Source organism: Porphyrobacter sp. CACIAM 03H1 (assembly GCF_002215495.1).
In the GTDB taxonomy this organism is placed as follows: Bacteria; Pseudomonadota; Alphaproteobacteria; order Sphingomonadales; family Sphingomonadaceae; genus Erythrobacter.
Genome location: NZ_CP021378.1, coordinates 1279220 through 1393670, shown reverse-complemented (window position 1 = coordinate 1393670; position 114451 = coordinate 1279220). Strand labels below are relative to the sequence as shown.

99 protein-coding genes (2 of these 99 cut by a window edge) are annotated in these 114451 nt (G+C 68.7%); 54 read left to right on the top strand and 45 right to left on the bottom strand.

Translation table 11 applies throughout. The annotated features are described in order from the left end of the window. From mraY to CBR61_RS06485, 12 genes are all read right to left on the bottom strand, one after another. Positions 1-818, bottom strand: partial view of a phospho-N-acetylmuramoyl-pentapeptide-transferase gene (gene mraY / locus CBR61_RS06540; protein ID WP_088913639.1) — the 5' portion only. It extends 253 nt beyond the left edge of the window; only the first 818 of its 1071 coding nucleotides appear in the window; its start codon is at positions 816-818; its stop codon lies beyond the left edge, outside the window. Positions 819-869: 51 nt separating this feature from the next. Further along, positions 870-2342, bottom strand: coding sequence for a UDP-N-acetylmuramoyl-tripeptide--D-alanyl-D-alanine ligase (locus CBR61_RS06535; protein ID WP_088913638.1), 1473 nt, complete (start codon positions 2340-2342; stop codon positions 870-872). Next, positions 2343-3818 carry a UDP-N-acetylmuramoyl-L-alanyl-D-glutamate--2,6-diaminopimelate ligase gene (locus CBR61_RS06530; RefSeq protein WP_088913637.1) on the bottom strand — a complete coding sequence of 492 codons (1476 nt, stop codon included), beginning with the start codon at positions 3816-3818 and terminating at the stop codon, positions 2343-2345. Beyond that, a complete protein-coding gene (locus CBR61_RS06525; RefSeq protein WP_233996896.1) occupies positions 3818-5569 on the bottom strand; it encodes a peptidoglycan D,D-transpeptidase FtsI family protein in 1752 nt (583 codons plus the stop codon). The genes CBR61_RS06530 and CBR61_RS06525 overlap by 1 nt, the downstream gene beginning before the upstream one ends. After that, a complete protein-coding gene (locus CBR61_RS06520; protein ID WP_088913635.1) occupies positions 5566-6132 on the bottom strand; it encodes a hypothetical protein in 567 nt (188 codons plus the stop codon). Before CBR61_RS06520 ends, CBR61_RS06525 begins: the two co-directional genes overlap by 4 nt. Further along, complete coding sequence (gene rsmH / locus CBR61_RS06515) at positions 6129-7073, bottom strand: 16S rRNA (cytosine(1402)-N(4))-methyltransferase RsmH (protein WP_088913634.1); 945 nt, start codon at positions 7071-7073, stop codon at positions 6129-6131. Before rsmH ends, CBR61_RS06520 begins: the two co-directional genes overlap by 4 nt. After that, entirely contained in the window at positions 7070-7561 is a 492-nt protein-coding gene (locus CBR61_RS06510; protein ID WP_088913633.1) for a division/cell wall cluster transcriptional repressor MraZ, read from the bottom strand. The genes rsmH and CBR61_RS06510 overlap by 4 nt, the downstream gene beginning before the upstream one ends. 392 nt (positions 7562-7953) lie before the next feature. Beyond that, entirely contained in the window at positions 7954-8745 is a 792-nt protein-coding gene (locus CBR61_RS06505; protein WP_088913632.1) for a hypothetical protein, read from the bottom strand. Continuing rightward, on the bottom strand, positions 8726-9148 hold the full coding sequence (locus tag CBR61_RS06500; RefSeq protein ID WP_088913631.1) for a hypothetical protein: 423 nt from the start codon (positions 9146-9148) through the stop codon (positions 8726-8728). Before CBR61_RS06500 ends, CBR61_RS06505 begins: the two co-directional genes overlap by 20 nt. Continuing rightward, positions 9145-10167 carry a cysteine synthase A gene (locus CBR61_RS06495; RefSeq protein WP_088913630.1) on the bottom strand — a complete coding sequence of 341 codons (1023 nt, stop codon included), beginning with the start codon at positions 10165-10167 and terminating at the stop codon, positions 9145-9147. Before CBR61_RS06495 ends, CBR61_RS06500 begins: the two co-directional genes overlap by 4 nt. 108 nt (positions 10168-10275) lie before the next feature. Then, positions 10276-10647 (bottom strand): DUF1905 domain-containing protein, encoded by a 372-nt coding sequence (locus CBR61_RS06490; protein WP_088913629.1) that lies wholly within the window; start codon positions 10645-10647, stop codon positions 10276-10278. Positions 10648-10665: 18 nt separating this feature from the next. Next, positions 10666-10983: a 2Fe-2S iron-sulfur cluster-binding protein gene (locus tag CBR61_RS06485; protein WP_088913628.1), complete on the bottom strand. Its 318-nt coding sequence runs from the start codon at positions 10981-10983 to the stop codon at positions 10666-10668. 106 nt (positions 10984-11089) lie between these two features. Here CBR61_RS06485 and CBR61_RS06480 point away from each other — a divergent pair, with 106 nt between their 5' ends. The 3 genes from CBR61_RS06480 to CBR61_RS06470 all read left to right on the top strand — a co-directional run bounded on the left by CBR61_RS06480 (position 11090) and on the right by CBR61_RS06470 (position 13341). Beyond that, positions 11090-11707, top strand: a complete 618-nt coding sequence (locus CBR61_RS06480; RefSeq protein WP_088913627.1) for a DNA-3-methyladenine glycosylase family protein — start codon at positions 11090-11092, stop codon at positions 11705-11707. 132 nt (positions 11708-11839) lie between these two features. After that, positions 11840-12115 carry a hypothetical protein gene (locus CBR61_RS06475; RefSeq protein ID WP_157696519.1) on the top strand — a complete coding sequence of 92 codons (276 nt, stop codon included), beginning with the start codon at positions 11840-11842 and terminating at the stop codon, positions 12113-12115. A 419-nt stretch (positions 12116-12534) separates the two neighbouring features. Beyond that, positions 12535-13341 carry an SDR family oxidoreductase gene (locus tag CBR61_RS06470; RefSeq protein ID WP_088913625.1) on the top strand — a complete coding sequence of 269 codons (807 nt, stop codon included), beginning with the start codon at positions 12535-12537 and terminating at the stop codon, positions 13339-13341. 130 nt (positions 13342-13471) lie between these two features. Here CBR61_RS06470 and CBR61_RS06465 read toward each other — a convergent pair whose 3' ends face one another. Continuing rightward, a complete protein-coding gene (locus CBR61_RS06465; RefSeq protein WP_088913624.1) occupies positions 13472-13768 on the bottom strand; it encodes a 4a-hydroxytetrahydrobiopterin dehydratase in 297 nt (98 codons plus the stop codon). Positions 13769-13831: 63 nt separating this feature from the next. Between CBR61_RS06465 and ccmA the strand changes: the two genes are divergently transcribed. The 3 genes from ccmA to CBR61_RS06450 are packed head-to-tail and all read left to right on the top strand — an operon-like array spanning position 13832 to position 15752. Then, complete coding sequence (gene ccmA, locus CBR61_RS06460) at positions 13832-14443, top strand: heme ABC exporter ATP-binding protein CcmA (RefSeq protein ID WP_088913623.1); 612 nt, start codon at positions 13832-13834, stop codon at positions 14441-14443. Then, a complete protein-coding gene (locus CBR61_RS06455; RefSeq protein WP_088913622.1) occupies positions 14440-15093 on the top strand; it encodes a heme exporter protein CcmB in 654 nt (217 codons plus the stop codon). Before ccmA ends, CBR61_RS06455 begins: the two co-directional genes overlap by 4 nt. Beyond that, complete coding sequence (locus CBR61_RS06450) at positions 15090-15752, top strand: hypothetical protein (RefSeq protein WP_233996895.1); 663 nt, start codon at positions 15090-15092, stop codon at positions 15750-15752. The genes CBR61_RS06455 and CBR61_RS06450 overlap by 4 nt, the downstream gene beginning before the upstream one ends. A 138-nt stretch (positions 15753-15890) precedes the next feature. On the opposite strand, the gene map is transcribed toward CBR61_RS06450, so the two are convergent. Both map and CBR61_RS06440 read right to left on the bottom strand, forming a co-directional pair. Continuing rightward, positions 15891-16718: a type I methionyl aminopeptidase gene (gene map, locus CBR61_RS06445; RefSeq protein ID WP_088913620.1), complete on the bottom strand. Its 828-nt coding sequence runs from the start codon at positions 16716-16718 to the stop codon at positions 15891-15893. Between the two features lie 32 nt (positions 16719-16750). Further along, positions 16751-17599 carry a PdaC/SigV domain-containing protein gene (locus CBR61_RS06440; RefSeq protein ID WP_172835928.1) on the bottom strand — a complete coding sequence of 283 codons (849 nt, stop codon included), beginning with the start codon at positions 17597-17599 and terminating at the stop codon, positions 16751-16753. Between the two features lie 84 nt (positions 17600-17683). Here CBR61_RS06440 and CBR61_RS06435 point away from each other — a divergent pair, with 84 nt between their 5' ends. The 5 genes from CBR61_RS06435 to glnA all read left to right on the top strand — a co-directional run bounded on the left by CBR61_RS06435 (position 17684) and on the right by glnA (position 22511). Continuing rightward, positions 17684-19069, top strand: coding sequence for a leucyl aminopeptidase family protein (locus tag CBR61_RS06435; protein ID WP_088913618.1), 1386 nt, complete (start codon positions 17684-17686; stop codon positions 19067-19069). A 97-nt stretch (positions 19070-19166) separates the two neighbouring features. After that, a complete protein-coding gene (locus CBR61_RS06430; RefSeq protein WP_088913617.1) occupies positions 19167-19529 on the top strand; it encodes an SH3 domain-containing protein in 363 nt (120 codons plus the stop codon). Between the two features lie 4 nt (positions 19530-19533). Beyond that, positions 19534-20463 carry an N-acetyl-gamma-glutamyl-phosphate reductase gene (gene argC / locus CBR61_RS06425; protein WP_088913616.1) on the top strand — a complete coding sequence of 310 codons (930 nt, stop codon included), beginning with the start codon at positions 19534-19536 and terminating at the stop codon, positions 20461-20463. Between the two features lie 232 nt (positions 20464-20695). Then, complete coding sequence (locus CBR61_RS06420; protein WP_054119870.1) at positions 20696-21034, top strand: P-II family nitrogen regulator; 339 nt, start codon at positions 20696-20698, stop codon at positions 21032-21034. A gap of 67 nt (positions 21035-21101) precedes the next feature. Next, a complete protein-coding gene (glnA, locus tag CBR61_RS06415) occupies positions 21102-22511 on the top strand; it encodes a type I glutamate--ammonia ligase (protein WP_088913615.1) in 1410 nt (469 codons plus the stop codon). A gap of 85 nt (positions 22512-22596) precedes the next feature. On the opposite strand, the gene CBR61_RS06410 is transcribed toward glnA, so the two are convergent. Both CBR61_RS06410 and CBR61_RS06405 read right to left on the bottom strand, forming a co-directional pair. After that, the gene (locus CBR61_RS06410; protein ID WP_088913614.1) at positions 22597-23268 is read right to left on the bottom strand and encodes a hypothetical protein; all 672 of its coding nucleotides are present in this window, start codon (positions 23266-23268) and stop codon (positions 22597-22599) included. Then, positions 23246-24307 (bottom strand): hypothetical protein, encoded by a 1062-nt coding sequence (locus CBR61_RS06405; protein ID WP_157696517.1) that lies wholly within the window; start codon positions 24305-24307, stop codon positions 23246-23248. Before CBR61_RS06405 ends, CBR61_RS06410 begins: the two co-directional genes overlap by 23 nt. Positions 24308-24452: 145 nt before the next feature. Here CBR61_RS06405 and CBR61_RS06400 point away from each other — a divergent pair, with 145 nt between their 5' ends. Then, positions 24453-25412, top strand: coding sequence for a calcium/sodium antiporter (locus tag CBR61_RS06400; protein ID WP_088913612.1), 960 nt, complete (start codon positions 24453-24455; stop codon positions 25410-25412). Positions 25413-25569: 157 nt separating this feature from the next. Continuing rightward, complete coding sequence (locus CBR61_RS06395) at positions 25570-29211, top strand: autotransporter outer membrane beta-barrel domain-containing protein (RefSeq protein ID WP_088913611.1); 3642 nt, start codon at positions 25570-25572, stop codon at positions 29209-29211. A gap of 73 nt (positions 29212-29284) precedes the next feature. Here the strand turns inward: CBR61_RS06395 and CBR61_RS06390 are convergent, their stop codons facing one another. Further along, positions 29285-29947, bottom strand: a complete 663-nt coding sequence (locus CBR61_RS06390) for a hypothetical protein (protein ID WP_088913610.1) — start codon at positions 29945-29947, stop codon at positions 29285-29287. Further along, positions 29944-30150 carry a helix-turn-helix transcriptional regulator gene (locus CBR61_RS06385; protein WP_088915496.1) on the bottom strand — a complete coding sequence of 69 codons (207 nt, stop codon included), beginning with the start codon at positions 30148-30150 and terminating at the stop codon, positions 29944-29946. Before CBR61_RS06385 ends, CBR61_RS06390 begins: the two co-directional genes overlap by 4 nt. Before the next feature lie 200 nt (positions 30151-30350). Between CBR61_RS06385 and CBR61_RS06380 the strand changes: the two genes are divergently transcribed. Beyond that, positions 30351-30914, top strand: coding sequence for a lysozyme (locus tag CBR61_RS06380; protein ID WP_088913609.1), 564 nt, complete (start codon positions 30351-30353; stop codon positions 30912-30914). Between the two features lie 22 nt (positions 30915-30936). Here the strand turns inward: CBR61_RS06380 and CBR61_RS06375 are convergent, their stop codons facing one another. From CBR61_RS06375 to CBR61_RS06360, 4 genes are all read right to left on the bottom strand, one after another. Then, the gene (locus tag CBR61_RS06375; protein ID WP_233996892.1) at positions 30937-35166 is read right to left on the bottom strand and encodes a translocation/assembly module TamB domain-containing protein; all 4230 of its coding nucleotides are present in this window, start codon (positions 35164-35166) and stop codon (positions 30937-30939) included. A gap of 20 nt (positions 35167-35186) precedes the next feature. Then, on the bottom strand, positions 35187-37565 hold the full coding sequence (locus tag CBR61_RS06370) for an autotransporter assembly complex protein TamA (RefSeq protein WP_233996890.1): 2379 nt from the start codon (positions 37563-37565) through the stop codon (positions 35187-35189). Beyond that, on the bottom strand, positions 37534-38376 hold the full coding sequence (locus CBR61_RS06365; RefSeq protein WP_088913606.1) for an arginyltransferase: 843 nt from the start codon (positions 38374-38376) through the stop codon (positions 37534-37536). The genes CBR61_RS06370 and CBR61_RS06365 overlap by 32 nt, the downstream gene beginning before the upstream one ends. Positions 38377-38596: 220 nt before the next feature. Further along, on the bottom strand, positions 38597-39859 hold the full coding sequence (locus CBR61_RS06360; RefSeq protein WP_088913605.1) for a threonine ammonia-lyase: 1263 nt from the start codon (positions 39857-39859) through the stop codon (positions 38597-38599). Positions 39860-40012: 153 nt separating this feature from the next. Here CBR61_RS06360 and CBR61_RS06355 point away from each other — a divergent pair, with 153 nt between their 5' ends. After that, entirely contained in the window at positions 40013-41665 is a 1653-nt protein-coding gene (locus CBR61_RS06355) for an amidohydrolase (RefSeq protein ID WP_088913604.1), read from the top strand. Between the two features lie 12 nt (positions 41666-41677). On the opposite strand, the gene tatC is transcribed toward CBR61_RS06355, so the two are convergent. From tatC to CBR61_RS06310, 9 genes are all read right to left on the bottom strand, one after another. Then, positions 41678-42493, bottom strand: a complete 816-nt coding sequence (gene tatC / locus CBR61_RS06350; protein WP_088913603.1) for a twin-arginine translocase subunit TatC — start codon at positions 42491-42493, stop codon at positions 41678-41680. Next, the gene (gene tatB / locus CBR61_RS06345) at positions 42486-42884 is read right to left on the bottom strand and encodes a Sec-independent protein translocase protein TatB (RefSeq protein WP_088913602.1); all 399 of its coding nucleotides are present in this window, start codon (positions 42882-42884) and stop codon (positions 42486-42488) included. Before tatB ends, tatC begins: the two co-directional genes overlap by 8 nt. 39 nt (positions 42885-42923) lie before the next feature. Continuing rightward, the gene (locus CBR61_RS06340) at positions 42924-43163 is read right to left on the bottom strand and encodes a twin-arginine translocase TatA/TatE family subunit (RefSeq protein ID WP_088913601.1); all 240 of its coding nucleotides are present in this window, start codon (positions 43161-43163) and stop codon (positions 42924-42926) included. 109 nt (positions 43164-43272) lie between these two features. After that, complete coding sequence (gene scpB, locus CBR61_RS06335) at positions 43273-43896, bottom strand: SMC-Scp complex subunit ScpB (protein WP_088913600.1); 624 nt, start codon at positions 43894-43896, stop codon at positions 43273-43275. Next, a complete protein-coding gene (locus tag CBR61_RS06330) occupies positions 43893-44681 on the bottom strand; it encodes a segregation and condensation protein A (RefSeq protein WP_088913599.1) in 789 nt (262 codons plus the stop codon). The genes scpB and CBR61_RS06330 overlap by 4 nt, the downstream gene beginning before the upstream one ends. Next, positions 44678-45700, bottom strand: a complete 1023-nt coding sequence (gene nagZ, locus CBR61_RS06325; RefSeq protein ID WP_088913598.1) for a beta-N-acetylhexosaminidase — start codon at positions 45698-45700, stop codon at positions 44678-44680. The genes CBR61_RS06330 and nagZ overlap by 4 nt, the downstream gene beginning before the upstream one ends. Before the next feature lie 133 nt (positions 45701-45833). Continuing rightward, positions 45834-46544, bottom strand: coding sequence for an SPOR domain-containing protein (locus CBR61_RS06320; RefSeq protein WP_088913597.1), 711 nt, complete (start codon positions 46542-46544; stop codon positions 45834-45836). 26 nt (positions 46545-46570) lie between these two features. Next, positions 46571-48313 (bottom strand): arginine--tRNA ligase, encoded by a 1743-nt coding sequence (gene argS / locus CBR61_RS06315; RefSeq protein ID WP_088913596.1) that lies wholly within the window; start codon positions 48311-48313, stop codon positions 46571-46573. A gap of 221 nt (positions 48314-48534) precedes the next feature. Then, entirely contained in the window at positions 48535-49185 is a 651-nt protein-coding gene (locus CBR61_RS06310) for a hypothetical protein (RefSeq protein ID WP_088913595.1), read from the bottom strand. 72 nt (positions 49186-49257) lie between these two features. Here CBR61_RS06310 and ispH point away from each other — a divergent pair, with 72 nt between their 5' ends. From ispH to rnhA, 3 genes are read left to right on the top strand one after another with little or no spacing between them, the layout of a single operon-like run. After that, a complete protein-coding gene (ispH, locus tag CBR61_RS06305) occupies positions 49258-50235 on the top strand; it encodes a 4-hydroxy-3-methylbut-2-enyl diphosphate reductase (protein WP_088913594.1) in 978 nt (325 codons plus the stop codon). A 21-nt stretch (positions 50236-50256) separates the two neighbouring features. Next, a complete protein-coding gene (locus CBR61_RS06300) occupies positions 50257-51240 on the top strand; it encodes a homoserine kinase (RefSeq protein ID WP_088913593.1) in 984 nt (327 codons plus the stop codon). A gap of 25 nt (positions 51241-51265) precedes the next feature. Then, the gene (gene rnhA, locus CBR61_RS06295; RefSeq protein WP_088913592.1) at positions 51266-51724 is read left to right on the top strand and encodes a ribonuclease HI; all 459 of its coding nucleotides are present in this window, start codon (positions 51266-51268) and stop codon (positions 51722-51724) included. A 148-nt stretch (positions 51725-51872) separates the two neighbouring features. On the opposite strand, the gene CBR61_RS06290 is transcribed toward rnhA, so the two are convergent. From CBR61_RS06290 to CBR61_RS06280, 3 genes are read right to left on the bottom strand one after another with little or no spacing between them, the layout of a single operon-like run. Next, positions 51873-52049: a YegP family protein gene (locus tag CBR61_RS06290; protein ID WP_088913591.1), complete on the bottom strand. Its 177-nt coding sequence runs from the start codon at positions 52047-52049 to the stop codon at positions 51873-51875. A gap of 60 nt (positions 52050-52109) precedes the next feature. After that, positions 52110-53225, bottom strand: coding sequence for an NAD(P)/FAD-dependent oxidoreductase (locus CBR61_RS06285; protein ID WP_088913590.1), 1116 nt, complete (start codon positions 53223-53225; stop codon positions 52110-52112). Further along, a complete protein-coding gene (locus tag CBR61_RS06280; protein ID WP_088913589.1) occupies positions 53222-54175 on the bottom strand; it encodes an alpha/beta fold hydrolase in 954 nt (317 codons plus the stop codon). Before CBR61_RS06280 ends, CBR61_RS06285 begins: the two co-directional genes overlap by 4 nt. 134 nt (positions 54176-54309) lie before the next feature. Here CBR61_RS06280 and CBR61_RS06275 point away from each other — a divergent pair, with 134 nt between their 5' ends. The 7 genes from CBR61_RS06275 to CBR61_RS06245 all read left to right on the top strand — a co-directional run bounded on the left by CBR61_RS06275 (position 54310) and on the right by CBR61_RS06245 (position 61737). Further along, positions 54310-54813, top strand: coding sequence for an A24 family peptidase (locus CBR61_RS06275; RefSeq protein WP_088913588.1), 504 nt, complete (start codon positions 54310-54312; stop codon positions 54811-54813). Between the two features lie 89 nt (positions 54814-54902). Then, positions 54903-56021, top strand: coding sequence for a Flp pilus assembly protein CpaB (gene cpaB, locus CBR61_RS06270; protein ID WP_088913587.1), 1119 nt, complete (start codon positions 54903-54905; stop codon positions 56019-56021). A 44-nt stretch (positions 56022-56065) separates the two neighbouring features. Further along, the gene (locus CBR61_RS06265) at positions 56066-57655 is read left to right on the top strand and encodes a type II and III secretion system protein family protein (RefSeq protein WP_088913586.1); all 1590 of its coding nucleotides are present in this window, start codon (positions 56066-56068) and stop codon (positions 57653-57655) included. 19 nt (positions 57656-57674) lie between these two features. Further along, a complete protein-coding gene (locus tag CBR61_RS06260) occupies positions 57675-58346 on the top strand; it encodes a CpaD family pilus assembly protein (RefSeq protein WP_088913585.1) in 672 nt (223 codons plus the stop codon). A gap of 3 nt (positions 58347-58349) precedes the next feature. Then, complete coding sequence (locus CBR61_RS06255) at positions 58350-59630, top strand: pilus assembly protein CpaE (RefSeq protein ID WP_088913584.1); 1281 nt, start codon at positions 58350-58352, stop codon at positions 59628-59630. Between the two features lie 120 nt (positions 59631-59750). Further along, complete coding sequence (locus tag CBR61_RS06250) at positions 59751-60722, top strand: type II secretion system F family protein (protein WP_088913583.1); 972 nt, start codon at positions 59751-59753, stop codon at positions 60720-60722. A gap of 19 nt (positions 60723-60741) precedes the next feature. Continuing rightward, on the top strand, positions 60742-61737 hold the full coding sequence (locus CBR61_RS06245; protein WP_088913582.1) for a type II secretion system F family protein: 996 nt from the start codon (positions 60742-60744) through the stop codon (positions 61735-61737). Between the two features lie 76 nt (positions 61738-61813). Here CBR61_RS06245 and CBR61_RS06240 read toward each other — a convergent pair whose 3' ends face one another. The 4 genes from CBR61_RS06240 to CBR61_RS06225 all read right to left on the bottom strand — a co-directional run bounded on the left by CBR61_RS06240 (position 61814) and on the right by CBR61_RS06225 (position 65329). After that, positions 61814-62296, bottom strand: coding sequence for a MarR family winged helix-turn-helix transcriptional regulator (locus CBR61_RS06240; RefSeq protein ID WP_088913581.1), 483 nt, complete (start codon positions 62294-62296; stop codon positions 61814-61816). Then, positions 62289-63161, bottom strand: a complete 873-nt coding sequence (locus CBR61_RS06235) for a crotonase/enoyl-CoA hydratase family protein (RefSeq protein WP_088913580.1) — start codon at positions 63159-63161, stop codon at positions 62289-62291. Before CBR61_RS06235 ends, CBR61_RS06240 begins: the two co-directional genes overlap by 8 nt. A 183-nt stretch (positions 63162-63344) precedes the next feature. Beyond that, entirely contained in the window at positions 63345-64130 is a 786-nt protein-coding gene (locus CBR61_RS06230; protein ID WP_088913579.1) for an SDR family NAD(P)-dependent oxidoreductase, read from the bottom strand. Positions 64131-64156: 26 nt separating this feature from the next. Then, positions 64157-65329 carry an acetyl-CoA C-acetyltransferase gene (locus tag CBR61_RS06225; RefSeq protein WP_088913578.1) on the bottom strand — a complete coding sequence of 391 codons (1173 nt, stop codon included), beginning with the start codon at positions 65327-65329 and terminating at the stop codon, positions 64157-64159. A 41-nt stretch (positions 65330-65370) separates the two neighbouring features. Here CBR61_RS06225 and CBR61_RS16755 point away from each other — a divergent pair, with 41 nt between their 5' ends. The 7 genes from CBR61_RS16755 (at position 65371) to CBR61_RS06195 (ending at position 75319) form a co-directional block, all read left to right on the top strand. Further along, the gene (locus CBR61_RS16755; protein WP_157696516.1) at positions 65371-65625 is read left to right on the top strand and encodes a hypothetical protein; all 255 of its coding nucleotides are present in this window, start codon (positions 65371-65373) and stop codon (positions 65623-65625) included. A gap of 47 nt (positions 65626-65672) precedes the next feature. Continuing rightward, the gene (locus tag CBR61_RS06220; RefSeq protein ID WP_088913577.1) at positions 65673-68789 is read left to right on the top strand and encodes a TonB-dependent receptor domain-containing protein; all 3117 of its coding nucleotides are present in this window, start codon (positions 65673-65675) and stop codon (positions 68787-68789) included. Between the two features lie 71 nt (positions 68790-68860). Next, on the top strand, positions 68861-70378 hold the full coding sequence (locus CBR61_RS06215) for a putative 2OG-Fe(II) oxygenase (RefSeq protein WP_157696515.1): 1518 nt from the start codon (positions 68861-68863) through the stop codon (positions 70376-70378). Between the two features lie 5 nt (positions 70379-70383). Continuing rightward, on the top strand, positions 70384-72258 hold the full coding sequence (locus CBR61_RS06210; RefSeq protein WP_088913575.1) for a tetratricopeptide repeat-containing sulfotransferase family protein: 1875 nt from the start codon (positions 70384-70386) through the stop codon (positions 72256-72258). Positions 72259-72349: 91 nt separating this feature from the next. Then, positions 72350-72886: a type VI secretion protein gene (locus tag CBR61_RS06205; protein ID WP_233996888.1), complete on the top strand. Its 537-nt coding sequence runs from the start codon at positions 72350-72352 to the stop codon at positions 72884-72886. Position 72887: 1 nt separating this feature from the next. Further along, positions 72888-73634 (top strand): 2OG-Fe(II) oxygenase, encoded by a 747-nt coding sequence (locus CBR61_RS06200; RefSeq protein ID WP_233996886.1) that lies wholly within the window; start codon positions 72888-72890, stop codon positions 73632-73634. Then, a complete protein-coding gene (locus CBR61_RS06195) occupies positions 73631-75319 on the top strand; it encodes a tetratricopeptide repeat protein (protein WP_172835927.1) in 1689 nt (562 codons plus the stop codon). Before CBR61_RS06200 ends, CBR61_RS06195 begins: the two co-directional genes overlap by 4 nt. A gap of 132 nt (positions 75320-75451) precedes the next feature. Here CBR61_RS06195 and CBR61_RS06190 read toward each other — a convergent pair whose 3' ends face one another. Beyond that, complete coding sequence (locus tag CBR61_RS06190) at positions 75452-78427, bottom strand: TonB-dependent receptor domain-containing protein (protein ID WP_088913572.1); 2976 nt, start codon at positions 78425-78427, stop codon at positions 75452-75454. A 252-nt stretch (positions 78428-78679) separates the two neighbouring features. Here CBR61_RS06190 and CBR61_RS06185 point away from each other — a divergent pair, with 252 nt between their 5' ends. After that, positions 78680-79258, top strand: a complete 579-nt coding sequence (locus tag CBR61_RS06185) for a hypothetical protein (protein WP_157696514.1) — start codon at positions 78680-78682, stop codon at positions 79256-79258. Between the two features lie 66 nt (positions 79259-79324). Here CBR61_RS06185 and CBR61_RS06180 read toward each other — a convergent pair whose 3' ends face one another. From CBR61_RS06180 to clpB, 3 genes are all read right to left on the bottom strand, one after another. Continuing rightward, positions 79325-81313 (bottom strand): alpha/beta hydrolase family protein, encoded by a 1989-nt coding sequence (locus CBR61_RS06180; RefSeq protein ID WP_088913570.1) that lies wholly within the window; start codon positions 81311-81313, stop codon positions 79325-79327. A gap of 148 nt (positions 81314-81461) precedes the next feature. Continuing rightward, positions 81462-84962, bottom strand: coding sequence for a TonB-dependent receptor domain-containing protein (locus tag CBR61_RS06175; protein ID WP_088913569.1), 3501 nt, complete (start codon positions 84960-84962; stop codon positions 81462-81464). A gap of 366 nt (positions 84963-85328) precedes the next feature. Next, entirely contained in the window at positions 85329-87905 is a 2577-nt protein-coding gene (clpB, locus tag CBR61_RS06170) for an ATP-dependent chaperone ClpB (RefSeq protein ID WP_088913568.1), read from the bottom strand. A 215-nt stretch (positions 87906-88120) separates the two neighbouring features. On the opposite strand from clpB, the gene CBR61_RS06165 reads away from it, so the two are divergent. From CBR61_RS06165 to CBR61_RS06145, 5 genes are all read left to right on the top strand, one after another. Then, on the top strand, positions 88121-90334 hold the full coding sequence (locus tag CBR61_RS06165) for an acylase (RefSeq protein ID WP_088913567.1): 2214 nt from the start codon (positions 88121-88123) through the stop codon (positions 90332-90334). Positions 90335-90381: 47 nt separating this feature from the next. Further along, positions 90382-93234: a M16 family metallopeptidase gene (locus tag CBR61_RS06160; RefSeq protein WP_088913566.1), complete on the top strand. Its 2853-nt coding sequence runs from the start codon at positions 90382-90384 to the stop codon at positions 93232-93234. Positions 93235-93350: 116 nt separating this feature from the next. Further along, positions 93351-93650 (top strand): hypothetical protein, encoded by a 300-nt coding sequence (locus CBR61_RS06155; protein ID WP_088913565.1) that lies wholly within the window; start codon positions 93351-93353, stop codon positions 93648-93650. Positions 93651-93798: 148 nt separating this feature from the next. Next, positions 93799-94239 (top strand): META domain-containing protein, encoded by a 441-nt coding sequence (locus tag CBR61_RS06150; protein ID WP_088913564.1) that lies wholly within the window; start codon positions 93799-93801, stop codon positions 94237-94239. Between the two features lie 52 nt (positions 94240-94291). After that, positions 94292-96007: an MFS transporter gene (locus tag CBR61_RS06145; protein ID WP_088915494.1), complete on the top strand. Its 1716-nt coding sequence runs from the start codon at positions 94292-94294 to the stop codon at positions 96005-96007. A 7-nt stretch (positions 96008-96014) separates the two neighbouring features. Here the strand turns inward: CBR61_RS06145 and acs are convergent, their stop codons facing one another. Both acs and CBR61_RS06135 read right to left on the bottom strand, forming a co-directional pair. Beyond that, positions 96015-97946 (bottom strand): acetate--CoA ligase, encoded by a 1932-nt coding sequence (gene acs, locus CBR61_RS06140; protein ID WP_088913563.1) that lies wholly within the window; start codon positions 97944-97946, stop codon positions 96015-96017. Positions 97947-98115: 169 nt separating this feature from the next. Beyond that, positions 98116-98796, bottom strand: coding sequence for an OmpW/AlkL family protein (locus tag CBR61_RS06135; RefSeq protein WP_233996885.1), 681 nt, complete (start codon positions 98794-98796; stop codon positions 98116-98118). Between the two features lie 148 nt (positions 98797-98944). Here CBR61_RS06135 and CBR61_RS06130 point away from each other — a divergent pair, with 148 nt between their 5' ends. The 16 genes from CBR61_RS06130 to CBR61_RS06055 all read left to right on the top strand — a co-directional run. After that, a complete protein-coding gene (locus CBR61_RS06130; RefSeq protein WP_088913561.1) occupies positions 98945-99682 on the top strand; it encodes a Crp/Fnr family transcriptional regulator in 738 nt (245 codons plus the stop codon). 92 nt (positions 99683-99774) lie between these two features. Next, positions 99775-101442: a cytochrome-c oxidase, cbb3-type subunit I gene (gene ccoN, locus CBR61_RS06125; protein WP_088913560.1), complete on the top strand. Its 1668-nt coding sequence runs from the start codon at positions 99775-99777 to the stop codon at positions 101440-101442. 27 nt (positions 101443-101469) lie between these two features. Next, the gene (ccoO, locus tag CBR61_RS06120) at positions 101470-102240 is read left to right on the top strand and encodes a cytochrome-c oxidase, cbb3-type subunit II (RefSeq protein WP_088913559.1); all 771 of its coding nucleotides are present in this window, start codon (positions 101470-101472) and stop codon (positions 102238-102240) included. Next, on the top strand, positions 102237-102404 hold the full coding sequence (locus CBR61_RS06115; protein ID WP_088913558.1) for a cbb3-type cytochrome c oxidase subunit 3: 168 nt from the start codon (positions 102237-102239) through the stop codon (positions 102402-102404). Before ccoO ends, CBR61_RS06115 begins: the two co-directional genes overlap by 4 nt. Continuing rightward, positions 102391-103326, top strand: coding sequence for a cytochrome-c oxidase, cbb3-type subunit III (gene ccoP, locus CBR61_RS06110; protein WP_088913557.1), 936 nt, complete (start codon positions 102391-102393; stop codon positions 103324-103326). The genes CBR61_RS06115 and ccoP overlap by 14 nt, the downstream gene beginning before the upstream one ends. 118 nt (positions 103327-103444) lie before the next feature. Continuing rightward, complete coding sequence (gene ccoG / locus CBR61_RS06105) at positions 103445-104872, top strand: cytochrome c oxidase accessory protein CcoG (RefSeq protein WP_088915493.1); 1428 nt, start codon at positions 103445-103447, stop codon at positions 104870-104872. Then, complete coding sequence (locus CBR61_RS06100; protein WP_088915492.1) at positions 104872-105327, top strand: FixH family protein; 456 nt, start codon at positions 104872-104874, stop codon at positions 105325-105327. Before ccoG ends, CBR61_RS06100 begins: the two co-directional genes overlap by 1 nt. Beyond that, positions 105324-107474: a heavy metal translocating P-type ATPase gene (locus CBR61_RS06095; protein WP_267890708.1), complete on the top strand. Its 2151-nt coding sequence runs from the start codon at positions 105324-105326 to the stop codon at positions 107472-107474. The genes CBR61_RS06100 and CBR61_RS06095 overlap by 4 nt, the downstream gene beginning before the upstream one ends. Continuing rightward, positions 107471-107632, top strand: coding sequence for a cbb3-type cytochrome oxidase assembly protein CcoS (ccoS, locus tag CBR61_RS06090; RefSeq protein WP_088913556.1), 162 nt, complete (start codon positions 107471-107473; stop codon positions 107630-107632). Before CBR61_RS06095 ends, ccoS begins: the two co-directional genes overlap by 4 nt. Continuing rightward, positions 107629-107871: a hypothetical protein gene (locus CBR61_RS06085; RefSeq protein ID WP_233996884.1), complete on the top strand. Its 243-nt coding sequence runs from the start codon at positions 107629-107631 to the stop codon at positions 107869-107871. Before ccoS ends, CBR61_RS06085 begins: the two co-directional genes overlap by 4 nt. Before the next feature lie 88 nt (positions 107872-107959). Further along, a complete protein-coding gene (gene hemN / locus CBR61_RS06080; protein ID WP_088913555.1) occupies positions 107960-109270 on the top strand; it encodes an oxygen-independent coproporphyrinogen III oxidase in 1311 nt (436 codons plus the stop codon). Between the two features lie 121 nt (positions 109271-109391). Next, entirely contained in the window at positions 109392-110747 is a 1356-nt protein-coding gene (gdhA, locus tag CBR61_RS06075) for an NADP-specific glutamate dehydrogenase (RefSeq protein WP_088915489.1), read from the top strand. Between the two features lie 173 nt (positions 110748-110920). Continuing rightward, complete coding sequence (gene adh, locus CBR61_RS06070; protein WP_088913554.1) at positions 110921-112441, top strand: aldehyde dehydrogenase; 1521 nt, start codon at positions 110921-110923, stop codon at positions 112439-112441. A 118-nt stretch (positions 112442-112559) separates the two neighbouring features. Continuing rightward, the gene (locus CBR61_RS06065; protein WP_088913553.1) at positions 112560-112961 is read left to right on the top strand and encodes a DUF779 domain-containing protein; all 402 of its coding nucleotides are present in this window, start codon (positions 112560-112562) and stop codon (positions 112959-112961) included. Between the two features lie 14 nt (positions 112962-112975). Further along, positions 112976-114199, top strand: coding sequence for an FIST N-terminal domain-containing protein (locus CBR61_RS06060; protein WP_233996883.1), 1224 nt, complete (start codon positions 112976-112978; stop codon positions 114197-114199). Beyond that, a protein-coding gene (locus tag CBR61_RS06055) for an ATP-binding protein (protein ID WP_088913552.1) crosses the window boundary here: on the top strand, positions 114199-114451 show its start. 1946 nt of this gene lie beyond the right edge of the window; only the first 253 of its 2199 coding nucleotides appear in the window; the start codon lies at positions 114199-114201; the stop codon falls past the right edge of the window. Before CBR61_RS06060 ends, CBR61_RS06055 begins: the two co-directional genes overlap by 1 nt.

Sequence of the window (114451 nt, the reverse complement as noted above, 5' to 3'; positions counted from 1 at the left end):
AGGGCGCCGCCCAGAGCCAGCGAGCCGGTGTCGCCCATGAACACCGCCGCAGGGGGCGCGTTGAACCACAGGAAGGCGAGCCCCGCCCCCATGATCGCCGCGCAGAAGATCGCCAGCTCCCCCGCGCCCGGCACGTGCGGGATGCCGAGATAGGTGCTGAAATCGACCCGACCCACCAGATAGGCGATGATCGCGAAGGTGCCTGCGGCAATGATCACCGGCATGATCGCAAGACCGTCGAGCCCGTCGGTCAGGTTCACCGCATTCCCCGCGCCCACGATCACGAAGGCGGCGAAGACGTAATAGGCCGGCCCCAGCGGGATGCTCACGCCGGTGAGGAAGGGCAGGTAGAGGTTGGTGTTGATCTGGCTGACGATCAGCCACGATGCCACGCCCGCCACCACGAACTCGGCGAGCAGCCGCACCCGCGCCGGAACGCCCGCATGGCTGTTCTTGGCGACCTTGTCGTAATCGTCGAGGAAACCGATCACCCCGAAGCCGATAGTCACCGCAAAGCACGCCCAGACGAAGGGGCTGGTGAGGTCCATCCACAGGAGCAGCGAGAGCGACAGGGCGACGAGGATCATCAGCCCGCCCATCGTCGGCGTGCCGCGCTTGGCGAGGTGCGACTGCGGGCCGTCCAAGCGGATCGGCTGGCCTTTGCCCTGCCGCACGCGCAGGAAGTTGATGAAGCGTTCGCCGATCAGGAGGCCGATCACCAGCGCGGTCATCAGCGTCGCGCCCGCACGGAAGCTCTGGTAGCGCACCAGATTGAGGATGCCTTCGAAGCCAAGCCACTCGGCAAGCAGGTAGAGCATTCAATCGTCCTCTGCGGCCCTGACCTTGGGGCCTGAGCTTCGGTGCCCGCCTCAGGCGCGGGCGTTGTCGGTAAGGTGTGACACCAGCCTGCCGAGCCCGACCGAGTTGGACCCCTTGACCAGCACCGCATCCCCGTTTGCGAGGCCGAATGCCGCGAGCGCCGCAATCGCCTCGGCAGGCCCTTCGCAATGGGCGAAGGTGAGAGCCTTGCCAAGCGAGCCGCCCGCACCTTTCCCCAGTTCCTCGGCGAGCGCGGCCATCTCCGGCCCGACGAGGATCGCGTGGGCGAGCCCGGCCTCGGCTATCGGTTCGGCAAGCTGGCGGTGGAAGGCATCGGCGAAGTCGCCCAGTTCCTTCATGCTGCCCAGCACCGCGAGGCGGCGGACGGCGGGCGTCTGGGCGAGCGCCTTCAGGGTCGCGCGCATCGAGGCGGGGTTGGCGTTGTAGCTCTCGTCGATCAGCAAGGCGGTGCCGCCCGCGGCCGGAATGGTGTGACGCGCGCCGCGGCCCTTGAGGCCGCCCATCTCGGCCAGCGCGAGGCCCGCGCTGGCAAGATCGCCCCCGGCGGCACGAACGGCAGCCATGACGCCCAGCGAATTGACGATCCAGTGCTCGCCCGGTTCGGCGATGGTGTAGCAGATGCGCCGGTCGCCGAGGTCGGCGGTGACGAGCGAACCGCCCCCCGCCGCCGGAATCGCGTCGAGCAGCCGCACGTCGGCATTGGCGGCGCGCCCGAAGGTCACGACCTGCGCCCCGCAGGCGCGGGCATGGCCGATCATCCGCCCGGCCCATTCGCTGTCCGCCGGGATGATCGCCACCCCGCCCGGAACGAGGCCGGTGAAAATCTGCGACTTTTCGTCGGCAATCGCCTCGAGGCTGCCGAGGTTCTCGATATGCGCCGGTGCGATGGTGGTGATGAGCGCCACGTGCGGACGGGCGTGGGCCGAAAGCGGCGCGATCTCGCCCGCGTGGTTCATGCCCATCTCGAACACGCCGAACTTCGCGCGGGCGGGCATCCGCGCCAGCGAAAGCGGCACGCCGACATGGTTGTTGTAGCTGCGCACGGACCGGTGCGCCGCGCCCCTGCTGGCGCGGTCGAGGCAGGCGAAGATCGCTTCCTTCATCCCCGTCTTGCCGACCGATCCAGTGATCCCGATCCGCACCGCCTCAATGGCACGGTCGCGGGCCGCATGGGCGAGCGCGTGGAGCGCCTCTGTCGTGTCCTTGACCAGAACGTGCGGGAAATCGACGGGACGATCGACGATCGCGGCGACTGCCCCCTTTTCAAAAGCTTGGGGGATGAACCTGTGGCCGTCCATCGCCTCGCCCTTCAAGGCGATGAAAACATCGCCCGATTTCACGTCGCGCGAGTCCATCTCGACCCCGCTTGCCTGGAAATCGTGGCTGGCGATGCCGCCGGTCGCCGCCTCGATTTCGGCGGCGGTCCAGAGCGCCAGCGGGAGCGCGTCGGCCGACGTGACGGGCCATGCGTGGAGCATCGGGTGGGCCATCGGCGCGTTCATCTAGCACCGCCCCCCGGCGCATTCGCGCGCCACTTCGACATCGTCGAAAGCTTCGATCCGCATCTGGTCTCCTGCTCCGAAAATCTGGCCCTGCTCGTGGCCTTTCCCCGCGATCAGCACAATGTCCCGCGCCCCGGCTTCCCCGATTGCGGCAGCGATGGCCTCGCGCCGGTCCCCGATTTCGCGGGTATTGCCGCCCGCCCCGGCAAGGATCGCGGCGCGGATGGCGGCGGGGTCCTCGGAGCGGGGGTTGTCGTCGGTGACGATGGCAAGGTCCGCCGCGCGCGCGGCGACGGCGCCCATCTCGGGGCGCTTGCCGGCGTCGCGATCACCGCCTGCGCCGAACACCACGATCAGCTTGCCACCCTCTGCCACGTGCGGGCGCAGCGCGGCGATGGCAGCCTCGAGCGCGTCGGGGGTGTGGGCATAGTCGACATAGGCGGGCGCGCCGGCGGCATTGAGCGCCGCGCGCTCCAGCCGCCCGCGCACCGGCTGGAGCCGGGTGAGCGCGTCGAACGTGGCAGAGGCGGAAACGCCCGTCGCCAGAGCCAGCCCCGCCGCGACCAGCGCGTTGGCGGCCTGGTAGGCCCCGATCAGCGGAAGGTTGACCTTGCGGGTCGCGCCTTCATGCTCGATGTGAAGAAGCTGCCCCAACTGCCCGGGTTCGCGGGCGATCAGCTTGAGGAAGTGTCCGCCCTCGCCCACGGTCATCACACGGAGGCCCCGCGCCTGGCCCTGTGCGATCGCCTTCGCGGTCCACTCCGAGCCATCGCCCGCATCATGGATCACCGCCGGGCTGCCGGGCGCGACGACTTCGGTGAAGAGCCGCATCTTGGCCGCGAAATAGGCCTCCATCGTGCCGTGATAGTCGAGATGGTCGCGGCTGAAATTGGTGAATGCGGATGCCGAGACGGTCGGCCCCTCGCCGCGATACTGGTCGAGCCCGTGGCTCGATGCCTCGTAGGCGACATGGGTCACGCCCTCGCGCGCCAGCCCGGCCATGTTGGCGAGGAAAGTGACGATGTCGGGGGTGGTGAGGCCCGTGGAGACGCTTCCGTCGGGGGTAGTGACGCCAAGCGTCCCGATGCTCGCCGCGCGTTCGCCCGCCATGCGCCAGATCTGGCGCGTCATCTCGACGGTGGAGGTCTTGCCGTTGGTCCCCGTCACCGCGGCGATGGTGGCGGGGTAGGGAGAAAAAAAGCCCGCGGCGAGGCGCGCAAAGGCGCGTCGGGGGGTGACGTCGATGATGTGCAGCGCACCTTCGACGCGGGCTTCAGGACGGGCCACGACGGCAATCGCGCCCGCTGCGATGGCGGGGCGGATGAAGTCCTCGCCATTGACGGTGGCGCCCTGGAAGGCGCCGAATATGGTTCCGGGGGCGACCTTGCGGTGGTCGATGGCGAAGCCGGTCACGACCGCCTCGCCCGCGTCCTCCTGCGGCAGCCCCGCCTGTGCCAGAAGCTCGGCCAGCCGCATCAGTGCTTGTCCACCAGGTAGCGCAGGTCCGAGATGTCGACATCGCGCGCATCGTCGGGCTGGACGCCGAGCATCGGGCCGATCCGCGGCACCAGCTTGCCCACGACCGGCGCGGCGGTGTAGCCGGCGGTGCGCTGGAAGGAGCTGGCGACGGTGCCCTTGGGCTCGTCGAGCACGATCACCACGACATAGCGCGGCGCATCGAGCGGGAAGGCGGCGGCGAAGGAGGAGACCAGCGCGGTCTTGTTGTAGCCGCCCACGCCCGCCTTCTCGGCCGAACCGGTCTTGCCGCCGACGCGGTAGCCCGGCGCGTCGGCCTGCTTGCCGGTGCCGTAGAGCGAGATCATGCGCAGCATCTGGCGCATCCGCGACGAGGTCGATTCCTTGAACACCCGCCGCCCGCGGGGCACGTCGGCAGGCGCGAGCTTCATCAGCGTCGCCGGGCGCCAGATCCCGCCGTTGACCATCGCCGCATAGGCCGAGGCGAGGTGCAGCGGGGTCACCGCGAGGCCGTGGCCGTAGCTCACCGTCATGTTGGTGACGCGGCTCCAGTCGCCCTGCGGCCACAGCGGCTTGCCGCGCGCGGGCAGTTCGATGAAGGGGCGGCGGTCCATGCCCAGATCAATCATGGTGCGCCGCAGACGTTCCGGCCCCAGCGCATCGGCGACGCGGGCGGTGACGGTGTTGGAGGAATAGACCAGCGCCTGCGGCACGTTGAGCGTGGCGCCCTTGGGCTTAAGGTCCTTGATCGTGCGCCGCCCGACCGAGACGGGGGTCGCATCCCACGCCTTGCCGAGATCGCGCACAACGCCCGCATCGATCGCGGCGGCGATGCTCAGCGGCTTGAAGGTCGAGCCCAGCTCGTAGACCCCGTTGGTGGCGCGGTTGAAGACGTTGATCGCCCCGGCGGCGCCCGCGGTGTTGGGGTCGAACTCGGGCAGGCTCGCGAGCGCCATCACCTCGCCGGTGTCGACATCGAGCACGATCCCCGCCGCGCCGATCGCGTTGGTGGCGAGCATCCCCTTGCGCAGCTCGTCCTCGAGCGCGCCCTGCACCCTGACGTCGACCGACAGCGCGACCGGCTGGGTGCGCGTGTCGGGGTGGGCGAGGCGCTGCTCGAGCACCTGCTCCATGCCGATCTGACCGCCCTTCTCCTCGACCACATAGCCCAGCACGTGCGCGGCGAGCGTGCCCTGCGGGTAGTAGCGGTCGGTCTCGCGCGGAATCTCGAGCGCGATCTCGCCCAGCGCGAAGACGCGGTTGGCTTCCTCGGGCAGCAGGCGGCGGCGCAGGTAGCCGGCCTTGCCCGAGGCGAGGCGGCGGGCCATGCGCGCCTCGTCGATATCGGGGAAGATCGCCTTCAGGGCGCCCGCGACTTCCTGCGGCGAGCGCACCAGCGGCGAACCGCTGTCGCCCATCGCCTTGGGGTCGAACCACAGGGCATAGGCCGGGAAGGCGCGCGCCAGCGAGGCGCCGTTGCGATCGGTGATCTCGCCGCGCGGGGGCACCATCGCCTCGGCGAGGCTGGTGCGTTCGGGCGCCTGCCCGCCGAACCCGAGCGAGACGATCCGCACCAGCGCGATCAGCGCGATGCCGACGAATCCGGCGAGCAGCCACAGCACGCGGAAGCGCGCGGCCCAGAGCATCTGCGCGCGCAGGCCCGTGCCGGGAAGGCGCCCTGCGGGGATGGCCGGCATGGCCGTGTGCGAGGCAGGAGAAAGGTGGGCAGCGCGGGCTGCCAGCACGGTCATTCGCCGCTTCCCTGCGCGCTCGCCGCAGCCTTGCCGACGCGCGGCGTTTCGGCCCGGGCGGGGCGGATCGGGGAGGCCTCGATCAGGAAATCGCCGAAGGCCTGGGTGAAGACCGCGCCTGCATCCTTCTCGGCCTCTGCCGAGGCGAGCGTCACTGTCGCACCCGAAACCGGCGAGCGCATCGGCGCCTCGGCGGCAGGGGCACCTGCGGCGGTCTCGGCGGCATCGGCCCGCGCAAGGCGGATCGGCGCGGGCGCATCGGGGCCGCGCATCTCGCCAAGGCTCGCGAGCTGGCGCTCGCCGTCGAGGAACTGGCCGGCGCGCGGGGCCTGGTAGCCGAACTCGACCGCATTCCACTCGGCCAGCTGGCGCTGGCTGGCGCGGGTCTGGAACTCGGTTTCGAGCAGCATCGTCTCGCGCTGGAGCGCGATCAACTGGCGTTCGGCGAGCAGCACCTCGCTCTTGACCGCGTGCACCTTGAAGCTGAGCACCACCACCGCGGCAAGGCAGGTGGCGAGCACGGCGGCCCAACCCAGCGAACGGGCCTGTGAGCTGTTCATCATGCGGCTAGGCTCCTGGGCGGCGCGCCGGTGCGGGTGGCATGGCGCAAGGTGGATGAACGGGCGCGCGGGTTGCGGGCGATTTCGGCCTCCGTGGGACGTATAGCCTTGGAAACCTGCGCGAAGGTGGGGGGTGGCCCCGGGATTTCCCCAGGAAGGTGGCGCGAGACCGCGCGGCCCGCGCCGGAGGCACCCTTGAGGAACTGCTTGACGATCCGGTCCTCGAGGCTGTGGAAGCTGACCACGGCGAGCACCCCGCCCTCGGTCAGCAGCGCCTCGGCGGCGGCGAGCCCGGCTTCGAGCTCGCCCAGCTCGTCGTTCACGTGGATGCGCACGGCCTGGAAGGTGCGGGTGGCCGGGTCCTTCTTGTCGTGCGGCTTGTGGCCCAGCGCGCGGCGCACCACGCGGGCGAGTTCGCCGGTGGTCGCCAGCGGCCGTGCGGCGACGATCGCCCGGGCGACGCGGCGCGACTGGCGCTCCTCGCCGTAGCGGTAGAGCACGTCGGCGATGGCTTCCTCGTCGGCGGTGTTGAGGAAATCCGCCGCGCTCTCGCCCGCCTGGCTCATGCGCATGTCGAGCGGGCCGTCGTGCATGAAGGCAAATCCCCGCCCGCCCTGGTCGAGCTGCATCGAGGAGACGCCGATATCCATCACCACCGCATCGACGCTGGCGATGCCGATGGCGGCGAGTTCGCTGCGCATCGCCGAAAAGCGCGCGGCGTGGAGGGCGAGGCGGCCGTCGAAGCGCGCCACCAGCGCCTGCCCCGCCGCAATGGCGTCGGGATCGCGGTCGAAGGCGTGGACGGTCGCGCCCGCTTCGAGCAGCGCCGTGGTGTAGCCGCCCGCGCCGAAGGTCGCATCGACGATGGTCTGGCCCTCGCGCGGGGCGAGCGCGGCGACGACTTCGTCCAGCAGCACGGGAATGTGAGGGGCCGGGGCGCTCATGCCGCCTTCCTCGCGCTTGCGATCAGCTTGGCGCAGGCGGCCTGCGCGCCGCGCCATTCGGGGCCGAGCCGCGCAAGTTCCTCGGGGTTCCAGACGAAGAAGAAGTCGCCCGCGCCGTGGAAATAGAGCCCGTCGCCCACCTTGCCGAGATCGCGCAGGTGCTCGGGCATGACGAAGCGGCCGCTGTCGTCGAAGGGCAGCTGCGAAAAGCCGAACAGCTGCGCCGCGCGCACGTCGCGGTCGAAGCCGTAGTCCTTGCGCTCGATGGCGAGGGCCTCCTCGCGGTCAAGCCGGGCGTTGAGCAGGTCGATGCGCGACAGGCCGAAGCCCATCAGGCAATCGAACTTGTCGTGGACGCCGAGGCACAGGGTGCGGTTGCCGCCGGAGCTTTCCTTCACGGCCTTGCGGAACTCGGGCGGAAGGACAAAGCGGCCCTTCTCGCCCGCGGGCGAGTAGGCTTGGCCGTTATATCCTCCAAAGGCAGACACCGTCTGCGATCCCCTCTGTCCCCTTGCGGCGCCCTTCGATGGCGGTCCGCAACGCGCTCAATTCCCCCTGACACGCCTTCCCCGTCCCGGCCGCACGCGTGCGGCACGGTGCGCCGGCCAGTGGAGGCACGGCGCGCGACATACAGGCATGTCTGATGGACCCCGGTCATATCGGGGAAGGCGTGGGGATGGAAGGGATTTTTCGGGGATTTTACGGGAAAACTTGGTATGTCACTGTTTCAAAACAAATACCTCGTTTCCTCTCCCGCCTGTCGGTGCCCGCCCGGCCCCGGCAAACACCTGATTTTCGCGGAACAAACCGTGCACCTCCCGCAATTTCCCCGGACCTCGCCGGTTGCGACTCCGGCCGTCCCGCGATTTTCCCGATCCGCTCACCGCAGCGCCGCCGCGACCAGTGCGGAAAGACCGGCTCCGTTCTCGCCGGCAAGCTCGGGATGTTCGAAGATGCCAGCATCCGCGATCAGTGTCACGCGCCCCTTGCCGACCGCGCAGCGCGCCGCCGCGCCGCCCGCAGCGATGGTGCAGTCCGCCGCCGCCGGATCGGCGATGCGCACCGTGCCGGCAAGCGCCAGCGGCAGGGGCTCGCCCGCCAGCATTTCCGCCCTGACCGTGCCCGCCTGCCCCTCGTCGAAGGCGACCGCGAGGCCCCAGCGCGCCACCACCGGCGGGATCGGCGCGGCATCGACCGGGCGGCGCGGATCGCCAAGCGGCAGGTCGTATTCGCCCGTCAGCGCCGGATCGAGCGCCAGCAGCAGCCGCCCTCCGCCGCGCACCCACTTGTCGAGCGCGACATTGTCCGCGGGCGAGAGCCCGCGCGGCTGCACCACCGCCAGCCGGTCGAGCCCGGCGAGCGGATCGGTCTCGGGCGCATCGGGGGTGAGGCCGGGGATCGGCGAGAGCGTGTCGAGCGGCTCGATGGCATAGGCCCGTTCGAGCGCCGCACGCTGCCACGGCACGGCGGCGGTGCCATCCGCCAGCGCCGCGATGCCGGTGCCGAGCGGCCAGTAGAGTGGCAGGCTCGTCATCAGCCCGAGGCGTTCGGCGGGCGCGGCATCGGACGGCGGCGCGGAAGGCTTCGCGGGCGCGGCCTCGCACCCCGCGAGCGCCGCCAGCAGCAGCGCGGCGAGCGCCGCGCGAGGCGGCCTATTCCTGGGGTGCGGCATTGCCCGGGGCTGCGGGGCGCGGCGGCGGGGGCAGGTCGAGCGGCGGCGGCGCGGGCGAAGGGCTCGGCTGGGCGGCGATATCGGGCACGACGCCCGCATCGGCGAGCGGGTTGGCCTGTGCGGGCGGTGCGCTCGGCTCGGTGGTGGGCGCGGCCTCGGGCGCGGCGAGCTGGTCGTTGCGATCGGCCTGACCGCCGATGATGCTGGCAAGCCCGACCAGAAGCACCATCGCCCCGATCCCGAACAGACCGACCTGGAGCCGCTGCACCGCCTCGGCGCGCACGGTCGCGGGCGGCGGCAGGTCGTCGGGTTCGCCGGAGGGCTCGCCGGGCACGGCGGAGGGGTGGAACAGGCTGCGCTGGTTCATCCGCCGCAGCCGCTCGCGCCAGGACAGCCCGCTCATGCCGCCGCTCCCTGTTCCAGCCAGCTGAACACGGGCAGGCCCTTGGCCCTCAGCCATTCGGGGTTGTAGAGCGTCGAGAGGTAGCGGAAGCCGGTGTCGCACAGGATCGTCGCCACCTGCGGATTGGCCCGCCCCTCGGCGACCAGTTCGCGCCCCAGCATCACCGCGCCCGCCACGTTGATGCCCGAGGAAAGCCCGAGGCACAGCCCCTCCTCGCGCAGCAGCCGCTCGACCCAGACGAGGCCTTCCTCGTCGCTGATGCGGTATTGCGTGTCGATCGGCGCGCCTTCGAGATTGGCGGTGATGCGCCCCTGCCCGATGCCCTCGGCGACCGAGGAGCCTTCCGCCCGCAGCTCGCCATGAGCGAAGTAGTTGTAGAGCGCCGCGCCGTGCGGATCGGTCAGCGCGATGCGGATGTCGGGGTTCTTCTCCTTCAGCCCCATGCCCACCCCGGCGATGGTCCCGCCGGTGCCCGCCGCGCAGGTGAAGCCGTCGATCCGCCCACCGGTCTGCTCCCAGATTTCCTGCGAGGTGCCCTCGATATGGGCCTTGCGGTTGGCGACGTTGTCGAACTGTCCGGCCCAGACCGCGCCCGGCGTCTCCTCTGCCATGCGGCGCGAGACGTGCTGGAAATGGCCGGGATCGGAATATTTGGTCGGCGGGACGAGCACCAGCTGAGCCCCCAGCGCGCGCAGGGTGTCCATCTTCTCCTTGGACTGGTTGTCGGGCATGACGATGATCGTCTTGTAGCCCAGCGCATTGGCGACCAGCGCGATGCCGATGCCGGTGTTGCCCGCCGTCCCCTCGATCACCGTGCCGCCGGGCTTCAGTTCGCCGCGACTTTCCGCGTCGCGGATCATCCACAGGGCCGCGCGGTCCTTGACCGAGGAGCCGGGGTTGGCGAATTCGCACTTGCCCCAGATGTCGCAGCCCGCCGCAGCCGAGGGGCCGGCGAGGCGGACGAGCGGGGTGTTGCCGATGAGCGCGAGCGTGTCGCCGAAGGGGCGCGTGATGTTCATGGGCGCAGAGTTAGGCGCTGGAGCCGCGCGGGGCAATGATCAAGGCGATGGAGCGTTCTCGTCATCGCGAGGAGCGTAGCGACGCGCCTGCGGCCCGCAATGACGAAGTTAGGTGAGGCTCAGCACCACCTCGACCTCGCCGCCCTCGGCAATCTTCTCCGCCTTGCGCACCGCGGCCTTCAAGGGGAGCAGCCAGCCGCCATGTGCCTTGGAGGGGAAGAGCGAGGTGCGCCAGGTGGTGCCGCCGATGGTCGCCTCGATCCGGACCGAGCCCCATGCATCGGCCTTCGTGGCAGCGGCCCTGATCGCGCCGGCGGTCTCGCCGTCGATGGTGAGGAAATACCAGCTGCCCTTGGCGGGCGCGCCGTCCGCGCCCTGCCACAGCCACACCGGCCCGCGCACCATCCACGGCCCCGCCGCGGTGCCCTCGGGCGCGTGGCCCAGTTCGTCGCGCAGGAAGCGGGCGAGTTCGGCGTCCACCGGCCCGCCCCTTGCCGATCAGTCTTCGGGGGCGATGGTGACGTGCAGCCCGTCGAGATCCGCGGTGAAGGGGATCTGGCACGACAGGCGCGAGGTCGGGGCGCGGTGATCGGAGGATTCCAGCAGGTCGTCCTCGTCCTCGCTCATCTTGGGGAGCTTGTCGGCGAAGGCCGGATCGACCACCACGTGGCAGGTCGCGCAGGAACAGCACCCGCCGCACAACGCCAGCAGTTCGTCGAAGCCGTTGTCGCGGATCGCCTCCATCACGGTAAGCCCGTCATCGACGGTAATCTCGCTGGTGGCGCCTTCGCGGTTGGTGACGACCAGTCTGGGCATGGAGTGCGGTTCCTTCCGGGCTGTTGAGCGCAAGACTGTGCGCTGTGAGAATGCGCCGAGGCTGCTAAGATACTCTCGGGGCCAAGGCAAGATAAGGAAATTGGGAGTGGGCTTGAGCGCCGAAAAATTGCGCGGGGATCTGGATGCGCTGGCGGCGCGCGAGCCGAAGGTGGCGCGCGCCATCGCGGCGGTCGGCTATCCCGAGCCGCGCCTGCGTGACCGCGGTTTCGTGACGATGCTGCGCACCATCGTCGGCCAGCAGGTCTCGGTCGCGGCCGCCGCCTCGATGTGGAGAAAGCTCGAGACGGAACTGGGCGAGGGCTTCACGCCGGCGTGCCTGTTGAAGCGCGATTTCGACACCCTGCGCGCCTGCGGCCTCTCGCGCCAGAAGCAGGGCTATGCGCGCTCGCTGTGCGAGCTGGTCGAGGCGGGCGAACTCGATTTCCATGCTCTGCCCGAGGACGACGAGGAAGCCATCGCCCTCCTCACCCGCATCAAGGGCATCGGCCGCTGGTCGGCGGAGATCTACCTGCTCTTCGCCGAGGGCCGCCCCGACATCTGGCCCGCGGGCGACCTTGCGGTGCAGGAGGGGGTGAAGCGGCTGCTCGGGCTGGAGGAGCGCCCGGCAGAGAAGGCGACCCGCGCTCTCGCCGAACCGTGGGCGCCCCAGCGCGGGGCGATGGCGATCTTCACCTGGCACTACTACGCCAACCCGGCGCTGTAGGGCTTCGTCCGGTATCGGCATTTTCGGCCGGGAAGCAGCCGTTCGGGTATCGACCCCATTGCGGACGTTCGATGATCTGATGCAAGGAGATGGCGCCCGGCCTGCAGCTTGGCTTGTGGGAGACTTCGTGTCTTGGAAATGCGCCTAACGCTCACCGGGAGCGAAGAAGCTCTAGAAGACATCATCGATGCGATGATTTCGCAGATACACTGCCTCATCCATACCAGACATAGCTGGGATGTATTCTTTAGCGACTTCCAAGGATTTCTCTACGATGTGCCCGAAGCGAATATAACAGTATGCTTCTCTGGCACGATTTCCCCCAAGTCGGCCGCGCAAGAATTCGTGGAGCTGGTGCAAGAAATGGATGATGACTTGCAAGGCCGCGTGCAGGTACGCACGGCCTGAGGCTTGCAGAAGTGTGCCAGGAGCGGCAGCCACCCCAGTTAGGTTGGTCCGTTTCCCACCCACTTACCGCCATTCGCGCACATCCTCGGCGCTCCCAAAAGCGGACGCTCGGCACGCTTTCCTACCGGCGGGCTTCCGGTTAGCCTCGGGCGGCTCTTTCGAATTGTCGTTGCCGCGCGGGATCGCCGCAGAGGGTTGCGCCTGCGCCCCATCTGGCGAAGAAAACGCAAAACACAGTGTCAACTTCGGTTTTGCTGCAGAACGCTCTGAAAGAATTGCGGAAATTCTGCAGGAAATCGAAGTTTACAGTGTCAACTTTGTAAACTTCGCCCGCCGCTGTGCGTTGGCGCACTCTGCCTGCTGACAAGCCTGTCAGTCCGCTCTAGACGGTTGCAAAACGCAATCGAGAGGGGATCATCATGAGCACGCAGCGCAGCATCTTCATCACCGGCGGCGGATCGGGCATCGGGCGCGCGACGGCGCTGCACTTCGCCGCGCGGGGCTGGTTCGTCGGGGTGGCCGACATCAATGCCGGCGGGATGGCCGAGACGCTCAACCTGATCCAGGGCAGCGCCAAGTGGGCAGGCCCGCTCGACGTGCGCGACCGCAAGGGCTGGGACGAGGCGCTCGCCGCCTTCGCCGAGGCCGCGGGCGGACGGATCGATGCGCTGGTCAACAATGCCGGGATCGGCACCGGCGGATCGCTCTCCGAGCTCGACCCCGAGGAGATCGACCGCTGCCTCGACATCAACCTGAAGGGCGTGCTCTACGGCGCGCAGGCGGTCTATCCCTACCTGCAGAAGACCGCCCCGGGATCGGCCCTCGTCAACATCGCGAGCGCCGCCGGGATCGCGGGCTCGGCGGGAATGAGCGTCTATTGCGCGACCAAGTTCGGGGTGCGCGCGGTCTCGGAGAGCCTCGATGCCGAATGGGCGGGCGACCGCATCACGGTCGCCTCGGTGTGCCCCGGCTTCATCGAGACCCCGTTGCTCGACGGGACGGGCAACCGCAGGTCGAACGAGCAGATCCGCGACCGGGTGCGCGCGGCGGGGCTGGAGATTACGCCCGTCGAGCGCGTCGCCGAGGCGGTGTGGGACGCGGTGCACGGGGATAAGCTCGACTATTTCGTCGGCGCGACCGCCAAGCGCATGGCCTTCGCCAAGCGCTGGATGCCGGGCAAGGTCAGGAAGCAGCTGCGGGCGAGCCTGCGGCCGCTGGGGCAGTAGGACTGACCCCGTTCGCCCTGAGCCTGTCGGAAGCGAAGCTGACGCGTAGCGTCAACGGCTGCACTTCTCTTTGGGCCGCAGCGCGCGCCTCAAGAAAGGACGTGGCTTCGACAAGCTCAGCCCGAACGGGTTACGGTCGAAGCAACCCATCCACGGCTGCCGCCATCCGCGCATCGCGCGCGGACAGCCCGCCCGCGTCGTGGGTGGTCAGCGTCACCTCGACGCGGTTGTAGACGTTGAACCATTCCGGGTGATGGTCCTGCGCCTCGGCCAGCAGGGCGACCCGGTTCATGAAGCCCCAGGCCTCGGAGAAGTCCCTGAAACGAAAGGTCCGCGCGATCGCCTTGCCCTCGCGCGCTAGGCTCCATTCGGGGTGCGCGGCCAGCAGCGCGGCGGTTTCGTCGGGGGTGAGTTCGGGGACGGACATCGGTTGGTTCCTCGGATCGGGTCGCTTGTTTGCGGGCGCCCTTTTCCCTAACGCTGCGGCCCGATGCAAGCGCCCTCGCCCAGCCTGATCGCCGACAACCTCGCCTGCCGCAGGGGCGAGCGGCTGCTGTTCCGGCGGCTGTCGTTCCGGCTGGAAGCGGGCGCGGCGTGCCATGTGACCGGGGCCAACGGCGCGGGCAAGACGACGCTGATCCGCGCGCTGGCGGGGTTGACGACGTCGTTTGCGGGCGAGGTCCGGCGCGAGGGTGCGCTGGCGCTGCTCGACGAGCGCACCGGCCTCGATCCCGACCTGCCGCTGGGCAAGGCGCTGGCCTTCTGGTCCGGGATCGACCGCGTCGCCGACCGGCAGGCGATCATGGAGCGGCTGCGGCTCGGGGCGCTGGCCGAGGTGCCGGTGCGCTACCTCTCGACCGGCCAGAGGAAGCGCGCCGCGCTCGCCCGGGTGCTGGGGCAGGCCGCGCCCTTGTGGCTGCTGGATGAACCGCTGAGCGGGCTCGACACCGCCTCGCAGGGCCTCGTCAGCGCGCTGGTGCGCGAGCATTGCGCGAGCGGCGGGATCGCGCTGATCGCCTCGCACCAGCCGCTCGATGTGCCGGGCATGACCAGCTTCGCGATCGAGGACTTCGCCCCCGCGCCGGAGGAGGAAGAGGCATGATCGCCGCCCTGCTCCGCCGCGATCTGGCGCAGTTCTTCCCCTTCACCGGGAGCGGCGCGGCGTTGCCGGTCGTGTTCTTCGTCGCGGTCGCGATGCTGTTCCCATTCGCGGTCGGGCCGGATGCCAACGTGCTCGCGAAAACCGGCGGCGGGGTGGTGTGGATCGCGGCGCTGCTGGCGGCGATCCTGCCGCTGGAAAAGCTGGTGGCGCGCGACATTGCCCTCGGGTTCTTCGACCAGTTGCGCCTGCGCGGGATCACCGAGGAGGCGATGATGGCGGTGCGCCTCTTCGCCCACTGGCTGAGCTTCGGCCCGCCGCTCCTGCTGGCGACCTTCCCCGCCGCCGCGCTGCTGAAGATCGAGGGGGAGAGCTTCCAGATCCTCCTCCTCGGCCTGCTGGCGGGGACGCCGGGCCTGGCCGCCATCGGCCTGATGATCGCCGCGCTCACCGCCTCGCTCAGGGCAGGCGCCGCGCTTTCGGGGCTGCTGCTGATCCCGCTCGCGCTGCCGATCCTGATCTTCGGCGCGGGGGCGCTGGCGCGGCAGGATCCTGTGAGCCTCGGCTTCGTTGGTGCGATAAGCCTCGGCCTCGTCGCCCTCGCGCCTTTCGCCGCGGGCGCCGCGATCAGGGCCGCCAGAGAGATTTCGTGAGAGCACCCGAAAGTCACGTCCGCGCCAACATCCTGATGGGCAACATCGCGCTGGGGCTGCTGGGCTTCACGCTGTTCGCCTTCGCGCTCAAGGCCATCGCCCATCCGCAGGTGCAGGCGCGCTACACCCCGCTGGTGGTGTTCCACGCCGGGAGCATGATCGCCTGGCTGATCCTGCTGGCGAGCCAGAGCTTCCTCGCCGCCCGGTTCAGGCTGGCCGCGCACCGGGCGACGGGGCGCGCCTCGATCGCGCTGGTGGGGGCGATGCTGGTGAGCGGCGGGGTGATCTCGTGGCGCATCGGACAGGAACTCGGCCGCCCCGAGGTGACGGTGGTGAACCTTGCCGCCTTCGCGACCTTCGTGCCGCTCTATTTCCTCGCCCTCCACTACGCCCGCCGGAGGGACATCGCCGCCCACCGCCAGGCGATGCTGATCGCTACCCTCGCGCTGATGACCCCCGCCTATGCCCGCGTGGTGCAGGTGCTCGGCCTGCCCGATCCGGTCGCTATCGCGGTGCAAGTGCCGATCACGGTGCTCGTCTCGGCGGGATATGATTGGGTGCTGCACGGGCGGGTGACGCGGCCGGTGATCGCGATGCTGGGGTTCTCGGTGGGGCTGGTGACGGTGATGAGCGCGGTGCTGGCAGTGCTGTTTCTTTAGAGCACCGCCCGTCATTGCGAGCCGCGAAGCGGCGCGGCAATCCAGAGCAACGCGCGCCCCGCTCTGGATTACTTCGTTACGCTCACAATGACGAGAGAACCGAAGCTGGCCTCGGTTGCTCCCGGGACGCAGGTGGCCTTACACGTAAGGCGGGAAATCCCGCCCCGTCGGGCTCTTGGTGAAGATCTCGTTCCCGGTCTCGGTGATCGCAATCGAATGCTCGAACTGTGCCGAGAGCGACTTGTCGCGCGTCACCGCGGTCCAGCCGTCGCCGAGCACCTTGGCCCAGGGCTTGCCGAGGTTGATCATCGGCTCGATGGTGAAGAACATCCCCGGCCTCAGCTCCGGCCCCGTCCCGGCGCGCGCGGCGTGGATCACTTCGGGGGCGTCGTGGAACAGCTTGCCGAGACCGTGGCCGCAGAATTCGCGCACCACGCTGTAGCGGAAGCTGCTCGCATGGGCTTCGATCGCCGCGCCGATATCGCCCAGCCTTGCGCCGGGCTTGGCCGCCGCGATGCCGAGCATCAGGCACTCATAGGTCACCTCGACCAGCTTTCTCGCCTTCAGCGAGGGCTCGCCGGCGTAGAACATCCGGCTCGTGTCGCCGTGCCAGCCGTCCACCAAGGGCGTGACGTCGATGTTGAGGATGTCGCCGTCCTTCAGCACCTTGTCGCCCGGAATGCCGTGGCAGATCACGTGGTTGATCGAGATGCAGGAGCTGTGCGCATAGCCGCGGTAGCCGAGCGTTGCGGGGATCGCGCCGGCATCGAGCATCATGCCCCGGATCGCATCGTCGATGCTCCCCGTGGTGACGCCGGGCTTCACCAGTTCGACGCAGGCATCGAGGATCTCGGCGGCAAGGCGGCCGGCCTTGCGCATCCCCTCGAAGCCCTCGGGCGTGTGGAGCTTGATGGAGCCGTCGCGGTAGACGGTCGTATCGCCGTCGACGAGTTGATAGTCGTGCATGGCCCCCACATAGCGACTGCGGGCGCGAATTGCTACTTGCCCGGCGCGAAAGCCGCCGCGTATTCGGGCCTGACCGCCGCCAGCACCGCGGGAGTGACGGGCAGCGTCACCTCGTAGACCCCTTCGGCATAGGCGCCCGCGACATAGGGCGCGGCGATCAGGCCGATGCGGTCGAAGCTCCTGCGGCTGGCCGAGCCGACCAGCACGGTGAGATCGGCGATCGCCGGGCACGGGAAGATCCCGTCCTCGCTGTAGGCCCCCTCGAAGCGCTTGATCTTCTCGGCCTTGAGCGCCTTGCACCACGCCGGCCCGAGCGCCGCCTCGAGCGCCTCGGGCGAGCGGAACATCACCTTGGGGTCGATCGCCTGCTGCGCCTCGCGGTCCCACACCAGCGCGTCGAAGGCGCCGTTGCCGTGGGCCCCGCCGGTGTAGGCGTAGAAGCTCGCCGAAAGCGAGAGGAAGCGCTGCAGATCGGCGACCACCTCCCAGCTCTTCTCGAAGGAGCGGTTGACGCAGCCGAGGCAGTCGCCCTCGGCGAATTCGCGCAGGGCCTCGTCCCAGTCGGCGCGCTGTTCGGCGAGCAGCCTGTCGCGCTCGGCAGTGAAACGGGTGGTGAGCTGGGGCACGGCGGCGACCTTGGCCGGCCAGGTGTAGGAAAACTCGCGCAGCGCCTCGCCCGACCTCACGGTGTAGGTGGCGGTTTCGGAGAAGGCGGTCTTGTCCGGGGCGGGAGCGGCGGCCTCGGGGGGTGCCGGGGGCGTTTGCGCCGCGATCGCGGCGGGCAGGCTGCCGACCGCGAGGATCGCCGCGCCCAGCACGGCGGCGATGCGCGGGCGTCGCGATGCCGTTGTGCAGTCATCGCCCGGTCGTTGCTGTTTCACGTGGAACTTGTTGCAAGCCATCCTGATCCCCTCCCTGTCCGAATCCGCTGGTGACATCGGCGCGGGGGGGATTATGGAACGGCAATGACCGAAGCCAAAGCCCTGATCCGGCCCGACCGCGGCGAAAGCGCGGTGGCCATCCACCTCGTTTCCAAGGACACCTTCGAGGCCTTCGCCAAAACCCTCACCGCAGGCCAGCGCACGGCCGTTGCGGCGCAGAAGTTTGAGGGCGGCGGCTACCAGTATGCCATTGTTCCCGATGGCGATTCCTGGTTCGTGGTGAGCGGGGTGGCGAACGTCGAGAGCCTCTCGAGCTGGTGCCTCGCCAAGCTCGCCGAGGAGCTGCCCGAGGGGCTGTATCGCCTCGCCAGCGGGGATCCGGGCCCGGCGATGTTCGGCTGGGTCACGGGGCAATACCGCTTCACCCGCTACAAGAGCGAGGACAAGAGCCAGGGCCCGCGCGTGCTGCTGACCGGGCAGGTCGGGCAGATCGACAGCTATGTGGCTGAAGCGGAAGCGGAAATTTTCCTGCGCGATCTCGTCAACGCACCGCCCGAAGACATGGGCCCGGCAGAACTCGAGGCCGAGTGCGAACGCCTCGCCAAGGCCCACAAGGCCGAGCTGACCGTGGTGCGGGGCGACGCGCTGGAACAGGAATACCCGATGGTCCATGCCGTCGGCCGGGCGGCGGCACGCCAGCATGCGCCCCGGCTGATGCACCTCGTCTGGGGCGATCCGGCCCACCCAGTGCTGGCGGTGGTCGGCAAGGGGGTCTGCTTCGATTCCGGGGGCCTGAACATCAAGCCCGGCAGCGGCATGCGGCTGATGAAGAAGGACATGGGCGGTGCGGCCCACGCGCTGGCACTCGCCGGTCTGGCGATGGGCGCGCGGCTGAAGGTGCGGATGCATCTGCTTGTTCCGGCGGTGGAAAATGCGATCTCGGGCGGGGCGTTCCGGCCGGGCGACATCCTGAAAAGCCGCAAGGGCCTGACGGTCGAGATCGACAACACCGACGCCGAAGGGCGCCTCATCCTCGGCGATGCGCTGACCCGCGCCTCGGAGGAAAGCCCCGACCTGATCGTCGACTTTGCCACCCTGACCGGCGCGGCGCGGGTCGCGCTCGGCCCCGATCTGCCGGCGCTGTTCGCCCGCCGGGACGAGACCGCGGAGGCCTTCCTCGCCGCAGGCAAGGCGAACGACGATGCCGCCTGGCGCCTGCCGCTGCACGATGGATACCGCGAATACCTCGCCTCCGACGTCGCCGACATGGCGAACTCGGCCGCCAATCCCTTCGCAGGCGCCTCGGTCGCCGGCCTGTTCCTCGACCGCTTCGTGGGCGAGGGTATCGACTGGGTGCATTTCGATACCTTCGCCTGGTCCCCCGCCCCCAAGCCCGGCCGCGCACGGGGCGGGCGCGGGCTGGGTCTGAGGGCCGCGTGGCACGCCATCCGCGCCCGCTACGGCAGCTGAGCTTGCCCCGCGCGCCGCTTGCCGCTAACGGGCCTGCCACGCTGCACGGCCTGGGGAGAGGTCGCCGGCGTCACCTGAGAAGGCCAACGGAACAGCCATGAGCGGCGCGCAGCGCGAGACGACGGAATATGCAGTGCCTGCGGGCGTGCTGGGTCTGAAGGGCCCGGTGGAAAAGCCCGCGCCCGGCACGCTGCCGCTGCGCGGCGATCTGGCGCACATCGCGCTCGCCGGGAGCCACCTCGCGGCGCATTACGTCATCCCCCATGTCCGCACTGTCGGCACGGAGGGTGCGGGCCTGCGCCTCGCCCCGCGCGCGGATGGTGAAATCTTCGCGACCCTCCCCGCCGGCAGCCGGTTCGAGCTGCTCGACGTGGCGGGCGAATGGGTGTGGGGCTGCCCCGGGCCGCAGGGCCCGACGGGCTGGTGCCGGGCGAGCGACCTCGCGTCCGCCGAGAGCTGAGGCGGTGGCGATCCGCCTGTTCATCGACGGGGCTGCGGGCACGACCGGCCTCGAGATCCGCGAGCGGCTGCAAGGGCGCAGCGAGTTCGAATTGCTGGTGCTGGACGATGCCCAGCGCAAGGACGAGAGCGCGCGCCGCGACGCGCTCCACGAAGCTGACATCGCGATCCTTTGCCTCCCCGATGAAGCAGCAAAGGATGCTGTACGACTGGCCGACGGGGCGGCAACGCGCATCATCGACGCCTCAAGCGCCCACCGCGTGGCCGAGGGCTGGACCTACGGCTTTCCCGAAATGGTCGGGCATGAGGCGATCGCCAATGCCCGTCTGGTGAGCAATCCGGGGTGCTACCCCACCGGCTTTCTGGCGCTGGTCGCGCCGCTTGTGCGCGCGGGGCTGCTGCCCGCCGACTGGCCCTATACCGTCAACGCCGTGAGCGGCTATTCCGGGGGCGGCAATGCCCTGATCGACCGCTTCGAGGCCGATCCCGACATCGCCTTCCGCGCCTATGGCCTCGCGCTCGGGCACAAGCACCTGCCAGAGATGCAGGCCTATGCGGGCTTGGCCCATGCGCCGGTGTTCTCGCCGAGCGTGATCCCCGCCCACCGCGGCATGGTGGTCGACGTGCCCCTGCCGCTCGCCGCCCTGCGCGGCCAGCCGCGGGCGGATGCGCTGCACGCGGCGCTCGAGGCGCAGTTCGCTGGCAGCGGCCTCGTGTCGGTCGCACCGCTCGCGCCGGTTCCGGGTGAGATGCTGCTGCTGCGCTCGGCAACCCCGTGGGACGGCCTTGCGCTCCATGTCTGTCCCTCGGCGGACGGCAGGCAGGCGCGGCTCGTCGCGGTGCTCGACAACCTTGGCAAGGGTGCGTCCGGAGCCGCGATCCAGAACCTCAACATCATGTGCGGACTGCCCGAAACCACCGGCCTGCGCCTCTGATCGCGGAGCGCCTTGCTTAAAATTTAGGCATGCGGTGATCTGATGCTGTGCACCATTGCGCAGTGCACCATAATCTTGCTAACCGGCCAGCACGGGCGAAAGACATCCCTCCCCTTGAGTCTTCAAGCGGCAAGGATTGTTCGCAGCCATCATCCATGGCTTGGCACGATTCTTGTTAAGAATCGGTCAGCATTCCAGCCAGGCGCGAACGGGGCCAACCGACGGGGACGACGTGAAAAAGATCGAAGCGATCATCAAACCCTTCAAGCTCGACGAGGTGAAGGAGGCGCTGCACGAAATCGGCGTGTCCGGCATCACTGTCACCGAGGCCAAGGGTTTCGGGCGCCAGAAGGGCCACACCGAACTCTATCGCGGGGCCGAGTATGTCGTGGATTTCCTCCCCAAGGTGAAGCTCGAGGTGGTCGTCGCAGACGATCAGGCCGAGCGCGTGGTCGAGGCGATCGCCGCAGCCGCGCAGACGGGACGGATCGGCGACGGCAAGATCTTCGTCACCGCCATCGAGAGCGCGCTGCGCATCCGCACCGGCGAGACCAACGACGACGCGATCTGATTTTCCACCCTCTCCAGCCTGCCGCGGGGGCAGGCCGAACGCATCAAGTACCCGGAGGCAATAAGAAATGTCGAAAGCAAAAGACGTCCTGAAGAAGATCAAGGACGAGGAAATCGAGTGGGTGGACCTGCGCTTCACCGACCCAAAGGGCAAGTGGCAGCACCTCACCATGGTGGCCAGCGTCATGGGCGAAGATGAACTTGAAGACGGCCTCATGTTCGACGGCTCGTCGATTGCCGGCTGGAAGGTCATCAACGAAAGCGACATGATCCTGAAGCCCGACCTGAGCGAGACCTGGGTCGATCCCTTCAGCGCCACCCCGATGCTGATCATCAACTGCGACATCGTCGAGCCTTCGACCGGTGACTGGTACGCCCGCGACCCGCGCACCACCGCCAAGCGCGCCGAGGCCTACCTGAAGTCGACCGGGATCGGCGACACCGTCTATGTCGGCCCCGAAGCCGAATTCTTCATGTTCGACGACGTGCGCTTCGAGGACGGCTATGCCGGCTCGGGCTTCTCGATCGACGACATCGAACTGCCGACCAACACCGCCAAGGAATACGACAACGGCAACATGGGCCACCGACCGCGTGCCAAGGGCGGCTACTTCCCGGTCGCGCCGGTCGACAGCGCCGTGGACATCCGCGCCGAGATGGTCTCGACCATGCTCGAAATGGGCCTGCCCTGCGACAAGCACCACCACGAAGTCGCCGCCGCGCAGCACGAACTGGGCCTGACCTTCGGCACGCTGGTGCAGACTGCCGACCGCATGCAGATCTACAAGTATGTCGTGCACCAGGTCGCCCATGCCTACGGCAAGACCGCGACCTTCATGCCCAAGCCGATCAAGGCCGATAACGGCTCGGGGATGCACACCCACATGTCGATCTGGAAGGACGGCAAGCCGATGTTCGCGGGCAATGAGTACGCAGGCCTTTCGGAAATGTGCCTCTACTACATCGGCGGCGTCATCAAGCACGCCAAGGCGCTCAACGCTTTCACCAACCCGACCACCAACAGCTACAAGCGTCTGGTGCCCGGCTTCGAGGCGCCGGTGCTGCTGGCCTATTCGGCCCGCAACCGCTCGGCCTCGTGCCGCATCCCCTATGGTGCGGGCGACAAGGCCAAGCGCGTCGAGTTCCGCTTCCCCGATGCGATGGCGAACCCCTACCTCGCCTACGCGGCGCTGCTGATGGCGGGTCTCGACGGGATCGAGAACAAGATCCACCCCGGCGAGGCGATGGACAAGAACCTCTACGATCTGCCGCCGGCCGAACTCGCCGAGGTGCCGACCGTGTGCGGTTCGCTCCGCGAGGCGCTCGACAGCCTGGCTGCCGATCACGAGTTCCTGCTCAAGGGCGACGTGTTCACCAAGGACCAGATCGAGGCCTACATGGAACTGAAGTGGGAAGAGGTGATCCGCACGGAGACCACCCCCTGCCCGGTCGAGTTCGACATGTATTACTCGATGTGATCCCGCGCCCCTCCGGGGGCCGGAGCATTGCACAAAAGGCCCGGGGATCGCTCCCCGGGCCTTTTGCTTGGGCCGCGGCAGGGCCTCAGGGCCTGGTCGTCATGCCGCTCCCGATCCTGAGGTAGCGCCGCATCACCTCGCGGTGATGGCCCGGGTCCGCGCCCGAACAGGCGAACAGCAGCAGCCCCGCAGGCGCGGGCATGATCGCCCAGGTCGCCCGCACATCCTCGCTGCTGCGCGTGTCCCAGCCGAGCAGCTTGAGCGGAATGGCCGAACGCTGGCCGGGCGTGTCGAGCACCATCGTCGCGCGGTTCTCGATGGTGAAGCCGAGCTGGGCGATCAGCGCGTCGAATGGCTCGTAGAGCGTATCGATCTCGGCCTGGATCGCCGCCATGGTGAAGGCGGCAAAGCTGCCGTCGGGAAGCCGCTGGGCGGCGCATTTCGTCTCGATCGTCCCGGCATCGAAGATGAAGCTGCGCATCGGTCCGGCCATGTCGATCCGTCCACCGTTGGGCATGGTGAAGCGGTACCACCCCTCCTCGTCGGCAAAGGCGACTCCGCCGGTGGCGGCATTGTCGGGATCGGGCAGCAACTGCCCCCGCGCCTCGGTGGGGATCACCAGCCCGCCCGAAGCATCGACCGCGACCGCCGCCTGGGGGGGCCGGGTGTCGCCTTCAAGCGGGTTGGTCTGGGCCCCGGCGGGCGCGGCGAGCGCCAGCAGCGCGAGGGCGAGGCTAGGCCGCAGCGGGATTGGCATTGATCACCCCCATGTAAAGCCCGTGCGTGGCGCGCGCGGCGTCGAGCGCGGCGGTCTGCAACAGGGCGGGATCGACCCGGTACTGGTAGGTCGAATAGTTGTAGCCCAAGGTCGGGCGCGAGGGCGCGGCCATGTTCGGCTCGGTCCACCAGGCGTTGGAGCGCACATAGGCGTTCCATTCCTCGATCTCGGCATTGTTGTTGAAATTGCTGGTCTGCACCAGTTGCCCCGCCTGGCCGACGGCAACGCGGTCCTCGAGGATCACCCGCGCCATCTCGCCCGCCAGCGCGATCTTGGCGTGGAAGAAATTGCAGTGCGTGAACAGCGGCACCAGGAACAGGCCGGGCTGGATGCCGACATTGGCCCCGCCGCCGTAGGTCGAATGGCCGCTGCCGGTCAGCGCGGCGAAGTCCATGACGAGGCTCGGGATCACCACCACGCACTTGAGCGCCGCCGACATCGCGTTGAGCGCGCGGGCATTGCCGAGATTGAAGGGCGAGCGGTCGGACAGCGGCGCTTCGGGGCCGATGGTCAGCAGCGGAAGGTATTCCGGGCTCACCACGGCAACGGTGCGCGAATCCGCGAAGGGTTTCTTGAGAAAGGGATCGGGCGTCGGATCGAGCTTCTTGAAGCCCTCGCTCGCCGAGATCTCGTTCCAGCCGAGCACGGTGCGCCCCGTGGCGCGCAGCCGCTCGATGAAGTCGGTGAAGGCCAGATGGGCGATCTGGCGCATCAGCGCCGCATCGACCCCGACGAGATCGGCGGTGAGATCGACCTTGTTCGACCCCTGCCCGCTGCTGGCCCCCATGCCGTTGCGCATGACCAGTCCGAACCGGTACGACGGCACCGCGATCCGCGTCGTTCGCGCAAGGATCTTGGCCATTACCTGATGGTAGTTCTTCAGGCTCATGCCGGAGAGAGGCACCATGCCCTCCGCCGCGCGGGCCGGAGGCGCGGCAAGCCCTCCTGCTGCCAGAGCCCCCATAATTCCGGCGCCGCCATGCAGCACCGAACGCCGGTCCCAATTCGTTACGCTCATTCAAACCCCCTTGAATGCGCGCCCGGTCTTTTCTTTGGAAAGTAACACCTGGTTTCATGGCTCGCAACCCAAGGCGGAGTTACTTCACCTCCGCGCACGAACTCGCTAGGACCTCCGGGTAACCCGCCAACTGTTCAGGACATTCATGACCGAATCGCTGCTGCTCGTCGCCGGAGGCCTGGTGCTGCTTGCGCTGGGCGGGGAACTGCTGGTGCGCGGGGCTGTGGGGATGGCGGCGCGGCTCGGCATCTCGCCGCTGCTGGCGGGGCTGACGATCGTCGGCTTCGGCACCTCCACCCCGGAACTGGCGACCAGCGTCCAGGCCGCGCTGGCGGGATCCCCCGGGATCGCGATCGGCAACGTGGTCGGATCGAACATCGCCAATATCCTGTTCATCCTTGGCCTTTCGGCGGTGATCCTGCCGCTTTCGGTCAACCCCGCTTCCTTTGCGCGGGATTCGATCGCGCTCGGCGGCTCGGCGCTGCTGTCCACCGGTGCGGTGCTGCTCGGCGTGATCGGGCCTCTGGCGGGGATCGTCCTCATCGGCTGCCTCGTGGGCTACATCTGGTGGGCCTACAAGTCGGAGAGCGCCGCGCCCTGCCCCGAGGCGACCCGCCACGAGCACGAAGCCGAGGACGTGCCGGTGCCGCCCGATGCCGGCCCGGTGGTGCTCGGCGGGATGATCCTGGCCGGGCTCGCCGCCGCGATCTTCGGTGCCGGATGGCTGGTCGATGGCGCGGTCGTGCTGGCGGGTGCGGCGGGCGTGTCGGAAAGCGTAATCGGCCTCACCGTGGTCGCCGTGGGCACAAGCCTGCCCGAACTGATCGCCTGCGTCGTTGCGGTGCTGCGCAAGCACGAGGACGTGGCGCTCGGCAATGTGGTGGGATCGAACATCTACAACCTGTGCGGCATCCTCGGCACCACCGCACTGATCCAGCCCATTGAAGTGCCGGCCGAAATCGCAGGTTTCGATATCTGGGTGATGCTCGGCGTGACGGCGCTCCTGATCGTCCAGCTGCGCAGCGGATGGCGGCTGTCGCGGCTCGAGGGGGCGGTGCTGGTGGCGCTTTATGCCGGCTACACCGCGCTGCTCGCCACTCGGTGAGTCGCCCCGCGCGCACGACCTGATGCCGGAAAGCAACGCCGGCAGGAAATGTTGTTTCACTCTTGCCCTGCTTCGGCGAGCAGCTAGTTTGCCGATCCTTCGCAACAGCTTGCGAACTTCAATACCCCCCTAGGGACGCAACAAGGTAGAGGTGTCTATGATCAAAGGTGATCGTCGGGTGCGCCCGGCGCTGATGACGGGTGTGGCGCTGGCCGGCCTGGTGCTCGGTGCCGGAGCCGCCAATGCGCAATCCGTTCTGGGCGTGAACGGCCCGCGGCTCGACGCCGCCGAGCTCGAGGATGCGCGGCATCGCGACGTCATGCTCGATCCGCGCGAGGTGCTGAACGAGCGCCACGGCGGCACGATCCTCGATCCGACCCAGCTCCTCGACGAACGCCACGTGCGCGCTCCCGCGCTCGGCACCGAGATCGAGACCTATGTCGGCCAGGTCGACATCCAGGATGAATCCCAGATCGTGATTTCGCTGCCGGGCACCCCGACCACGGCACGCGATCCGGTCAACATCAACGGCATCGGCCAGATGATCGTCAGCACCCCGGGTGCCGGCGGCGGCGTGAGCCTCGGGCTGTGCACCGGCACCCTGATCAACCCGCGCACCGTTCTGTTCGCCGCGCACTGCGTGAACAACCGCCCCGCGACCGCCTACGGTTCGGCCTCGGGCGGGGTCGCGATCGGCTTCGGCTTCAACAATTCCAACAACACCACCCAGCCGGGTCAGCCGGCCGGCACCTCCCCGCTGCTCAACTGGCTGTTCGGTTCGGCGGCGCAGGGCCGCGCGCCCAACACCACCAGCACCAGCGAGTTCTTCTACACCGTCAACGGGCTGGTCTATAACCCGCTCTCGCTCGAACCGGCGGCTGCGGGCTTCCTCTATGGCGACGTGGCGATCGCCTCGCTCGACACGCCCGCGCGCAACATCCCGACCTGGGCGATCCTGCTGTCGGCGCTGACCCCGCCCTCGCAGATCACCGCGGCCAACGGCACGGGCTACCACGTCACCATCAGCGGCTACGGCGCCAACGGCATCGGCACCACCGGCGCGACCGGCGCGATCGACTATCGCCGGCGCGTGGCCGAGAACTGGCTCGGTGCGCTGACCTCGCTCAACGTGCGCGACACCTTCCTGTTCGGTGGCTTCTCGGTCAGCCGGCCGCAGAACCTCTACTGGATCGACTTCGACGATCCGCGCCGCGGCACCCCGCAGGCGTCCCCGTTCGACTTCAACGTGTTCCGCGACAACGCCCTGCCCAACGAAGGCACCACCTCGGGCGGCAACTCGGGCGGCCCGCTGATCCTCGACCGGACCTTCGCCCAGCAGGTCGTGATCGGCGTCCTTTCGGGCGGGTCGCGCTTCTTCGGCGCGCAGCCGGGTTCGAGCTACGGCACGGCCTCGTTCTACCAGCCGATCTACCTCTACTGGGACTGGATCGCGGCGAACAACCCCTACCGCTACGTCGGCGCGGTCGCCGGCAGCGGCAACTGGGAAGACCCGACCCGCTGGGTCTCGCTGCAGGACCCCAACTACTTCATCATCGGCGCCAACGGCCAGCTGGTGAACGGCGTTCCGACCCGCCCCGGCGAGCAGAACCTTGGCACCTCGGGCCAGTTCGGTGACCTCTGCGTGCAGGGCCCGGCGGCGGGCGGCGGCGATGCGTGCCTCAACCTCGCGACCGGCCAGATCCGTCCGACCCCGGGTGGCATCGGCACCTCGGGCAACGACACACTCGGCGAAGGGGCGGGGATCGGCAGCGCGCTGTCGAACAACTTTGGCTCCGACGTCATCAACCCCGACGGCGCCTTTGCCGCGAACGGTGGCCTCACCGCCTCCGATGAGCCGCAGAACACGGCGGTCCTGCCCCCGGCGACCATCGCCAACGGCCTGCCGGGCGCGACCAACTTCGTGCCCAACAACACCCCGGGCAACCGCCTTGCGGGCGTGCTGCCGCGCTACTTCGACGTGACGCTGGCCAACACCGGCACCACCACGCTGAGCAGCACGGTGACCATCGACCGGCTGACCCTGCGCGGTCCGGCCGGGCTGACGATCAACTCGGGCGCCCGCCTCAACTCGCTGATCGACATCACCCAGGCCGGCGGGATCATGACCGTGAACGGCACGCTGACCTCGGTGGGCGACTACACCGTGATGGGCGGCCTGCTGCAGGGTTCGGGCACGATCACTGCGCCCTTCGTGAACAGCGTGGCCGGCCAGATCGCGCCGGGCACGATCGGCACCACCGGGACGCTGTCGATCGGCGGCAACCTCGTGCTCGCCTCGGGCAACCAGTACCTCGTCGACATCTCGGGCACCGCATCCGACCGGATCGCCGTGACGGGCGCGGCCAATGTCGGCGGCCAGGTGGTGGTCGGCGCGGGCGTGACCGGGCAGGTCAACGGCCTCGGCCGCCAGTTCACCATCCTCACCGCCACCGGCGGGGTGACCGGCACTTTCTCTGCCCAGAGCCTCTCGCCGATCCTCAGCCAGCAGTTCACCTACCAGACGAACGCGGTGCTGATGCAGATCCGCGCGGCGAGCTACAACTCGGTGATCGACCGCAACAGCACGGTCCAGACCGCCTACGCCCAGCTGTTCGACCAGAACCGCCCCAACGAGGCGCTGGCGAGCCTCTATGCGCTCGACTTCGCGTCGGTCGACACGATCCGCAACACCTTCGCGAGCCTCGCACCTGTCAACGAGCAGGCGGTGCGTTCGCTGTCGGCGCAGTCGGTCAACATGCTCCAGAACTTCAACGCCGCGCGCCTGCGCGAGGCGGACAAGTCGCGGGCGGGCGGCAAGGTCGCGGTGATCGGGCGTCCGCTCGAGCTGGCGCAGATGGGCATGGCCCCCGCGCTCCAGCCGCTCGGCGGGATCCAGATGGGCGTGCAGGACGGCGAGACCACGATGACCGAGACGAACCTGCCCGACAATGTCGCGATCTTCGCGGCGGGCGGTCTGGTGTTCGGCGACGCGGATTCGCTCCCCGGCTACGGGGTGGGCAACACGATCGCGGGCCGGCTGATCTCGCAGCCCACCGAGTTCGACGGGTTTTACCTGGCGGGCGGGATCGAGTTCTACCCGGGCGAGAGCACCATGGTCGGGATCTCGGGCTTCTACAGCTCGATCGACGCCAACACGCCGCTCGACCAGCGGGTCCAGAACGACACCTATGCCGCGTCGGTCTACCTGCGTCACGCCTTCGCGAACGGCCCCGTGATCGACGGCCAGTTCAGCATGGGCAGCATGGGCTTCGACACTCGGCGTCAGGTGCAGTTCCTCACCGCCCCGCAGACGCTCGAATCGACCTCGGACGACCTGCTGGTCTCGGGTGCCCTCGGCATCTCTTATGACCTCGAAAGCAGCATCGGCACGATCTCGCCGGGTATCGAGGCGCGCTACGCCAGCGTCGATCTCGCCACCACGCGCGAGACCGGCGGCACGCTCGGCCTGAACTTTGCCCGCGAGAGCTTCGAGAGCAAGCAGGCCCGCTTCGGCTTCGCCTACGAGAAGCAGGGCAAGCAGATTGCGATCAACGCCAACGCGCAGTTCGTGTGGGAGTTCGAGGACGGTCCGCAGCTGCTCGGCGCGAACTTCGCGACCGGCACCGGCCCGAACGCGAACTTCGTGCTCGACACGGCCGACCACACCTGGGGCGAGGTCGGCATCGCGGCGACCTTCGGCACCGGACCGCTTCAGACGGCGATCTCGGTGGACACCACCATCGGCCGCGACAATGCCGAGGCTCAGGTGGTGCGCGGCAGCGCGACCTGGCGCTTCTGATCGCCGCTCACGGCAAAGGAAAGGGGCGTCCGCCACACGGCGGGCGCCCCTTTTGCTTGGGCCCTGCGCCTTTCTAGCGGATCACCAACATCCCGCGCCGGCCAACCACGATGAAGCTCGCTGCCAACACCAGCACGTAGAACAGAGTCACCAGATCGAGCGGCGCGGGCGCGGCGACCTGGCCGACATGGGCGAACATCGACCACAGGCCCACCACCAGCACGACGAGCCCATAGGTAATGGCCGCGGCCTCGAGATGAGCCATCCGCATCAGCTCGTCGCAGGCGCGATAGGCCACCACCGAAAGCACACCCCCGACCAGCAGCCCCCCTGCCCCGAGCGCGAGCGCGATCCCTTGAGGCACTGGTCCCACGGGCGCGGCGAGCGCGAGGCTGAGGAGGCCGATCCCCCAGAGCGCCATCGCAGCGCCGGAATAGATCAGCACCCGCTTCTGCTCGCGCAGTTCATCGGCGTCCTCGACATTGAGAAAGCGCGCACCGAGGCGCGGGCTGGCGGCACCGAAGCCGACCGCCAGCCCCATCAAGGTGTAGAACAGCGCCACCATCACGGCGAAAAGCGCCGACGCACCGAGAGCGTCGACGGTCTCGCTGTCGACGAAACGCATCGTCGCCGAAGCGGCGGCGAAACCGATCACGCCGCCCAGCGCGGCAGGGATCAGCAGCTTGCGGACCCAGACGGGCATGGCGGTGCGGGGGGTCTTGTCTTCCAGCATCATGACTCGGGCTCCCAGTGATCGATGAAAAGCTCGGGCACCGCCACGCCGAACAGGCGCGCCATGCGCAGCGCGAGGGGCAGCGAAGGATCATACTTGTCGGTCTCGACCGCGTTGATCGTCTGGCGCGACACGCCGAGGCGGCGGGCGAGTTCGCCCTGGCTCCACCCTTCGGCCTCACGGTAGTGCTTCAGACGGTTTTCCACCTGGGTTCCTGCCGACAAGTTGATCAAGTGCATCCAGGCTCCGCCGATCCGCACGTCCGAATCAACTAGGCCTGACAAGAGCTCTTTACAGACAAGAACTCTTGTCAGTCAAGAACTCTTGTCACCCTGCCGAAAACCGTTTTCCTACTCGCGCAAGCCGTGCGTAATTGCCGGGCCTCACCCCGACAGGAGGCAAGCCCATGACCTTCAAACCCGCCACCCCGATCCTGAAGCTGATGCGCCGCCTCGCCGCCCTGCCTGCCGCGAATGCCCCCGCCACCCCGCGCCGCATCGGCCCGGCCGGCGTCGCGCTCGTCAAGCGCTTCGAGGGCTGCGCGCGGCTCAGGGGCGACGGTCTCGTCGAGGCCTATCCCGATCCGGGCACCGGCGGCGCGCCCTGGACCATCGGCTGGGGCGCGACCGGGCGCGACCGCTTCACCGGCGGGCGCATCGGCCCGGACACGCGCTGGACCCAGGCCCAGTGCGACGCGCGCCTTGCCGAGGATCTCGCCGCCCATGCCGCCGAAGTCGCCGCCGCGATTGGCGAGGCGCCCACCACCCAGGCCCAGTTCGATGCCCTCGTCAGCTTCCACTACAATACCGGCGCGATCGCCCGCGCCACCCTGACCCAGCGCCACATCGCCGGCGACCATGCCGGCGCCGCGCGCGAATTCGCCCGCTGGAACCGTGCCGGCGGGCGGGTGCTCAAGGGGCTGGTGCGCCGCCGCGCGGCCGAGGCGGAACTCTATCTGAGCGGGATGTGAGAGCCGGCCCGGACGGCCCGCTTCAATAGTCGCGGCTAACCTGCACCAGCACCGAATCGCGCCCGATGGTCGACACCGTCCCGAGCAGCGCCAGCCAGCTGGTGATCCGGTATTCCACCTGCGTCGCGCTGTAGCCACGCCCGTCGGTGATCAGCTCGACATATATCTCGCGGGTGATGTTCTTGCCGATGGCGATGCCCGTCCCGCGCCCGATCAGCGGGTCGGCGCTGACGATACGCAGCTGGTCGAGCCCGATCGAGCGCCGCAGTTGGCCGATCGGATCGAGCCCCCCGCCCCCGCCCTGCAACGCTGCCACCGCCGCGGCGAGCTGCACAGCGTCGGTCGCCGACAGCGAGGTCACCGATCCGCCGAACAGCAGCCGCGAAAGGATCTCCTCCTCGGGCAGCGCGGGGTCGCTGGAGAAGGCGATCGACGGCGACTGCGCGTTGCCGGTGATCGCGATGTCGACATTGGTGCCATTCTTGGAGGTCTCGGCGAGCACGTCGAGACGCGGATTGATCGCTTCGTTCAGATCGAACTGGATGCGCCCGCGGGTCAGCTCGAAGCGGGTGCCTGCGAAGGTGTAGTCCCCGCGCACCAGCCGCGCCGAGCCGCCGATGCGCGGATCGTCGACCGTGCCGCGCAGCGCCACATCGATCCCCCATTCGCTCTCCAGCCCGAGCCCCTCGACCTCGACCCGCCCGGGGGCCGTGGCATTGACCAGATAGCGCCACGCCGCATCGCGGGACGATACCTGCGTGCGGGCACGCCCGTTCTCGCCATTAATCTCGCGCGTGGCGATGCGCGGCAGGGCGACATCCTCGGCGGCATTGCCCAGCGCCCAGCGCGCGCGGTCGACCGTCACCCGCCCCGCGATCGTGCCGCCGAGGCCGTTGGAGACGATCCGCAGGGGGCCCGTGATGGTCGCCGCAAGACCGTTGGCATCGAGCAGCCGCGCGTTCTTGACCGCGGCGCGCAGATCGAGCGTCGGCCCACGGTTTGCGCTCATGCGCGCTAGGTCGACGGTTCCGCTGCCGCTCACCGTGCCCCCGCCCGCAGTCGATCCTGCAAAGCGCACCAATTCGAGCCGCGATCCGGCAAAGCGCCCGCGCGCGCTCACACCCGTGACCCGGGTGCCGGTGAGCGCGCTCTGCACCGTAAGGTCGTCGGTCGCGAGGGTGCCGGCGATGCGCGGCTGAGCCAGCGTGCCGGTCGCGCGGGCGACGATCCGCACCGGCCCGGCGAAGTCGAAGGCCTCTACCGCGGCGAGGCGCCACAGCGTCTCGGCGGCCCCGTCGAAGGCGAGCCGCCCGTCGAGCCGCCCGCGCATCAGCCGGTCGGTCAGCGTGCCCTCCGTACCGAGCTCGGCGATCCGCAACGACAGGTCACCACGCCGGTCGGTGCCTTCGAACAGGCGCGCGGCGGCGGTCAGGCGGTCAGCCCCGAGATCGACCACGCCGAGCACGTTGATCGGCTTGGACGAGAGCACGAGGCCGGCGCGGCTGAAACGATCGATCCGCCCGCGCGCCCGCGCGGTGGGCGCCTCCCGCCCTACCTGCCGGTAATCGATGATCCCCGTCAGCCGCCCGCCGAGGCCGAGATCGGCACCGGCGAGATCGAGCAGGCGCAGCGGCATGCGCGACAGCTTGAGTTCGACCGCCGTCTCGCCCCCGCCGAATTCGCCCTCGGCGATGACGAAGCCGCCGCCGAAGCCGACCTGCGTGGGTGCGAGCCGCCAGCCGCCGCCGTCCTCGTCGGCGGTCAGCACGGCACGGCGCGGCATGGTGATCGGCGCGTTGCCGTATTGCCCGCGCGCCACCACCGCGACCTGTTCAGGGGCGACATTGGCATCGAAGTTGAGCGCGAAGCGGTCGGCGCGGCGACCCGATACGGTGCCGGTCACCTTGCCGCGTCCGTTGGTGACGGCGGCCTTGGCGGAAAGGTTGGCGAGGCGCAGGCCGCCATATTCAAAGCCGCTCGCGGTGATGTCGGCATCGACGCTGGTGCTGCCCTCGGCATAGCGGCCGGTGGCGGCGATGTCGGCGCGGGCGATGCTGATCGGGGTCGTGCCGCCGAAGCTCGCGTCGCGCGCGGCAAGATCCACCGCGAAGCCGATGGCATCGCCGGGCTGCGGGCGGAACGAAGCCGTGCCGTTGACGCCGCCGCCCGCGAACCTGAGGTCGCCCGAAGGCCCTGCGTCCGCCAGCACGACGCTGCCGCTGATCGTGGTGCGATAGACCTCGAGACGGTCGATCTCGATGCGGGTCGGGGCGTTCGCAGGCATGACGATCCCGAGCGCGCCCTCGAAGGGTCCGAGCAGCGATCCGCCCGCGACATCGACGCCGAAGCCTTCCCCGCGCGGGGCAAGCGCGATGCGCACGTCCTTGAGCCCTGCGGCGGGCAGCGGGTCGGCGAGCACCAGCACCGCGCGCGGACCGTCGGCGGCGATCTCCGCGTCGAAGCGGAAGGGGCCGTATTGCGCCTGCCGCCCGCTGCCGGCGAGCACGGTGCGGGTGACGCCGCCTGCAGTGATCACCCGGCTGTCGAGCCGGGCGGTGAGGCGCGGGGCGGTGATGGTGGTGTTACGGAAGGTGATCGGCTGGCCTGCGCCCATGCCAAGCTGACCCCTGAAGCGCACCTGTTCGCCTGCCAGATTGACGATCGTGGCATTGCCGATCCGGCTGAGGACACCGTCGAGATTGGCGCTGAGGCTCCACGGCGCGGCGGAGCCGAAGCTGGCGAGGATCTTCGCATTGGCGCTCACCTCGCCGGCGCCCTCGACCTTGAGGCGGCTGGCCCTGATCGGTCCCGCAACAGCATAGGCTCCGGAGCGGGTGTCGCCGCGCAACGCGAGCGTCGCCTCGAGACCCGGGAAGGTGATCCGCGCCCGGTCGGCGGCGAGCTTGCCAGCGCTGAAATCATAGGTGAGCAGCCCGCTCGCGCGGCCGTTCACGAGGCGCGGGTCGGCCTGGGCGATGCCGGTCGTCACCCGCTCGGCGGTGAGCGCCAGCGGCAGGCTGAGGACTGATCGCTCGAACCGCGCAGTGCCCGCCTGGGCAAGGCCGGTGGCGGCCACTACCCCGGGCGCTTCAAGACGGCGGACCGCGATCTCGTGCTTGATGCCGAGATCGTCGAAGGGGCCGGTGAGGTCGGCGACCATCGTTCCGCCCTCGATCCTGAGTGCCTCGCCGAACAGGTCGGGATCGCGCATCGCGAGCCGCACCCGTGCGCCGTCGACCGCATTGTCGGCGAGATCCACCACCCCGCCCGCCCGCAGGTCGAGCGCGGAGGAGACCACGGCGGCGCGCCCCTCGACGACGCTGTCCTCGAGCGTGAAGGAGGCGGCGAGCGCGGTCGCCTCGCCCAGTGCCCGTCCGGTGAGGGTGTCGTCCGCAAGCCCGGCGCGCAGGCGGCCGAGCACGCCATAGCGCCCGGCATCGTTGGTGATGCGGAAGGCCGCGACCGGGCGCTCCCCGCTCGCGGCCCCGGCTCCGATCCGCCGCGCAACCGCGGCGCCGCGCCACTTCGCCCAGGTGCCATCCCCGGCGATGCGCGCGGTGTAGCCCTGTTCGAAACCCGCCAGCCCCGCCAGCACGCCGCCCGCGGGCGCGCGATAGTCGCCGGCCAGCTCGAAACGGTCGCCATCGGGTTCGGCATCGAGCAGGAGGGCGATGCGGTCCTCTGCCCCGAGCCGCGCCTTGGCATCGACCAGCGCGCGGCCCTCGCGGATATCGATCCGCGCGGTGAGGTTGGCGCGCTCGTCGCGCGGCGTGGCGACACCCCTGGCGATGACGAGGTTCTCGACCACCAGCTTGTCGACGCGGATATCGAAATCGGGAAGCAGCGGGGCGTCGGGATCGCCGGGAAGGAGTTCGGGCAGGCGGGTCAGCCGCCCGCGCCGGGCGGTTACCTCGCGGATGTCGAGCCCGCTCCACAGCCAGTGCAGGGGACGCCAGTCGAGCCGCACCTCGGGGATGGTGAGGAAGGCCCCCTTGGGATCGCTCACGGTGACACGGCGCAGCACCGCGGTGCGGTAGATGTCACCCTCGATCCGCCCGACCGTGAAGCGCAGGCCCGAGGCGGGGGCGGCCGCCGCGATCTGGTCGGCGATGAAACGCTTGCCGATGGGCGTCGCGAGGAAGGCAGCGACGAGCAGGAAGGGTGCGAGCAGCAGCGCCAGCGCCCAGCCGATGCGCTTGCCCCAGCGCCGGCGGAGCGCGCTACCCTGTGGCGGCTGTGGCGCGGTTTCCACGATCTCGCCCCCTTCCGCCATCAGAACGCCTGCCCGAGGCTGACATAGACCACCACCGGACTGTCGAACTCGTTCGGGTTGAGCGGCGTCGCAACGTCAATGCGGATCGGGCCGAAGGTGGTCTTGTAGCGCAGCCCGATGCCTGCGCCGAAGCGGATCTCGTTGAGATCGGGCGAAGACCCGCGGCTGACCGAACCCGCATCGATGAAGGGAACGATCTGAACGTTGCCGCCGAACAGCGGCGTGGCAATGCGCGCCTCGAGAGCGAACTCGATCAGTGAGGCGCCGCCCTCGGGGTTGCCGAAACGGTCCCGCGGTCCGATCCCCTGGAAGCCGTAGCCGCGCACCGATCCGCCCCCGCCGCCATAAAGCCGCCGCGACGGAGCAATGTCGATCGCTGCCGCGCCCTGGATGGTCGCCGCGCGCACGCGTCCTGCAAGGACCAGATCGCCGAAGGACTGGTAATAGCTCGCGTCGCCCTGGGCGCGCAGGTAGTAGCTTTCCGTCCCTTGCGAGCGCGAAACCTCGGGCGCGAGGAACAGCGTGGCGCGGTAGCCCTCGGTCGGATCGAGCAGATCGTCGCTCTCGTCGAGCGTGACGCTGCCGAACAGTCCGCCGATCAGGAATGTCTGACGCGGAAGAAAGATGTTGGTCTGATTGCGGCGGCGATCGATGTTGCGCTCGTCGGTGTAGAGCAGTTCGCCCCCCACCTGCCAGCTGAACTCCTTCTGGAACAGGATGTTCGACACCTTCTCGAAGGTTGCGCGCATCCCGAAACCGCGCGAATCCACCGCCAGGGTATTGATGTCGCTGGCGAAGAGATCGACCGTCAGCACCTGATCGCGATCGAGGAAGTTGTTGCGCCTCACCCCGATGCTCGCCAGCGCCTCGCGTGTGCCGAGGATGCCGCGCAGCCGCAGCGCCCCTTCGGGCGGGAAGAGGTTGCGGTGCTCCCACCGGCCCTCGACCTTCAGCCCGTCCTCGGTCCCGTAACCGATCGCGCCGGCGATGGTGCGTAGCGGCGCGCGTTCCATTTCCACATCGAGCGCAACCTCGCCGGGCTGCCCGTCCTGCGGCGCGCGGGTCTCGCGCGGGGTGACGGTGACGCTGGAGACGAGGCCGGTGGCGATGATCGCGCGCCTGAGATCGGTCTCGAGGCTTTGCTGGAACACGTCGCCCGGATCGAACCGCGCGATGCGCCCGAGATGGCGGCCCGAAAGGAAGCGGGGGTCGTTGCTGACCACCTCGCCGAAGACGTATTTGCCCTTGGGTGCGACGTCGAGCGTCAGGTCGCCTTCCTCGCGCGCATGGTCGATCAGCAGTTCGGGCTCGGCGACCTCGGCAAAGGGATAGCCGCTTTCGCCCAGCGCGACGCGCAGTTCCAGCTCGCGCTCGACGATGCGGTCGGCGTAGAGCGGATCGCCCGACTGGATGCCGAAGGCCGCAATCAGGCGGCTGGCGTCGGGCTCCGGCAGGGCGGGCAGCCCGCCGAGATCGATCCGCCCGAAGCGGTAGCGCGGCCCCGGCAGGATGTCGAAGCGCACGCTCGGCTCGCGCGCGGCGGCCTCGGCGGCCTCGTCCGCCTCCGCGCCATTCGACCCTGCGCGCCGCCCTCCCGAAAGCTGGCGCACGACGTCGCCGGCGTAATAACCGTAGGTGCGCAGGATGTCGCCGAGCAGTTCCTCGTCGGCGCGTGCCCGGGCCGAGACCTGGGGGGCATTCTCCTCCCCGTCGTCGAGGGCGCGCAAGGTCGAAAGGTCCTCGAACCGCCCGACGAATTCGGCGCGTTCGGGGAAGGCCTCGGGCGCGGATGGCAGCGCCAGCACCAGCGTGCTGCTGATCCGGGTTTCGGAGAGTTCGGGCAGCGCGGCGATGGTCGGCGCGGCGATCGCGGCCAGTTCTTCGAGCGCGGGATCGGGCGGGAGCGGCTGCGGGTCCTCGATGGCGAGGTCCGCGAGCAGCGCTTCGGCGGTGACGGGTGCATCAGGACCGGCGGGCGCATCGAGATCGGCGAATTCGGCATCGAAGCCGGGCAGCGTGACCTCGGCCAGAGGATCGACCGGCACGACCACCGGTGCCTGATCGGCGACGCCGCCCGCGGCCCAGCTTTCGGGATTGGTAACGGCGGCCTCGGGGATCAGGTCGTCGAGCGACTGCGGCACGGGCTCCGGCGTCGGCGGGGCCGTTGGGGGTGCAGGCGCGGGCTGAACCGCATCCGCTGCATCCCCGTCGCGATCAGCCTCGTCCTGTTCCTGCACCGGTGCCGGCTGCAACACAGCGGCCACGGCTGGAGCACCGTTCAGCGCCAGCGTGGTCTGACCCAATCCTGCGGCGATGGCGAGACCGAGCTTGAGACGGCGCTGAGTCTCAGGTGGCCGGAAACTTGACAGGCTGGCCATCCTTGCCCCGCACGCCCGAGCCTTCGTCCTGCGGCTGCCGGGGGGCGGTCGCCGCCGCGATCAGCCGGTGCTGGTCGCGCGGGTCCATCAGCTGCCAGCCCTCGCGCGTCAGCCGCTCCAGCGGACGATAACGGACCTTGTACTGCATGCGCGGACTGCCTTCGACCCAGTATCCCAGATAGACGTAAGGCAATGCCTCGGCTGCGGCGCGGCGGATATGATCGAGGATAATAAAGTTGCCCAGCCCCGCGCGGGTCGGGTGATCCGGCTCGTAAAAGGAGTAGATCATCGACAAGCCGTCACCCTGCCGGTCGGTCAGGCAGGCGCCGATCAGGCGGCCTGGCTTGCCGTTCGGACCGGGCTCGCGGTACTCGGTGACGACAGTATTGACCGGCGTGTGCTCGATCATGTCGGCGTAGTCCATCTCGTCCATCGCCGACATTCCGCCATCGGGGTGACGCTGGCCGAGATAGCGCGCGAGCAGGGCGAACTGTTCGTCGGTCGCCCAGGGGCGGCATTCGGTGACGATCAGGTCGGCGTTGCGCTTGAGATCGCGCTTCTGCGTGGCCGAGGGGCGGAACTTGCCCGCCACCACCCGCACCGAGACGCAGGCTTGGCAATCGAGGCAGGACGGGCGGTAAGCCACCGTCTGGCTGCGGCGAAAGCCGATGCGCCCGAGCGCCTCGTTGAGCTGGTCCGCGTGCGGGCCCTTTAATTCGGTGAACACCTTACGCTCGCTGCGGCCCGGCAGATAGGGGCACGGCGCGGGGCTGGTCACGAAGAACCGGGGGAAGCGGATCGGTGCCGTCACGGGTGGGGCTGCGTCCTTTGTGCGCCGGAAAGATCGGATGAATCGCGGATCGAATTCGTTAAGGAAATCTTATGCCCGCACCCTCGCCCCGGTAAAAGTCCCTTAACCACGAATTTTCGCGAATTTCGCGCAGAACGTCGGGCGCCCGGCCGCAAAACGCAGCCGGAGCGGTGCAATTCGGGACAGGGCCCGACCTGCGATCAGTGATTTCCCGAGGGCGTCAGCCGAGTTCGACCAGCTGCACCGTGTAGCCGTTGGCGCGCAGGCCCTCGACCAGCCGGTCGACCTGCTCGGCATCGCGCGCCTCGCATTCGATGTCGGTGATAAGGCCTTTGGCCGGCAGCGTGGTGAAGATGCGCTGGTGATAGATCTCGATGATGTTGACGTTGTGCTCGTCGAACAGCCGCATCACCCGGAACAGCGCGCCGGGGCGGTCCTGCAGGGTGATCCTGAGGCGCGCGAGGCGGCCCTGGCGGGCAAGATCGCGCAGCAGGACGTTTGCCAGCAGGCGCGTGTCGATGTTCCCGCCGCACAGGGCGAGGCCGATGGACTTGCCGGCAAAGCGCGCCGGATTGCGCAGCACCGCCGCCAGCCCTGCCGCGCCCGCGCCCTCGACCACGGTCTTCTCGATCTGGAGCAGCAGCGCGACCGCCTTTTCCAGCGCCGGTTCGTCGACCAGCAGGATGTCGTCCACCCGCTCGGCGATCACCTTCGAAGTGAAGTCGCCCGGCTGCTTGACGGCAATGCCCTCGGCCAGCGTGTCGCCGCCGCAGGGCAGGTTCGCGCCCTTGATGCGATCGAACATGGACGGGAACAGGCCCGCCTGCACGCCCACCACCTCGATCTTGGGGTTCAGCGCCTTGGCGACGGTCGCCATGCCCGAGATCAGCCCGCCGCCGCCGATCGGCGTGACGATGCAATCCAGATCGGGCTTCACGGCCAGCATCTCGAGCGCCACCGTGCCCGCGCCGGCCGCAACGTGGGGATCGTCGAACGGATGGACGAAGGTCAGCCCCAGCTCGCCTTCGAGCTTCCTTGCATGGGCATAGGCCTCGTCGAAGGTCTCGCCCTCCAGCACCACCTTGCCGCCGACGCTCTCGGTCTGCATCACCTTCACCGTCGGCGTGGTGCGCGGCATGACGATAGTGACGGGCACGCCCAGCCGGGTGCCGTGATAGGAAAGGCCCTGCGAATGGTTCCCCGCCGAGGCTGCGATCACGCCGCGCGCGCGCTGTTCCTCGGTGAGCAGCAGCAGCGCGTTCAGGGCGCCGCGCTCCTTGTAGGCGGCGGTGAACTGGAGGTTCTCGAACTTCAGCCAGATATCCGCCCCGGTGATCTCCGAGAGGGTGATCGAGTGCATCATCGGCGTTTCCACGACCGCGCCCGCGATGCGGGCTGCGGCGGCGCGGACGTCGTCGAGGGTCAGGTCGGCCGGAGTGGCGGCGGCGCCCTTGGGGTTCGATGCGGCAAGCTGTGTCGACATGGTGCCGAGGCGATTAGAGGCTTGGAGCCGCAAGGGCAATCGGCGACACGCCCGGGGCGCAAAAGGAATTCCTGTGCGGGTGAAAGTTGGCAAGCGGGCACGAAGGCGATAGCACACGCCGCCTGCCCTTCCGGCCGATACCCAAGGAATGCCATGCTGCTGACGCTTGCCCGCTCGCTTGCCGCCGTCTCCGCCCTCGCCCTCGCCGCGCCCGCGCTGTCGGACACGCTGATCGACAATGTCGACGGGGTGACGATCGACGCCGAGGGCAAGGTCAGGCGCTTCAACGGGCTGGTGTTCGACGACGAGGGCAAGGTCACCGCCGTCCTCGGACGCGGCGACAAGCGCCCGCAGGTCGATTACCGCCTCGATGGCGAGGGCCGCGTGATGCTGCCCGGCATGATCGACGCGCACGTCCACGTCATGGACATGGGCTTTGCCGCGCTGACGCTGGACCTGTCCGGCACCACCTCGCTCGAGGATGCGCTGGCGAAGATCAAGACCTTCGCCGAGGAGAACCCCGGTCGCCCCTGGATCATCGGGCGCGGCTGGAACCAGGAGAAGTGGGGGCTCGGCCGCTTCCCCACCGCCGCCGAGCTCGATGCGGTGGTCTCCGACCGCCCGGTGTGGCTCGAGCGCGCCGACAACCACGCGCAGTGGGGAAACACGCTGGCGATCCAGACCGCCGGAATCACTGCCAAGACCCCCGATCCGGCCGGCGGCAAGATTATCCGCGACGCGAAGGGCAACCCCGCGGGCGTGTTCGTCGACAACGCGATCCAACTGGTCGCCAAGGTCGTCCCGGCGCCGCGCCCGGAAGACCGCGACCTCGCGCTCGCCAAGGCGCAGGACGTGCTGCTGGCCAAGGGCGTGACCGCCGTCGCCGACATGGGCACCAAGCCCGCCGACTGGACCGCTTTCCGTCGCGCAGGGGACCAGGGGCGCTTGCAGGTACGCATCATGTCCTATGCCGACTCCGTCGAGACGCTGGAACTGATGGCGGGGCCCGAACCGACCGGCTGGCTCTATGACGACCGTCTGCGGATGGGCGGGATCAAGCTGTTTCTCGATGGCGCACTGGGGTCGCGCGGGGCGAGCCTCAAGGCGCCCTATGCCGACGATCACGGCACCCGCGGGCTGCCGTTGCTCTCGCCCTCGCAGCTCCGGAACCTGATGAGCCGCGCGGCGATGGACAACTTCCAGACCGCCGTCCACGCCATCGGCGATGCCGCCAATGCCGAGGTGCTCGCCGCGATCGAGGAGCTTTCGGAAAGCTACAAGGGCGACCGGCGTTGGCGGATCGAGCATGCGCAGATCGTCGATCCGGTGGACATCGCGCGGCTCGGGCAGCACGGGGTGATCGCCTCGATGCAGCCGCTCCACCAGACCTCCGACCGGCTGATGGCCGAGGCGCGGCTGGGGCCGGACCGGCTGGCCGGGGCCTATCCGTGGCGCAGCGTGATCAAGGTCGGCGGGAGGCTCGCCTTCGGGTCGGACGCGCCGGTGGAGCCCGCCGACCCCTGGGCCGGCATGGCCGCCGCGATCAGCCGCACCGACGCAAAGGGCGAGCCCTTCGGCGGCTGGTTCCCGCAGGAGGCCGTGAGCCGCGAACAGGCGCTCGCGGGTTTCACCGCCGATGCCGCCTATGCGGGCTTTGCCGAGGGACGCTTCGGGCGGCTGCTACCGGGCGAGCGCGCGGACTTCATCCTCGTCGATCGCGACCCGCTGTTCGCCTCGCCCGAGGCGCTGCGCGAAACGAAGATCCTCCAGGTGTGGATCGGCGGGGTGAAGGTGCGGGGCGAATAACCGCCCCGCCGGCTACTCCGCCGCGGCAGCCTCCGCCGCTTCCGCCGCCTCCGCCTCGCGCGCGGCCTTGTCGGCGGCGACCGCCTTCTCCTGGAGGCGCATCAGCACCAGCGAGGCTTCGAACAGCAGCCACAGCGGGATCGCCAGCACCAGCTGCGAGCCCGGATCGGGCGGGGTCACCACCGCGGCGATCACGAAGATGCCCACGATCACGTAGCGCCGCGCCGCCACCATCTGCCCGCGTGTGACGATCCCCGCCCGGTGGAGCAGCAGCAGCAGCACCGGCAGCAGGAAGGTGAGCCCGAAGGCGAGGATGAACTGCATCACGAGGTTGAGATAGTCCCCCGCGCTCGGCAGCGCCTCGACCCGCATTCCGCCGGTGATGCCGCCGAAATTGAGGAAGAAGGTGAAGGCCACCGGCATGACCACGAAATAGGCCAGCGCCGCCCCCGCGCCGAACAGCACGGGCGTGGCGAAGAGGAACGGCAGGAAAGCCTTCTTCTCGCGGGCATAGAGCCCCGGCGCGACGAAGGCCCAGAGCTGGTTGGCGATCACCGGGAAGCTCACCATGAAGCCCGCGAACAGCGCAACCTTGAGCTCGACGAAGAACACTTCCGGCAGCTTGGTGAAGATCAGCTGGCCCTGCCCGTCGGGAAAGGCATCCTTGAGTGGCTGGACCAGAATGCCGAGAATCTCGTCGGCGAAATAGAGGCACACCGCAAAGCCCACCCCCAGCGCCAGCAGGGCGCGGATGATGCGGGTGCGCAGCTCAATCAGGTGGTCGAGCAGCGGCGCGCGGGTCTCGTCGAGGTCCTTGATCTCAAACATCGGCAGCGCCCTTGGCCGGGGCCTGTGCCGGAGCGGGAGCCGGATCGGTCACGGCTTCCGGCGCGACAACGGGTTCGGGCTGCGCCGGCGGCGGCGCGGGTTCGGCAGGCGGCGGTCCCGTCATCACCGGCGCACCGGCCTCGGCTTCGGTCAGGGCGGCGGAGCGGCGCATGATCTCCTCGTTCTGCGCCTTCCACTTCTTTTCCATTTCCTCGAGTTCGGCCTCGCGCACCATCGCGTCGATCCCGGAGCGGAAATGGGCCGAGACACGCCGCACCTTGCCGATCCAGCGGCCCGCGGTGCGCATCGCCAAGGGCAGGTCCTTGGGCCCGATCACCACCACCGCGACGATCAGGATGACCAGCAGCTCTCCGGCGCCGATGTCGAACATGGATGGTGCGTCCCGGTCGCCGCGATCAGGGGCGGGCGATCACGCGCCGGTGCTGTCGGTCTTCTCGGCCGGGGCCGGAGCGGCGGTTTCGACAGGCGCGGCGGGCGGTTCGATCCGGGCGGCCTTGGCGGCGGTTTCCTCGGTCTCGTTGAGCCCCTTCTTGAAGCTCGAGATGCCCTTGCCGAAATCGCCCATCATCTCGGAAATGCGGCCGCGTCCGAACAGGATCAGCACGATCGCGAGAACGATCAGCCAGTGCCACAGCGAACCAATACCCATTGTCTCAACTCCTGAACCGCGGCGGGGCGTGGGGGGGTGCCGCAAAGCCGGGGCGCACGCCCGGCGGTCAATGGATGCCCATTTAGGTCAGCCTTGCGCGAATTGCGAGTCAGTCCGCCAGATTCTCGTCGTCGCCGGCGGCGCTTTCGTCCGCCTCGTCGGGCTCGAAGCGCATCGCGGCTTCCATCGCCTCGTCGACCGGATCGAGCAGGCCCGCGGCGCGCAGCTCGTCGATCCCGGGCAGGTCGCGGCGGCTGGCGAGGCCGAAATGGTCGAGAAATTCGGGCGTTGTCGCGTAGATCACCGGTCGCCCCGGTACCTCGCGGCGGCCTGCGGGCCGGATCCAGCCCGCCTCCATCAGCACGTCCAAAGTACCCGCGCTGGTCTGCACGCCGCGGATCGATTCGATCTCCGCGCGGCTGACAGGCTCGTGATAGGCGATGATCGCCAGCACCTCGGTGGCCGCGCGACTCAGCCGGCGCACCTGCTCCTTCTCGCGGCGCAGCAGGTGGGCAAGATCGGGCGCGGTTTCGAAGTGCCAGCGCCCGCCCCGCTCGACGAGATGGATGCCGCGCGCGCGGTAGCGGGTCTCCAGCAGCGCCAGCGCCTCGCGCACCTCGCCGGTCGCAAGACCGCCGAGATGCGCCGCGAGCGCCTCGATGGTGAGGGGCGCCTCGGCGGCGAACAGGGTCGCCTCGACCGCGCGTTCGAGGGTGCCGGGTTCCTCGCTCATGAAGCCGCGGCATCCTTGAGGCGGCGGATGCGCAAGGGGGCGAAGGCGCCCTCCTGATCAAGCTCCGCCCGCCCGCGTTTGGCAAGTTCCAGCGCGGCCACGAAGCTCGAGGCGAGCGCCGAGCGCCGCAGTTCCGGCGAGGCGTGGGGCGGGAGGAAATCCCTGATCTCCATCCATTCGAGCGTCACGCCGAGCATCGCCGAGACCCGCTCGAGCGCTGAATCGAGCGTCATCACCGGGCGATTGGCGACGTGGTAGATGCGCGGTGCGGTGCGCGCCTTGACCTGCCCATAGGCCTGGATCAGCGTGAAGAGGTCCGACCGCCACACGGTCTTGCGGTCTGTGCGCAGCCCTTCGGGCGCGCCCCGCAGGAACACGTCGCGCCCGATCCGGTCGCGCCCCATCAGCCGCGCCGCCGCCTCGCGCATCGCGCCGAGGCGTTGCAGGCGCAGTTGCAAGCGCAGCGCCAATTCCTCGGGCGAAGGGTCCTCCTGCTCCGCCTTGGGGAGCAGCATCGCCGACTTGAGGTAGGCGAGCCAGGCCGCCATCACGAGGTAATCGGCGGCCAGTTCCAACTTCAGCGCGCCCGCGCGCTCGATGTAGTTGAGGTACTGGTCGACCAGGGCGAGGATCGAAATCTGCCGAAGATCGACCTTCTGCCGCCGCGCGAGGTCGAGCAGCAGGTCGAGCGGGCCTTCCCACGCGCCGAGCTCGAGATAGAGCGCGTTCTCGTCGGCCTTGGCGGCCTCGGGCGGGAACATGAAGGGCGCGTCGGGGGCGTTCATGCCGGGGTTCCGGCGAGCGCCAGCAGGGCGTCGCGCTTGGCGAGGAACTCGGCAGCCTCGGGGGCGAGGGCGGGCGCGATGCGGGTGCCGGCGAGCGCCCGGTCGAGCCGCGCGGCGGTGGCGTCGGACATGGGAGAGAGAACGTCGCAGATGCCCGCCATGTCGTCCATCTTCGCCCAGCAATTCAACACGATGTCGCACCCCGCCGCCTGCGCGCGGGCGGCGCGTTCGGGGATCGCGCCGCCGAGCGCCTCCATGTCGATGTCGTCGGTCAGCAGCAGGCCGTCGAAGCCGATCGACCCGCGGATGATGTCGCGGATCACGGTCTGCGACAGGGTGGCGGGATTTTCCGGGTCCCATGCGGTGAAGACGAGGTGCCCGGTCATGCCGACAAGTGCCTGATTGAGCGTGCGAAACGGGGCGAGGTCGGCTTCCAGCTCTGCCGCCGGCGCGGTGACCGTGGGGAGCGCCTTGTGGGTGTCGACATCGGTGCGGCCGTGGCCGGGCATGTGCTTGATGCAGCCCGTCACCCCGCCTGCGGCAAGGCCTTCGAGAACGGCGCGGCCCAGGGCTGCGACCTGCATCGGATCGGCCCCGAAGGCGCGGTCGCCGATCACGTCGTGGGCGCCCGGCACGCGCAGGTCGAGCGGGGGGTGGTAGTCGACCGTGATCCCCATATACGACAGCTCCAGCGCCATCGCGGTGGCATTGGCGCGGGCCGCCTCGATCGCGCTCGCGGGGGCGATTTGGTAAAGCGCATCAAAGGCTTGGCCCGACGGATACCCGGCCCACAGCGGGGGTCGCAGACGCGCAACACGGCCGCCTTCCTGGTCGATCGAGACCAGCAACCGGTCGCGCCCGTGGATGCTCCGGAGGTCGTCGGTCAGAGCGCGCAGCTGCTCCGGGTCGACGCAGTTGCGCCCGAACAGGATGTAGCCCGCCGGGTCGCATTCGCGGAAGAAGGCGCGTTCGTCCGCGGTCAGGACGGGGCCGGAAATGCCGAAAATCGCCGGAATCATAAGACCGTCAGGTTCGCACCGTGGCGGTGCGCCTGCAAGGGCCGGAGGGCCTCAAGAGCGGGGAAAAGCCCCCGCAACGACCCCGCAACCACATTGCGACGACCACGCAACGACTGCGGGACGCCCTCGCGGACTACTTGATCTGGCAATCGACCCCGTCGGCCTTGAGTTCAGCGCACAGGCGCTCGGCCTCGGCGCGGTTCGCGGCGACCGCCTGGAGGCGGTAGACCGTGCCGATATCGACCTTGCCCTCGACCACGCGGTACTTGACCCCGGCGAGCGCATCGGTGCGGCGGCCGATGTCGGTCCAGCCCTGCTCGGCGCGGGCGCGGGTGCCGTAGGCGGCGAGCTGGACGCCGACCCCGCCGGTCGCCGGGGCCTGTCCGGGCGCGGGAGAGGCCACCGGGACAGGCTTGGTCCCGGAAGGCGCAGGCGCGGGCGCGGCGCTCGGCGCGGTCACGGGCGCATCGGCGACCACCGCAGGCCGCGATCCGCCCTCGCCCACCACCGGCGCGACATTGCCCGTGCCCGCGAAGGTCTTGCCGCCCGGATCCTCGGGCCTTTCCTTGATCGGACCTTCGGGCGCAGGGATCACGCTGCCGTCGGCCACCGCCTCGCCGCCCGCGGCGCGGTTGGAGACCCACCATACCCCGCCGACCACAGCACCGAGCAGCGCCAGCAGGCCGAGCGCGAACATCACGATCTGGCCGGTGTCGATCCCGCCGGCGGTCTCGTCCTCCTCGTCCGCCTCGAGCCAGGGCAGGCTATCGGTGTCGGCGAGATCGAGCTCGCCCCCAAGCCCATCGGCGCCGTCGTCCAGTTCCTCGTATTCGGCATCGATCATGACGGAATCCCGCGCCCCCGGCTGTGCTACATGCTCTCGACCGCCTCGACGCCAAGCACGCCGAGACCACCGCGGATCACTTGCCCGATCGCGGCAGCAAGGAAAAGCCTCGCCGCGGTGAGAGCGGGGTCCTGTTCCACGATGAACCGCTTTTCCGGCCTGTCGTTACCGAGATTCCAGTAGGCGTGGAGATCGGCGGCGAGATCGTAGAGGTAGAAGGCGATCCGGTGCGGCTCGCGCGCCCGTGCGGCAAGTTCGATCTCGCGCGGGAACTGCGCGGCGCGGGCGACCAGCGCCAGCTCCTCGACGCCGAGCCTGTCCAGCGCGGCATCCGAGGGCGTGATCCCCATGTCCGCCGCCTTCCGCAGCGTCGAGCGGATCCGGGCATGGGCATATTGCACATAGAAGACCGGATTGTCCTTCGAGGCCTCGACAACCTTGTCGAAGTCGAAATCCATCTGCGCGTCGGGCTTGCGGGTCAGCATGGTGAAGCGCACCACGTCCTTGCCGACCATCTCGACGACATCGGCAAGCGTGACGAAATTGCCCGCCCGCTTCGACATCTTGAACGGCTGGCCGCCCTTCATCAGCTGCACCATCTGGACGAGCTTGACCTCGAAGGGCTTGGGCGCCGCGCCGTCCGCGCTGGTCAGCGCGGCGACCGCGGCCTTGATCCGCTTCACCGTCCCGGCATGGTCCGCGCCCCAGATGTCCACGAGGGCATCGGCGGTCTGCGCCTTCTGGAAGTGGTAGGCGAGATCCGCGCCAAAGTAAGTCCACGCGCCGGAGGACTTCTTGATCGGCCGGTCCTGATCGTCGCCGAACTTCGTCGAGCGGAACAGCGGCAGCGAGACCGGTTCCCAATCCTCGGGCGGGGCCTTGCCCTTGGGCGCTTCGAGCACGCCGTCATAGACGAGATCGTGCTCCCGCAGCCATGCCTCGGCGGCATCGACCTTGCCCGAGGCCTGAAGCTCGGCCTCGGAGGAGAACAGGTCGTGATTGATGCCGAGCGTGGCGAGATCGGCGCGGATCATGTCCATCATCGCCGCGACCGCGCGGGTGCGGAACAGGATCAGCCAGTCGCTTTCCGGCGCGGCGGCGTAGGCATCGCCGAACTCGGCGGCGAGAGCCTGCCCGACCGGCACGAGGTATTCGCCCGGATATAGGCCCTCGGGGATGGCGATGGTCTCGCCCAGCGCCTCGCGGTACCGCATGTGCACCGACCGCGCGAGCACGTCGACCTGCGCGCCGGCATCATTGACGTAATATTCGCGGATCACCCTGTGGCCCGCGAATTCGAGCAGCGAGGACAGCGCATCGCCCACCACCGCGCCGCGGCAATGGCCCATGTGCATCGGACCGGTGGGGTTGGCCGAGACATATTCCACGTTGACCGTGGTGCCGCCGCCCATCTGCGAGCGGCCGTAATCGCCGCCCAGCTGCGCGATGGCGCGCAGCTCCGCGAGCCACGCTTCTGGCGCGAGGCGCAGGTTGATGAAGCCCGGCCCAGCGATCTCGGCGCTGGTGATGCCCGGCTGCGCGGCCAGCTTGGCGGTGATCGCCTCGGCCAGCGCGCGCGGGTTCATGCCCGCGCCCTTGGCGAGCACCATCGCCGCGTTGGTGGCAAGATCGCCATGCGAGGCATCGCGCGGCGGCTCGAGCGTGACGTTGGCGAAGGAGGTGCCCGCAGGCAGGGTGCCCTCTGCCACGAGGTCGGTCAGCACGGTTTCGATCAGGGCCGCATGGGCGGCGTAAAGGGTCTTGGTCATGGTTGTCTCGTGCGTGAGGCGCGGTGTGTCGCGCGTGCAAAGAAGGAAGCCGGGCCCCGGGTCAAGCCCGGGGAAGCGATAAGGGGACGCTTACACCACCGGGCACATGGCACCTGATCGACGCCAAGGGCGTCGCGAGGCCACGCGGCCGAGCCGCAGGTGCCCGGAGCAAAGCGGAGGAACAGCACCGAGGACGGGGGTGCGGAGGCGCCCCCGCAAACTTACCTCGTCACATTATACTTCAGCTGGTCCTCGGTCAGCTGGAAGCCGACCAGCATCTCGAAGCGGGTGCGGGCGATCGCCGCCTTCACCTCGGGGTCGGCGAGCGGGTCGAGCGCCGCCTCGGCATCGCCCGCGCGTCGTCGCTTGGTGATCTTCTCGCGGATGTCGTCGGGCAGTGCGGCGTCGACGCGGTTGACGTAGCCGCCCGCCGTGGCGGTCGCGCTGGCGCGCTCCTGCCCGTCGGCGAAGGTCAGGGTGACGGTGCCGATCCGCTTGGAGACGACCGCGCTCCCGCCGCGCAACACGGTGACGAAATAGGGCAGCTGCACGCTGCGCGCACCGCGCGTGTCGGTGCGGCGGGCGTTCACGGTGAAGGTCGCCTCGGAATAGATGCGGTCGGCGGTGTCGTTGCAGGTGGCGCGCAGATTGGTCATCGCCGCGCTCACATCGAGATTGCCGATGGTGGTGTCGCCGGGGCTGCGGAAGGTGGTGACATCGCCGGTGTAGTCGGGGATGCCGACCGCCGGGCACAGGCTCAGCACGCTGGCGACGCCCACGCCCTGGTCGATCACCAGCTCGCCCTTTTGCGAGCAGGCGGACAGCACGGCCACCAGACCCAGTGCCGCAAAGGCGCGCGCGCGAAGCATCATCTCAAGCCGTCCTCGAATTTCCGATCCGGTGCGCCCTAGCGAGAGCCGCCGGAAAACGCTAGGGGGGGTGACATGAACGCGCCCTTTCAAGCATCCGACGCGCCGGCAGCCGATCTGCCGCCCCTCAACCTCCTGATCGCCGCCCCGCGCGGCTTCTGCGCCGGGGTGGACCGGGCGATCGAGATCGTCGAGAAGGCGCTCGAACGCTACGGTTCGCCGGTCTATGTGCGCCACGAGATCGTCCACAACAAATACGTGGTCGAGGGGCTGAAGGCCAAGGGCGCGATCTTCGTCAAGGAGCTGGACGAGGTGCCCGACGATGCGCCGGTGGTGTTCAGCGCCCACGGCGTGCCCAAGGCGGTGCCGGCCGAGGCCAAGCGCCGCAAGCTGCTCTATGTCGATGCCACCTGCCCGCTGGTGAGCAAGATCCACCGCCAGGCCGAACGCCAGATCGAGAAGGGCCGGCACATCATCTTCATCGGCCACGAGGGTCACCCCGAGGTGATCGGCACGATGGGCCAGGTCGAGCCGGGCCAGATGACCCTCGTCGAGACGATCGAGGATGTCGACAAGCTGCCCTTCGATTCCGACGAGGAGCTCGCCTATCTCACCCAGACCACCCTGTCGGTCGACGACACGCGCGAGGTGATCGAGGCGCTGGAGTGGCGTTATCCCAACATCTCCGGGCCCAAGGCCGAGGACATCTGCTACGCCACCTCGAACCGGCAGGCGGCGGTCAAGGAACTGGCCCACGACTGCGATCTGGTGCTGGTGATCGGGGCGCCCAATTCCTCGAACTCGCTGCGGCTGGTCGAGGTGTCGGAGCGGCTCGGCACCCCCGCCAAGCTGATCCAGCGCGCGTCCGAAATCGACTTCGCCTGGCTCGAGGGAGTGCAGAGTCTTGGCCTCACCGCCGGGGCCTCGGCGCCCGAGATTCTCGTGCGCGAGGTGGTCGCCGCGCTCGCCGAGCGGCGGACGATCCACGAGAAGGAAATCACCGCCACGGTCGAGAAGATGGTCTTCAAGCTGCCCCGCCAGCTGACCGAATAGCGTTACGGGCGGGGGGTTGCGGTGGCGGTCTACACCCATCTGGGCGCGGAGGATCTCGCCCGGCTGATCGGCGAATACGACGTGGGCGAGCTGGTCTCGGCCAAGGGGATCGCCGAGGGCGTCTCCAATTCCAACTGGCTGGTGGAAACGACCGGCTCCGGAGAACCCCAGGGGTTCGGGGGCACGCGCTTCATCCTGACGCTTTACGAACGGCGGATCGACTATGCCGATCTGCCCTATTTCCTCGCGCTGCTCGATCATCTCGCCGGCAAGGGCTGTCCGGTGCCGCGCACCATGCACGACCGCGACGGCAAGTCGTGGCGGATGGTCGAGGGCAAGGCGGCGGCGCTGATCGAGTTCCTGCCCGGCGTCTCGCCGACGCGCCCGACCCCGCAGCAGGCCCGCAGCATCGGGGCGGTGCTGGCGAACCTGCATCTGGCCGCCGAGGACTTCCCGATGGCGCGCGCCAATGCGATGGACTTCGCCGCGAGCGCCGCGATCCTCGGCAAGTGCGGCGCGGAGCGGCTGGCGACGATCGACGCAGGCCTACCCGCGATGCTCGCCCATGCCGAGACCGCCGCTGCGCTCGATCTGTCGGCGCTGCCGGTGTCGCAGACCCACACCGACCTCTTCCCCGACAACGTGCTGATGCTGGGCGACCGGGTGACGGGGCTCATAGATTTCTACTTCGCCTGCACCGGGCCGATGGCGCTCGATCTTGCCGTGACCCACGCCGCATGGTGCTTCGATGCGGACAATGCCTACCGCGCCGATTGCGGCGCGGCGCTGATCGAAGGCTACCAATCGGTTCGGCGCCTTACGCCCGCCGAGCGCGCGCTGTTCCCCGCCATCGCCAAGGGCGCGTGCCTGCGCTTCGTCGCCTCCCGCGCCGAGGACTGGCTCGACACCCCCGACGATGCGCTCGTCACCCGCAAGGACCCGATGCAATTCGCCCGCCGCTGGCAGTTTTACCACGACCACGGCGCGGCCCTGCTTGCAGGCTGAGCCTGCGCCCGCCAAAGCGGCCGGGATGAAAGAGGTCGACATCTTCACCGACGGCGCCTGCAAGGGCAATCCCGGCCCGGGCGGCTGGGCGGCGATCCTGCGCAGCGGCGGCCATGAGAAGGAGCTCGTCGGCGGCGAGCCCGCGACGACCAACAACCGCATGGAGATGACCGCCGTGCTGCGCGGCCTCACCGCGCTCAAGGAGCCCTGCGCCGTCACGGTCCACACCGACAGCCGCTATGTCATCGACGGGATGACGCAGTGGATCTTCGGCTGGCAGAAGCGCGGCTGGGTCAATGCGGCGAAGAAGCCGGTCGCCAACGAGGACCTGTGGCGCGAGCTGATCGCCGCCGCGCGCCCGCACAAGATCGCGTGGGAATGGGTGAAGGGCCACTCGGGCCACCCCGAAAACGAACGCGCCGACGCGCTGGCGAGCGAGGAGGCGCAGCGGCAGGCCGATCCGAAGTCGGCCTTCGGGCATTGATCTTGTGAGCCACCTTCGGTGGCGCAGACGTCCAAGCCCTTTGGCCGCCCCACCTCCCCGCCCGGCCACCACAGGATAGTGGCACTATTGGTGGCCGGGCGGGGAGGTGGGGCGGGGGATCTGCGTCGCGCGTCAGCGCGACACGAAATCAGGAATTGTCTTCGACCTCGGCGTCGGGGCCGTTCTTCTTGATCGAATCGATGGCGTTCTGCGCGCTCGCCTTGCTGGCGTAGCCTTCGGTCGAGAACATCGTCTCGGAGTTGTACTTGAACCGCACCCGGTATTCACCGGCCTTGTCCTTGTAGATCTCGAACTTGTGCGCCATGTCGGCCCCCTCTCTTGTGGTTAACACAGGTGAGGAAATGGCAGATTGCCAGCGCCTTGCCTAGACCCCCTGCACGGCGTGGGCGGACAGGAACCGCACCGGCGCATAGGTCTCCGCCGCGATCCCGGCAGTCATCGCGTCGCGCCCCTGCCCGGTGAGCAGCTGCATCCCCAGCCGTGCCGCAGCAGGCGCGGTCTGGATGCCGAAGCCGCCCTGCCCCGCGAACCAGAAGAACCCCGGCACTTGCGGATCGAAGCCGTAGACCGGCAAGCGGTCGGGCGCGAAGCTCCTGAGGCCCGCCCAGCTGTGCTCGACCGCCTCGATCCGCCAGTCGGTGACGGACTGGAAGCGATCGATGGCGATGGCGACATCGAGTTCCTCGGGCGCGGCATCGCAGGGGTCGGACGGAATCTCGTCGTGCGGGGAGAGCCACAGGCGCCCGGCGTCGGGCTTGAAGTAGAAGCTCCCCCCCACGTCGATCACCAGCGGCAGGTTGGCCGGCGCGGCGGGCGCGACGCGCAGCACGGCGACGGTGCGGCGGAAGGGGGCGATGCCGACGGGCGCCGCGCGTGCGAGGCGGGCAACATCGTCCGCCCAGGCTCCGGCGGCATTGACGATGGTGGCGGCGCGCCAGGCCTCGCCGCGTTCGCCGGCAATCGTCCACGCCCCGCCCTCGCGCGCCAGCCCTGTCACCCGCGCGCGGGCGATCACCTCGACCCCGCCGCGGCGGGCGCGGGCGAGGTAGTGCTGGTGGAGCGCCGCCACGTCGATATCGGCGCAGGCCGGCTGGTGCAGCGCCTCGCTCCATTCGGGGCGGATGTGCGGCACGATCCGCGCAAGGGCCGCAGGCCCGAGCGCCTCCAGCCGCACCCCGGTGCCCTCGTAGCTCTCGCGGAAGGCCGCCATCGCGGCGCGGTCCTCCCCGCGCCCGACATAGAGCGCGCCGCGCGGGGTGAGGAAGCCGTGTTCGGCCAGATAGCTGCCCGAGGCGCGGGTCAGCGGCACCACGCCGGGGCCGCCGTAGCATTCCTCCCAGAACGCCGCCGAGCGGCCCGTGGCGTGATAGCCCGGCGCATGCTCCGCCTCCAGCAGCAGCACCCGCGCGTGGGGCGCGAGTTCGGCAGCAATGCTGGCGCCCGCCATCCCGGCGCCGATCACGGCAATATCGTGGATCATGCGTGCACGGTCTCGCGCGGGACGACGCGGTCGAGGAAAGCGGCGATATGGGCCATGATCGGCCCGCGCACGGCATCGACCTCGCGCAGCACCTCGTGATGCGCCTCGGCCCCGAGCGCGAGGAGCTCGCCCTTGGGCAGGCGCGCGGCGGCGCGGACATTGGCCGGGTGGCTCACCAGCTTGTCGGCGGCGGTCGAGACGATCAGCACCGGCACCTCGACCCGCTCGAGGGCGCCGGGCGCCTCGAGCCGCATCCACGAGGCATAGGCGCGCTCGACCCAGCGCCAGCTGGCCGGGCCCATGACGAGTTCGGGGCGATGGTCGCGCCACCACTGCTCGTCGGCGTAGCGTTCGGGATCGTGGGTGAGGAGGTTGGCCCGGGCCGAGGGCAGCTCGCCCGGCTTCTCGCTCCACTTCCACGCCTGGCGCAGCGGATCGCCGATGCGGCACATGCCCTGCGCCACGCGGGCGAGCACAGGAAGCGGCAGCGGCGGGCCGGCGACGCCGGTCATCGGCGCGCTCAGCACCACGGCATCGGGATGCACCCGCCCGTCGACCAGCGCGCGCAGCACCAGATGCCCGCCCATCGAATGCGCGGCGAGCACGTGGGGGCCCGGCGTTTCGGCGACCCAGCTGTCCCAGAGGTGGGCGAGATCGTCGATCCAGATGCCGAAATCCTCGATGTGGCCGGTGACGGCGTCCCGCCCGAGGCGCCCCGACCCGGCCTGCCCGCGCCAGTCGGCGGCGGTCACGCGCCAGCCATCGCGGTGCCATTCCTCGAGCGTCTCGAGATATTTCTCGTAGAAATCACCGCGTCCGGGGAGGAACAGGAGCGAGCCGCGCGGGGGTTCGGCAGCGCCGGGCCAGTCGATCCGGCGCAGGCTGTGCCCGTCGGCGGCGGTCCAGCGGCTTTCAGCGGCGTGAGGCGGAATCGCGCGGCGATCGATCATGCGCGCAAGGCCCTGCTCGCGGGCTCCGGGGCGGAGATCGTGGTTACCATTTGGTAAGTCATAACCTGTAGCAGTGTCCCAAAGAAGGACGGTCCGCGCCGGGAGGCGGGGCCCTGCCCGGGGGCACGAAGTCGATGAGTTCCATTTCCTACGGTCTGCTGATCGCCTTGGCAATCGCGCTGGTCTTTGCCGCGGTGACCGACATCCGCCACCGCCACATCGACAACTGGCTGAACGCCGGGATCGCGCTCGCCGCGCCCGCCTTCTGGTGGGCGAGCGGGATGAAGCTGTGGCCCGACGTGGGCTGGCAGCTGCTGCTGTGCGGGATCGTCTCGGGCGTGCTGATCGGGATCGCCTACATCGGCTACCGCCTCAAGGTGCTGATCCTGGGCGGAGGCGACGTGAAGCTGCTGGCGGCGCTGTCGCTGTGGTTCACGCCGGTGAGCTACGTGCAGATGCTGGCGGTGATGTCGGTGTTCGGGGGCTTTCTCGCGATCGGCTTCATCGTCCGGCGCCTGGTGTTCAAGCCCAAGACGCCCGGCCGCCTGCCCTATGGCGTGGCGATCGCGATCGGCGGGCTATGGGTGCTCGCGCTCAACCATCACGATGCGGTGATGCGCGCATTTCCCGGCGCATAACCCGATTTTAACCAGTCAAGCCTTACGCACTGAAACCATACCTGCCCGCTAACCAACCCAAGGGCGATTACGAGGGGGCTATTTGAGCCATGGATAGGAAGAAACTGGTTCTGCTGCTCGGTGCGCTGATCATCGCGATCGGAACGGCGATTGCCGCGCGCAGCATGTTCGCCGGAGGCGCCGCCCCCGATGCAGACGCCGCCGCCGTGCCCACCGGCCCGCGGGTGCTGGTCGCCAAGCGGGCGCTGACCGCAGGCACCATCATCACCGCCGATGCGCTGGGCTTCCAGCCCTGGCCCAAGGAGCTGGTGCAGGACGCCTACTTCATCGACGGCGAGGCCGACATGAACAAGCTGCTCGGCACTGTCGTGCGCTACCCGATCACCGCCGGCGAGCCGGTCACCCAGGGCTCGCTCGTCGCGCCGGGCGACCGCGGCTTCCTCGCCGCCGCGCTCGGGCCGGGGATGCGCGCCGTGACGGTGCCGGTCTCGGCCATGACCGGGGTCGCGGGCTTCGTGTTCCCGGGTGACCGGGTCGACCTGGTGCTGACCCAGGAAATCGACGGCGCCGACGACAGCTCGTCGCTCAAGACCGCTGAAACGGTGCTGCGCAACCTGCGCGTGCTCGCCACCGACCAGACCGTCGAGAAGACCACCGACGAGAACGGCAAGACCGTGGTGACCGAATTCCGCACCGTGACGCTCGAGGTGACGCCCAAGATCGCCGAGAAGGTCGCGGTCGCCCAGACCATCGGCACGATCAGCCTGGTGCTGCGCTCTCTCGCCGACAGCCCCGCCGATCTCGAGCGGGCCGTGGCCGCAGGCGATGTCCAGATCCCGGCCAATGCCACGCCCGAGCAGGAAGACAAGATGCTCAAGGCCGCGATGGGCCGCCCGATCGACAAGGGCACGACCTTCGTGACCGGCGGCGACGTGTCGCGCTTCCAGCGCACCACCGTGCCGCCCAAGACGAGCACTCAGCCGCAGCCGCAATACATCGCTCCCGCCCCGTCGGCGCGCGGCGGCACCGGGCGCGGCGACGCCCCGGCCCCGACCGGCCCGAGCGTGCGCGTCACCCGCGGCAAGGACACCACCGAAACGCCCGTGAGCGCCAAGGCCAATGCGGGTGCGATCCTCACCAGCCCGTCGGGCGGCCTGCGCCGCACCGGCCAGGTCCTGCCGTCCGCCGGCGCGACCGTGATCAAGTGAGGGGAGCGACAACCATGCCGATCCATCCCGAGGGGGGACAACCCATGAAGCCCAAGTTCAAGACCAAGCTGCTGGTGGCCGCGCTCGCCGCGGTGCCGATGGCGGCGATGCCGGCGGCGACCGCCACCGCGCAGGCCGTCGTCAGCCCCTCGCAGGAGATCGTCCTGTCGATCGGCAAGGGCGAGCTGGTGACGGTGCCCGGCACCATGGCCGATGTCTTCGTCGCCAATGACGACATCGCCGACGTGCAGGTCAAGTCGCAGCGCCAGCTCTACGTGTTCGGCAAGGCCGGCGGCGAGACCACGGTCTATGCCAGCAACGAACGCGGCGACGTGATCTTCTCGGCCAACATCCGGGTCGGCTCGAACATCGGCAGCATCGACCAGATGCTCGCGCTCGCCATGCCCGATGCCAAGGTCGGCGTGGCGACGATGGGGGCCAACACCGTCCTGCTGACCGGCACCGTGGGCGCGCCCGAGGATGCCGCCGAGGCCGAGCGCCTCGTCCAGGCCTTCCTCGGCGAGGGCGCCAATGTCATCAGCCGCCTCAAGACCGCGACCCCGCTGCAGGTCAACCTCCAGGTCAAGTTCGCCGAGGTCAATCGCAGCCTGCTGCGCGAGATCGGCGGCAACCTTGCCACCATCGACGGTTCGAGCGGCTTCCGCTTCGGCGTCGGCACCGGCCGTTCGCTGGGCGGCACCGAGCAGTGGTTTGCCAACGGCCCGCTCGGCACCGGCAATGCGGTCGCCCAGTCGGCCTTCGTCCTGCCGGACGGCACCGAGATCCCCGGCCCGGCCGTGGATTCGCGCGGCGGCACCTCGCTGTCGGGCCTCGGCAAGCTGTTCGGGGTCGACGTGCTCGGCGCGCTCGACCTGTCGGAGCGCCTCGGCCTCGTGACCACCATCACCGAGCCCAACCTCACCGCGCTTTCGGGCGAGACCGCGACCTTCCTTGCGGGCGGCGAGTTCCCGATCCCGATCGCGCAGGGCCTCGGCCAGGTGACGGTGCAGTTCCGCCAGTTCGGCGTGAGCCTCGCCTATACCCCGACCGTGCTCTCGAACGGCCGCATCTCGATGCGCGTCCGCCCGGAAGTCTCCGAGCTCTCCACCCAGGGCGCGATCACGCTGAACGGCTTCCAGGTTCCCGCGATCACCACGCGGCGCACCGAAACCACGGTCGAGCTCGGCTCGGGCCAGAGCTTCATGATCGCCGGCCTGATGAGCGCCAACTCGCAGCAGCTGCTCGAAAAGGCCCCGGGTCTCGGCGACGTGCCGATCCTCGGCAACCTGTTCCGCAGCCGCCAGTTCCGCCGCGGCGAGACCGAGCTGGTGATCGTCGTCACCCCCTATCTGGTGAAGCCGGTCGACGCCAAGGACATCAAGCTGCCGACCGACGGCTATCGTTCGGCCAACGAGTTCGAGCAGCTGCTCGGCTTCCAGAACAACGCCGGCAAGTCGGGCGAACAGCGCCCCGGCCCGGTGTCGAGCCAGCCCGAGGCTCCGCAGCCGAAGGTGAGCGCGGCCGATCCCGAAGCGATCGTGCCCTCGAGCCCGGAAAAGCCGCGCCGCGCCGACAAGAAGAACCGCCGCCAGGAACGCGCGGCAAGTGCCGCCACCCCGGGCTTCAGCCTCTAATCCGAGAAAGGTGCCTCAGATGCCCAATGCACGACAGATTGCACTCGCGCTGACGCTCGGCCTCGGCCTTGCGGGCTGTGGCGGGATGCCGACCAACACCTCGCTCTACAGCGTCAAGCAGCCGGTGGTTGAGCGGACCAACCTGACTCTCGATCTCGCCACCACAACCGCGGGCCTGCCGATCTCCGAACAGCAGCGCCTCAACGGCTGGTTCGAGACAATGGACCTGCGCTACGGCGACCGCGTCGCGATCGAGAACCCGGGCCAGAACCCCGCGGTGACGAACGCGATCCGCGACATCGCCGCGCGCTACGGCCTGATGCTGAGCGAGACCGCCCCGGTCACCGAAGGCTTCATCCAGCCGGGCCAGGCGCGTGTCGTCATCACCCGCACCAGCGCCAGCGTGCCGGGTTGCCCGGACTGGTCGGCGAAGTCGGACATGAACTACACCAACGGGACGAGCCCCGGCTATGGTTGCGCGGTCAACAGCAACCTCGCCGCGATGGTCGCCGACCCGCAGGACCTGATCGAGGGCCGCAAGGGCGACAGCGAGACGCTGACCGCGACCTCGAACAAGGCGATCAAGAGCTATCGTGAAGCAGCCCCGACCGGCGCGACCGGTCTGATGGATGCCGGCAGCGCCGGAAGCGGCGGTGGCGGCGGCGGTGGCGGCGGCGGAGGAGGTAACTAAGCCATGAATGCACCCTGGAAATCGGGCTTGCCCGGAAATCGCGATCCCTTCTCGGCTTACATCTGCGACGACAATGCGCTGGATGTGCTGCGCCCGGTGGTGATCGAACTCGGCTGGCAGCCGGAGAAGTGCAACAAGGGCGGCCTGCGCAACGCGGTGCAATCGCTCTCGGTCAGCGCCTCGCCGGCGATCCTCGTGGTCGACCTGTCGGAAAGCGGCGATCCGCTCAACGACATCAACGCGCTCGCGGAAGTCTGCGAGCCGGGCACGGTGGTGATCGCCATCGGCCAGGTCAACGACGTGCGCCTCTACCGCGACCTGCTCTCGAGCGGGATCCACGACTACCTGCTCAAGCCCTTGTCGCCGCAGCAGGTGCACGATGCGCTCAACCAGGCTCTGGCGGTGTTCATGAGCCCCAAGGCAGGCGATGCGGATTCGGCCAAGCGCCACATCTCCACCGCCGTCGTGGGCACCCGCGGGGGCGTGGGCGCCTCGACCATCGCGACCTCGCTCGCCTGGCTATTCAGCGAGGCGCACAAGGCGCCGACCGCGCTGCTCGACCTCGACGTGCACTTCGGGACCGGCGCGCTGGCGCTCGACCTCGAACCGGGCCGGGGCCTGACCGACGCGATCGAGAACCCGAGCCGCATCGACCCCTTGTTCATCGAGCGCGCGATGGTGCGCGCCGGCGACAACCTGTCGATCCTCTCGGCGGAAGCCCCGATCAACCAGCCGCTGATGACCGACGGTTCGGCCTTCGTGCAGCTGGAGGACGAGTTCCGCCAGGCGTTCGAGATGACGGTCATCGACCTGCCGCGCAACATGCTCATCAACTTCCCGCAGCTTCTGGCTGACGTGAACCTGGTGGTGCTGACCTGCGAGCTCACCCTCGCCTCGGCGCGCGACACGATCCGGATCCTCTCGTGGCTCAAGTCGAACGCGAGCCATGCGCATCCGATGATCGTCGCCAACAAGGTGCAGCCGAGCCTCGCCGAGATCAGCAAGGCCGATTTCGAGGCCTCGATCGAACGCAAGGTCGATTTCGTGGTGCCCTACGACATCAAGGCGGCCTCGAACGCGGCCAAGCTCGGCCAGGTGTTCGTCGATGCCAACCGCTCGAGCAAGGCGACCGCGGCGATCCGCCAGATCGCCGAACGCGTGATGGGCGTGAGCTCGGACGACGGCGCGGGCGTTGCCGGCGAGAAGAAATCGCTGCTCGGCAACTTCGACCTCAAGTCGATGCTCGCCAAGAAGCCGAAGGTCGATCTGACCGAGGCCGAATAAGCAACCGCGCCGGGGGGCAGCGGGTGGGGCGGCAGACCGCCCGTCCCGCCCCGCGCCCCAGCCGCGACACGAGAACAGGCACCCGCCGCTCTGCGGCGGCCCGAGGCAGGAACCGACAGCATGGACTTCTTCCAAACCCTGCTCATCACGCTGGCGATCTTCTCCGTGCTGGTCATGGGGTATGCCCTCGTGGCCGGTTCGGGCGTGGCCAAGGCCCAGAAGCGCCGGATGCAGGCGGTGCGCTATCGCCACTCCGAAAGCCTCGACGCCAAGGTCGATGCGCAGTTCAAGCGCGCGATCGCCGCCCGCAAGCCCAAGGCCTACCGCGTCGCGGGTTCGGGCTCGCGGCTCGAGGCGCTCGCGGTGCGCCTCAACCGCACCGGCAAGAACTGGACCGTCACCCAGTACATCTACGCCTCGGTCGGCCTCGCGCTTGGCGTGGCGGTGGTGGTGTTCGTGCTCAGCAAGGCGCCGCTGCTCTCGCTCGGCGTGGGGCTGTTCGTCGGCGCGGGGCTGCCGCACTTCGTGGTCGGCTACCTGATCGGCAAGCGCACCAATGCCTTCGTCTCCAAGTTCCCCGACGGGATCGAGCTGCTCGTGCGCGGCCTGCGCTCCGGCCTTCCGGTGACCGAGACGCTCGGCATCGTCGCCCAGGAAGTGCCCGGCCCTGTCGGCTACGAATTCAAGACCGTGATCGACCGCATCAAGGTCGGCAAGACGATGGAAGACGCGCTGCAGGACACCGGCGACAAGCTGGGGATCCCGGAATTCAACTTCTTCACCATCACGCTGGCGATCCAGCGCGAGACGGGGGGCAACCTGGCAGAGACGCTGTCGAACCTCGCCCACGTGCTGCGCCAGCGCGCCCAGATGAAGCTCAAGATCAAGGCGATGAGCTCGGAATCGAAGGCCTCGGCCTATATCGTCGGCTCTCTGCCCTTCCTCGTCTTCGGCGCGATCATGTACATCAACCCGAAATACATGGGCACCTTCTTCACCGACGACCGCCTGATCGTGGCGGGCCTCGGCGCCGGCGTGTGGATGGGCATCGGCGTGTTCATCATGGCCAAGATGGTCAACTTCGAGATCTGACGGCGGGGGCTAGAGACCAATGATCGACCAACCCGCCGGACCGACGCTGCTCGGCTTCGACGTCATCCTCGTCGGGACGATGCTCGTCGCGATGGCTGCCTTCGCCATGATGCTGGCGATCTACGCGGCCGTCACCATCCGCGATCCCATGTCCAAGCGCGTCAAGGCGCTCGAGGCGCGGCGCGAGCAGCTCAAGGCCGGGATCGTCACCGCGGCCTCGAAGAAGCGCACCAGCCTGGTGCGCCGCACCGACACGACCGACAAGGTCAAGTCGAGCCTCGACCGCCTCAACGTGCTGCAGGACAGCCAGATCAAGGCGATCCAGCAGAAGCTCGCCCATGCCGGCTACCGCAACAAGGAACTGGCGGTCATCATCATCGGCGCCCGCGCGATCCTGCCGCTGGTGGTGGGCGCGATCATGGGCCTGCTGATCTATGTCGTCGAATACTGGCCCGACTGGGGTCCGATGACCCGGCTCGGCGCCTTCGCGCTGTCGGTGTTCCTCTCGTACAAGGGCCCGGAACTCTACCTCAGCAACAAGGCGACCAAGCGCACCAAGGAAATCCAGAAGGGCCTTCCCGACGCGCTCGACCTGCTGGTGATCTGCGCCGAGGCCGGCCTCACCGTCGACGCCGCCTTCAACCGCGTCGCCAAGGAACTGGGCCGCGCCTATCCGGAACTCGGCGACGAATTCGCCCTGACCGCGATCGAGCTGTCGTTCCTCAACGAACGGCGCCACGCCTTCAACAACCTCGCCTACCGCGTCAATCTGGAAGCGGTGAAGGGCGTGGTGACGACCATGATCCAGACCGAACGCTACGGCACCCCGCTCGCCTCGGCGCTCCGCGTGCTCTCGGCCGAGTTCCGCAACGAGCGCATGATGCGCGCCGAGGAAAAGGCCGCGCGCCTGCCCGCGATCATGACGGTGCCGCTGATCGTCTTCATTCTGCCCACGCTGTTCGTGGTCATTCTCGGCCCCGCGGCCTGCTCGATCTCGGACAACCTCATCAAGTAGGCGCGAGGATCGCGAAACGGAAACGGCAGGGGCCGGAGCGGGGACACCCCTGCTCCGGCCCTTCCTGTCTGCGGGGCTAGCGCGGTTCGGCCAGCCGCATCGCGCGCTCGCGCAGATCGGCAAGCAGGCGGCGCAGCAGCGCCTCGTCCGCCGGTGCCAACCCGCCCAGCAGATCGGCCTCGGTCGCGCGGGCAAGCGGCATCACCTCGGCATGGATCGCCGTGCCTTCGTCGGTCAGCGCCAGCAGGTGCGAGCGGCCGTCGACCGGGTTCGGCACCCGCGCGATCAGGCCGCGGTCCTCCAGCACCTTGACCGCGCGGTTGACCGCGACCTTGTCCATCACCGTCGCCGCGGTTAGGGCGCGCTGGGTCATCGGACCGCCGCTGGCGCCGCTGTCGCCCAGCACCGCGATCACCCGCCATTCGGGGATCTTGAGGCCGAACCGCTTGCGGTAGCGTTCGGCGATCAGCGCGCTCACCGCGTTGGACGTGACCGAGAGCTGGTAGGGCAGGAAGCCCGCAAGCTCCCCCGCCCCGTCCCGCCTTGCGCCATCACTCATAGGCGCGTTCGCCCCACCAGGGGTAGAAATCGGGCATGTCGGCGCTGACCTTGCCGGGATACATCGCCTTGCGCTTCTCGAGGAAGCTGGCGATCCCCTCCTTGGCGTCGGCGCCGCGGCTGAGGCGGTAGATCGCACGGCTGTCGATCTTGTGCGCCTCCATCGGGTGATCGGTGGCGGCGAGACGCCACATCATCGCCCGGGTCATGGCGACCGAGATGGCCGAGGTGTTGTCGGCGATCTCGCGGGCGAGGCCTTGCGCTGCGTGGAGCAGGTCTTCCGGCGCATGGATAGAGCGCACGAGACCACCCGCCTTGGCCTCCTCGGCATCGAAGATACGGCCCGTGTAGCACCATTCGAGCGCCTGCTGGATGCCGACGATGCGCGGCAGGAACCAGCTCGAGGCGGCCTCGGGCACGATCCCGCGCCGCGCGAAGACGAAGCCGTAGCGCGCGGTGCTGCTGGCGAGCCGGATGTCCATCGCCAGCTGCATCGTCGCCCCCACCCCGACTGCCACCCCGTTGCAGGCGCTGATGAGCGGCTTGGTGCTCTCGAACAGCCGCAGCGTCAGCAGCCCACCGCCGTCGCGCACCTTGGGATCGGATAGGTCGCTGACCTCGGTCGGATCGGAGAAGACATGCCCGCCCCCTTCCGGCGTCAGGTCCGCGCCCGCGCAGAAGGCCCGCTCGCCGCTGCCGGTGAAGATCACGGCGCGCACGGTGTCGTCGGCGTCGATATCGTCCATCGCAGCCATGATCTCCTGCCCCATGGTGCGGGTATAGGCGTTCATCTTGTCGGGGCGGTTCAGGGTAATGGTGGCGATGCCATCGGCCTTGGTGACGATGATCTGGGTGTACTGGGTCATGGAAATCCCTCTCCTTGCTTGCCGCTTTGATGCCACGGCCCGGGCAAAAGAAAACCCCCGCAAAAGCGAGGGCTTTCCTTGACTGGCTTCCGGCGTTCACCTCGGGCCCGGAAGGGCCGCAAGGGCAACCGCCCGCCCGCAGCGGCGCAAACCTTCAGGCTCGCATTGCCGCGAGGGCACCGATCAACGCGGCGCCATGCGAATCGCGCCGTCGAGGCGCACGTCCTCGCCGTTGAAATAGCCGGTCTCGATCATGGTCATGGCGAGCTTGGCATATTCGGTGGGGATGCCGAGGCGCTTGGGGAACGGCACCGATGCGGCCAGCGCGTCGCGCACGTTCTGCGGCGCGGCGGCGAGCAGCGGGGTGTCGAAGATGCCCGGCAGGATGGTGTTGACGCGGATCCCCTCGTTCATGAGGTCGCGCGCGATGGGGAGGGTCATGCCGATGACGCCCGCCTTCGAGGCCGAGTAGGCGGCCTGGCCGATCTGGCCGTCTTCACCGGCAACCGACGCGGTGTTGACGATCGCGCCGCGCTCGCCGAACTCGTCGATCGGATCGAGGGTCATCATGCCGGCCGCCGACTTGGCGATGCAGCGGAAGGTGCCGATCAGGTTCACCTGGATCACGAAGTCGAAGGCCGAAATCGGGAAGTGCTTGATCGAGCCGTCTTCCTTGCTGCGGCTGGCGGTCTTGATCGCGTTGCCGATCCCGGCGCAGTTGACGAGGATGCGCTCCTGCCCGTGGGCCGCGCGGGCCTTGGCAAAGCCGGCGTCGACGTCCTCGTCCTTGGTCACGTTGACCAGACAGAACACGCCGCCGATCTCGGCCGCGAGGGCTTCGCCCTTTTCGGCGTTCATGTCGAAGATCGCGACCTTGGCGCCCTTGGCGGCCAGCGCGCGGGCGGTCGCCGCGCCGAGGCCCGAGGCACCGCCGGTGACGACGGCGGGGGTATTGGCTGAAACTTCCATTGGTTTTCCTCTCGGATTGGGGGTGATCAGAGCGCCTCGACGATGGTCACGTTGGCGACGCCGCCGCCTTCGCACATCGTCTGGAGGCCGTACTTCTTGCCGTGGCGGCGCAGCGCGTGGACCAGCGTCGCCATAAGCTTGGTGCCGCTCGCGCCGAGCGGGTGGCCAAGCGCGATCGCGCCGCCATGGACGTTGAGCTTCTCCGGATCGGCACCGGTGTGCTTGAGCCAGGCGAGCGGCACGGAGGCGAAGGCCTCGTTGACCTCGTAGAGATCGATGTCGGCCATCGTCAGGCCGGCGCGCTGGAGCGCCTTGTCGGTGGCGAACAGCGGCTCTTCCAGCATGATCACCGGATCGCCCGCGGTGACGGTGAGGTTGTGGATGCGCGCCAGCGGGGTCAAGCCGTGGGCCTTCAGCGCCGCTTCCGACACCATCAGCACCGCCGAGGAACCGTCGCAGATCTGGCTCGCCGAGGCCGCGGTCAGCGCGCCATCGGGGCTGATCAGCTTGACGCCGGCGATGCCTTCCAGCGTGGCATCGAAGCGGATGCCTTCATCGACCGTGTGCATCTGGGTGCCCTCGGGCGTCTCGATCTCCACCGGCACGATCTCGCGCTCGAAGGCCCCTGCCTGCGTCGCGGCAACCGCCTTCTGGTGGCTCGACAGCGCGAAACGGTCGAGATCCTCCTTCGAGAAACCGTGCTTCTTCACGATCATCTCGGCGCCCATGAACTGGCTGAACTGGATGCCGGGGAACTTGGCCTGAAGCTCGGGCGACATGTAGTGGCCGAGGCCTTCCTTCATGTGCAGCGTCGCGTTGGAGCCCATCGGCACGCGGGTCATGCTCTCGACGCCGCTGGCGATGACCACGTCCTGCACGCCGCTCATCACCGCCTGCGCCGCGAACTGGATCGCCTGCTGGCTCGATCCGCACTGGCGGTCGATGGTGACGGCCGGGGTCGATTGCGGGAGCAGCTTGCTGGCCAGCACGCCCATGCGCCCGACCTGCATCGCCTGTTCGCCCGCCTGGGTGACGCAGCCCGTCACCACGTCGTCGATCGCGGCAGGATCGATGCCCGAACGCTCGACCACCGCATCGAGCGACTTGGCCAGCAGATCGACCGGATGGACCCCGGCCAGACGCCCGCCGCGACGGCCACCGGCCGTGCGGACGGCCTCGACGATATAAGCTGTGCTCATAAGCTCTCCTCTGTCTTCGGCCCGGGCGAAAGGGGCCGCGCGTGCGCGATCAGTTGCGCATCGCCACTCGCCTGCCGCCCCGCCTATTGAAGCGGGAAGGCCAAATCAAGCGATCAAAAATGCCACCCGTTCGTCGCTCGAACGACACGCTTTATCTGCAGACTGTTGCAGATAAGGAACAGGACATCTGCAAAAGTTTGCATCTTCATGACATGGAAATTGCGCCAGATGCGGGCATCGCCCATCCGGCACGGTGGAGGGGGTCGTCTGGCCGGATTTTCGCCAGACGCCCTTGACGTTTGAAGTGTCAATCGACGGTCAAACCCAAAGGAGGACGACCACAATGAAGAAGCACACGCTTCTCAAGGCCGGTGCGGCAACTGCCGTCATCGCGCTCACCCTCGGTGCCCCGGCCCATGCGCAGGACGCCGATGTCACCACCGACGCCGCCGCCGAAGAAGAGCCCGTCCAGGCGATCGTCGTCACCGGCACGCGTCTGCGTTCGCCCAACCTCGAATCCGCGAGCCCCGTCACCGTCGTGACCGCCGAGGAGTTCTCGCTCACCGGCACGACCCGCACCGAAGACCTCATCAACTCGCTCCCGCAGGTCTTCGCGGCGCAGGGCGGCAGCGTCTCGAACGGCGCCACCGGCACCGCGACCCTGAACCTGCGCGGCCTCGGCTCCGAGCGCACCCTGGTGCTGGTCAACGGCCGTCGCCTGATGCCGGGCACGCCGAGCACCTCGGCCGCCGACATCAACGCCATTCCGGCCGCGCTGATCGAGCGCGTCGACGTGCTGACCGGCGGTGCCTCGTCGGTGTACGGTGCAGACGCGGTCGCGGGCGTTGTCAACTTCGTGCTCGATACCGACTTCGAAGGCTTCAAGATCAACGCCAACTACGGCGTCTACAACCACAATAACCGCTCGGGCAACGACATCCGCGGCGCGCTCGACGCGCGCGGCTTCGGCTATCCGTCGGGCATGGTCACCGATGGCGGCACCTTCGACGGCACGATCGCCTTCGGCAGCAGCTTCGATGACGGCCGCGGCCGTGTCACCGCCTATGCCGGCTACCGCAAGATCGATCCGGTGCTCCAGGCCCGGCGCGACTATTCGGCCTGCGCCCTCTCGGCCAACTCGGCGGCTTCGGTCGCGGCCGGCGGTCGCCAGTACAACTGCGGCGGCTCGGCCACCTCGGCGACCGGCACCGTGTTCTACTTCGACGATTTCGACGACCTGACCGATGCCGACGGCAACGGCGTCGCGGATTCGCTGACCTCGACCATCGGCCAGTTCGGCCCCAACCGCACGCTGCTGGGCGGCTTCACGCCGTTCAACTTCGGCCCGCTGAACTACTTCCAGCGTCCCGACGAGCGTTACACCGCGGGCGTCTTTGCCGATTACGAGATCTCGAGCGCGATCAAGCCCTACATGGAGTTCATGTTCATGGACGACCGCACGGTCGCCCAGATCGCTCCCTCGGGCAACTTCGGCAACACCCTGTCGATCAACTGCGACAACCCGCTGCTCGGCGCCGGCCAGCGTGCCCAGATCTGCGACGGCGAGAACCTGCTCGTCAGCCCGCTGCCGGGTGACGCCTTCTTCGTCGTCGGCAACGTCGCGGCGGAGAACCAGGCACGCATCGACCGCGGCCTGGGCGAGCCCCTGCTGCCGACCACGCCGTTCAACTTCGTCAACCCGCTGACCGGCACCACCTACAACCGTGCCTTCGCGCAGATCCTGCGCCGCAACGTCGAGGGCGGCGGGCGTCAGGACGACCTGCAGCACGTCAGCTACCGCGCCGTGCTCGGCGTGAGGGGCGACCTGTCGCCGGCATGGTCCTACGATGCCTTCTACCAGTACGGCCGCAACAACTACTCCCAGACCTACCTCAACGACTTCTCGGTCACGCGCCTCGGCCGTGCGCTCGATGTCGTGACCGGTCCGAACGGGACGCCGGTGTGCCGTTCGACGCTCGACGGTTCGGACCCGAACTGCGTGCCGTGGGACATCTTCTCGCCGGGCACCGTCGCCCCGAGCCAGGCCTCGGTCCAGTACCTCGCCACGCCGGGCTTCTCGCGCGGGGTCGTGAGCCAGCAGGTCGCCAACGCCTTCGTGTCGGGCACCCTGGGCGAATACGGCATCAAGAGCCCCTGGTCCGACCAGGGCGTCGACGTCGTGTTCGGGACGGAGTACCGCAAGGAAAAGCTCGAGTTCAACTCGGACGTCGCCTTCAGCACGGGTGACCTTGCGGGCCAGGGCGCGCCGACGCTCCCGGTTTCGGGCAGCTTCGACGTGACGGAATTCTTCACCGAAATCCGTATCCCGATCGCGCAGGACAGCTGGGTCTACGACTTCACCGTCACCGGCGGTTACCGCTATTCGGACTACAGCACCGGCGCCAACACCGACACCTACAAGATCGAAGGCGAATTCGCCCCGATCCGCGACATCCGCATCCGCGGCGGCTACAACCGCGCGGTCCGGGCGCCGACCATCCAGGACCTGTTCGCTCCGAACCGGGTCGCGCTGGACGGTTCGACCGACCCGTGCGCGGGCTTCGTGATCACCGCTGCCGATACCGGCTGCCGGGCCCAGGGCCTTGCCGTCGGGCAGTTCGTCGCCCCCAACCCGGCCGAACAGTACAACGGCTTCGTGGGCGGCAACATCAACCTGCAGCCGGAAGTGGCCGACACCTACACCGCCGGTGTGGTGCTGACCCCGACCTTCCTGCCGGGCTTCAACCTGTCGGTCGACTACTTCAACATCGAAGTGAACGGCGCGATCCAGGGCATCGGTGCGGACCTCATCGTCCAGCAGTGCACCGACACCGCGGATCCGTTCTTCTGCGGTCTGGTCAACCGCGACGCGTCCGGTTCGCTGTGGCGTTCGCCGGGCGGCTTCGTCGTCAACCTGCCGCAGAACATCGGCTCGCTCGCCACCTCGGGCGTCGACATCAACGGCTCCTACCGCACGGAAATCGGCAATGCCGGCATCCTGACGTTCAACTTCGTCGGCACCTGGCTGGACGAGCTGAACTCGAACCCGGGCGTCCCGGGCGCGGCGGACGTGGAGTGCGTGGGCCTCTACGGCAACCTGTGCGGCACGCCGAACCCCGAATGGCGTCACAACGCCCGTCTGGGCTTCAATTTCCGCAACGGTCTCGGCGCCTCGGTGCGCTGGCGCTACTTCGACGGGGTTGACTTCGACGGCCTGACGGCGACCACCCAGCCGGGGATCGCGGGCTTCGATGCGGTCAGCTACTTCGACCTCGCGCTGACCTTCGATGCAGGGGACAACTTCAACTTCGTCCTCGGCGCGAACAACGTCTTCGACAAGGCGCCGCAGGTCACCGGCTCGCAGGCCTGCCCTGCCGGCCCGTGCAACGGCAACACCTTCGCGCAGGTGTACGACGCCCTCGGGCGCTACCTCTTCGCGGGCGTCACGCTTGATTTCTAAGCGTCCGCTTCGATAGACCACGAATGGCGGGCCGCGAGGCCCGCCATTTTTGTTCGAGGACCCCTGCCAGCGTGACCCACGAGGAAGCCCTCGCCCGGATCGCCCGCTTCCCCCTCGCCGATCCGGCGGCGGCGCTGGGGCAGGGCCTCGCGCTGATCAATGCCGATTTTCCCGAACTCCTCCTGCCCCACGCGCGCCGCTGTGCCGAGCTCCATCCGGCAAGCCCCCGTGCGCACCAGCTGCTCGGCCTTGCCGCGCGAGCCTGCGGCGAGAGCATGATCGCGCACGAGGCCTTCGCTGCCGCAGCGCGGATCGCCCCGCACGATGCGCTTATCGCCCATTCCCGCGCCCGCACCGCGCTCGAGGCGGGCCTGCCCGCCGCCGCCCTGTTCGCCGCCGCCGCCACCCTCGCACCGCAGGACGGCGGGGTGATACTCGGCCATGCGGCCGCGCTGCTGCATGAAGCCCGCGCCGCCGAGGGCATCGCCCTGCTCGATGCCGCACTGGCCGCGAACCCGCTGTGGGTCGAGGGACACCGCAGCCGCGCCGCGATTGCCGGACAGATGGGCGCAGACCCGCTCGAGAGCGTCGCCACCGCCCTTGCCGGACATCCCCGCTCCGACGCGCTCCACCACTGCGCCATCGCGCTCGCCCTGCAGGCCCGTGAGCTTGCGCGCGCCGCCGCCGCCGTCGAAGCCGCCCGCGCGGCGCTCGGGAGCCCGGGCTGGCTCAGCCTGCTCGCAGCCCACATCGCCTCGGAGGCGGGCGCGCTGGCCGAGGCCGACGCCCACTTCGCCGCCGCCGGCGCGCCCGGCGATGTCAACGCGGCGTGGATGCACGCCCGTCACCTGATCCGCGCCAGCCGCCCCGAGGCCGCCGCCGCCCTGCTCGAGCCGCGCCTCGCCACGCCGGATGCCGGGCCACTGTGGCCCTATGTCTCGCTCGCCTGGCGGATGACCGGCGACGCGCGTGCGGGCTGGCTGGAAGGCGATCCGCGCCTCGTCGGGGTCTACGACATCGGCCTTTCCCCGGCAGAGCTCGGCGCCCTCGCCGATCACCTGCGCGCGCTCCACGTGACGCGGGACGCGCCGCTCGACCAGTCGGTGCGCGGCGGCACCCAGACCGACGGCAACCTGCTGCTCCGCATCGAACCGGCGATCCGCGACCTCAAGGCGCGGCTGCTGGCGATCGTCGAGCGCCATGTCGCCCAGCTTCCGGAGCCGCAGGCGGGCCACCCCACCCTGCCGTTCGCCCGCGCCCCGCTGCGCATCGCCGGATCGTGGTCGGTCCGGCTCACCGATGCGGGCTTCCACAAGGATCACGTCCATCCGCAGGGCTGGTTCAGCTCCGCGCTCTACGTCGCCCTGCCCGAAACCCTCGGGCGCGGCGGCACCGGCGACCACGCCGGCTGGCTCGCCCTCGGCGAGGAACGCGATCTCGTCCCCGGCCTGCCCCCGCGCCGACTGATCGAACCCAAGCCAGGGCGGCTCGTGCTGTTCCCCTCGACCATGTGGCACGGCACCCGCCCCTTCCCGCAGGGCGAGCGGCTGACGGTCGCCTTCGACATCGCCCGCCCCCGACAGGATTGAACCCCATGACCCCTCAGCCCGCCCCGTCCCCCGCTGCGCTTGCCGAGGCGATCCGCCTGCGCCAGGCAGGCGATGCCGCGGGCGCGCTGGCGCTGGCCGAGGCCCATGCCGCCCCCGACGAGGCAGGTGCGCCCTTCCTCGCCATCGCCGGGCTGGCGGCGCTGGAACTGGGCGAGGGCCTGCGCGCACTCGCCCATCTCGAACCCCTCGCCCGGCTGCGCCCCGAAGACCGGGGCGTGCGCGCCGACCTCGCCAAGGCTTTGCTCGCCGCGGGCCGCGCCGAGGATGCCCTGCGCCTCGCCGAGGGCGCGCCGGAGCCCGACCTTGCGCGGATCGAGGCGTGGATCCGCACCGAGCGCGGGCAGCACCGCGAGGCGGTGGCGGCCTATGCCCGCGTCCTCACGGCCGAGCCGGGGGACGCTGCAAGCTGGAACAATCTCGGCAACATCCACGCCGCCGCGGGCCGGTTCGACCCGGCCATCGCGGCGCTCGAACAGGCGATCACCCACCAGCCCGATGCGGTCGCGATCTACCTCAACCTTGCCGACGTGCTGCGCCGGGCCGACCGCGGCGCGGCCCGCCTCAAGGTCGCGCGCGATGCCGCCGCTCTCGCGCCGGGGGACCGCACGGTGCAGACCGAACTGGCGATGGCGCTCGCGCACAACGAGCTGCTCGACGAGGCGATCGCCGTGCTCGAGGCGGCGGTCGCGCGCTGGCCCGACTTCGGCGAGAGCCATCTCGAACTGGGGCGGCTCTACGAGGCGACCAACCGCACCGCCGATCTCGCCGCCTTTCTCGCGGGCCTCGATCCCGCTGCCTGCCCGCCCGAGGTCGCCTTCCTCCACGCCTGGCTCGCCCAGCGCGAAGGCCGCTTCGCCGATGCCGCGCGCCACGCCGAGGCGATCCCGCCGACCATCCACCCGGTCCGCCGCGAGGCGCTGATCGGCAATATCGCCGAGCGGCTCGGCGATGCCCCGCGCGCCTTTGCCGCCTTCGCCGCGATGAACGCCGCCGCCATGGCCGAGGCCCCGCCCCAGCGCGGCCCGAGCTTCCGCGCCGCGCTGGAGGCCGAGAGCGCCCGCTGGACCCCGGCCTGGGCCGCCGCCTGGGCCCCGCCCCTCGCCCCCGATCCGGCACGGCCCGATCCGGTGTTCCTCGTCGGCTTCCCGCGTTCGGGCACGACCCTGCTCGACACCATGCTGATGGGCCTGCCCGAGCTTTGCGTTCTCGAGGAACAGCCGATGGTGACGGAGGTAGCGCGCCTTCTCGGAAGCGAGGATCCGGCCGCGCTCACCGGCTCGCAATGCGCCGAACTGCGCGAAGCCTATTTCGCCAGCGCCCGCGCCCACGGGTGGGACGGAACGCGCTGGCTGGTTGACAAGCACCCGCTCAACATGGCCCGGGTGCCCCTGATCCACCGCCTCTTCCCCAAGGCGCGCTTCATCCTCGCCGAACGCCACCCGGCCGATGTCGTGCTGAGCTGCTTCATGGCCAACTTCACGCTCAACCACGCGATGCGCAGCTTCACCGATCTGGAGGAGGCCGCGCGCACCTATGACGCGGTCTTCACCGCGTGGCACAGGGCGCTGGCGCTGCTGCCCGTCGAGGCCCGCGCGGTGCGCTACGAGCGGCTGGTGGAGAATCCGCGCGCCGAATTGCAGCCGCTGGTCGAATGGCTCGGCCTTGCCTGGAACGACCGCCTGCTCGCCCACGAGGAGACCGCGCGCACCCGCAGCCGTGTGCGCACCGCGAGCTATGCGCAGATCGGTGAACGGCTCTACACCCGGGCTCGCGGGCGCTGGGAGCGGTATGCCGAACAGCTCGCACCAGTGATGCCGCTCCTTGCCCCGTGGATCGCGCGGATGGGCTATGACGGGTGAGCGCCGCAGGATTTGCCAGCATCGCCGCACCGGCGTAACGGTGGCGGCAAGGACGGGGCCTCGCGGCCCCATGCGAGGGAACATGACGAGGATGACCGCCTTCCGAGCCGCAGGTGCCGCCTTCCTGGCGCTCGCCGCCGCACCGCTCGCCGCGCAGGATGCCAAGGGCGAGAGCAGCTATGTCACCGCGCTGCGCGACTGTCAGGCCAAGACCGATCCGTCCGAGCGCCTCGCCTGTTACGACACCGCCGTTGCCGCGATGGTCGCTGCCAGCACCGAGGGAGAGGTGCGCGTCGTCGACCGCGAGGAGGTGCGCGAGACCCGCCGCAAGCTGTTCGGCTTCGCGCTGCCCGATCTCGGCATCTTCGGCGGCAGGAGCGACAAGGAAGACCCGGACCAGGCCGAGGAATTCTCGGCGCTCGAAACCACCATCGCGGCGGTGCGGCCGATCAAGGGCAGCTTCGTCATCACCACGGCGGAAGGCGCGGAATGGCAGCTCGACGAGGTGCCCTCGCGGCTGATGTCGCCCAAGGTCGGCCAGTCGCTCGAGATCAAGAGCGGCGCGCTCAGCAGCTATTTCCTGCGCATCGACGGCCAGAAGGGCGTCAAGGGCCGGAGGGTGCGCTGAGGTGTCGGAGGGCGATCTGAAGACCCTGTTCGCAATCGACCCGGCGCTCGACGTGCCCGCGCTCGCCGCGCGTTTCGCGGCGGCGGGACGGGTGCAGATCCGCAATGTGCTGACACCCGAGAGCGCGCGCGAATTGCAGATGGTGCTCGCCCGCGGCACGCCGTGGGGCATGGCGGTGGGTGCGGGGGCGGAGAAGCCGGTGAGCATCAGCGCCGCCGAAAGCCGCACGCCGCAAGGCCAGCAGAACTTGCAGCAAGCCTCGCGCAATGCCGAACAGCACTCGGCCCGCGGCGAATACGGCTTCCGCTTCGCCCATTACCCGATCATCGAGGCGCTGCAGCAGGGCCTCGATCCGGGCGGCCCGCACGAGGTGCTGATCGAGCATCTCAACGCCCCGGCCTTCCTCGATCTGGCACGCGCCGTGACGGGCATTCGGGGGCTGTTCAAGGCAGATGCCCAGGCCACCCTGTTCGCCCCCAACCACTATCTCGGCCGCCACATCGACAGCCACGTGGCCGAGGGCTGGGAGGTCGCCTATGTCCTCAACCTCGCGCGCGAGGACTGGCATCCCGACTGGGGCGGCTATCTGCTGTTCCTCGACGAGGAGGGCGACGTGATCGAGGGCTTCCGCCCGCGCTTCAACGCCTTGAACCTGTTCCGCGTGCCGCAGTCGCACAGCGTCAGCTATGTCCCGCCCTTCGCGCCGATCGGGCGGATGGCGGTCACGGGATGGCTGCGCAGCCGATGAACCTTCCCGCGAGTGCGCAAGGGGTGGCGCAGGCGGCGAGCCAGCTCGCGGCGGCCGGGCGCGACGGAGAGGCCGACGCGCTCTACGCCCGCGGGCTGGCGGCCTTCCCCGATGACCCGCGACTCGCCAACAGCGCGGGCAATTTCCACTTCCGGGCCGGACGGCTCGACCGCGCGCTGGCGCTGTTCGAGCGTGCTCTGGCGCTGGCGCCCGATCTGGTCGAGGCGGCCGTGAATGCGGCGATCACGCTCGGCCGGATGGAGCAGCCCGCCCGCGCCGCCGCACTGCTCGCCCAGCTGGAACGCGCGGGCGCGGGAAATGCGGGCTATTGGCGGATCCGGGCCGATAGCGAGCGGCAGGCGGGGCGCCACGACGCGGCGAGCGCCAGCATGGCGCGCGCGGTCGCGCTCGACCCCAAAGGACCGCAAACCGCCCGCAGCCGCGCCCGCCTCGCGCTCGAACGCGGCGCGCCCGATGCCGTGCCCCTGATCGAGGCGGCGCTGATGCGCAATCGCGGCGATCCGCACCTGCTGTTCGACTACGCCCAGGCGCTCGCGGTCGCGGGGCGGATGGGCGAGGCGCTGGAATGCACCACCACGCTCGTCACCCACCTGCCGGGCTGGACCGAGGCCCTGAAGCTCCATGCCGAGCTGCGCTGGGCGGCGGGCGAGCGCGGCGACTTCGCCGCCCATTTCGAGCAGGCGGTCGCTGCCCCCGGCGCGGGCCCTGCCGTGTGGCGGGCGTGGAGCGAGACGCTCGACGGGGTCGACCGCCATGCCGACAGCGCGGCCATCCTCTCCCGTGCGCGGGCGGCCTTTCCGGCGGACACGGGCCTAGCCCTCGCCCATGCGGTCGCGCTCGGCGAGGCCGGCGAGGCGGAGGCGGCGCAGGCGGTGCTCGACGATCATCCCGGCGAGACCGGCCCGGACTGGGCCATCGCGCGGGGGCGCAACCGGCTGCGGCTGGGCGATGCGCCGGGGGCCGCCGGAGCGCTCGAACAGGCGCTGGCGGCGCGGCCGGACGATGTCGCGGCCTGGGCGCTGATCGACTGCGCGTGGCGGCTTTCGGGCGATGCGCGGCACGCGTGGCTCCACGGACAGCCCGGATTGGTGCGCCAGCTCGCCCTGCCGCTCAGCGCGAGGGAGCGGGCGGAGATCACCGCCCTGCTGACCCGGCTGCACGCCCATTCCGCCATGCCGATCGGGCAGTCGGTCAAGCAGGGCAGCCAGACCAAGGGAGCGCTGTTTGCCCGGGCCGAGCCGGAGCTGGCGCGGCTCGAGACGGCGCTGCGGGCGGCGATGGAGGAATATCGCTCGGGGCTTCCACCTGCCGACCCCGCGCATCCCCTGCTGCGGCGGCGGGACGATCCCTGGGCCATCGTCGGCAGCTGGTCGATCCGGCTCGAGGGGCAGGGCCATCACGCCGCCCATATTCACCCGCGCGGGCTGCTTTCCTCGGCGAGCTACTGGCTGGTGCCCGAGGAGGTCGACGGCCCAGGCCAGCCCGGCTGGCTCGAACTCGGCAATCCGCCCCCTGGGCTGGCCGAAGGGCTCGGGAGCCTGCACGCGGTGCGGCCCGAGGCGGGGACGCTGGTGCTGTTTCCGAGCACGCTGTTCCACGGCACCCGCCCGATCACTGAGGGCACGCGGATGACCGTCGCCTTCGACGTCACGGCAAGGGTCTGACCGCCGCAAACGCGCAAATGACCGGCACACGACCGGCCGACGGCCCGCCGACGACCGCACGACGACAGCACAACGAAAAAGGGCGGCGGACCGGATGGTCCGCCGCCCCTTTCGTTCGCTTTCCGACCGGGATCAGAAGCGGAAGTTCACACCCATGAAGAAGTCACGGCCGAGCACGTCGAAGAAACTCGGGAGGGTGTTCGCCTGTTCGGCAGAAGCGCCCAGAACCGGGGGCTGCTTGTCGAACAGGTTGTTGACGCCCGCGTTGATCGTCATGCGCTCGTCGATGTCGAAGCCGACGGCGAGGTCGATGTAGTTCCACGCACCGATCGAGCGCAGCGGCAGAGCGTTGTTCTCGATCCGGGTGTTCCCGCTGAAGGTGTTCTGCACGCGGAAATCTTCCGTCGGACCTTCATAGCGCCAGCGCACCGAGAACAGGGCCGGACCCTGGGTGTAGGTGACGCGGACGTTGTGACGGTAGTCGGGCAGACCATAGGTGCCCTCGACGATGTTCTCGCGCAGCGGCAGCAGGGCCACCGGGGTGTTGCGGAACTTGTCGAGCCAGGTGCCGAGGTAGAAGAACCCGAGCTCGCCCTTGAACAGCGGGAGGCTGTAGTCGAGCTGGACGTCGATGCCCGCCGTTTCGAGCTTGCCGACGTTGTCCTGCACCAGCGACGGGTTCTGGCCGCCCGAGTTCAGACCCAGCGCACCGGTACCCGGGTTGCGCTTGCCGGCGAAGATCGAGCACGCCGGATCCGTCAGGTTCTGGATGGTGTTGAAGCAGAGCGACAGAGCCGAAGCAAGACCACCCAGACGGGTGTTGATCGTGTCTTCAACGGTGATGTTGAAGTAGTCGACCGTGATGTTCAGGCGCGGCACGAAGCTCGGCTGGAGCACCACACCGATGGTGTAGGTGTCCGAGGTTTCCTCGCCGACGTTGGGGTTGCCGCCGAAGTCAGCCTGGATCTGCGCGTTGGGCTGGACGCCCGCACCGAAGACGGCTGCCGCCGGCACGCCCGAGGCGATGCAGAAGGCCCGCAGCGCATCGGTGCGCTCGGCCACCGGACCGCGGTTCGAGCAGGGGTCGGTGGCCGCCGGGAAGCCGGTCGAGGCACCGCCGAACAGATCCTGCACGTTCGGTGCACGGACCGCGCGCGAGTACTGGCCACGGAAGCGGATCCCCTCGATCGGCGAGAGTTCGCCGCCGATGTTGTAGGTCCAGGTCCCGCCGACGCGATCGAGCGAGTAATCCGAGTAACGGAACGCGCCTTCGACGGTCATCGAGTGGATCAGACCGTCCTCGACGATCGGCACGCGGACTTCGCCAAAGACTTCCTTCACGTCGTAGCCGCCGCGGGTCGGCAGACCGGCGTTGAAGCCGAGCACGTCGCCCGAAGCGAGGAAGGTGTCGGGAATGAACTCCGAGTCCATCTTGCGGTATTCGACACCGGCCGCGAAGCCGACATCATCCGCGCCGAAGCCGAGGTTGAACAGCGTCCCGCTGATCGAGCCCACCACGTTGCTCATTTCCGAGGTCGTGATGTTGGTGGCGTTGATCGACAGGTAGCGCAGCGCCGCCGGGTCGGTCAGACCAAGGCCGAACACGTTGAGCGGCACGCAGCCCGCAGCCCGCGCCGAGGCGTCGATGCAGCGGTGCTGGCCGTTGACCACTTCGGTCGTCAGCGCGTTGCGGAAACGGCTGGCCGAGATGTTGCCCTGCTGGATGTTGGTGTTGGTCGTCCGGGCGTACGAGTAATACGCGTCGAAGTTGATGTTGTCGGTGATCGAACCACGGACACCGCCGAGGACGCGGAACGCTTCACGGCTGGCGTTCGAGTTACGCGAGCCGATGTCGTTGAAGCGGAAGTTGACCTGGGTCTGACGGTAGAGCGGGTTGCCGAGCGTCGGGCCCGCGGTGGTGCTCACCGGGTTCTGCAGCAGCAGCGCACGGGTCTGGTCGTTGAAGAACGGGCTGTTCACGAACAGCGGAACCGAAACGCCCGCCGGAGTCGGCGCGAGTTCCTGGGCCACTTCGTTGCGCACGAAGGAGAGTTCCGAATAGGCTTCGATGCCGTCGGTGAACTCGTAGTGGCCGTAGGCCCCGATCAGGTAACGCTCCTGCGGAAGCTGGAGGTAGTTGTCGGGCGCGAAGTTGTAGAGATCCTGCGGATCCTGGAACAGACGCGAACCGCCACCGGTGGGGTTGGCGATGTAGGTGTTCTGGGCACCGGTCGGACCGGCGATGAAGGTGCCGATCGGGGTGGTCGCCGAACCCTGCGGAATGAAGCCGAGCTCGCCGCCGCGGGCGAGGCAGGTGCCGACAGCGATGCCGGACGGGAACGGGGTCCCGATGTCACCACGGCCGGTGCTGCCCGGAACGATACAGCCATCGCCGCCGGCGCGCTCGGAGAACACGCGGGCGTCCTGGAAGACCGGGCTACGACGGGTGTAGTTGGCGAACATGGTCACCGCACCGCGGCCGTCGTCGAACGACGAGCCGATGGCGGCGTTGAACTGGTAACGCTCGCCGTCGCCGCGGCTGGTCAGCGAGTAGCTGCCGCCGAGTTCGAGGCCTTCGATGTCACGCAGCTTGAAGTTGACGACACCGGCGACCGCGTCCGAGCCGTAAACGGCCGAGGCACCGCCAGTCACGACTTCCACGCCGCCCAGCAGGAACTGCGGGATGGTGTTGAGGTCGACGATCTGGTTGGTATCGTAGAACATCCAGCGGCGGCCGTTGACCAGCACGAGGGTGCGGGTGGCGCCGAGGTTGCGCAGGTTGAGGGTCACCGCGCCGTTGCCGGGGTTGTTCGAGAAGCCGGTCAGGCCGGGAAGAACCTGCGGCAGGGTGTTGAGCACCTGCTCGACGTTGACCGCACCGGTCAGACGGAATTCCTCGGGCGAGACGACCGCCACCGGGCTGGTCGACTGGAGGTCGGTGCGCTGAATGCGCGAACCGGTGACGAGAATGGCGGTGGATTCTTCGGTCTGCGCGCCGGTGGACGAGACGTCGGCGGTCTCGGTATCCTGCGCATAGGCCGGAGCGGCAAACATGGCGCCTGCCATGATAGTGCCAGCGAGCAGCGATGCCTTCTGGAAGCGTTGCATTTAGGGGTCCCTCTCTGATGCGCGCGCGCCATGCGCACGAAGCTAAGGAGGCCCTCCTAGGTTAATCACATCGAGCCTCGCAATCGGCCCGTTGCGATTTGAAGACACTTGGGTCACGCCTGTTGCAGTTCGGATACACCTCGGTTCCCGCCCTAGGGTCGCCGGTGTGACATATCTGCAATTTGCTGCAGATATGCCGGTTGGACTGCGCCGCCGATGGCCGCTATGCAGCGGTCGCAAGGGAGATATGCCATGATCCGTTCGTCCGTTTCTCGCCCGTCCGCAAGGCGCATCCTGACCCGCAGCGCGGCCGCCGCCGGTCTCGTGCTGGTGGCCGGCGCGGCCGTGATGGCCCAGCCGGTGTTCGAGGGCTCTGCCAGCCTCGTCGAGGGCCTGCGCGCCTGCCGCGCCCTGCCCGGCAGCAGCGAGAGGCTGGCCTGCTACGACGACAAGGTCGGCGTGCTGCTCGGCGCGGTGGACGCGGGCGACGTGCGGCTGGTCGACCGCGAGCAGGTGCGCAAGACCCGCCGCCAGCTGTTCGGCCTCAGCATGCCCGAGGTCGACATTCTCAAGCCCGACGCCAAGGACGCGGCGGAGGAAAAGGACAGCTCCGACCTGTTCGAGACCACCATCGCCAACGGCCGCCAGGTCGGCCCCGCCACGTGGCGCTTCACCACCGTGGAAGGTGCGGTGTGGGAGATCAACAACCCGCCGCGCAAGATCGCCCCGATCAACGCGGGCGACAAGGTGGTCTTCAAGAAGGCGGCGCTCGGCTACTATTTCATCCGCATCAACGGCCAGATCGGCGTGAAGGGCCGGCGGGTCTCCTGACCGGGCCGGACGCGAAAGGGCCCGGCCATCGCTGGCCGGGCCCTTCGTGCGCCGGGCGGAAGGGCGTTAGAGCCCGCCGGGACCGCAATCGTTGGCGAGATAATCCAGCATCTTGGTGAAGAACTGCTGCTGGTGGGTGTACATCAGCGTGTTGTAGAAGTGGTCCGCCCCCTCGAGCGTGATGAACTGGCCGTCCTTGCCGGTCTGCTCGAAGGCCTTCTTGTAATCGGTGAAGTGGTAATAGAGCACGCGGCGGTCGACATCGCCGTGCACCATCAGCAGCGGGATGTTCACCTTCGCCACCTCGTCCACCGGGTTCACGCCGAAGGCGGTATTGAGCCAGTACTGGTCGACCGCGCTGTCCCGCCCGCGGCCCCAGACCGCCTTCAGCTTGGGCCAGTTGGAGACCGCCGCCCCGGCGATGGTGCACTGGTAGATGTTGGGCTCGCGGCTCGCCGCGATCAGCGCCGCATAGCCGCCATACGACCAGCCGAACATCGCGATCCGGTCAGGGTCGACCAGGCCCTGCTTGACGAGGTAGAGCGCGCCGTCGTCCTTGTCGTCCTGCATCGCCTTGCCGTATTCGCCGAAGCCCGCGAGGAAATGCTCGCGCCCCCAGCCGACCGTCACGCGGTATTGCGGCTGGAGCACCATGTAGCCCTGGTTGGCGAGCAGCTGGCCCCATTCGTCATAGGTGATGACCTCGTTCACCATCGGGCCGCCGTGCGGCAGCACGATCAGCGGGAACGGACCCTTGCCCTTGGGCTTGGTTACGTAGCCCGGGATGATCCGCCCGTCGCGCGCGGGGTAGCGGATGTACTCGACATCGGCGAGCGTCTCGGGGTTGAGCAGCGGGTTGCGGCTGCCGAGCTTGGCGAGCTTGCCGTCCTTGACCAGCCAGAAGGATCCCGGATCGCGCGGCCCGCGGTTGGTGACGATCATCGAACGCCCGTCGACCGAGCGGCTGGAGATGCTGACCTGGTGCGCGTAGGGGATCTGCTGCTCCAGCGCCTGGTAGAGCGCCTTTTCCTCCTCGTCGAACCAGTGGCGTTCCATCTTGGCGCCGGGATAGATCGCGGCGACCATCCTGTCGTTGCCGGGGATCGAATGGGTCTGGATCCCCATCACGTCGGCGTCCTTGTCCTGGAACAGCTTCTTGCCGAGCTTTCCGGTCTGGAAGTCGAATTCGAACAGCGCCGCCTTGTCCTCGCCTTCGGCCCAGTTGACGAAGTAGCCGAGGTTGGGATTGTCGGGATCGAGACCGACGAGGCCGGGAATGTCGGTGTAGACCGTGGCGACGTTCTTCACGTCGTTGAGATCATATTCGAGGAACTGCGTCCATGAACCGTCCCCTGGCTTGCGGTAGAAAAACTGCAGCTTGTTCGAGACGGAATCGATGCTCTGGGTGAAGCGCGGATTGCCGTCGTTGTCGAAAGTCGCCTGCGGGAACTTGCCCGAACCGCGCAGCACCAGCGTGCGGGCGCCCGTGTTGAGATCAAACTTGTAGTAGGAGCGCGGCCGGAACCGGGCGAAAGGATCGCTTCCGGTGCCGTCGCCCACGGCCGTGCCGGTCGACACGAGGATGTGGTCGGGTTCCTTGGGCAGGGTGTTCACGAGGCCGAAATTGCCGTCCACGCGGCTGAACTTGTTCGCCTCGAGATCGTAGAAGAAGGACTGGTAGCCGCGCACGTCCTCTTCCTGGCCCTTCACCGTCTTGCGGATCACCTGCCAGGCGCTGCCGTAGATCTTGGTGCCGCTCACCCAGGTGGCCGAGATGATCTCCATCGGGTCCGCCGCCAGCCGGCGCAGCGGCTTCGACAGATCGTCGGTACGGTAGATCTCGAGGATGTAGTCGCCCTCGCGGCTCTCGACCTTGTGGACCAGCAGGTGCTTGCCGTCGGGCGAGATCTGCACCGCATTTACGACATCGCGCAGCGCCCAGACCTCGATCGGGACATTGCCCTGCGCCTGGGTGGGCGCGGGAGCGGCGGTGAGGAGGCCGAGGGCGGAAGCGCCGACAAGGGCGGCGGCGAGCGAGGCTTTGAGCAGTTTCATGATCCGTGCGTTCCCGTGGGGGCGAGAGTTGAAGCGGTTACCGGGGCCGGAGCGGCAGCGTCCGGCGCGACCGGTTCAAACGAAAAATGCGGCCTCCCGGCTGGAACCGGAAGGCCGCATTCTTGTGGTCGATCAGGTCATTCTTCGATCAGAAGCGATACAGCAGCTGGGCGAAGTATTCGCGACCGTCGAGGTTGTAGCCCGCACCCAGCGGGGTGTTGGCGATCGAGAACACTTCCGAGCTGTCGACGCGCGGCGGCGCCGTGTTGAACAGGTTGGTCACGCCCGCGATGATGCGGAAGCTGCCATTGTCCCAACGCACGGAAGCGGTGTGCTCGAACCACTCGTCGGCGAAGCCGATGTTGCGGCAGTAGACGCCGTCGCCCGGGACGATGCCGTTCGGCACGCCGTTGGTACGCGAACCGCCACCGAGGCAGGTGTTGGCGACCACGCCGGTCGGCTGACCGTTCGGGCCGAAGCCGAAGGCATCCGAGAACACGTCGACGAAGGCCGGATCCTGCGACACATCACCGATGTAACGGGTCTGCCAGGTGAACAGGAAGTCGTCGTAGCGGATGTTGAAGGTCGCCCGGCCGATCCAGCTCGGGAAGGCGAACCGTCCCGCGAAGTTGTCGGTGATCCGGTTGCCCGCCGCATCGCGCGTCGTGGTCGAACGCTCGATCAGGTGGTTGGCGGTGAGGTTCAGCGAGAGGTCGAATTCCTCGCCGCTGATGTTCACCGGGTAACCGAAGGTGGTGTTGATATCGATGCCGCGCACCGATTCCTGGTCGAGGTTGATGAAGCCCGACTGCACCTGGGTGATCAGGAAGCGCGCCGTCGGATCCGTGCTCGCGGTGATACGGTCGCAGAACGGGCTGCGGCCACCTTCGAGACGACCGAAGCAGTCGGCGACGATGAACGCGCCGCTCGGCTCGATGATCGAGTCCTTCAGCTTGATGTCGTAGTAGTTGAAGTTGAAGGCGAACTCGAAGCCGCTGGCCCAGTCTTCCTCGAAGGCGAAGCCGGTCGTGATCGAGCGCGAGGTTTCGGGCTGGATGTCGAGGCTGCCGCCGCTGAAGACCTGGGTGCTGGTCGCCTGCACGGTGTTGAGGCCGAGCGGGTCGATACCGACGCGGGTCGGATCGCGACCTTCGCGGCGGCAGTTGGCGAGAACGGCCGGGTCACGCAGGTCGTCCGCGGCGCTGTAGCCCGTGCCCGCGCGGAACGCGGCGTTGGGAACGGCGCAGGGGTCGACGATGTTGCCGAAGCCCGACTGGCTGAGCAGGAAGTTCTCGCGCAGGTTCGGCGCACGGAACGAGGTGCCGTAGCTGAACTTGAGCAGCAGCGGAGCCACCGGACGCCAGCCGCCCTTGAGCGAGAAGGTGCCGTTGGTGCCGTAGAACTCTTCGTCGGTGATGCGGCCGGCGAGGTTGACGGTCAGTTCCTCGACCATCGGCTTGCCCGCCATCAGCGGCATGTCGATTTCGCCATAGAGTTCGCGGATCCACTTCGAACCCTTGGCCCCGCCGTCGGCGAAGAAGCCCCAGAACAGGCCGTTCGAGGCGACGAAGTTGGGCTGCGAGTCGATCGTGTCCTCGCGCCATTCGCCGCCGAGCACCACGCCCACCGGGCCGGCCGGCAGTTCGAACAGGTCACCGGTGATGTAGGCCGAGATGAGGATCTGCTCGTAGACGGTGTTGAACGAACGCTCGCCGAACAGGTAGTCGCGCTCGGCCTGGGTGGCGAAGTCGCCGACCGGGCTGCCGCCCGGGCCGGGGTTGCCGTAGAGCGTGGGCGAGAACAGGTTCACCGGCACGCAGCCCTGGAGAACGTCGGCCGGCAGCAGGCCGGGGTTGCGCAGACCGGCCTGGTTGCAGGGCGTGCCCAGCGGGCGGCCGCCGGCGGCGAGCAGCAGCGGGCTCTGGTCGAGGCTGACGTAGTCGTCGGCGATGCCGTCACCGTTGTTGTCGATCGTGTTCGGCGGGCTGCCGCCGAAGTCGGCCGACGGGTCGATGCCGAGCGCGAAGGCCAGCTTGTCCTCGCGGATACCGCGGCGCACGGTCTTGCCGATCGAGCGCGAGTAGACGCCCGAGGCCTCGAAGGTCCAGCTCGAGCCGATGAACGGCAGGTCGCCGCGCAGGCCGAGCACGCCGCGATACTGTTCCTGCTCCACGTCGACGTTGTTACGGTCGCCGCGCACGAACGGGATCGGGCGAACCGAGAGCGTGCCGACCGGCGCCAGCGCGTTCACGCCGGGCGTACGGCCGAAGTTGGCCTGGCCGGGGTTGATCTGCTGGAAGTTGTTGTCGATCGCGCGGCACGAAACGCCGCCCGCCGCCTGGTTACAGGGGTTGAACGGGTTGGAGCCCGGAACCCAGGGGAAGAACTGCGGGGTGCCGCTGTTCTCGACGAACTGCTCGAAGCGGCTGTAGCTCGCTTCGAAGAAGGGCGTCAGGTTGGCTTCGCCCGGCAGGGTGTATTCACCATAGGTGAAGACGTTGTAGGTGTCCTGCTGCGGGATGAAGGTGCGGCCCGGTTCGACCTGGGCGTAGTTGATGAAGTCGACGTCCTGGAACCCGTCGCCGTTGCGGTCGATCGGATCGAGGAAGGTGTTGGCGTTGTCCGAGAAGAACGGCACGCCGGTGTTGCCCGCGATCGGCTGGCCGTTGAGGGTCAGGCCGTACTGGCGCGGATCGAAGAACACGTCGCCCAGACGCGTGCCGGGCGTGCCCGACAGCTGGATGCGGCCGCCGATGTTGCCGAACTTGCACTCCTGGATCTGGGTGCGCACGCGGCCGTTGGAACGGCTGCGCGCCACGGCGTCGGTCTGCACGTCGAGGTTGCGGACGTTGCCGTCCTGGTCGATTTCGAAGTGACGGTCGCAGCCCGCGAGGAACGGACGGTCATCGAGCAGGATGCGGTCGACGCGGCGCCATTCAGCCCCGATGCCGAACACCGCACGGTCGGTGTTGAAGCCCCACGCGGCACTGACGGTGAAGTCGTCACCCGCGCCGTATTCGTTGAGGTTGCCGTTGAGCTGCACTTCCAGACCGTCGAAGTCCTTGCGCAGGATCACGTTGACCACGCCCGCGACTGCGTCCGAACCATAGACCGACGAGGCACCGTCGGTGAGGATGTCGTAGCGATCGACCAGCGAGGCCGGGATCAGGTTCAGCGAGGGGTTGGAGGGCGCGCCTTCCACGCCCGAGGGCGAGAGGCGGCGGCCATTGACCAGCAGCAGCGTGCGGTCGGCACCGAGGCCGCGCAGGTTCAGGGTCTGCGAACCCGGGCCGTTGTCGAGCACGAAGCCCTGGAAGGTCGCGTCGATCTGCTGGCCTGCGGCCGCTTCCGAACGCTGCAGGATCTGCGCCGGGTCGAAGGCGCCGACGGCCTGCTGGTTTTCGGTGGAGAGCACCTGGAGCGGCGAGATCGACGAATAGGTGTCGCGCACGATGCGCGAGCCGGTGACCACGATGGCGCCCTGTTCGGTGCGGCCCTTGGCGTCGGTCCCGACCTTGACCTGCTCCTCTTCCTCTTCCTTCGGCTGGTCGTCAGCATCCTGGGCAGAGGCGGGTCCGGCGATCACGAAAGCGATGGCCGAGGCCGAGAAGGCAAGCGCCTTGATCGAATTGCTGTGAAATTTCTTCATGGTCACTCCAGTTGCCCTAACCGGAGACGCAACGGACAACCGCACCCCGCCACCACAAGATTGCCCCCAGTGGTTGGCGAAGGCGCTAAAGGTTGCCCAACTCAGTCCCCGCAGTGACCTTTTTGTGCAATGGCGAAAGAATGATGTCAAAGAAGCCCGTCGCGGCGGCGCACTTTTCCGAAGCGTGTTGCGTTAATCCCACATTCAGGCGCGGCGCAGGCTGATTTCAGCAACTTTGTTCGATTATGGCTTTCCATATCTTAAAATGTGACAAGGTTTGCACGCAACAAACCGCCGCGCTTCACGTTTGAAGCGCGGCGGCGATAGAATGTTGCGCCGGTCCTGGATCCGCCCGAAGGCCCGTGCTCAGCGAATCGTCATCGACAGCTGGCCGTCGCCCTCGTCGATCACCAGCGTCGCGCCGTCGGGCAGTTTGCCCTCGAGCAGCATCTCGGCCAGCGGGTCCTGAAGGTAACGCTGCACCGCACGCTTCAGCGGCCGCGCGCCGTAGACCGGATCGTAGCCGACCCGCCCGAGCCAGCGCAGCGCCGCATCGGTCAGGTCGAGCGTGATCTTGCGGTCGGCGAGCAGCTTCTGGACGCGCTTCACCTGGATCTCGACGATCGGCGCCATGTGCTCCTGCCCGAGGCGGTGGAACAGGATGATCTCGTCGAGGCGGTTCAGGAACTCGGGCCGGAAATGCCCGCGCACCACGTCCATCACGTCCTTCTCGACCGTCGCGACCTCGGCTCCGTCGGGGAGGTTGGCGAGATACTGGCTGCCGAGGTTGCTGGTCAGGATGATCAGCGTGTTGGCGAAGTCCACCACCCGGCCCTGCCCGTCGGTCAGCCGCCCGTCGTCGAGCACCTGCAATAGCACGTTGAAGACGTCCGAATGTGCCTTCTCGACCTCGTCGAACAGCACCACCTGGTAGGGCCGGCGGCGCACCGCCTCGGTCAGCACCCCGCCCTCCTCGTAGCCGACATAGCCCGGAGGCGCCCCGATCAGGCGGGCAACGGCGTGCTTCTCCATGAACTCGCTCATGTCGATGCGCACCATCGCGCTGTCGTCGTCGAACAGGAAGCCGGCGAGCGCCTTGGTGAGCTCGGTCTTGCCGACACCCGTGGGGCCGAGGAACAGGAAGCTGCCGAGCGGACGGCCCGGGTCCTGAAGCCCGGCACGCGCCCGGCGGACGGCCTTCGACACGGCCTCGATCGCCTGCGACTGGCCGATCACCCGCTTGCCGAGAATGTTCTCCATGTCGAGCAGCTTCTCGCGCTCGCCCTCCATCATCTTGTCGACCGGAACGCCCGTCCAGCGGCTGACGACGCCGGCGATGTCCTCCTCGGTCACCTCCTCGCGCAGCATGGCGTTGGCGGCCTGGCCCTGCGCCTCGGTGAGCTGCTTTTCCAGCTCGGGGATGCGCCCGTAGGAAAGCTCCCCGGCCTTCGCCAGATCGCCCTCGCGCTGGGCCTGTTCGAGTTCGAGCCGCGCGGCGTCGAGCGCCTCCTTGATGCGCCCCTCCGCCGCGATCTTGTCGCGCTCGTTCTGCCAGCGGGTGGTGAGTTCGGCGGACTGCTGTTCGAGATTGGCGAGGTCCTCGCGCAGCGCGACAAGGCGGTCCTTGGAGTTCGCGTCGGTCTCCTTCTGGAGCGCCTGTTCCTCGATCTTGAGCTGGATGATCTTGCGGTCGAGCGCCTCGATCTCCTCGGGCTTGCTCTCCACCTCCATACGGATGCGGCTCGCGGCCTCGTCCATCAGGTCGATCGCCTTGTCGGGGAGGAAGCGGTTCTGGATGTAACGGTCGGACAGCTTCGCCGCGGCGACGATCGCGCCGTCGGTGATCCGCACGCCGTGGTGCAGCTCGTACTTGTCCTTGATGCCGCGCAGGATCGAGATCGTGTCCTCGACGCTCGGCTCCTGGATATAGACCGGCTGGAACCGCCGCTGGAGCGCGGGGTCCTTCTCGACGTACTTCTGGTATTCGTCGAGCGTGGTCGCGCCGATGCAGTGCAGCTCGCCGCGCGAGAGGGCGGGCTTCAGCAGGTTCGAGGCATCCATCGAGCCTTCGGACGCGCCCGCCCCGATCAGGGTGTGCATCTCGTCGATGAACAGGATGATCTGGCCCTCGGCATGCTTGACCTCGTCGAGCACGCTCTTGAGCCGTTCCTCGAATTCGCCGCGATACTTCGCGCCCGCGATGAGCGCGCCCATGTCGAGCGACATGAGCGTCCGGCCCTTGAGGCTATCGGGCACGTCACCATTGGCGATGCGCAGCGCGAGGCCCTCGGCAATCGCGGTCTTGCCGGTGCCGGGCTCGCCGATCAGGGCGGGGTTGTTCTTGGTGCGGCGGGCGAGGATCTGGATGGTGCGGCGGATCTCCTCGTCGCGGCCGATGACGGGGTCGAGCTTGCCCTCGCGCGCGGCCTTGGTGAGGTCGCGGGCGAACTTTTCCATCGCGTCATAAGTGCTCTCGGCCCCGGCGCTGTCGGCCCGCTTGCCGCCGCGCAGCTGCTCGATGGCGGTGTTGAGCGCCTGCGGGGTCACGCCCGCGGCCTTCAGAGCCTCGCCGGCGGGGGTCTGGGACAGGGCCAGCGCGGTCAGGAGCCGCTCGACGGTGACGTAGGAATCGCCCGCCTTGTCGGCGAGCTGTTCGGCCTGGTCGAGCACCCGCACGGCGTCATTGTCGAGCCCGGGGGTCGCCTGCGCGCCCGAACCGGTCACGGCGGGGATCTTCGAGAGCCCGGCATCGACCGCAGTCGCGGCCAGCGGGGCCTGCCCGCCGGCGCGCTGGATCAGCCCGGCGGCCATGCCCTCGCTGTCTTCCAGCAGCGCCTTGGCGATGTGCAGCGGGGTGATGCGCTGGTGGTTCATGCGGATCGCGACGGTCTGCGCGGATTGCAGGAAGCCTTTCGCGCGGTCGGTGAACTTCTCGAGATTCATGATCGTCTAACCCCTCCAAAGGTTACACCCGGCAGATAGTGTTGCACTTTGGCCACACAAGACCCCGCCGCAAATTTCCTGCACAGGTGTATTAGCCGACTAGGTGGGTTCCTGCGAGGCGCATGGCAAGAGGTCTTGCACTTGCCGCGCGAGCCTTGACCTTGCCGGGCTCCCAAGCGAAGGAAGGCCCGCGCGATTTGGGAGAGAAATCGGTGATGGTCTGGGTGAAGCGCGGCGCGTTTGCGCTGGTGGGGCTGCTTGTGCTCGCGGTGGCGGTGCTCGCCACATGGGAACCCTTCTTCGCCAGCGCCGCCGCGCCGTTGCAGGGCCGCACCTATGGAGCCGAGATCGTCCGCGACGAATGGGGCGTGCCCCATATCTACGGCCAGACCGACGCCGACACCGCCTTTGGCGTCGCCATCGCCCATGCCGAGGACGACTTCTTCACCTTGCAGGACGTCGTGGCGATGGCGCGCGGACGCTACGGCGCGATCGCGGGCGAGGACGGCGCGAAGGTCGATTACGTCTACCACCTGATCGATGCGCGCGGCACGGCGGAGCGGGAATATCCGAAGCTCCCGCAGGACACCCGCGCGCTGTTCGAGGCCTATGCCGCGGGGCTCAACCAGTATGCCGCAGAGCACCCCGAGGAGGTCAAGCTCGCCAACCTGTTCCCCGTCGCAGGGGTCGACGTGGCGGCGGGCTTCGCGCTGCGCCAGCCGTTCTTCTTCGGGCTCGACAGCGTGATCGGCCCGCTGGTCGCCAACGAGGAACTGCGCCGCGAGCACGGCCCCGACATCCCCGGCTTCCCGCGCCCGCCCCTGCCCGCAGCCGAACCGCTCGGCCCGGCGTCCGCCTCTGCAACGAAGCAGGCCCGCAGGCTGGTGCTGCCTCTGGGCGAGGATGCCGAACACATGGGCTCCAATGCCTTCGCCGTCGCCCCGCAGAAAGGTGGCGGCACGACGACCCTCGTCTCCAACTCGCACCAGCCGTTGCGGGGCGGCGTTGCATGGTACGAACTCGTCGTTGAGAGCGGCGAGGGCTGGCATTTCGCGGGCGCGAATTTCCCGGGCTCGCCTTTCCCCTTCCTCGGTCACAACGAGGATCTGGGCTGGACCAACACGGTCAATACCCCCGACATGATCGACGTCTACAAGCTGGAGCTGGACGAGACCGGCACCCGCTACCGGCTCGACGGAGAGTGGCGCGATCTGGAAAGCCGGTGGGTGACGCTGCCGGTGAAGATGGGACCGGTGGTCCTGCCGATCCGGCGCGAGGTGCTGCGTTCGGTCCACGGGCCGGTGATCCGGAACGACAAGGGCGCCTTCGCGGTGCGCTATGGCGGGATCGGCAGGCTGGAGCAGCTCGACGCCTATTACCGGCTCAACAAGGCCAAGAGCTTCGCCGAGTGGGAAGCGCAGCTGGCGCGCCTCGCTATCCCCTCGACCAACTTCATCTATGCCGACAAGGGCGGCACCATCGCCTATGTCTACAACGCCGCGATCCCCGCGCGGCCCGAGGGCGTGGAAGCCGACTGGCGCTCGGTGCTGCCCGGCGACCGCAGCGACCTGATCTGGCAGGGCGCGGTGGACTACAAGGCGCTGCCGCGCATCGTGAACCCGGCGAGCGGGTGGCTCTACAATTCGAACAACACCCCCTTCACCGCGGCCGGCGCGGGGAGCGACCTCGATCCGCAGGCCTTCTCGCCGCTGCTGGGGATCGAGCTCAAGCAGACCAACCGCTCGCGCCGCGCCTACAGGCTTCTGTCCGAGGCAAGCGTGCTCGACCGGGCGACGCTGGAGGCGATCAAGTACGACACCGGCTATGCCCGCGAAGGCTATGTCGCGCGGTTGTTCGAGGGGCTCGCGGCGCTCAAGGCCGAGGGCAGGCTGGCCGAGGCACGCGACCTGCTGCTCGCGTGGGACTTCGACGCCGACGGCAAGGGCCCCGCCGATGCCATCGCGCTGCTGATGATCCGCGACTTCATGTCCGCCGACTACGGCAACAAGCCCTTCCCCGACGTGGCCGAGAAGCTGCAAGCCGCCGCCGATCACCTCACCACCCATTTCGGCCGCCTCGATCCGCCCATGGCCGACCTGCTGCGGCTGCGGCAGGGCAGCATCGACCTGCCGCTCGACGGCGGTTCGGACACCCTGCGCGCCTCGACCACCTGGGACGTCGACACCGACGGGCGCCTCAGTCTGAAGCACGGGGACAGCTTCATCATGTGGATCGAATGGGCCCCGGGGCAGCGCGTCGTCTCGCGCTCGGTCCAGCCCTTCGGCGCGGCCTCGACCCGCCCGCAATCAAAGCATTACACCGACCAGATGCGGCTGTTCGTCGATCACCGGCTGAAGCCTGTCCGCTTCTGGCGCGATGATGTGCTGGCGAAAGCCAGCGTCCGCCGCACCGTCACCAACCGGCGCTGACCGGCCCTTCATTCACTTCGCCTGATCCTTCCACCGGAGACCCGTTCATGACCCACCGCCTTGCTGCCGCCAGCCTTTCGGCGCTCGCCCTCGCGCTCGCCGTCCCGTTCTCGCCGGCGCTGGCCGACAATCATGCCGCCGCCTCTGCCGCCCCGCAGGCGACCGCCGACCTCCAGAGCCTCGTCTCGCAGGTCAAGATCCCCTACCAGGAATTCCAGCTCGAGAACGGCCTCACCGTGCTGGTGCACGAGGACCGCAAGGCGCCGGTCGTCAACGTGACGGTGTGGTACAATGTCGGCTCCAAGGACGAGCCGAAGGGCAAGACCGGCTTTGCCCACCTGTTCGAGCACCTGATGTTCAACGGCTCGGAAAACGCCCCGGAGGACTATTTCGCCTACCTCGCCGAAATGGGCGCGACCGATTTCAACGGCACGACCTGGTTCGACCGCACCAACTATTTCCAGACCGTCCCCCGCCCCGCGCTCGAACGCGCGCTGTGGCTGGAAAGCGACCGCATGGGCTACCTGCTCGGCGCGGTGACGCAGGGCAAGCTCGATAACCAGCGCGGCGTGGTGCAGAACGAGAAGCGCCAGGGCGACAACGAACCGGGCGGCCTCGTCTATTACGAGGTCCTCAAGACCATGTTCCCCGAAGGCCACCCCTATCGCCATTCGACGATCGGCTCGATGGCGGATCTCGACGCCGCCTCGATGGAGGACGTCAAGGCGTGGTTCCGCGACAAGTACGGCCCCAACAACGCGACCCTCGTACTTGCCGGCGACATTTCGGCGGCCGAGGCGCGGCCGCTGGTCGAGAAGTATTTCGGCGGCATCGCGCGCGGGCCGGTGAACAACCCCGCCCAGGCCGAAGTCCCAACGCTGGCCGAGCCGGTGCGCAAGACCTTCAAGGATCAGGTCGCGGCCACCAGCGTCACCCGCTACTGGCCGGTCGAGGGCCTCACCGGCAAGGATCGCATCGCGCTCGATGTCGGTGCGGCGATTCTCGGCGGCCTCGCCTCCAGCCGGCTCGACAACGTGCTGGTGCGTGATGAGCAGCTGGCGGTGAGCGTGTCTGCGGGCACCGAGATCTTCCAGCGGGTCGGCGGGCTCCAGGTCGAGGCCGTCGCCAAGCCGGGCGTCGATATCGCCACGCTCGAGGCGCGGATGGACGCGGTCATGAACAAGCTCATCACCGAAGGTCCGACCGAGGACGAGGTGCGCCGCGCGGTGACCAGCAACCTTGCCCGCACGATCCGCGGGCTCGAACAGGTCGGCGGCTTCACCGGCAAGGCGCAGACCCTCGCCGAGGGCAAGGTGCTGGCCGGCGATCCTGATTTCTACGCGCGGGAATTCGAGACCCTCGCCAAGCTCACCCCGGCCGACGTCAAGGCGGCGATGGGCCGCTGGATGACCCGTCCGGCGCTGACCGTGGTGCTCGAGCCGGGCGCGCGCGATGCGAGCTACGAGGAAGCCGCATCGGTCAAGGCCGATGGCGAGAACGCCTCCGAGCGCGACCGTGCGTCCGAGACGATCAGTGTGTCGGTCGAACGTCCCAAGCCTGCGATCGACACCATCGCCGCGCTCGATTTCCCCGATGTGGAGCGCGCAACGCTCAAGAACGGGATGAAGGTCACCTACGCCCGCCGCACCGCCGTGCCCGCGACCTGGGTGGCGATGGCCTTCAACGCCGGGGGCGCGGCCGATCCGCTCGACAAGCGCGGGCTCGAAGGGCTGACGATGGCGCTGTTCGACGAGGGCACCAAGAACCTCACCGCGCAGCAGATCGCCGAAGCCGGCGAGCGGCTTGGAGCAAGCGTCTCGGTGGGCGGGGGCGACGACCGGTCGACCTTCACCCTCTCGGCGCTGTCGGCCAACCTCGCCCCGAGCCTCGACCTGATGCGCCAGATCGTGCGCGAGCCCGCCTTCAACCCCGAAGACCTGGAACGCGTGCGCAACCAGACCATCACCGGCATCCAGCAGGCGATGAAGTCGCCGCAGGGCATCGCCCAGCGCACTCTCACCCCCGAACTGTTCGGGGCGGACAGCGCCTATGGCGGGGTAAGCACGGTTGCGAGCGTCGGCAGCATTACCCGCGATGATCTGATCGGCTTCAAGGACCGCTGGATCCGCCCCGATAACGGCGAAGTCTTCGTGATCTCCGACAAGCCGCTGGCCGAGGTCGTCGCCGCGCTGAACACCGCCTTCGGCGACTGGAAGGCGCCCTCGGCGCCCAAGGGCACCAAGGCGGTCGAAGCCAAGCAGGTCGGCGCCGGCGGGCGCATCATCCTCGTCAACCGTCCGAACTCGCCGCAGAGCTTCATCTTCGGCGCGCAGGTCACCCCGCTCGACGCTGGCGATCCGGCCTTCGTCGACTTCACCAGCGCCAACAACGCGCTGGGCGGCAACTTCCTCGCGCGGCTCAACATGAACCTGCGCGAGACCAAGGGCTGGAGCTATGGCGTGCGCGGCGGCGCGCAGGCGCGCGAGAACGCGGTGATCTACGGCATCTCGGGCGGGGTCCAGGCCGACCGCACCGGGGATTCGCTCGCCGAGATGATCCGCGAGACGAAGGAGTTCCTGACCGACAAGGGCATCACCGCCGAAGAGCTCGACCGCTACCGTGCGAACGACATCGGCGCGCTGCCGGGCCGGTTCGAGACCTCGCCCGCGGTGCTCGGCGCGATGCAGGGCAACGCCCTGTTCGGCCGTCCCGACAACTACCAGGAGACGCTCGCCGGGCTCTACCGCGCGCAGACCACCGAAAGCCTGAATGCCGCCGCGCGCAAGGCGATCGACATGGGCAAGTTCGTGTGGGTCGTCGTCGGCGACGCCAGCAAGGTGCGCGCCCAGCTCGACCAGCTCGGCCTGCCAGTCGAGCAGCGCGAGATGGAAGGGGAGTAGGAAAATGCCGGCGCGCCTCAGCCGGAATCCGGTTGAAGCGCGCTGACATTGTTGTAAGCAACGCAGCCGGAAGTGACGGGTCGCCGATGGTCCGCACTGAACAAAGGAGTTGGATCATGTCTGTTGCAGGAACCTACAAGACCGTCGTCAAGAGCCCGATGGGCGACCAGACCGGCACCCTCACCGTGAACCCCGACGGCGACACCTTCACCGGCTCGCTGGTCGGCAGCCTCGGCTCGATGGACATCAACGACGGCACCGTCGAGGGCAACACCATCAAGTGGAAGATGAACATGGTCGTGCCCATGCCGATGACGCTCGACTGCGAAGCGACCATCGACGGCGACACCCTGACCGGTTCGGTCAACGCAGGCGCCTTCGGGGCGATGCCGCTGTCGGGCACCCGCGAGGCCTGATCGCCGCAAACATGACGCTTTTCGAAAGCCGCCGGAGTTCGCGCTCCGGCGGCTTTTTTGCGTGCTCGGGGCGTTCTCGCCGGATTGCCTGCGTTCAGGATCGCGCGCTATCATCCGCCGGGCAAGCCACAGGGGAGTTCGCCGGATCATGCATCGCGCCATCGTCGCCATCGTCGCCGCCACCGCAACGCTGTCCTTGGGAGGCTGCGTGACCATCCCCGACACCCACCCGCTTGCCGGCACCGAATGGGAGCTGACCACGATCGACACTGCGGGCAGCACCACCACCCTCACCCCGACGCTGCAACGCCGCCACACGCTGGCCTTCCGCGACGGCGGCGAACTGGCGGCGCAGCTCGACTGCAACCGCGGCCGCGGCACCTGGACGGCGGGCATGCCCGCGAACGGGGCCGGCAGCATCGACATCAGTCCGATCGCCTCGACGCGCATGCTCTGTCCGTCCCCCAGCTTCGGCGATCAGCTCGGCGCGGGACTAGCCCAGGCGACGCGCTTCACCATCACGCTCGATGGACGCCAGCTGGTGATCGAGACGCCCGAGCTGCGCTTCACCTTCGCCGCCGCCGAGTAACCGCGCACAGCGGGATCGCAGCAGGGGCTTTGCAAGCGCCATGGCGGCGGGCATGGTGCGCCCGAGGCACCTGCGCGGGAGACAGACCATAGCGACCTCGAGGCACGGCAGCGCGGACGCCCTGCCCAAACACCATGCCGCCACCGCGACCGAGAAGCGCGTGATCCTCGCCTCGTCGCTGGGCACGGTGTTCGAGTGGTACGATTTCTACCTCTACGGCCTGCTCGCCACGATCATCTCGGCGCAGTTCTTCTCGGGAGTGAACGAGACCACCGGCTTCATCTTCGCGCTCGCGGCCTTCGCGGCGGGCTTCGCGGTCCGGCCCTTCGGCGCATTGGTTTTCGGGCGGCTGGGCGATCTGGTCGGGCGCAAATACACCTTTCTGGTGACGATGGGCCTGATGGGCGCGGCGACCTTCACCGTCGGCCTGCTGCCTTCCTATGCCAGCATCGGCGTGGCGGCGCCGGTCATGCTGGTGGGCCTGCGACTCGTGCAGGGGCTGGCGCTGGGGGGCGAATACGGGGGCGCGGCGACCTATGTCGCCGAGCACGCGCCTGAGGGGCGGCGCGGGCTCTACACCAGCTTCATCCAGACCACCGCGACGCTCGGCCTCTTCGCGGCACTGCTGGTGGTGATCGGCACGCGCACCCTGATCGGCGAGGAGGCCTTCGCGGACTGGGGCTGGCGCGTGCCCTTCCTGATCTCCGCGCTCCTGCTCGGGGTCTCGCTGTGGATCCGGATGCAGCTTCAGGAAAGCCCGGTCTTCCGGAAGATGAAGGAGGAAGGCACCGCGTCGAAAGCCCCGATTTCCGAGGCTTTCGGCAACTGGAAGAACGGCAGGGTGGCGCTGGTTGCGCTGCTTGGCGCGGTCGCCGGGCAGGCGGTGGTGTGGTACACGGGGCAGTTCTACGCGCTGTTCTTCCTCGAGAAGATGCTGATGGTCGACGGCGCGAGCGCCAACATCCTGATCGCGGTGGCGCTCGCGCTGGGCACGCCCTTCTTCATATTCTTCGGCTGGCTGTCGGACCGGATCGGGAGAAAGCCGATCATCCTCGCCGGCTGCGCGCTGGCCGCGCTGAGCTATTTCCCCGCCTTCCACCTCCTGACCGAGGCGGCCAACCCCGCGCTGGCGCGGGCGCAGCGGGCGGCGCCGGTGAGCGTGGTCGTGAACGATGCGGACTGCTCGGTGCAGTTCGATCCCGTCGGCCGCAACCGCTTCGACGCGCGCAGCTGCGACATCGCCAAGGCCTTTCTGGCCAAGAGCGGGGTAAGCTACACGCGGATCGAGGCACCCGCAGGCAGCATCGCCGAAATCCGGATCGGCAGCCGGACCTTCACCGCCCCCGATCCGGCGATGGTCACGGGCGAGGACCGCAAGGCCGCGATCACCGCCTTCCAGGACGAGGTGAAGGCGGCGCTCGTCGCAGCGGGCTACCCTGAAAAGGCCGATCCCGAGGCGATCGATACGCCGCTGGTGATCGCGGTGCTGACCTGGCTCGTGCTGCTGGTGACGATGGTCTACGGCCCCATCGCCGCGCTGCTGGTGGAGCTGTTCCCGACCCGCATCCGCTACACCGCGATGAGCCTGCCCTATCACATCGGCAACGGCTGGTTCGGCGGCTTCCTGCCGACCACCGCCTTCGCCATCGTCGCCGCGACGGGGGACATCTATTCGGGCCTGTGGTACCCGATCATCGTCTGCGCCCTGACCGTGGCGGTCGGCCTCGTGCTGCTGCCCGAGACCTTCCGCCGCAACATCGACCAGTAGGCGCGGTCTAGCGGTTCTGCCGTCCCTCGATCAGGCGGTCGACCAGCGAGGGATCGGCGAGCGTCGAGGTGTCGCCGAGCGAGCCGAACTCGTTCTCGGCGATCTTCCTCAGGATGCGGCGCATGATCTTGCCCGAACGGGTCTTGGGCAGGCCGTCGGTGAAGTGGATCACGTCGGGCGTTGCGATCGGGCCGATTTCCTTGCGCACGTGCGCCTTCAACTCGGCGAGCAGGGCGTCGGTGCCCTCCTCGCCGGCGTTGAGGGTGACGTAGCAGTAGATGCCCTGCCCCTTGAGATCGTGCGGATAGCCGACCACCGCCGCCTCGGCCACCTTGGGGTGGAGCACCAGCGCGCTCTCGACCTCGGCGGTGCCCATGCGGTGGCCCGAGACGTTGATAACGTCGTCGACCCGACCGGTGATCCAGTGATAGCCGTCCTCGTCGCGCTTGCACCCGTCACCGGTGAAATACTTGCCGGCATAGGTGCTGAAATAGGTCTGCACGAAGCGGTCGTGATCGCCGTAGACGGTGCGCGCCTGCCCCGGCCAGCTGTGCGTGATGCACAGGTTCCCCTCGGTCGCGCCTTCGAGCACCGCGCCTTCGTTATCAACGAGTTGCGGGCGGATGCCGAAGAAGGGCAGCCCCGCGCTGCCCGGCTTCATGTCGTGCGCGCCGGGGAGCGTGGTGATCATGCAGCCGCCGGTCTCGGTCTGCCACCAGGTGTCGATGACGGGGCAGCGGCCCTCGCCCACGACGTCGAAATACCAGCGCCAGGCTTCCGGGTTGATCGGCTCGCCGACGCTCCCGAGCAGGCGCAGCGAGGCGCGCGAGCGGCTCGTGACGTGGTGATCGCCCTCGCGCATCAGGGCGCGGATGGCGGTGGGGGCGGTGTAGATGATGTTGACCTGGTGCTTGTCCACCACGTCCCAGAAGCGCCCGTGATCGGGGTAATTGGGCACCCCTTCGAAGACAACCGCCGTCGCACCATTGAGCAACGGCCCGTAGACGACATAGCTATGACCCGTCACCCAGCCGATATCGGCGGTGCACCAGAACACCTCGCCGGGCTGGTAGTCGAAGATGTAGTGGAAGGTGGTCGCGGTCCACACGCCGTAGCCGCCAGTGGTGTGGAGCACGCCCTTGGGCTTGCCGGTCGATCCGCTGGTGTAGAGGATGAACAGCGGGTCCTCCGCGCCCATTTCCTCGCAGGGCACATCGGCATCGCTGGCGAGGTCGTCGAGCCAGTGGTCACGGCCCTCCTGCATCGTGATCGCCCCGCCGGTGTGGCGGACCACCAGCACGCCCGCGACGTCGGTCACGTGCGCCGCAAGGCTGAGCGCGGCGTCGACATTGGCCTTGAGGGGCACGTGCTTCCCGCCCCGCAGCCCCTCGTCGGCGGTGACGACGAAGCGGCTGCCGCAGTCCTCGATCCTTCCGGCAAGCGCCTCGGGCGAGAAGCCGCCGAACACCACCGAATGCACCGCGCCGAGCCGAGCGCAGGCGAGCATCGCCACCACCCCTTCGAGGATCATCGGCAGGTAGAGCGTCACCCGGTCGCCCCGCGACACCCCGAGGGCCTTGAGCGCATTGGCCATGCGCAGAACCTCGCGGTGGAGTTCGCCATAGGTCAGGGTGCGGCTCTCGGTGGCCGGATCGTCGGGCTCGAAGATCAGCGCCACACGGTCGGCATGGTGTGGCAGGTGGCGGTCGACGGCGTTGTGGCACAGGTTGAGGGTGCCGTCCTCGAACCACCTGATGGCGACCGGATCATAGGCCCAGTCGCCGCCGACCGTCGGCGCCTTGACCCAGTCCAGCCGCTTTGCCTGTTCCAGCCAGAAGGCGTCGGGCGTCTCCACCGAGGCGCGATAGAGCGCGTCGTACTGTTCGGGCGTGCAGTGGGTGGGGGTGTGGGCCTTGGGCCGCTCGACGGCGTAGATCATATCGACTCTCCCTGACTTTGCCCTACTCTAGCCCAGACTACACGCCGGGCGCTGTCAGACAAAGGTCTTAGGCCGGCGACAGCAAGGGGCGCCGGAGAGTCCGGCGGCAGGCAAACGAAACCCCGCCAGCCGCATCCGGCCAGCGGGGTCCCTCGCCTGAACGGCAATCTCAGAAGCGGTAGCTGATACCGGCGCTGATCACCCAGGGGTCGAGCTTGTGCTCGGTCTCGATCGCCAGCGTGTTGCCGACGAACCACTGCGCGGTGGTGTCGATGAAGTAGCGCTTCACGTCGACGCTGATGCCGAGGCCCTTGTCGTTCACCGGCACGTCGAAGCCGGCCTGCAGCGCCACGCCGAATTCGTCCGAGAGGTTGGTCTCGGTCACGCCCAGCGGCAGGGTAGCGGCGCCCGGATCGTCCTTGAGCCACATGAAATAGGCGACCCCCGCCCCGACATAGGGCTTCACCCCGCCGAGGTCGAAGTGATACTTGGCGGTCACTGTCGCGGGCAACAGCAGCGCATCCGAGACGAGCTCGGCCCCGGCGGGAAGCCCCGCGACCGTGTCGACATCGTGCTGGGTGGTCCCGGCGATGGTCTCGATCGAGACGTTGTTGCTCAGGAAATACTCGATCGCCAGCGTCGGCACGACATTGTCGTTGGCCTTGGTCTGCAAGGTGGCCGGCAGGCGCGGCAGGTTGACGTTGATGTCGGTGATCTTCCCGTCGGGCAGCACCGCGGTGGCGAGCACCTTGATCTGCACGTCACCGGCCCGGTCGGTATCCGCCTGCGCCATCGCAGGGGTCGCGGCGAGCGCCAGTGCGGCACCGCCAAGCATCAGGATAGTCTTCATTTTATGCGTCCTCATCGGCAGCAGTGGCCGCCCTCCGCGGCCCAGGATGCTTGCTGCCTGTGGGCGCCGGATAAACCGCGCCGCCGCGCCGCCTCATTGATCCCGATCAAAGACCAATTGCGCGGCCCGGCCCATTGCCGCATCCATCATGGCGACACTCAGTCCCCCGCCCGCCTCGACGCCTGCCGGCCCGCAGCTGGCCGCCTTCCGCGCCGCGCTGCCGGCCGGAACGGGCGACGGGCCGACCGCAGGCCGGCTCTGCGCGCTGGGCACGGCGGCGCATCTGGCGCGCGGGCAGGAGCTTGCGCCCGACCCGCAAGAGGACCGGCTGGTGTGGATCGCCTCGGGCTCGGCCAAGCTGGTCGCCGCCCATGGCGGCGGCGCGCCGGGCGGACAGGTGCTGGCCTTCCACTTCGCCGGCGATCTCGTCTCGGTGCTGCGCCAGTCGGACGGCGATTTCCGCCTCGTCGCGCTTGCCGATTGCGAGCTTGCGATCTTCCCCGCCGACCGTTTCCTCGACATCGCCCAGGGCGATCCGGCGGTACTGCGCTCGGTCCTGTCGCGCTCGCTCCAGGCGCTGCACCGCTCGCGCACCCGGATGATGCAGATGGGGCACAAGTCCGCTGCCGCGCGGATCGCCGATTTCCTCGTCTCGATGGCCGAACGGCTGACCGGCGCGACCTCGGGGGCCTGCGACTTCGCCTTGCCGATGAGCCGCCGCGACATCGGCGATTCGCTCGGGCTCACGATCGAGACCGTCAGCCGCCAGCTCACCGAGCTGCGCGAGGCGGGCCTGGTCGAGACCGAGGGGCGGTCCAAAGTACGATTGTCGGACATCGGCGCGCTCGCGAAAATGGCCGGGCGCACCCGCGTCCAGATGGAATGACGCGAAAAAAGCGGACCGGTTTTTGATCTCCGTCAAACACTAGGAATGGGGTGGCACGCTAAAGCGGCGGCCGTCGGAAGGGATTAATCAACATGGAAACAGTCGTTAAGCGGCTGGGAGTGTGGGCGCTTGTCCTGCTCGCCAGCATCGCCGGGCTTGCGCTTACCGCGGACAGCGGATTTGCCATCCACCTCGGCATCGTCGCGCTGGTCGCGGTGATCCTCATCATCGCCACGGCGACCAGCTACGACCCGCTGGCCCGCGCCCAGAGCATCTTCCGGATGCCCCCGGGGCCGAGCCGCTACGACGACGACGTGATCCGCTGGGGCGTGATCGCGACGATGTTCTGGGGCATCGCCGGCCTGCTCGCGGGCGTGTTCATCGCCGCGCAGATGGCCTTCCCCTGGCTCAACATCGAGCCGTGGCTCAATTTCGGCCGGGTGCGCCCGCTGCACACCAGCGCGGTGATCTTCGCCTTCGGGGGCAACGCGCTGCTCGCCACCAGCTTCTACGTCGTCCAGCGCACCTGCCGCACGACGCTGGCGCTGCCCGGCGTCGCGCGCTTCGTGTTCTGGGGCTACCAGCTGTTCATCGTGCTGGCGGCGACCGGCTACCTGTTCGGCATCAGCCAGGGCAAGGAATATGCCGAGCCCGAATGGTATGTCGACCTGTGGCTGACGATCGTGTGGCTCGCCTATCTGGCGGTCTTCGTCGGCACCATCCTGCGCCGGCACGAGCCGCACATCTACGTCGCCAACTGGTTCTACATCGCCTTCATCGTCACCATCGCGATGCTGCACGTGGTCAACAACCTCGCATTGCCGGTGAGCCTGCTGGGCGCCAAGAGCTATTCCGCCTTCGCGGGCGTGCAGGATGCGCTGACCCAGTGGTGGTACGGCCACAACGCGGTCGGCTTCTTCCTGACCGCCGGCTTCCTGGCGATGATGTACTACTTCGTGCCCAAGCAGGCCGGGCGGCCGGTCTATTCCTACCGCCTGTCGATCATCCACTTCTGGTCGCTGATTTTCCTCTACATCTGGGCCGGCCCGCACCACCTCCACTACACCGCGCTGCCCGACTGGGCGCAGACGCTGGGCATGGTGTTCTCGGTGATGCTGTGGATGCCGTCCTGGGGCGGGATGATCAACGGCCTGATGACCCTGAACGGCGCGTGGGACAAGGTGCGCACCGATCCGATCATCCGCATGATGGTCCTCGCGCTCGCCTTCTACGGGATGAGCACCTTCGAGGGGCCGCTCATGTCGATCAAGGCGGTGAACTCGCTGTCGCACTACACCGACTGGACGATCGGCCACGTGCACTCCGGCGCGCTTGGCTGGAACGGGATGATCACCTTCGCCTGCGTCTACTACCTCGCCCCGCGCCTGTGGAACCGCGAGCGGCTCTACTCCTTGCGCATGATCAACTGGCACTTCTGGCTCGCGACGCTGGGGATCGTCTTCTACGCCTCCTCGATGTGGGTGGCGGGGATCACTCAGGGCCTGATGTGGCGCGAATATGGCGCTGACGGGTACCTGGTGAACAGCTTCGTCGACACGGTCGCGGCGCTCCACCCGATGTACATCCTGCGCGCCGTGGGGGGCCTGATGTACCTCACCGGGGCCGGGATCATGGCCTGGAACATCGCCATGACGATCGCCGGCCACCTGCGCGAGGAAGCCCCGCTGGGCGACACCCCGCACGACGAGGCCGCCGACCGCCCGATCCTCCCCCAGCCCCAAGCGGAGCCCGCCGAATAAGGCGCGCGGGAACAAGGACACGCACCCATGAGCAAGAACGCCGCCCATTCCGATGTCTTCGAGAGCCACAAGAAGCTCGAGAAGAACGTCACCCTCCTCGCCGCCGCGACCCTTGCGGTCGTCGCGGTCGGGGGGATCGTCGAGATCGCCCCGCTCTTCTGGATCGACAACACGATCGAGAAGGTCGAGGGGATGCGCCCCTACACCCCGCTCGAACAGGCGGGCCGCGACATCTACATCCGCGAAGGCTGCTACACCTGCCACAGCCAGATGATCCGGCCCTTCAGGGACGAAGTCGAACGCTACGGCCACTACAGCCTCGCCGCGGAATCGATGTACGACCACCCCTTCCAGTGGGGCTCCAAGCGCACCGGGCCCGACCTCGCGCGGGTCGGCGGGCGCTATTCGGACGAATGGCACGTCCAGCACCTCAAGGCCCCGCGCTCCGTGGTGCCCGAGAGCATCATGCCGAGCTACGCCTTCCTCGCCGAGACCGAGCTGAAGGTCGCCGACCCCGCCGCCAACCTCAAGGCGCTGCGCGGCGTGGGCGTGCCCTACTCCGACACCGACATCGCGCAGGCGGCGCAGGACCTGAGGGCCCAGGCCGATCCCGAGGCGGACGCGGGCGATCTCGCCACCCGCTACCCCAAGGCGCAGATCCGCGACTTCGACGGCGACCCCAAGCGCGTCACCGAGATGGATGCGCTCGTCGCCTACCTCCAGATGCTCGGCACGCTGGTCGACGTGAACAGCGCCGCCGCGCAGGAGGAACTGACCAAGGGGGACAAGGGTCGATGAGCCTCTACACCGCCCTGCGCCACTTCGCCGACAGCTACGCGCTGGCGGGGATCTGCGCGCTCTATCTGACCCTGTGCCTGTGGCACTTCCGGCCGGCGGCCCGGCGCTACGTCGCCGACGCCAAGCACTCGATCTTCAGGGACGACGACCATGACCAGCAATAAGCGCATCGACGAGCCCACCGGCACCGAATTCGTCGGCCACGAGTGGGACGGCATCGAGGAGCTCAACACCCCGCTGCCGCGCTGGTGGCTCTACACCTTCTACGCGACCATCGCCTTCGCGGCGGTCTATGTCGTGCTCTACCCCGCCTGGCCGATGATCGACAAGGCGACCGAGGGCACGCTCGGCTGGTCGAGCCGCGGCGATCTCGCGCGGGAGATGAGCGCCGCCGAGGCGGCCCGCGCCGACACGCTGGCGCAGATCGCGGCGATGGACATCGAGGCGCTCCCCGCCAACCCCGACCTCATGCAGGCCGCGGTCGCGGGCGGCGCGGCGGCCTTCAAGGTCAACTGCGTCCAGTGCCACGGCGCGGGCGCGGCCGGATCGCCGGGCTACCCCAACCTCAACGACGACGACTGGATCTGGGGCGGCACGCTCACCGAGATCGAATACACCCTCAACCACGGCATCCGCTGGGAGGGCTCAGACGAGACCCGGGTGAACCTCATGCCCGCCTTCGACGGGATGCTGAAGCCCGCGGAAGTGAACGCGCTTGCCGGCCAGGTCCTCTCGCTGTCGGGCAAGGGCAAGGCGAGCCCCACCGGCGCGCAGCTCTATGCCGACAACTGCGCGGCCTGCCACGGCTCCTCGGGCGAGGGGATGGCGGCGATGGGCGTGCCTGCGCTCAACGACGCGATCTGGCTGTTCGGCGGGACCGAGGCCGACGTGAGGAAGCAGATCCTCACCCCGCGCCACGGCATCATGCCGGCGTGGAAGGGCAGGCTCGACCCCGTGACCATCAAGATGCTCGCCGCCTATGTCCACTCGCGCGGCGGCGGGCAGGACGCGGCCCCCGCAGTGCCCGCCGCGCCCGCTGCCGGGAACGACGTCGCGCAAGGCAAGAAGGCCGACAGCGATGGCTGACAGCGACCAGCTCGATCGCCCCCCCGCCCCGGACGCGCCGCGCCGCGACTGGGCGGCGGGGCTCGGGCCGGCGGCGACGCCCGCAGCCCGGTCCTCCGATGCGGAGGACGTGGGCTTCATGGGCAGCGCGCTCTACGAGAAGGGCAAGACGGTCCACAACCGGCGGATCGACGGGCCCTTCCGGCGCTTCAAGTGGGCGGTGATGGCGATCACCCTCACCATCTACTACGCGACCCCCTGGCTGCGTTGGGACCGGGGCCCCTATGCCCCCGATCAGGCGGTGCTGGTCGATCTGGCCAACCGCCGCTTCTACATGTTCGACATCGAGATCTGGCCGCACGAGTTCTATTTCGTCGCAGGCCTCCTCATCATGGCCGGGATCGGCCTGTTCCTCGTCACCTCCGCGGTGGGCCGCGCGTGGTGCGGCTATGCCTGCCCGCAGACGGTGTGGACCGACGTCTTCCAGCACGTCGACCGCTTCTTCGACGGGGACCGCAACGCCCGTATCCGCCTCGACAAGGCCCCATGGACGCCCGCCAAGATCGCCCGCCGTGGTGCCAAATGGGCAGTCTATCTCGCCATCGCCTTCTGGACCGGCGGGGCGTGGATCATGTACTTCGCCGACGCGCCGACCCTCACCCGCGACTTCTGGACCGGCGAAGCCGCGCCAGTCGCCTACGCCACGGTCGCGATCCTCACCGGCACCACCTTCTGGCTCGGCGGCTTCATGCGCGAGCAGGTGTGCATCTACATGTGCCCCTGGCCGCGCATCCAGACCGCGATGCTCGACGAGAAGTCGCTGATCGTCACCTACAAGGACTGGCGCGGCGAGCAGCGCGGCAGCCTCAAGAAGGCGGCGAAGAACCCCGACCAATATGGCGACTGCATCGACTGCAACATGTGCGTCGCGGTGTGCCCCACCGGCGTCGACATCCGCGAGGGCCAGCAGATCGGCTGCATCACCTGCGGCCTCTGCATCGACGCCTGCGACAGGGTGATGAAGGAGGTCGGGCGCCCGCGGGGCCTGATCGACTACGCCACGCTCGACCAGTGCAAGGCCGAGGCCGCCGGAGCCCCTGCGACCCCTGCTTGGAAGGCCCTGCTGCGCCCGCGCACCCTCATCTATTTCGGCGTCTGGGGCGGGCTCGGCGCGGGGCTCCTCTTCGCGCTCGGCACCCGCACCCACACCGACCTCACGGTCTCGCCCGACCGCAACCCGCCCTTCATGCTGCTGAAGGACGGCTCGGTCAGGAATGCCTACACCCTGCGCCTGCGCAACATGGAGGCCCGCCCGCGCGACATGGAAGTGGCGCTGGTCGGCCTGCCCGCGGGCGCGGTGATGTGGACCGAGAGCGTCAGCCTCGAAAACGCCGCGCCGACGCAGGTTCTCACCGTCGACGCCAACGCCACCAAGGTGCTGCGCGCCTACGTGCTGCTGCCGGAGGGCGAACGCGCCGAACACTTCACCTTCCGCCTCACCAGCCTCGACGAACAGCGCGAGACCGATCTGGCCGAGACCACCTTCGCGATGCCGGGGAACGAATGATGACGAGCAAATCCGGAACCTTCACCGGCAGGCACATGGCGGCGATCTTCGTCGGCGGCTTCGCGGTGGTGATCGCGGTCAACCTGTTCATGGCGACCCGCGCGATCGGCAGCTTCCACGGCACGGTGGTCGACAATTCCTATGTCGCGAGCCAGAAATACAACGGATGGATCGCGAAGGCCGAGGCCTCGAAGGCCCTCGGCTGGCAGGCGGTCCCGCACCGCCGCGCGGACGGGCGGGTGGTGATCGAGACGCTGATGGTTCCCGCCGAAGCCACCCTCTCCGCCACCGCCGAACGCCCGCTCGGCACGCGCGATGACACGCCGCTCGCCTTCGCGCCTGCGGGCGGTGGCCGCTGGGTCTCGGACAAGGCGCTCGCACCGGGCCGCTGGCAGGTTCGCATGGCGATCCGCGCAGGCGATCAGGCCTGGGCCGGGGAGGCGGAAATCCGGTGAACGCGCCTGCCGCCATCTCCCCCGGCATCGACGAGGCAGGCCTCGTCACCACGCGCCTGACCGTGCCCGGCATGAAGTGTGCCGGGTGCATAGGCAAGATCGAGCGCGAGCTGCCCAAGACTGTCGGCATCGCCGCCGCGCGGGCCAATTTCTCGGCCAAGCGTGTCGCGATCCGCCACGATCCGGCATTGGACGAAGGCGCGCTGACCGCCGCCCTTCTGGCCCTCGGGTTCGAATCCCAGCCGGTCGCCGACAACCCGCTCGGCGACGAGGGCAAGGAACGCAAGGCGCTCAATCGCGCGCTGGGGGTGGCGGGCTTCGGCATGATGAACATCATGCTGCTCTCGGTCAGCGTCTGGTCGGGCGCGGACGGGGCGACGCGCGAGCTGTTCCACTGGCTCTCGGCGCTGATCGCCCTGCCGGTGGTCGCCTATTCCGGCAGACCCTTCTTCGCGAGCGCGTGGATGGCATTGAGCCACCGCCGCACCAACATGGATGTGCCGATCTCGATCGGGGTGATCCTGGCGACCTGCCTCAGCCTCTACGAGACCGTGACCGGCGGGGAGCACGCCTTCTTCGACAGCGCCGTGATGCTGCTGTTCTTCCTGCTCGCCGGCCGCGCTCTGGACGCCGAGATGCGCACCCGCACCCGCGCGGGCATCGGCGCGCTCCTCGGCCGCATGGGCAAGAGCGCCAGCGTCATCGCGCCCGACGGCACCACCCGCCGCGTCGCCGCCAAGGATCTCGAGCCCGGGATGCTGGTGCTGGTCGCGGCCGGAGAGGCGCTCGCCGCCGATGGCGAGGTGATCGAGGGCACCAGCGCGCTCGACAATGCTATGCTCACCGGCGAGAGCGCGCCCGAGCCGGTCGAGCCGGGCGCGCCGGTCCATGCCGGGGCGATCAACCTCGGCGCGGCGCTGCGCGTCCGCCTCACCCGCGTCGCCGAGGACACCGCCATCGCCGAGATCGCGCGGCTGATGGACGAAGCGGGGCAATCGCGCAGCCACTACGTCCGTATCGCCGACCGCGCCAGCCGCCTCTATGCGCCGGTTGTGCATACGCTGGCCCTCGTCGCCTTTGCCGGGTGGATGATCGCGGGCGCGGGGTGGCACACCTCGCTGACCATCGCCATCGCCGTGCTGATCATCACCTGCCCCTGCGCGATGGGTCTCGCGGTCCCGGCCGCGCAGGTTGTCGCCTCGGGCGCGCTGCTGCGGCGCGGGCTGCTGGTCAAGGACGGGAGCGCGCTCGAACGCCTCGCCGAATGCGATGTGGCGCTGCTCGACAAGACCGGCACACTGACCCTCGGCGAACCGCGCGCGGACGTAAGCAAGCTCGACCCGCAGGCGCGCAGCATCGCGCTCGCCCTCGCCCAGACCAGCCGCCATCCCCTGAGCCGCGGCCTTGCCGCCGCCCTGACGCGCGAGGGCGTGACCCCCGCCGCCGTCGACGACGTGCGCGAGACCGGCGGGCAGGGCCTCACCGGACGCTGGCAAGGCCTCACGGTGGCGCTCGAGAAGTCCGAGGGCCCCGTGCCCGAGGGTTCCTCGGAAGGCCCGCTGCTCGCAACCTGCCTGCGGATCGGCGAGCGGCTCCAGATCATCCCCTTCTCCGATCCTCTGCGCCCCGATGCGCCCGAGGCGCTCGCCGCCCTCGCCCGCGAGGGCCTTGCCGCCAGCATCCTTTCGGGCGACCGCGCCGCGCCGGTCGCGGCAGTGGCGGCCGCGCTCGGCCTATCGGCCGAGGCCGAGGCGAGCCCGCAGGCAAAGCTGGCCGCGCTCGAGGGCCTGAAGGCGCAAGGGCACCGCCCGCTGATGGTCGGCGACGGCCTCAATGATGGCCCCGCCCTCGCCGCCGCCCATGCCTCGATCGCACCGGGCACCGCGTCCGACGCCAGCCAGCAGGCGGCCGATGCCGTCTTCATCGGCGATAGGCTGATGCCCGTCGCCCTGGCGGTGCGCGTTGCCCGCCGCACGATGCGGATCGTGCGCGAGAACTTCGGCTTCTCGATCCTCTACAACTTCCTCGCCGTGCCGCTGGCGCTGATGGGCCTCGTCACGCCGCTGGTCGCCGCCATCGCCATGTCGGTGAGCTCGCTGGTGGTGGTCGCCAATTCCCTGCGTCTTGCCCGGAGTGCCAATCCGTGACCGGCCTTGCCTTTCTCATCCCCATCGCGCTCGGCATGGGCCTGCTCGGGCTCGCCGCCTTCCTGTGGTCGATGCGCGAGGGCCAGTACGACGACATGGACGGCGCGGCCAACCGCATCCTTATCGACGACGACGTGCCGGGGGACGAGCCCGCGTGACCCCCATCCGCGCCCTATCCCCGCTGTTCGCCGCGCTCGCGCTGGTGCCGGTGATGATCGGCCCGCTTCCTGCGCAGGCGGCGACGATCACCGCGAAGCTGTGCAACGGCGGCACCATCGCCATTCCGGTCGGCGACGGCGACGCCCCCGCCGGGGAGCGCGATTGCCACCCCAAGGCCTGCCATGCGGGCACCTGCCGCCAGAAGGACGAACAAAAGCGCCCGAACCGGACAAATTGATCTCGCGCAAAGACGCCTGACCACTGGCGCGTCAAGTCGAGGATGGCTGGCGCGATCCGCGGACCAGCGCCGCGAGGAGCGCAAGAAGATGTGGTCATATATTCCCGAGCTGCTCGCGACCCCCGTGCCGCGCTATACCAGTTACCCCACCGCGGCCGATTTCGGCCCGCTCGAGGACGGCACCATCGAGCGCGCGGTGGCCGAGACGGAAGGCGATGTCTCGCTCTACCTCCACATCCCCTTCTGCGAGCAGATCTGCTACTATTGCGGCTGCAACACCGGCGCATCCGGCAAGCGCGCGCGGGTCGAGCACTACCTTGACGCGCTGCACCAGGAAATCGCCACGGTCGGCAGCCTGCTGCCGCCGTCGGCGCGGGTGCGGCGCATCGCTTTCGGCGGGGGCAGCCCCAATGCGATCCTGACCGGCGAGTTCCTGGCGCTGGTCGATGCGCTCCACGCCCACATGCCGCTCGCCGCGCCCGAATGGTCGATCGAGCTCGATCCGCGCAGCCTCACCGCCGAGTGGAGCCACGTGCTCGGCGCGGTCGGCGTCACGCGGGCGAGCATGGGCGTGCAGACCTTCGCCGCCCATTGCCAGAAGGCGATCGGGCGCGAGCAATCGCTCACGATGATCTGCCGCAGCGTCGACTGGCTGCGCAGCGCGGGCGTCACCTCGCTCAATTTCGACCTGATGTATGGCCTTCCCCACCAGAGCGAGGCGGATCTCGAGGACAGCCTCGAGATGACCCGCAAGCTCGGGGCGGATCGGATCGCGGTGTTCGGCTATGCCCATGTGCCCCACCTCGTGCCGCGCCAGACGATGATCCCCGAGAACGCCCTGCCCGGCGCGGCGGCGCGCTTCATCATGGCGAGCGAGGCGCACCGGATCCTCACCGGAGCGGGCTACGACGCGATCGGCTTCGACCACTTTGCCCTGCCGCAGGATTCGATGGCGCGCGCGGTGCGCAACGGCACGCTGCGTCGCAATTTCCAGGGCTTCACCGACGATCAGGCCGAGGCGCTGATCGGCCTCGGATCGACCGCCATCAGCGGCTTTGCGGGTCTGCTGGCCCAGAACGAGAAGCACACCGGTCGCTATCGCCAGCTTTCGGGCGAGGGGCGCCTGTCCGCCTCGCACGGGATCGTCCGCTCGGCCGAGGACCGGCGCCGGGGCGAGGTGATCGAGGCGCTGCTGTGCCGGGGCGAAGCGGCGGTGCCCGCCGACCTGCTGGCTGGGGCGGCCGAGCGGCTCGCCCCCTTCACGGCCGCAGGGCTCGCCGCCCTTTCGGGAGATCGGCTCGCGATCCTGCCAGGCGGGCTGCCCTATGCCCGGGTGATCGCCGCCCTGTTCGACAGCTACCGCGCCCTGACCCCCCGCCGCTTCTCCTCGGCGATCTGACCGCCCTCCCCCTTCCCTGTTGGTGCTTGCCAGAGGTCCGCTTTGGGCGGATAAAATGCCGCAAACAGACAAGCGGAGTCTCTATCGGGCGCATACATCGGCAAAAAGGGGGGGAATGAACATGGCAGTCACCGATCACGTCGACCTGAACGGCTTCATGGAGGGCGTGAAGAAGCGCAATCCGCACCAGCCGGAATTCGTCCAGGCGGTCCAGGAAGTGGCCGAGGACATCTTCGAATTCATGGAGGACAAGGAGGAGTATCACTCCCAGCAGATCCTCCGCCGCATCGCCGAGCCCGACCGGGTGGTGAGCTTCCGCGTGTGCTGGGAGGACGATGCCGGCAACATCCGCGTCCAGCGCGGCTGGCGCGTCCAGAACAACAACGCGATCGGGCCCTACAAGGGCGGCATCCGCTTCCACCCCTCCGTCACCGAGAGCGTGCTGAAGTTCCTCGCCTTCGAGCAGACCTTCAAGAACGCGCTCACCGGCCTGCCGATGGGCGGCGGCAAGGGCGGCTCCAACTTCAACCCCAAGGGCAAGAGCGTGCGCGAGATCATGCGCTTCTGCCAGTCCTTCATGACCGAACTCTACCGCCACATCGGCGCCGACATCGACGTGCCGGCGGGCGACATCGGCGTGGGCGGGCGCGAGATCGGCTTCATGTTCGGCCAGTACAAGCGCATTACCAACAACTTCACCGGCGTGCTGACCGGCAAGGGCCTCGAATGGGGCGGCTCGCTGATCCGCACCGAGGCGACCGGCTACGGCGCGGTCTATTTCCTCGAGAACATGCTCGCCACCAAGGGCGAGAACCTCGAGGGCAAGACTGCGGTCATCTCGGGCTCGGGCAATGTCGCGACCCATGCGGCGGAGAAGATCGTGCAGCTGGGTGGCAAGGTCCTGACCCTGTCCGACAGCGGGGGGTTCATCCATGATCCGGACGGCATCGATCAGGAGAAGATCGACTGGGTGAAGACCCACAAGACCCATCGCCGCGGCCGGATCGAGGAATATGTCGAGGCCTTCCCCAAGGCGACCTTCCATGCGGGCAAGACCCCGTGGGGCGTGCCCTGCGACGTCGCCCTGCCCTGCGCAACGCAGAACGAGCTGCTCGGCGAGGACGCCAAGACGCTCGTGGCGAACGGCTGCCGCGCGGTCAGCGAGGGCGCGAACATGCCGACCGACCTCGACGGGGTGCACACCTTCAAGGCGGCGAAGATCCTCTACGCCCCCGGCAAGGCATCGAACGCGGGCGGGGTCGCGGTCTCGGGCCTCGAGATGAGCCAGAACTCGGAGCGCCGCTCGTGGAAGGAGGAGGAACTCCAGCAGATGCTCAAGGACATCATGTCGGGCATCCACAATTCCTGCATCCGTTACGGCGATCAGGGCGGCGGCTATATCGACTACGTGAAGGGAGCGAATATCGCCGGCTTCAAGAAGGTCGCAGACGCGATGCTGGCCTTCGGCGTCGTCTGACCCGCAAGGCCTCGGCGCATCAGGAAAGGCCCCGCGCCCGTCCGGCGCGGGGCCCTTGCCGTTCCGGTGCCGAGACCGGCGCGGCGCGCGTCTCGGCCTAAGGTACAATTGGCCCGTCCCCGCGACAGGCGCACACTCCGCTCACGACAACCTGCGGCGAGAGGAGAAGCACCATGCTGGAACAGGCCCTGAGCAATTTCGAAGGCAAGTCCCTGATCAAGGGCAAGTACGACAACTTCATCGGCGGCCGCTGGGTGGCGCCGGTCAAGGGCCAGTATTTCGACAACATCTCGCCGGTGAACGGCAAGCGCGTGTGCCAGGTCGCCCGCGGCAGCGCCGAGGATATCGAACTCGCGCTCGATGCCGCGCACAAGGCCAAGGCCGCGTGGGGCCGCACCTCGACCACCGAGCGGTCGAACATTCTCAACCGCATCGCCCAGCGCATCGAGGACAATCTCGACATGCTCGCGCTGGTCGAGACGATCGACAATGGCAAGCCGATCCGCGAGACCACCGCGGCGGACCTGCCGCTGGCGGTCGATCACTTCCGCTATTTCGCCGGGTGCCTGCGCGCGCAGGAAGGCGGCATTTCGGAGATCGATCACGACACCATCGCCTACCACTTCCACGAGCCGCTCGGCGTGGTCGGCCAGATCATCCCCTGGAACTTCCCGCTGCTGATGGCGGTGTGGAAGCTGGCCCCGGCGCTGGCCGCCGGCAACTGCGTGGTGCTCAAACCCGCCGAACAGACCCCCATGAGCATCATGGTGCTGATGGAAGTGATCGCCGACCTCCTGCCCGAAGGCGTCGTCAACGTCGTCAATGGCTTCGGCATCGAGGCGGGCAAGCCGCTCGCCACCAGCCCGCGGATCGCCAAGATCGCCTTCACGGGGGAAACCACCACCGGCCGGCTGATCATGCAGTATGCGTCCGAGAACCTCATCCCCTGCACGCTCGAACTCGGCGGCAAGAGCCCCAACATCTTCTTCGCCGACGTGATGCGCGAGGATGACGACTATCTCGACAAGGCTCTCGAAGGCTTCGCGATGTTCGCGCTCAACCAGGGCGAGGTCTGCACCTGCCCGAGCCGCGCGCTGATCCACGAATCGATCTACGACCGCTTCATGGAAAAGGCGCTGGCCCGCGTGAACGCGATCAAGATGGGCAGCCCGCTCGATGCCGCGACCATGATCGGCGCGCAGGCCTCGAACGACCAGCTCGAGAAGATCCTGAGCTACATCGAGATCGGCAAGGGCGAGGGCGCGAAGGTGCTCGCCGGCGGCGGACGCTTCGTCCAGGAAGGCGAGCTGGCCGAAGGCTACTATGTCCAGCCGACCGTGCTCGAGGGCCACAACAAGATGCGGATCTTCCAGGAGGAAATCTTCGGCCCCGTGCTGTCGGTGACCACCTTCAAGGACGATGCCGAGGCCCTCGCCATCGCCAACGACACCCTCTACGGCCTCGGCGCCGGGGTGTGGAGCCGCGATGCCAACACCTGCTACCGCTTCGGCCGCGCGATCGAGGCGGGCCGGGTGTGGACCAACTGCTACCACGCCTACCCCGCCCATGCGGCCTTCGGCGGCTACAAGCAGTCGGGCATCGGGCGCGAAAACCACAGGATGATGCTCGAGCACTACCAGCAGACCAAGAACCTGCTGGTGAGCTACAGCCCCAAGGCGCTGGGCTTCTTCTGATCCGATTGGCCGGGACCTCCTCCCGCAAACCTCTCTCCCCGAGCAGGTTCCGGCGTCCCACGGGGCGGATGGCCACAAGGCCGTCCGCCCCGCTTTGTCGGCGAAGGAGAGATGCCCGATGACCACTGACGACACCCTGCCACCGAGGATCCTCGCCACGCCCGAGGCCGAAGGCTGGATCGCGCGCCTTGCCGCTGCGCACGGCCCGCTGATGTTCCACCAGTCCGGCGGCTGCTGCGACGGGTCCGCCCCGATGTGCTTCGTGCGCGGCGAGTTCCGGGTCGGCGCGCAGGACGTGCTTCTCGGCCACCTCGCGGGCGACACGCCGGTTTGGATCGGCGCCCGCCAGTTCGAATACTGGCGCCACACCCAGATCACCATCGACGTCGTGCCGGGCCGGGGTTCGGGGATGAGCCTCGAGGCACCCGAAGGCGTGCGCTTCGTCACCCGCAGCCGGGTCTTCACCGATGCCGAAGCAGCCGCGCTCGATGCGGCGGGCGACCCGCCGAAAGGGGGCTGAAAGGGCTTGCCGCTATGGCGAATCTGCAACATTATGACACCGGGATGAAGGCCCGGCCTTCATGGGAGATCTGGGAGAGGCCATTGCACGCACCGCGCCCTTCGGCGGCTGGCGGTCTTGTCGTTGCAAGTTCGCACGCCGCGTGTCCGGAAAGGGCCGTCGCCGAGATCGCCGCCGCGATCGAGGGACGCGCGCTGGCGGGCGGCGTGATCTTCTGTTCGAGCACCTACCCGCGCGACACGCTCGCCGCCGCGATCGGAGCGCATCTCGGCCACATCCCGCTCGCCGGCTGCACCAGCGCGGGCGAGATCACCGGGCGCGGCTATGATGCCGACAGCCTGCTATTCATGGGCTTCCCGGCCGAAGGCTTCACCTTCCGCGTGCTGCACGTCTCGGACATCGACAGCTTCGATCCCGAGGACGCCCGCCGCCAGGTCCGCCACCTCGCGGCCAATGCCCGCCACGAGGCGCGCGTTCTCGGCGAGAATGCGAGCCAGGTCGCGCTGTTCCTGGTCGACGGCCTCTCGCACCGCGAGGAGCTGCTCACCATGACCGTGCAGGACGCGCTCGGCGACATCCCACTGATCGGCGGATCGAGCGGCGACGGGTTGCTGTTCAGCGAGACCGGCGTGCTGTGCGACGGCGCCTTCCGATCCGGCACGGCGGCGATCATCATGCTCACCAGCGCCCGGCCGATGCAGGTCCATTCCGAATGCTTCTACGAGCCGGGCCCCGCGAAGATGGTGGTGACCGCCGCCGATCCCGAGCGGCGCATCGTCCACGAGATCAACGCCGCGCCCGCCGCCGACGAATACCGCCGTCTCGCCGGCGCGCCGGGGGCCGAGCTCGACACCGCCTTCTTCGCCGCCCATCCGCCGATGGTGCGCGCCGGCGGCGTCTATCACGTGCGCGCGATCCAGACCGCCAACCCCGACGGCAGCCTCACCTTCTACGGCGCGGTCGATCGCGGGATCGTGCTTTCGGTCGGCGAGCCGGTCGACCGGATCGCGCGGACGGAAGCCTTCTTCGCCCGCCTGCGCGCCGAATTCGGCGAGGTCGATCACGTGCTCGGCTTCGACTGCGTGCTCAACCGCATCGATGCCGAAACCCGCCAGATCACCCGCGCGATCTCGGACATCTACGCCGCCAACCGCGTGACGGGCTTCAACACCTATGGCGAACAGTTCCGCGCCGCCCATCTCAACCAGACCTTCAGCTGCCTGGTGATCGGCCGCTGATGACGGCAACGCTCGAGAGCGACGAGATTGCCCGCCTGAAGGAGCAGGTGCGCAAGCTCGAGGCGATCAATGCCGCCCTGATGGACCGTGTCGAGCGCGCCAGCGACCTGCACGGCGGGGCCTTCTCGATGTTCGAGAACGCGATCACGCTGGAGGCGATGGTGCGTGGCCGCACCAACGAGCTCGAGGACGCGATGGTGCGGCTCGCAACCATCAACGCCCAGATCGAGGCCGCCCGCAACGATGCCGACG

What these genes read in the sequence shown, in the direction of transcription:
- ccmA (WP_088913623.1), top strand. Translation starts at nt 13,832, where the DNA reads ATGCAAGCGCCCTCGCCCAGCCTGATCGCCGACAACCTCGCCTGCCGC.
- adh (WP_088913554.1), top strand. Translation starts at nt 110,921, where the DNA reads ATGCTGGAACAGGCCCTGAGCAATTTCGAAGGCAAGTCCCTGATCAAG.
- CBR61_RS06155 (WP_088913565.1), top strand. Translation starts at nt 93,351, where the DNA reads ATGTCTGTTGCAGGAACCTACAAGACCGTCGTCAAGAGCCCGATGGGC.
- CBR61_RS06240 (WP_088913581.1), bottom strand. Translation starts at nt 62,296, where the DNA reads ATGAGTGATGGCGCAAGGCGGGACGGGGCGGGGGAGCTTGCGGGCTTC.
- hemN (WP_088913555.1), top strand. Translation starts at nt 107,960, where the DNA reads ATGTGGTCATATATTCCCGAGCTGCTCGCGACCCCCGTGCCGCGCTAT.
- CBR61_RS06380 (WP_088913609.1), top strand. Translation starts at nt 30,351, where the DNA reads ATGACCTTCAAACCCGCCACCCCGATCCTGAAGCTGATGCGCCGCCTC.
- CBR61_RS06130 (WP_088913561.1), top strand. Translation starts at nt 98,945, where the DNA reads ATGGCGACACTCAGTCCCCCGCCCGCCTCGACGCCTGCCGGCCCGCAG.
- CBR61_RS06210 (WP_088913575.1), top strand. Translation starts at nt 70,384, where the DNA reads ATGACCCCTCAGCCCGCCCCGTCCCCCGCTGCGCTTGCCGAGGCGATC.
- CBR61_RS06405 (WP_157696517.1), bottom strand. Translation starts at nt 24,307, where the DNA reads ATGAGCGTAACGAATTGGGACCGGCGTTCGGTGCTGCATGGCGGCGCC.
- CBR61_RS06370 (WP_233996890.1), bottom strand. Translation starts at nt 37,565, where the DNA reads ATGGCCAGCCTGTCAAGTTTCCGGCCACCTGAGACTCAGCGCCGTCTC.
- tatC (WP_088913603.1), bottom strand. Translation starts at nt 42,493, where the DNA reads ATGTTTGAGATCAAGGACCTCGACGAGACCCGCGCGCCGCTGCTCGAC.
- CBR61_RS06360 (WP_088913605.1), bottom strand. Translation starts at nt 39,859, where the DNA reads ATGTCGACACAGCTTGCCGCATCGAACCCCAAGGGCGCCGCCGCCACT.
- acs (WP_088913563.1), bottom strand. Translation starts at nt 97,946, where the DNA reads ATGATCTACGCCGTCGAGCGGCCCAAGGCCCACACCCCCACCCACTGC.
- CBR61_RS06290 (WP_088913591.1), bottom strand. Translation starts at nt 52,049, where the DNA reads ATGGCGCACAAGTTCGAGATCTACAAGGACAAGGCCGGTGAATACCGG.
- CBR61_RS06185 (WP_157696514.1), top strand. Translation starts at nt 78,680, where the DNA reads ATGATCCGTTCGTCCGTTTCTCGCCCGTCCGCAAGGCGCATCCTGACC.
- clpB (WP_088913568.1), bottom strand. Translation starts at nt 87,905, where the DNA reads ATGAATCTCGAGAAGTTCACCGACCGCGCGAAAGGCTTCCTGCAATCC.
- CBR61_RS06165 (WP_088913567.1), top strand. Translation starts at nt 88,121, where the DNA reads ATGGTCTGGGTGAAGCGCGGCGCGTTTGCGCTGGTGGGGCTGCTTGTG.
- CBR61_RS06285 (WP_088913590.1), bottom strand. Translation starts at nt 53,225, where the DNA reads ATGATCCACGATATTGCCGTGATCGGCGCCGGGATGGCGGGCGCCAGC.
- CBR61_RS06395 (WP_088913611.1), top strand. Translation starts at nt 25,570, where the DNA reads ATGATCAAAGGTGATCGTCGGGTGCGCCCGGCGCTGATGACGGGTGTG.
- CBR61_RS06115 (WP_088913558.1), top strand. Translation starts at nt 102,237, where the DNA reads ATGAGCCTCTACACCGCCCTGCGCCACTTCGCCGACAGCTACGCGCTG.
- gdhA (WP_088915489.1), top strand. Translation starts at nt 109,392, where the DNA reads ATGGCAGTCACCGATCACGTCGACCTGAACGGCTTCATGGAGGGCGTG.
- ccoP (WP_088913557.1), top strand. Translation starts at nt 102,391, where the DNA reads ATGACCAGCAATAAGCGCATCGACGAGCCCACCGGCACCGAATTCGTC.
- ccoN (WP_088913560.1), top strand. Translation starts at nt 99,775, where the DNA reads ATGGAAACAGTCGTTAAGCGGCTGGGAGTGTGGGCGCTTGTCCTGCTC.
- CBR61_RS06150 (WP_088913564.1), top strand. Translation starts at nt 93,799, where the DNA reads ATGCATCGCGCCATCGTCGCCATCGTCGCCGCCACCGCAACGCTGTCC.
- CBR61_RS06135 (WP_233996885.1), bottom strand. Translation starts at nt 98,796, where the DNA reads ATGAAGACTATCCTGATGCTTGGCGGTGCCGCACTGGCGCTCGCCGCG.
- CBR61_RS06530 (WP_088913637.1), bottom strand. Translation starts at nt 3,818, where the DNA reads ATGCGGCTGGCCGAGCTTCTGGCACAGGCGGGGCTGCCGCAGGAGGAC.
- CBR61_RS06400 (WP_088913612.1), top strand. Translation starts at nt 24,453, where the DNA reads ATGACCGAATCGCTGCTGCTCGTCGCCGGAGGCCTGGTGCTGCTTGCG.
- CBR61_RS06235 (WP_088913580.1), bottom strand. Translation starts at nt 63,161, where the DNA reads ATGACCCAGTACACCCAGATCATCGTCACCAAGGCCGATGGCATCGCC.
- CBR61_RS06355 (WP_088913604.1), top strand. Translation starts at nt 40,013, where the DNA reads ATGCTGCTGACGCTTGCCCGCTCGCTTGCCGCCGTCTCCGCCCTCGCC.
- CBR61_RS06195 (WP_172835927.1), top strand. Translation starts at nt 73,631, where the DNA reads ATGAACCTTCCCGCGAGTGCGCAAGGGGTGGCGCAGGCGGCGAGCCAG.
- CBR61_RS06175 (WP_088913569.1), bottom strand. Translation starts at nt 84,962, where the DNA reads ATGAAGAAATTTCACAGCAATTCGATCAAGGCGCTTGCCTTCTCGGCC.
- CBR61_RS06455 (WP_088913622.1), top strand. Translation starts at nt 14,440, where the DNA reads ATGATCGCCGCCCTGCTCCGCCGCGATCTGGCGCAGTTCTTCCCCTTC.
- CBR61_RS06470 (WP_088913625.1), top strand. Translation starts at nt 12,535, where the DNA reads ATGAGCACGCAGCGCAGCATCTTCATCACCGGCGGCGGATCGGGCATC.
- scpB (WP_088913600.1), bottom strand. Translation starts at nt 43,896, where the DNA reads ATGAGCGAGGAACCCGGCACCCTCGAACGCGCGGTCGAGGCGACCCTG.
- CBR61_RS06220 (WP_088913577.1), top strand. Translation starts at nt 65,673, where the DNA reads ATGAAGAAGCACACGCTTCTCAAGGCCGGTGCGGCAACTGCCGTCATC.
- CBR61_RS06520 (WP_088913635.1), bottom strand. Translation starts at nt 6,132, where the DNA reads ATGATGAACAGCTCACAGGCCCGTTCGCTGGGTTGGGCCGCCGTGCTC.
- nagZ (WP_088913598.1), bottom strand. Translation starts at nt 45,700, where the DNA reads ATGATTCCGGCGATTTTCGGCATTTCCGGCCCCGTCCTGACCGCGGAC.
- rsmH (WP_088913634.1), bottom strand. Translation starts at nt 7,073, where the DNA reads ATGAGCGCCCCGGCCCCTCACATTCCCGTGCTGCTGGACGAAGTCGTC.
- CBR61_RS06525 (WP_233996896.1), bottom strand. Translation starts at nt 5,569, where the DNA reads ATGACCGTGCTGGCAGCCCGCGCTGCCCACCTTTCTCCTGCCTCGCAC.
- CBR61_RS06495 (WP_088913630.1), bottom strand. Translation starts at nt 10,167, where the DNA reads ATGAACATCACGCGCCCCTTCGGCGACACGCTCGCGCTCATCGGCAAC.
- ccoG (WP_088915493.1), top strand. Translation starts at nt 103,445, where the DNA reads ATGGGCAGCGCGCTCTACGAGAAGGGCAAGACGGTCCACAACCGGCGG.
- CBR61_RS06225 (WP_088913578.1), bottom strand. Translation starts at nt 65,329, where the DNA reads ATGAGCACAGCTTATATCGTCGAGGCCGTCCGCACGGCCGGTGGCCGT.
- CBR61_RS06330 (WP_088913599.1), bottom strand. Translation starts at nt 44,681, where the DNA reads ATGAACGCCCCCGACGCGCCCTTCATGTTCCCGCCCGAGGCCGCCAAG.
- CBR61_RS06340 (WP_088913601.1), bottom strand. Translation starts at nt 43,163, where the DNA reads ATGGGTATTGGTTCGCTGTGGCACTGGCTGATCGTTCTCGCGATCGTG.
- CBR61_RS06145 (WP_088915494.1), top strand. Translation starts at nt 94,292, where the DNA reads ATGGTGCGCCCGAGGCACCTGCGCGGGAGACAGACCATAGCGACCTCG.
- CBR61_RS06500 (WP_088913631.1), bottom strand. Translation starts at nt 9,148, where the DNA reads ATGAGCGGGCTGTCCTGGCGCGAGCGGCTGCGGCGGATGAACCAGCGC.
- tatB (WP_088913602.1), bottom strand. Translation starts at nt 42,884, where the DNA reads ATGTTCGACATCGGCGCCGGAGAGCTGCTGGTCATCCTGATCGTCGCG.
- CBR61_RS06320 (WP_088913597.1), bottom strand. Translation starts at nt 46,544, where the DNA reads ATGATCGATGCCGAATACGAGGAACTGGACGACGGCGCCGATGGGCTT.
- rnhA (WP_088913592.1), top strand. Translation starts at nt 51,266, where the DNA reads ATGAAAGAGGTCGACATCTTCACCGACGGCGCCTGCAAGGGCAATCCC.
- CBR61_RS06230 (WP_088913579.1), bottom strand. Translation starts at nt 64,130, where the DNA reads ATGGAAGTTTCAGCCAATACCCCCGCCGTCGTCACCGGCGGTGCCTCG.
- map (WP_088913620.1), bottom strand. Translation starts at nt 16,718, where the DNA reads ATGCACGACTATCAACTCGTCGACGGCGATACGACCGTCTACCGCGAC.
- CBR61_RS06435 (WP_088913618.1), top strand. Translation starts at nt 17,684, where the DNA reads ATGACCGAAGCCAAAGCCCTGATCCGGCCCGACCGCGGCGAAAGCGCG.
- CBR61_RS06265 (WP_088913586.1), top strand. Translation starts at nt 56,066, where the DNA reads ATGAAGCCCAAGTTCAAGACCAAGCTGCTGGTGGCCGCGCTCGCCGCG.
- ispH (WP_088913594.1), top strand. Translation starts at nt 49,258, where the DNA reads ATGAACGCGCCCTTTCAAGCATCCGACGCGCCGGCAGCCGATCTGCCG.
- CBR61_RS06280 (WP_088913589.1), bottom strand. Translation starts at nt 54,175, where the DNA reads ATGATCGATCGCCGCGCGATTCCGCCTCACGCCGCTGAAAGCCGCTGG.
- CBR61_RS06310 (WP_088913595.1), bottom strand. Translation starts at nt 49,185, where the DNA reads ATGATGCTTCGCGCGCGCGCCTTTGCGGCACTGGGTCTGGTGGCCGTG.
- CBR61_RS06060 (WP_233996883.1), top strand. Translation starts at nt 112,976, where the DNA reads ATGGCGAATCTGCAACATTATGACACCGGGATGAAGGCCCGGCCTTCA.
- CBR61_RS06190 (WP_088913572.1), bottom strand. Translation starts at nt 78,427, where the DNA reads ATGCAACGCTTCCAGAAGGCATCGCTGCTCGCTGGCACTATCATGGCA.
- CBR61_RS06255 (WP_088913584.1), top strand. Translation starts at nt 58,350, where the DNA reads ATGAATGCACCCTGGAAATCGGGCTTGCCCGGAAATCGCGATCCCTTC.
- glnA (WP_088913615.1), top strand. Translation starts at nt 21,102, where the DNA reads ATGTCGAAAGCAAAAGACGTCCTGAAGAAGATCAAGGACGAGGAAATC.
- CBR61_RS06430 (WP_088913617.1), top strand. Translation starts at nt 19,167, where the DNA reads ATGAGCGGCGCGCAGCGCGAGACGACGGAATATGCAGTGCCTGCGGGC.
- cpaB (WP_088913587.1), top strand. Translation starts at nt 54,903, where the DNA reads ATGGATAGGAAGAAACTGGTTCTGCTGCTCGGTGCGCTGATCATCGCG.
- CBR61_RS06485 (WP_088913628.1), bottom strand. Translation starts at nt 10,983, where the DNA reads ATGCCCAGACTGGTCGTCACCAACCGCGAAGGCGCCACCAGCGAGATT.
- CBR61_RS06410 (WP_088913614.1), bottom strand. Translation starts at nt 23,268, where the DNA reads ATGCCAATCCCGCTGCGGCCTAGCCTCGCCCTCGCGCTGCTGGCGCTC.
- CBR61_RS06275 (WP_088913588.1), top strand. Translation starts at nt 54,310, where the DNA reads ATGAGTTCCATTTCCTACGGTCTGCTGATCGCCTTGGCAATCGCGCTG.
- CBR61_RS06245 (WP_088913582.1), top strand. Translation starts at nt 60,742, where the DNA reads ATGATCGACCAACCCGCCGGACCGACGCTGCTCGGCTTCGACGTCATC.
- CBR61_RS06250 (WP_088913583.1), top strand. Translation starts at nt 59,751, where the DNA reads ATGGACTTCTTCCAAACCCTGCTCATCACGCTGGCGATCTTCTCCGTG.
- CBR61_RS06065 (WP_088913553.1), top strand. Translation starts at nt 112,560, where the DNA reads ATGACCACTGACGACACCCTGCCACCGAGGATCCTCGCCACGCCCGAG.
- argS (WP_088913596.1), bottom strand. Translation starts at nt 48,313, where the DNA reads ATGACCAAGACCCTTTACGCCGCCCATGCGGCCCTGATCGAAACCGTG.
- CBR61_RS06260 (WP_088913585.1), top strand. Translation starts at nt 57,675, where the DNA reads ATGCCCAATGCACGACAGATTGCACTCGCGCTGACGCTCGGCCTCGGC.
- CBR61_RS06535 (WP_088913638.1), bottom strand. Translation starts at nt 2,342, where the DNA reads ATGAACGCGCCGATGGCCCACCCGATGCTCCACGCATGGCCCGTCACG.
- CBR61_RS06100 (WP_088915492.1), top strand. Translation starts at nt 104,872, where the DNA reads ATGACGAGCAAATCCGGAACCTTCACCGGCAGGCACATGGCGGCGATC.
- CBR61_RS06390 (WP_088913610.1), bottom strand. Translation starts at nt 29,947, where the DNA reads ATGATGCTGGAAGACAAGACCCCCCGCACCGCCATGCCCGTCTGGGTC.
- CBR61_RS06505 (WP_088913632.1), bottom strand. Translation starts at nt 8,745, where the DNA reads ATGCCGCACCCCAGGAATAGGCCGCCTCGCGCGGCGCTCGCCGCGCTG.
- CBR61_RS06465 (WP_088913624.1), bottom strand. Translation starts at nt 13,768, where the DNA reads ATGTCCGTCCCCGAACTCACCCCCGACGAAACCGCCGCGCTGCTGGCC.
- CBR61_RS06205 (WP_233996888.1), top strand. Translation starts at nt 72,350, where the DNA reads ATGACCGCCTTCCGAGCCGCAGGTGCCGCCTTCCTGGCGCTCGCCGCC.
- CBR61_RS06180 (WP_088913570.1), bottom strand. Translation starts at nt 81,313, where the DNA reads ATGAAACTGCTCAAAGCCTCGCTCGCCGCCGCCCTTGTCGGCGCTTCC.
- CBR61_RS06160 (WP_088913566.1), top strand. Translation starts at nt 90,382, where the DNA reads ATGACCCACCGCCTTGCTGCCGCCAGCCTTTCGGCGCTCGCCCTCGCG.
- ccoO (WP_088913559.1), top strand. Translation starts at nt 101,470, where the DNA reads ATGAGCAAGAACGCCGCCCATTCCGATGTCTTCGAGAGCCACAAGAAG.